Source organism: Streptomyces sp. NPDC048291, from assembly GCF_043201715.1.
In the GTDB taxonomy this organism is placed as follows: domain Bacteria; phylum Actinomycetota; class Actinomycetes; order Streptomycetales; family Streptomycetaceae; genus Streptomyces.
On the sequence record NZ_JBICZC010000026.1, the window covers coordinates 1 to 91,698 of the forward strand.

Below are 91,698 nucleotides of genomic sequence, written 5' to 3' on the forward strand. Positions count from 1 at the left end.
CAGGGGCAGGCGTCCCTGTGGGATGTCGCGTTCGCGGCGCTGGACTGCATACCCGGCGGCAAGGGCATCACCAGCCTCGGCAAACTCGCCAAGGGGCTGAAGGAGATGAAGAACCTCCGCGGCGGCATGAAGGCCATGAGCCTCGCCGTCCGCGGGCTCGGCAAGAACGCCCGCGGCATGCTCGCCGAAGGCGGCGAAGGGGCCTTCAACCGGCTCAAGAGCGTCGTGCGTTCCAAGGGCAGCGACCCCGTCGACATGGCGACCGGCGCGATGTACCTCCCGCAGAGCGACATCGAGCTGCCCGGGCTGCTCCCGCTGGCCTTCACCCGCCGCGTCGCCTCCGACTACCGCTGCGGCTGGTGGTTCGGACCGAGCTGGGCATCGACGCTCGATGAGCGTCTGGAGGTCGACGAGCGCGGCATCGTCCACGTCACCGAGGACGGCCTCCTCCTCGCCTACCCCCACCCCACCGCACCCCACACCCCGGTCATGCCGGAGGCCGGCCCCCGCCGCCCCTTGATCCGGCACGACGACGGCGCGTATCGCACCACCGACCCCCTCACCGGCCATACCCGCCACTTCGCCCGCCCGACCGCCGACGGCACCGCTCTGCTCAAGCGGATATCCGACCGCAACGGGCACACCATCACCTTCGACCACGACGAGCACGGCACCCCGCTCGCCATCCGCCACTCCGGCGGCTACCACCTCAAGTTCACCACCGACGACGGCCGTGTAACCGCGCTCGCTCTGGCCGGAGCCGCCGCGGACGGCTCGGACATCGTCGTCAAGCGCTACGGCTACACCGACGGCAATCTCACCGAGACGGTCAACTCCTCCGGCCTGCCCCTGCGTTTCGCCTATGACGACCGGTTGCGTGTCACCTCCTGGACCGACACCAACAACAGTCGCTACGCCTACACCTACGACCATCTCGACCGCTGCGTCGCCGAGGGCGGCGAAGCCGGTCACATCACCATCACGCTCGACTACGACGGCACCGACCCCGCCTGGCCCGACTGCCGCATCACCACCCTCACCACAGCCGAGGGCGCCGCCACCCGCTTCGTCGTCAACGCCGGCAGCCAGGTCATCGCCGAGATCGACCCTCTCGGCAACACCACCCGCACCGAGTACGACGAGCGACACCACGAGACCGCCGTCACCGACCCACTCGGAAACTGCGTCCGCTACGTCCGCGACGAGTTCGGCAGGCCGCTGGTCGTCACGTATCCGGACGGCGCGACCGCCCGTTTCGCCTACGACCGTCTGGGCCGGCAGACCAAGGCGGTCCAGGCCGACGGCAGCACCTGGCGGCGGACCTACGACGAACGGGGCAACTGCACCACGGTCACCGGTCCCACCGGCGTCACCGTGGGTTATTCCTACGACGACTCCGGCAGGCTCACGTCGGTCATCGACGCCCTCGGCAACGTGACCAGGTTGGAGACCAACGCGGCCGGTCTCACCACCGACCTCGTCGACCCCCGTGGAAACCACGAACGGCGTCGGTACGACGCGTTCGGACGCGTCCTCGCGGTCGGCGACTCGGCGGGCGGCGAGGCACGGCTGTCGTGGACCGTGGAAGGCCGCATCGCCCACTGGACGGGCCCGGACGGAACGGCGGAAAGCTGGGAGTACGACGGTGAGGGCAACTGTGTCCGACACACGGACTCCTGCGGTGGGGTCACGTCCTACGAGTACACGCACTTCGACCTCCTCGCGGCCACGACCGGTCCGGACGGAGCGCGGTACACCTACGATCACGACGCGTCGCTGCGCCTGACCCGGGTCACGAACCCGCGGGGGCTAACCTGGGCGTACGCATACGATCCGGCGGGGCACGTCGTGTCCGAGCGCGACTTCGACGGCCGTGTGCTGCGCTACGAGTACGACGCCTCGGGCCGGGTCATCGCCCGCGAGAACGCGCTCGGGGAGCGGATCGCCTACGAGCGCGACATGCTCGGCCAGGTCGCCGCGAAGACGGCCGGGAGTGTCGTCACGCGCTACGAGCACGACGCCATGGGTCGCCTGCTGAGCGCCGGCACCGACGAGTCCTCCGTACGGATCGAGAGGGACGACTGGGGAAGGATCGTCGCCGAGTCCGTCGACGGCCGTACCATCACCTTCGCCTACGACCCGCTCGGCCGACGGACCCGGCGGACCACGCCGTCCGGGCTGGTGACGGAGTACGCGTACGACGCCTACGGCCGTCGCTCCTCGCTGAGCACGGCGGATCACACCCTCCGGTTCGGCTACGACGTCGCCGGACGTGAGATCACCCGCGCGGTGGACACCGCGCTGACCGTGCGCAGCGGCTGGGACCTGTCCGGACTACTGGCCGAACAGGTCGCGGACACGGCAGGCGGTACCGTGCAGCACCGCCGCTACAGCCGCCGTCCCGACGGCCAGGTGGTCGGGGTGCAGGAGCTGGCGGGCGGGCGGCGTATCGAGTTGGATCCGGTGGGCCGGGTCACCTCGGTCAGTGCCGAGGGCTGGGCCGAGTCGTATGTCTACGACACGGCCGGCGACCAGACCGAAGCCGACTGGCCCGACACGCATGCCGCCGGGGAGGCGCGCGGGCCGCGGGCCTACGAGGGCACTCGCGTCACCCGAGCCGGACGGGTTCGCTACGAGTACGACGCGGCCGGCCGACTGGTGGCCCAGCGCCGGGCCCGGCTCTCCGGGCAGACGGAGACATGGCGCTACACCTGGGACATGGAGGACCGCCTCACCTCGGTGGTCACACCCGACGGGACACTCTGGCGCTACCGGTACGACGTGTTCGGGCGTCGCACCGCGAAGCAGCGGACGGCGGCCGACGGCAACGGGGCCCGGGCCGTCGAGGAGACCAGCTTCATCTGGGACGGCGACACCCTGGTGGAGCAGACGACCACGGGGGAGGCGCTCCGGCACGCCGCCACCGTGACCTGGGACCACGACGGTCTCCACCCGGTCGCCCAGACCGAGCGGCTGACGGACACCGTGACCCAGCGGGAGATCGACTCCCGGTTCTTCGCCGTCATCACGGACCTGGTGGGCACTCCGACCGAGCTGGTGGACGAGCGGGGCGACATCGCCTGGCGCGCCCGCTCGACCCTGTTCGGCGCGACGACGTGGCCGAGGCCGAGCACGGCGTCCACACCGCTCCGCTTCCCCGGGCAGTACCACGACAGCGAAACCGGACTCCACTACAACCGGCACCGCTACTACGCCCCGGAAACAGGGCACTACATCAGCCCCGACCCGCTGGGACTGACCGCCGCACCGCACCCCACCGCGTATGTGACCAACCCGTGGACGGCCACGGACCCGCTGGGTCTCTCCCCCTACGAGCCGTTCTACCGCGTGATGTCGGAGAAGGAGTTCTCCAGGCTCGGCCCGAAGGGCGAGATCACACCTCGTGGCGAGAACTTCGTGACGCAGGAGGAGGACTACGTCCGGGGCATCGCGGAACGCTTCGGCCGACGTGGCGGCAGGAACGCCCAGAAGTACACGCACGTCGTCCGCTACGAGATGGAGCCGGGCACCAGAGAGGCTCTCATCGCCGCGGGGCGCGGCTCGGGCGACAACATCGCGGCGATCAAGGAAGCGTTCGGCCTGCATCTGGACGAGATCGGGGAGAGCACCCAGTTCGTGCACGTGAAGATGGAACGGGGTGGGCTGAACTTCGGGCTCCGCGAGGGCTCGGCGGATGTGTTCAACTCGAACATCCTGAGAATGACGTACGAACGGATCTGACCTGGGCGTGCGTCCTTGGAACCCGGGCCTGGAAGGTAGAACGACACACATGTCTGGTGAATCGGCTGAATCGGCGGCCGACCGTGCTCTCCTGGAGCAGGTGGACTCCCTCGTCACCGGCGGATACGTCGGCGCACGCCGGGCCGAGGAGATCGCGGTCGCGGTGCCTGCGGCACGGCAGCGCGTCCTCGACTGGCTGCGGATCGCGTCCGCCGAGGGGAACTGGCGGCGCTTCGAACGGCTCGCGGCGCTGGCGCTGCATCTCCATCCCGAAGGGCTCGGACCGATCCTGGCGGCGGTGCTGGTCTCGCGGCCCGCGGGCGTGAACGCGGAGGACGTCGTCGACCTGCTCGGAGAGCTGCGGGCCCCGGAGGGAGTCGAGCCGGTCGCCGCCCTGGTGCGGGAACGGAAGTCGACCGACGGTCCTTACTTCACCTTCTGCGTCAAGGCCCTCCAGACTCTGGGTGAGATCGGCACCCCCGAAGCCGTCGGGTTCCTGCGCGGCATCGCCGCCGGCGATCCCGCGGCCTGGCCCGACCCCCTGCGCTGGCACGCCGCGGAGGAACTGGGCATCGAGGACGAACTCGGCTTCGACGAGGACCGGATGCTGGGCGGGTCGTGAGCGAAGAGCATCCGCCGGCTGGCGAGGGCGACGCACCGGTACCCGACCTCGACGAGATCGAGGAAATGTGCGCCGCGGCCACGCCCGGGCCCTGGTTCGTCAGGGACCTGGACGACAGCCATGCCATGAACCTGCGCGCGGTCAGCACGGTGGCGGACACCGGGCGCGGGGAGCGGTGGCCCGGCTTCGACCACGGGGAGATGGTCGCGGCGACCCTGGTGCAAGAGCCACGCTACGTGGACTGCGCCGACAGCCGCTGGGACGAGAACGCGGCCTTCATCGCCATGGCGCGGGAAGCCGTCCCTCGGCTCGTGCGAGAGGTGAGGCGTCTTCGGCAACTCCTCGCGGCTGCCCTGCCCGGAGCTGGACACCCGACGGAGACCAGCACCTTCGCGTACCGCTTCCGCAGCCCGCTCGGCGGACTCGCCGCCGATCTGACGGCGGAGCGCCTGCCCCCGGGCACGGAGGACGGCTTCTTCCTGCGGATCGACCGGCAGGTGCGCCTGATCCCGCCCGCGGGGGCGCACTGGCGGGACGTCCACTGGCTGGCCCACGGCCTGGCCGCGCACGCGGCCGCCCTCCTGTCGCTGCACCCCGAGGGCCTGACCGTCAGGGTCACGTCGTTCACGTTCCCGCTCGCCCACTACCGGCCGGAAGTCGCGGCGCTGGCCATGGACGGCTGGCTCAGACAGCAGTTCGCCCTCCCGGACCGCGGACTGCGGGTGGCCTTCGACGCGGGGCAGCAGGACTACACGTTCCGATGGCGAAACGACCCGACCTGACGGCAGCGGCTCCTCAGCTACCACGACGGCGCGACCGCCCCCGTCCCGCCCCGTTGGGCCACAGGCGTGCCCGGCGGCCCGCCGCCACGTCCTCCACCCACCCGAACGCCACCACCGCCACCGCGATCAGCGGCCAGACCACCACGAACATCCAGAAGCCGTAGGTGGAGTCCAGCAGGCCCGCCGCCCGGTCCGAGGCCAGGAACGGCAGGTTGTAGGCCTCGTCGATGATCGGGACCGTTGCCATGATCAGCAGGTTGTGCCAGAGGTAGATGGTCACGGCGCGGTTGTTGGAGAGGGTGATCCATCTGTCCCAGCGGCGGAGGCCGGTCGGTAGCTCGCGCCACGACGGGGAGTACTGGAGGAGGATCAGCACGGCGCCGAACGACCAGCATGCCTGGGCGAGCGGGATGTCGTTGAGGTCCCAGCCGTCGGGGCCCTGGTGGCCCGAAGCCCACCACAGGCCCGCCGCCATGACCAGGCAGGAGAGGGAGACGGCGGCGTAGCGGGGGACGCGGGCAAGGACGCCCTCCTGGTGGGCGAAGCCGAGGATCCAGCAGCCGCCGTACACCGCGAAGTCCGTGACGGCGTTGCCCGTTTCGCCGGGGATCTGCAGCAGCCCGGTGGCCAGGACGGCCGTCAGCGCCAGGGGGGCCAGGGTCGTCGGCAGGGGCCACCTGCGGAACGCCCGCAGCAGCAAAGGCGACAGCAGGACGAACCACAGGTACGCGCGGAGGTACCAGAGCGGGCCCGCCGCCTGTTCCGCCCAGGTGTCGTCCAGCAGGCCCGATGCCGAGCCGAGGTGTTCGGGGTACGGCGGGGCGCCGATCGGGAGGACGTAGTCGAGGAGCGTCCACCAGTGGGTCCAACCGGCGCCCACGTCAGGATCGTCGAGCGGGTTCCAGCCTGCCGTGAGCATCATCGTCAGCAGAACCGCGCCGAACAGCCACAGCGGTGGGAGGAGGCGGCGGAGCCGGGAGCGGATCACGCTGCCCGCCGGGCGGTTCAGGCTGCGGGCCATCAGGGAGCCGGCCAGCGCGAACATCACGCCCATGGAGGGGAAGAGGACGGTCAGCCAGGGCCAGCCGAAGAGGTGGTAGACCACCACGCGGAGCAGGGCCAGGGAGCGGAGGAGGTCGAGGTAGCGGTCCCGGACGGCGCCGGTGCCCGCCCTGTCCGGTGCGACCGGGGTCGCTTCTGCCTGGGTCATGCCGCCGGCCTCTCCCCCGCGGAGCCCGCCCCCGCGGTGCCCGGAGCGGCCCCCACCACTCCCGTCCGCCGCAGCTTCTGCCAGCGCAGCCGGCCGCCGGTCAGGGCCGTGATCCAGGACTGGAGGAGTACGACGTACATGAGCTGGCGGTAGAGGATCTGCTGGAGCGGGAGCGAGACGAGGTGGGTCATGCGTTCGCGGTCCAGGTGGAAGGCGTAGGCCGCGCAGACCGCCTGGACCGCCAGGATGCCCAGCCAGGCGCCGATCGTCTTCTGCGTCGGGCCGAAGACGATGCCGTAGAGGAGGAACGCGTCGATCAGGGGGGCGAGGAGCGGGGCCACGACCATGAACAACGACACCAGGGGGAGGCCCACGCGGCCGAAGCGGCCGGACGGGCCGCGGTCCAGCAGGGCGCCGCGGTGCTTCCAGATCGCCTGCATCGTGCCGTACGACCAGCGGTAGCGCTGGGACCAGAGCTGGGAGACCGACTCCGGGGCCTCCGTCCAGGCCCGCGCCCGTTCCGCGTAGACCACCCGCCAGCCGGCGCGGTGGATCGCCATCGTGATGTCGGTGTCCTCGGCGAGCGTGTCGTCGCTCATGCCGCCGACCTGTTGGAGGGCGGTACGGCGGAACGCGCCGACCGCGCCGGGGATGGTCGGCATGCAGCGCAGCACGTCGTACATCCGGCGGTCCAGGTTGAAGCCCATCACGTACTCGATGTGCTGCCAGGCGCCGATCAGCGAATCCCGGTTGCCGACCTTGGCGTTGCCGGCGACCGCGCCGACGGCCGGATCGGCGAAGGGCTGGACCAGCTCCCGTACCGTGGCCGGTTCGAAGACCGTGTCGCCGTCCATCATCACGACGATGTCGTGACGGGCGTTGCGCAGGCCCCGGTTGAGGGCGGCGGGCTTGCCCGCGTTCTCCTGGCGGACCACCCGAACGTCCGGCAGCCTCAGGTTCTCCACGATCCGTGCCGTGCCGTCCGTCGAACCGTCGTCGACGACGACGATCTCGACGGGGTGCTCGCTCGCGGTCAGTGAACGGACCGTGTTCGCTATGCACTTGGCCTCGTTGTAGGCGGGGACGAGCACCGAGACCGGTTCGGTCACCGGGCGGCGGCCCCAGCGGAAGCCCTTGCGGCGGACCCTGCGGGTGTGCGCGAAGGAGAGCAGCAGCATCAGGGCGAACCGGGCGAGCACCGAGGCGCCGGTCACCGCCAGGCCGACCACCAGCACGTCCGTGATGCCGTCGGCGGCCTGGACCAGGAAGATCCAGGCCCTGCCCTGCCAGAGGTCGGGGCCGGTGACCGGGGTGTGGGCGCTCGGGGCGTTCAGGGCCTCGGTGAGGTTGTCGAAGCGGTAGCCGCGCGCCTCCAGTCGGGGCAGCAGGCGGTCCAGGGCCTCGACCGTCTGGTGGCGGTCGCCGCCCGAGTCGTGCATCAGGACGATCGCGCCCTTGCCGCCGGCCGGGGTGGCGTTGCGGATGATCCGGTCGACGCCCGGCTTGCGCCAGTCCTCGCTGTCCCTGTCGTTGACGACGGTGATGTAGCCGCGGCTGCCGATGTACCGGGTCACCGGCCAGGAGAGGTCGTCCATCGCGTCGGCGGAGGAGGAGTACGGCGGCCGGAACAGGGAGGTGCGGATGCCGGCCGCGCCGGTGATCGCCAGCTGGGTCTGGGACAGCTCCCAGTCGATGCGCTTCTTCGACTGGTACGACAGGTCGGGGTGGCTGAAGGTGTGCACGCCCACCTCGTGGCCCTCGGCCACCATGCGCCGGACCAGCTGCGGATGGCGCGAGGTCATGGTGCCGGTGACGAAGAAGACGGCGTGCGCGTGGTGCTTCTTCAGGACGTCCAGGACCTTCGGGGTCCAGGCCGGGCGGCTCCGGTTCGCGCCGGTGGCGGCCGGACGGCGTCGGGTGCGGGGTGCCATCAGAGGACGGGGGCGGGTTCGGTGGCACCGCGGATGCCGGCGCGCGGTGCCGGGCCCTCCGCGACCGGGCCGCCGGTCGGGGCGGCCGACTCGCTGGGCGAGGCCGGAGGCGGCGACGCGGCGGGCGAGGACGGCGCGTCCGAGGACGGCGCCACCGCGGACGGCGAGGCGGACGCGGACGGCGACCCCGGCTTCTGCGAGGTGACCGTCACCCCGGAGGACGAGGTCGGCCGGGCGGACGCCGACGCGCTCGGCCGGGCGGTCCCCTTTCCGGCGCCGGACGTCCGGGAGGAGGCGCCGGCCGGCGGGGTCGTACCGCCGCTCACGGCCGGGCCCGCCACCGAGGCGCCGTCGTCCGAGGACCGGGGCGACCGGGCGGGCCGCGGCGAGTCGTCTACCTTGCCGGCGGGCCTGTCGGCGTTCTGCCCGGGCACCGGCAGCCAGGGCGCGTCGGAACTCCCGGACAGCAGGGTGACGACGATGACGACCGCGTAGACCGCACAGGCGAGGCCGACGGCCATCCCGAACCTGCGGAACCGGCGGCTGCGGCGCCCCGACGCGTCCACGAAGACGGGGACGGGGACGTCGTCGGCAGCACCTGAGCCTCCGGGTGCGCCAGCGGCTCCGGATGTGCCAGCGGCTCCGGATGTGCCAGCGGCCCCCGAGGCGCCAGAGCCTCCCGAAGCACCGGGGGACCCCGCCACGGCGGACCGCATCGGCCCCGCCGCCCCTGCCCGCCGCGCCGACCCCACCGGCCCCGTCGGCCGTATTCGTACGGCACCGACGTCGTTCTGGACGGTCACCTCGTCGGGGTCGTGGACGAGGCCCGGGGCCGGGCCACGCGGGAACACCGGGATCGGTGGTTCGACCACGCTCCACGGGTCGCGTAACGCCCCGGCCCGCAACACCTCGGTCACTCCGGCGGCTTCGACGGCCCCGGCGGCGGCCCCCGCCGGACCGCCGGCTCCGGCCGCTCCCGCCGCCCCGGCGGCCTCACCAGCCCCACCGCCACCGCCGCCGCCTTCGGCGGCCGCGACGCCCGCCCCCACTCCGTCGTCCCTGTCGGCCCCGTCGTCCCTGTCGACCCGGTCATCCCCCGCCACCGGCACATCCCGGGCATCCAGGACCACCTGCGGCAGTTCGGGTTGGGTTTCTTCTCGCCAATTTTTCACGCGCGTACATCCCCCCACGGGACTGTTCCGGGCGCACTGACGAACCCGAGCACACGTCGACGGAACGGGCCCCCCACCCGCTCCGAGCGCCCCCTTGCAGCTCTCCGTACTCGGGCCCATGAAGCTAGCGCACGGGGGAGATCCGTGTTCCCGATGTGTCATTTGTGGTCGTCCATCACCTCCTGATCACTGGCCGGAATCCATCCGTCGGCCGGCCACTGAAGCCACCGTTCCGCCCGACCGATCTCCACGGCCGCCCGCCGCAGCGCGTCGACTCCCGGATGGACCAGCCCCTTTCGCCACACGAGCGACACAGGCGACAACGGGACCGGATCGACCAGCGGTCGCGACACGCTTCCAGGTATGGCCGGAAAACCCACTACCGCGAGAACGGGATACCGATCCTTGGCCATGACTCGCTGGAACTCTTCCTCCCCGACGGCCAGCGGCAGCGGCGGCGCGACTGTGATGTCCCGTCCTTCGAAGAGGTGAAAGGCCAGGTCAGTCCATTCCAGGGTGCGCTCGTTCCCGGCGCCGGCGTATACCGTCTCACCCGCGAGCGCGGCCAGGGGCACCGCGTCCAGGCCCGCGAGCCGGTGTTCGGAGGGGAGAATTACGGCCATGGGTTCGAGTCGTACGGGCTGGTGTTCGAGCCCGGAGCGCAGCGCCGGATCCAGACCCGCGAGCCGTCCGAAGGACACGTCGAGCCGCCCCGCGAGGAGCTCGGCCGCCGCTCCGGTGAGCCCGCTCTCGTAGCGGGCCATCAGCTCGCAGTCGGGGGCGAGTTCGCGGGCCCGGTGCAGGACGCGGCGGGCGGTCTCCAGACCCGGGGAGTTGAGGTCCACCAGCAGCGGGCGGGCCTGCCCGAACGCGGCGAGCAGGGCGTCCTGGGCGGCCAGCACCCGGCGGGCGTACGGCAGCAGCCGGGTGCCGTCGGCGGTGAGGCCGACCTGCCGGGTACTGCGGAGGAACAGCTCGGCGCCCAACTCCCGCTCCAGCCGCCGTACATCACGGCTGAGCGCCTGCTGGGCGACGTACAGCCGGGCGGCGGCGCGGGTGAAGTGCAGTTCCTCGGCGACGGTCACGAAGACGCGCAGCAGGCGGGGTTCGATGTGGGCGGGCGAGGTGGGCGCTGACATCACGCGAATTTACAACACAGGTGCGTGAATCGGCGCCGAGCAGGTGTTGGACCCCTTGATCCGTTCCGCGCGACGGTGGTGTCCATGCCACGACCGACCGACCCGACCGACCCGACCGACCCCACCTACCCCACCTACCCGGCCGAACGGGCCTCCCAGCAGCTCCTCCACACCGTCACGGCGGACTCCCTCGTCGCCGTCGACTTCAGCCCCCGCTTCGACGGCCGCTCCCGCCCCCGTTCCGGCCCCCGCCGCCCGCCCGGCCCGTACCGCCGCCTCTTCGCGCTCCCCGGCACCCGGGCCTTCACCGCCGGGAACCTGCTGGCCCGGCTCCCCATGGGCATGTTCAGCGTGAGCGCGGTCGTGATGATCGCGGGGTCGCGCGGCTCGTACGCCCTGGCCGGTGCCGTCACCGCGACCGGCCTCGCCGCCACCGGTCTCGCCGGGCCCTGGATCGCCCGGCTCGTGGACCGGTACGGGCAGGCCCGGGTCGCCGTGCCCGCGACCGTCAGCGCCGTGCTCGGCAGCCTCGCCCTGCTGCTCTGCGTCCGCTACGGCGCCCCGGACTGGACCCTGTTCGCGGCCTACGCGGCCACCGCCACCACCCCCAACCTCGGGGGTATGTCCCGCGCCCGCTGGGCCCATCTGCTGCGCGAGGACCCGGGCGCCCTGCACACCGCGAACTCCTTCGAACAGTCCGCCGACGAGCTGTGCTTCATGCTCGGACCGGTCCTCGCCTCCTTCCTGACCGGCACGTTCTTCCCGGAGGCCGGCACGCTGGTCGGCGCGGTGCTGCTGCTCACCGGTGCGCTGCTGTTCGCCGCCCAGCGGGCCACCGAGCCGCCGCGCAGGGCCGGTTCGGCCACCGCACGCACCCCGCTGCGCATCGGCCCGCTCCTGGTCTGCTTCGTCGCGACCGGCGCGGTGTTCGGTTCGATGGAGGTGGTCACGATCGCCTTCGCCGACGCCCACGGCCACCGCTCGGCGGCCGGTGCCGTGCTCGCCCTCCAGGCGGCCGGTTCATGCGCGGCGGGCCTGCTGTACGGGGCGCTGAGGCCGGCCGGACCCGCCGAACGCAGGCTTCCCGTCTGCCTGTCGGCGATGGCGGCCCTGATGTCCCTGCCGCTGCTCGCCGCGCGCACGTTCGACAGCCTCTGGGCCCTCGCCCCCGCCCTGCTCGTGGCCGGCATGGCGACCGCCCCGACCATGGTGACCGCGATGACGCTGGTCCAGGACCGGGCCCCCGAGGGCCGCCTCAACGAGGGGATGAGCCTGGTCGTCACCGCCCTGCTCACCGGCATCGCCTGCGGCTCCGCGCTCGGCGGCTGGGCGGCGGACCACGTCTCGCCGGCGGCCGCCTTCGCCACCCCGGCCACGGCGGCCGTCGCGGCCCTCGCGGTGCAGGCCGTCAGTCGAATCGCTTCGCCCAATTCCCGCCGCACCCATTGACGGTCTCACAGCCCGCACCTACCGTCCTGCGTCGAAGCGCTTCGACGTCCCGCCCCGAACCGATTCGACGCGGGACGAGCACCATCCAGCCGACTCCCCTGGAGGCATTGGATGTTGACGGCACGAAGGCGGACCGCGACCGCGGCGGTGATCCTCGCCGGATCGCTGCTCCTCACCTCCTGCGGCGGCTCGGGCGGCAGCGCGTCCGACGCGAAGACGCTGCGGCTGTGGCACTACGAGGCCCCGAACAGCGCGATGGGCATCGCCTGGAACGAGGCCATCAAGGAGTTCGAGGCGACCCACCCGGGCGTGAAGGTGAAGTACGAGGAGAAGAGCTTCGAGCAGATCCAGAAGACCGCGCAGATGGTCCTGAACTCCTCCGACGCCCCCGACATCATGGAGTACAACAAGGGCAACGCGACGGCGGGGCTCCTCTCCAAGCAGGGCCTGCTGACCGATCTGACCGCCGAGGCGACGAAGCGCGGCTGGGACAAGAAGCTCAGCGCGGGCGTGCGCACCACCAGCCAGTACGACGCCGACGGCGTGATGGGCTCCGGCAAGTGGTACGGAGTGCCCAACTACGCCGAGTACACCATGGTTTATTACAACAAGGACCTGTTCGCGAAGTACGGGATCGCCGAGCCGAAGACGTTCGACGACCTGACGGCGGCGATGGACACGTTCGTCGCGAAGGGGGTCACCCCGCTCGCCAACGCCGGTTCCGAGTACGTGGCCCAGCAGTACCTCTACCAGCTGGCGCTCTCGAAGGCCGACCGCTCGTGGGTCGACGCCTACGAGCTGTACCAGGGCAAGGCCGACTTCCACGACCAGGCCTGGACGTACGCGGCGGACACCTTCGCCGACTGGGTGAAGAAGGGCTACCTCGCGAAGACGTCCTCCGGTACGACCGCCGAGCAGGCCGGGGTCTCCTTCATCCAGGGCAGGTCGCCGATCCTGTTCTCCGGCAGCTGGTGGTACGGCCGCTTCCAGTCGGAGGCCAAGTTCGGCTGGGGCAGCTTCCTGTGGCCCGGCTCGAACCTCACCCTCGGCTCCGGCGGCAACCTCTGGGTCGTACCGAAGAACTCCGGGAACAAGGACCTCGCCTACGACTTCATCGACATCACCATGTCGAAGAAGATCCAGAACCTGCTCGGCAACAAGGGCGGAGTCCCGGTCGCCGCCGACGCGAGCGCCATCACCGACCCCAAGTCCAAGCAGCTCATCGCCAATTTCAACACCGTCAGCGAGCGCGACGGCCTCGCCTTCTACCCCGACTGGCCGGTCGCCGGCTTCTACGACACCCTCGTCTCCGAGACCCAGAAGCTGATCACCGGCAGCGAGAAGCCGGACGCCTACCTGAGCAACCTCCAGACGGCGTACGACAAGGGCACCAAGTGACGGTGCGCCGGGACTCGTACGCCCTCTTCCTCCTCCCCGGCGCCCTCGCCTTCCTCGCGGTCGTGATCACACCGTTCCTGATGAACACGGGCGTGAGCTTCACCGACTGGCAGGGCGTGGGCAGCCCGCACTGGTCCGGGCTCGCCAACTACCGTGAGCTGCTGCACGACACGGAGTTCTGGGCGTCGTTCCGGCACAGCCTCTTCATGGTCGTGGCGATGGCCGCGCTCCCGACCGCGCTCGGACTCCTCCTCGCCGCGGCCCTGTTCGACTACATCGGCAAGCACTTCGGCACCCGGATCGCGGCCGTCCTGCGCGCCTGCTTCTACCTCCCCCAGGTGCTGCCGGTCGCGGTCGCCGGCATCGTCTGGAGCTGGATCCTGGCCCCGGACGACGGCTCCCTCAACGCCCTCCTGAAGGCGGTCGGTCTCGGCTCCTGGCAGCAGGACTGGCTCGGCGACCCCGACCTCGCCCTCTACACGGTCATGGGCGTCCTCGTCTGGGTCCAGCTCGGCTTCCCGCTGGTCGTCTTCATGGCCGGGCTCGGCCGCGTCGACCCCCAGCTGTACGAGGCGGCCGAGCTGGACGGCGCCGGCTGGTGGCGCCGTTTCCGGCACGTCACGCTGCCGCAGATCCGCCCCGAGGTGTACGTCGTCCTGACCTGGTGCACGATCGCCGCGCTCAAGGTCTTCGGCGCGGTGTACGTCCTGACCAAGGGCGGCCCGGGCGGCGCCACCGACGTGCCCTCCTACTTCTCCTTCACCACGTTCTTCGAGAAGACCCAGGTCGGCTACGGCTCGGCGATCTCCACCGTCCTCACGGTGATCATCCTGGCCCTGGCCGTGCTGGGCCTGAAGCTGCAGAGCCGGGTGGAGGACTCATGACCGCCCTGCGCCGCTACCCGGTCCTCCTCGCCCTCTGCCTCGCCGCCCTCTTCATGGTCGTCCCGTTCCTGATCGTGGCGGTCAACGCGGTGAAGTCCCCGGCGGAGTACTCCCAGCACGGCCCGCTGAGCCTCCCCCACGGCCTCTACCTGGACGGCCTCAAGGACTTCTGGCAGCGCGTGGACTACAGCCAGAAGCTCGTCAACTCGGTCGTCATCAGCGGCTCGGTGGCCCTGTTCGCCACCGCTCTCTCGGTCCTCAACGCCTACGCGATCGGCATCGGCCGGATCCGCGGCCGTACCTGGGTCCTCGCCTTCTTCGTGCTCGCCAACATGCTGCCGCAGGAGGCGCTGGTCTACCCGCTGTACTACCTGAGCAAGCAGGCCGGCCTCTACGACACCCGGCTCAGCGTGATCATCGTGTTCACGGTGATCCAGTCGGCGTTCGGGACGTATCTGCTCTCCTCGGTCCTCGGGCAGTTCCCGCGCGAGATCGTCGAGGCGGCCCGGATCGACGGCGCGAACAAGTGGCAGATCCTGGTCCGGATCGTCGTACCCGTCAGCCGCCCCACCCTCGGGGTGCTCCTGGTCTTCTTCTTCATCTGGACCTGGAACGAGTTCCTGCTCCCGCTGGTCATGCTCGTCTCCAACGACAACCAGACGGTGTCCGTCGCCCTCGGCGTCCTCCAGGGCCAGCGCCTGATGGACGCCACGATGACCAACGCGGCCGCCCTGCTCGGCGTCCTTCCGGCCGTCGTCTTCTTCCTCGTCTTCCAGCGCACGCTCACCCGGGGGATCGCCGTGGGGGCGGTCAAATAGGAGGTACGCGAGTGAAGTTCACCGACGGCTACTGGCTGCTGCGCGAGGGCGTCACCGCGGCCCACCCGGTCGAGGTCCTCGACGTCACGGCCACGGAAGGCGCCCTGGAGATCCACGCGCCGACCCAGCCCATCCGCCACCGCGGCGACCTGCTGAAGGGACCGGTCCTGACGATCAGCGCGCACACCCCGATGCCCGACGTCATCGGCGTCACCTTCACCCACTTCGAGGGCGAGCGGCCACGCGGCCCGCAGTTCGAGCTGCGGCGGGCCGACTTCGCCTCCCAGGTGTCGTACGACGACGAGTACGCGACCCTGACCTCCGGCTCGCTGACCCTGCGGCTGAGCCGTACGGCCCCCTGGCGGCTGGACTTCCGCTCCGCCGGCCGCACCCTCACCTCCAGCGGCCCCAAGGGCATGGGCATCATGCGGGACGCGGCGACGGGCGCCCACTATCTGCGGGAGCAGCTGGGCCTCGGGGTCGGCACCTCGGTCTACGGCCTCGGCGAACGCTTCGGCCCGCTGGTCAAGAACGGCCAGGTCGTCGACATCTGGAACGCCGACGGCGGCACCGCCACCGAACAGGCCTACAAGAACGTCCCGTTCTACCTCACCGACGCGGGCTACGGCGTCTTCGTCGACCACCCGGGGAAGGTGTCGTTCGAGGTCGGCTCGGAGGCGGTGTCGCGGGTCCAGTTCAGCGTGGAGTCGCAGCAGTTGACGTACTACGTCATCCACGGCCCGACCCCCAGGGACATCCTGCGCAAGTACACGGCCCTGACCGGCCGCCCGGCGCTGCCGCCCGCCTGGTCCTTCGGCCTGTGGCTGTCGACCTCCTTCACCACCTCCTACGACGAGAAGACGGTCACCTCCTTCATCGACGGCATGCGGGAGCGCGAACTCCCGCTCTCCGTCTTCCACTTCGACTGCTTCTGGATGCGGGAGTTCAACTGGTGCGACTTCCGCTGGGACCCGCGGGTGTTCCCGGACCCGGAGGGGATGCTGGGACGGCTGCACGAGCGCGGGCTGCGGGTGTGCGTGTGGATCAACCCGTACATCGCGCAGCGGTCGCCGCTGTTCGCCGAGGGGAAGGAGCTGGGACACCTGCTGCGGCGACCGGACGGGAGCGTGTGGCAGTGGGACCTGTGGCAGCCGGGGATGGCGCTGGTGGACTTCACGTCCCCGGCGGCGCGCGACTGGTACGCGGCCAAGCTGGAGGCGCTGCTCGCCCAGGGGGTCGACTGCTTCAAGACCGATTTCGGCGAACGCGTCCCGGTGGACGTGGCCTGGTCCGACGGCTCGGACCCGGAGCGGATGCACAACTACTACACGTACCTGTACAACCGAACCGTCTTCGAGGTGCTGCGCAAGCACCGGGGGGAGGCGGAGGCGGTCGTCTTCGCGCGGTCGGCGACGGCCGGGAGCCAGAAGTTCCCGGTGCACTGGGGCGGCGACTGCGAGGCCACCTACGAGTCGATGGCCGAGTCCCTGCGCGGCGGGCTGTCCCTGGGCCTGTCCGGGTTCGGCTACTGGAGCCATGACATCGGCGGCTTCGAGGGCACCCCGAGCCCGGCGCTGTTCAAGCGGTGGCTGGCCTTCGGGCTGCTGTCCTCGCACAGCAGGCTGCACGGGTCGTCGTCGTACCGGGTGCCGTGGCTGTTCGACGAGGAGGCCGTGGACGTGCTGCGGCACTTCACGCGGCTGAAGCTGAGCCTGATGCCGTACCTGTACGAGGCCGCGCGCACCGCCTCTGCGGAGGGGGTGCCGGTGATGCGGGCGATGGTGCTGGAGTTCCCGGACGATCCGGGGTGCGCGCATGTGGAGCGGCAGTACATGTTGGGGGCGGATGTGCTGGTGGCACCGGTGTTCGACGACGGGGGGTATGTGACATATTACTGTCCGCGAGGCACCTGGACCCACTTCCTGACCGGCCGCACGGTCACCGGCCCCGGCTGGGTCCGCGAGCAGCACGACTTCCTCAGCGTCCCCCTCCTGGTCCGTCCCGGCGCGGTGATCCCGGTCGGCGCGGTGGCCGACCGCCCCGACTACGACCACGCCGACGGGGTCACCCTGCGGGCGTTCGGCCTCGACCGGGGCGCCCAGGTCACGGTCCCGGTCGGGGACGTCACCTTCACCGTCGTACGCGAGGGGGACACCCTGCGGGCCTCGTGCAGCGACCCGGCGGCGCCCTGGGCGCTGGCGGCCGGAGAGCGGACGGCACGGGCCGCGGCCGGCACCGGGTTCCTCTCGCTGGAGCTGGGCTGATGGTGAAGATCACCGACGTGGCCCGGCACGCCGGGGTCTCCCCCAGCACCGTGTCCTACGCGCTGAGCGGCAAGCGCCCGATCTCCGACGAGACCCGGCGCCGTATCGAGGCGTCCATCCGCGAACTGGGCTACCGCCCGCACGCCGGCGCCCGCGCCCTCGCCAGCAGCCGCGCCAACGTCCTCGCCCTGGTGATCCCCTTACGTACCGGCATCCACGTCCCGGTGGTGATGCAGTTCGCGGTGTCGGTGGTGACCACGGCCCGCCGGTACGACCACGACGTGCTCCTCCTGACCCAGGAGGAGGGCGAGGAGGGCCTGCACCGGGTCGCCGACACGGCGCTCGTCGACGCCCTCATCGTGATGGACGTCCAGCTCCACGACCCCCGCCTGCCCCTGCTGCGCGCCCTGGAACGCCCCTCGGTCCTCATCGGCTTCCCTTCCGACGCGGCCGGCCTGACCTGCGTCGACCTGGACTTCAAGGCGGCCGGCGAGCTGTGCGTGGAGCGGCTGACGGAGCTCGGACACCGGGTGGTCGCACTGGTCGGCTCGCCGCCCGAGGTGTACGTCCGGGAGACCGCGTTCGCCCAGCGCGTCGTCCAGGGCTTCACGACCGCCGCGGACCGCAACGGCATGGCGTCCTCCGTCCACCCGTGCGAGGCGACCCCCGCGGGAGCACGCCGCGTCGCCGAGCGACTCCTCAGGGAACAACCGGCGTTGACGGGGGTCGTCGTCCACAACGAGGCGGCCCTGGAACCCCTCGTCGACGCCTTCGAACGGCTCGGCCTGCGCGTCCCGGCCGACCTGTCCGTCACCGCGATCTGCCCGGACGAGCTGGCGGCGGCGCTGCGCGTCCCGGTGACCTCGGTGGCGCTGCCGGCCGCGGAACTCGGCGAGCGGGCAGCCGAGTTGCTGATGCGGAAGCTGGACGGCGACCCGGACGTACCCGAGGCGACGCTGCTGGCGCCCCGGCTGACGGAACGGGCGAGCACGGCGCCGCGCCAGGCTCCCTGACGGCACACGCGAAACGGCGTTCCGCTCCGGGAGTCACCCCGGAGCGGAACGCCGCCCGCGCGGAACCGGCTCGGCCGGCTAGTCCTGATCGACCATGAACTTCACGGCGTCCACCACGTACTCGCCGTAGTGGAGGGCCGAGCCCAGTTGCTCCAGCCGCGCGTAGTGCCCCGGCGAGAGCGTCGAACCGTGTCCGGTGCCGGCTTCTGCCATCGCCCGCAGAAGCAGCCGGAAGGCCAGGTCGGGTGTACAGAGCCCGACGCACTCGGCCAAGTCGTGCCTGATCTCGTCGCGCACGAACCGGGCCGCTGCGATCTCGGCGAGGACCGCGTCCGCCATCTCCTCACCATCGGTCACGCCAGGCGCGTCGGACGGGTCGACGCCGTCCACCGCGTTCCTGGCCAGCCAGTCGTCGCACAGCGCGATGAGCGTGTCCATCCACTGCGTCCCCGACGTGACACCTGTGGGCCCTCCGGAGAAGAATGCCGGTCCCGTCGCCGTCCCGGCCTGCCACAGCGCCTCGACCGTCGCCGAGGGAAGGCGCCGCAGCAGGCGTGCGTCGTGCCGGACCGCGACAACGGCCCCCGGGTCCAGTTCGTCCCACAGGTGGTACTCGGCCGCCGCGACGGCTGCGGGTCCGTTGTGCGACCAGTCCTCGTGGAACTGGCTCATCAGCCACGTCACGCCGAAATCGAACTCATCTGTCCGATGCACTTGCTCTCACCTCCTGAACCGGGAGTCAGACCGGGAACGCCGTGTACACGTAGAAACCGTTCTTGTGTCCCTTCGCCCTCTTGAGGACGATCTTGTACATGTTCCCCGCAGGGGCCACGGTGCGGTCCGTCTTGGCGACATAGCCGAGGGAGCCCGACCCGAAGGTACCGGTCAACGGCTTCTCCCGCGCGCTGCCGCGGAGCCACTTCTGGATCTCCGCCGCCTTGCTCGCCAGAGCATCATCCACGACCGCCTGGGCCGTCGCGAGGTCCTTGAACACGCCGTTGGGACCACCCTTGCTGACCGCCAGGTCGATCGCCCTCTGTTCGGAGGTGACGAACCCGGCTGCCGTACCTGCCGTGTGCTCGTCGAGGGTGTGGGCCAGCCCGCTGAACTCCCGCGCGTCGGCGACGAGGTTGTTGCAGTTGTGGACGAGGACCGGGGTGGCACCGGCCACGACATAGAACGTGTGCAGGCCCGACACCGTCAGGTCGAACACCGTGCGGGGCGCCGCGTCGTTCCGGTCGATCACCGCGGCCACTGTGCGGAGGGTCCCGTCGGGGCCCCGTAGACCGTCCTCGGCACGCAGGTCGGACGCCAGGGTCCAGCCACGGCCGTCGACGTAGAACCGGTGCCCCGGTGTGCTTGTGAGACGTCCGCCGTCCGCCAGGGTGATGGTCAGCAGTACCCGGGCCGGATGCGAGAACGTGTCGGTGACCGGCTCGCCGAGGGTGCGGCCCGTGGCAGGGTCGGTGGCCATCAGGAGGTCGCCGTACTGCACGTCGCGGATGGCCTTGCGGCTGCCGTCGACGAGGACCACCTCAGTGCCGCCGGGGAAGCTGTTCGTCGGGCACGCCGTGCGCAGTTCCTCGTAGATCTGTGCGCTGTGCTCGATCTCTGCGAGTGTGCGGGCGTCGACGTCCAGGGCGCGCAGCGCCTTCAAGGCGTCCTCGATCCCGATGCCGGTGCGTAGGGCGGCGTCCACGGTGCGGATCGCCTCGGTGATCTTCCCGATCGGGCCGCCGAGCGGGAGCCAGGTGGCGGCCCAGGCGCAATCGCCGTAGCTTCCGTCACCGGTGCCGGTGACCTTGTGGTAGCAGCCGGTGAAGTCGTCGATGATCGAGTGGTAGAGACCCGTCCACAGGTCCTTGGTCGCCTCCCAGGAGGAGATCTTGACGTTCTTCTTCAAGCCCTTGAACGTCTTGGTGGTGAGGAAGTGCGTGTCCTCGGCGGGGCAACCGGCCTCGGTGGCCGGGACGTCGGGGTTGTTGCAGAAGTAGTAGCTGACGACCGCGTCGAAGTGCACTTCGAACACCAGGTCGCAGGGCAGGCGGGAGCAGTCGTCCGGAAGCCGCTGCGGGTCGCCCTGCTGCTTGATGTCGTCGATGACGGAGAACATGCCGCCGATCCCGGTGCCGGTCCCGGCGCCGGTCTGCACCTGCTTGTTCGCGTCGGCCGCTGCCGCCTGGTCGGCCGCCTGCTGTGCCGATTCGGCGTACTTCTGGGCGTCCTTCGCCGCCTCCTCGGCCGCGGTGGCCTCGGCGTCGGCGCGGTCGGCCGCGGCGCGGGCGTCCTTCGCGGACTGCTCGGCCTCGGCGGCCGCCGTGCGGGCCGCGTCCGCGTCCAGGGCCGCCTGGTCGGCGGAGTCCCGGGCGTCCTTGGCGTACCCCTCGGCGTTGCCGGCCGCCCGGTCGGCGGCTGCCGCATCGGCGGTCGCCTGCTGGTCGTACTCGATGGTGCGCGCCAGTGACTTCTGCGCGTCCGCCGCGTACTGCGCGGCCTCGGAGGCGTAACCCAGTGCCTCCTTCGACGACCTGCGGGCGTCCGCGGCGTGGCCGGCCGCCTCGGCGGCGATCGTGTACGCGGCCTTCGCGTCGCCCGTCGCCGCGTTCGCGAGGCTCTGCGCCTGCTCGGCGTTCTTCTGCGCGTTGGCGGCGTGCGCCTCGGCGACGGCCTGCTGCTGTTCGGCGATCGTCTTCGACGACTGGCCCGACAGGACGGCGAGACCCGCCGCGGAGTCGGTGTCCACGTAGGGCGAACCGAGCTGGATCGCGTCGTTGGCCGGTGCCGCGACCTGTTGCGCGGAGGCGCCGGCGGCCTCGGCCGCCTGCCCGGTCGTGTACGCGTGACCGGCCGCGTCCGCCGCGCCCGCGACCGCCTTGGCGGCCTCGGCCTTCGCCGCGTCGGCCTGCTTCTTCGAGTCGGCGGCGTGCTGCTCGGCCTCGTCGGCCAGCTTGACCGCGGCGCGGGCCGCGGCGGCCGAGGCCTGGGAGGCCGTGATGGCGTCCGCCGCCGCGCTGGTCGCCGTGCGCACCGCCGCGTCCGCCTTCAGCTTGGCGGCCTGGGCGTCGTCCGCGTCGGACCGGGCCCGCTTCGCCGCCGCCTCGGCACGCGTCGCCGCGGCGTCGGCGTCGGCCGCGGCCTGGCTCGCCGCGTCGGCCTCGGTACGGGCCGAGCCCGCCGCCGCCTCCGCGCCGTCGGCCGCCTGGTCCGCCTGGTCGGCCGCCGCCCGTGAGTCCTGCGCGTCGGCGTCCGAGTCGTGCGCGTCGGCGTAGGCGTCCTTGGCGTCGGACTTCGCGCGCGCCGCGTTCGCCTTGCTCTTCGCGTTCCACGCGTCGTCCGACTTGCCCTTGGCCCGGTCCCGCGCGGCCTCCGCGTCCTGGCGCTTGCTGCGGGCGGTGGACTCGGCGGTGTCCGCCCGGTCCTTGGCCTCGGCGGCGGTCTTCGCGTACCCCTCGGCGTTCGTCTTGTGCTGCGCGGCCTCGGCCTGCTTGGCCGCGGCGGTCTCCTTCTCCGCCCTCGCCGTCTGCTCCTCGGCCTCCGCGTCGAGCCGCTTGGCGTGCGCGGTGGCGGCGGCCGCCTTCGCGTCGGTCTCCGCCCGCTGCGTCTCGTCGAGCTTCGCCTTCGCCGTGTCGCGCGCGGCCTTGGCGGTCTGCGCCTGTACGGCGGCGGCGTCGGCGGCGGCCTTCGCCTGCGCGTTGGCCTCCTGCGCGGCGGCCGTGCGGAACGCGGCCTTCGACTGCGCCGCCTGCGTCACCGCGCGGGCGGCGATGGTCGCACTGTCGCCGGCGGACGCCTTGGTCGCCGCGTAGGCGGTGTCGCCGGCCTTGGACAGGGCGTCGAGCGCTGCTGCCGATGCCTTGGTGACCTGGGCCTTCTGCTGCCCGACGAGCAGGCCCCGGCCGCGCGGGGCGCCCGCCTGGTCGGCGATGGCGTACGCGGCCTGGGTGGCGGTGTCCGTGTCGGTGGCGGCCTTCTTCGCCGCGGTCACCTGCGCCTTGAGCAGGTCGAGCTGGGTCCTGGCCGCGGTCTGGGCGTCGGTGACGCCCTTCTTCGCCTTGTCGAACTGGGCCTTGGTCGGGTAGTTCAGGTCGTCGGTGCCGTTGTGGCCGGAGGGGGCGAAGTCGAACTTCTGCGGGTCGGTGCCCTTGCAGTCCCACATCCGGGCGTCACGGCTGTTGTCGTACGTCGCGAGGTCCAGGCAGTTGCCGGTGGCCGGGTTGTACAGGCGGCTGGTCGCGTGGGTGTCGTACTCCCACTTCTGGGCCGTGCTCTTGGCGTTGCAGGTGGAGATCTGTACGACGGTCCCGTTCGCGGTGGCGCCGCCCTTGACCTCCAGGCACTTGCCGGAGTTGACGTTGACCAGCGCGTCGTTGCTGATCGCCCACTTCTGCCCGACCGAGCCGTTGCAGGTGTAGATCTGCACCGGCGTGCCGTTGTCCTTCTTGCCGCCGCCCACTTCGAGGCACTTGTCGGCGGCGCCGTGCGCGTGCACGATCATCGGGCTGTCGCCGATCCAGCCGGGGCCGCCGGCCGACCAGTAGTCCTGCCAGCGGGCGAGGCGGTCGGCGATCCACGACTGGCCCAGCAGCTCGCCCAGCGCCTTGGAACCGGTGGCGAGGGCCTTGGTGGCGTCGCGGTTCGCGGTGAGGATCCGGTCCCGCTGGGCGGCCTGGGCGGCGATCTCCCGCTGCCACTCGGCGGACGCGTCCGCGACCTCCTTGCCGAGGACCCGGTCCGGGTCGACGGGGCTGCGCCAGTCGCAGGAGGCGAACCGGGTCTTCAGGTCCTCCACGGCTATGCGGTACTCGACGCTGCCCGGCTCGGGCGCGGTGCGCCGGAAACCGCCGGAGGAGAGGAAGAGGCGGGCGTCGTCGGTGCCCGTGGGCTGCATCGAGGAGTGCACCAGGCCGTCCCACGCCTGGTGTTCGGCGTACGCCTGCTGCCACTGCGGGGTGGGCAGCGAGGGGTCCGGGTCGGCGCCGTAGAGCGGGGTGCCGAGGTCCTTGACCGCCTTCAGTGCGGTGTCGTCGGCCTTCGGGGTCGGGTCTTCGTAGAAGTCGCCCTCGGTCTTCCAGAACTGGGCCGCGATCCACTGGCTCAGGCCGGTCTGGTCGAAGAAGCTCGGGCCGGTCCCCGTGGTCCCCGGCGGCCAGTGGAATCCGGTCTCGGTGAACCCGGCCGGGGTGCTCAGGCCGTCGAGCGGCTTCTTCCACACGTCGACGTACGCGGCGAGGGCGTCGCCCGCCTTGTCGGCGGCGGCCTTGTCCTGGTCGTACGCCGTCGACAGCGGAGTGGTGTTCCAGTACTCCCGGTTCGCCGCGGTGTGCAGCTTGTCCGGGGTCTGGTCGAGTCCGTCCTGGGCTGTGCCGAACATGGCGGAGCCGCCCGTGCGCAGCACCTCGGCCATCAGGCACTGGTCCTGGCGGAGCTGCTCGGCGGCCTTGGTGTCGAAGCCGTCGTAGCTGTCGGCCACCGGGCTGAAGTCGGTGGCCCGGTGCTGGGGCAGGTCCGGGCGGCCGGCGAGCACGGCGAGCGCGAGGACGGAGGGGACGAGTCGTTGGAGACGGCCGGCTTTTCGCGTAGGGGGCATGACAAGCCCGGGTCTGGAACGCAAAGGGGCACCCCGTTTTCCTGAGGAAGGCAGACGGGGGCCGGCTCGAAGAGGTGACATGTGCCGTGGCGGCGGTCGGACCCGCCTGCCCCTCCCCATGGCGACGACGTTCCCCCGGTCGCTGATGGTCGTGCGCGGGAGCGGAGTGGTCGGCTCGGCTCAGCGCGCGCACCGCACTTTAGTAAACTTGTGGGACATATGTGAAGAGTTTTTGACCGGCCGGGATCAATCTTCGCATCGCCGCTCCGCGGCCCCGCGAACACGACGAGGGCCCGGTGGTCTGTGACCACCGGGCCCTCGCAACATGGAGATTGTGGAGATGGCGGGAATCGAACCCGCGTCCAACGGTGCAGAATCAGGGCTTCTCCGTGTGCAGTTCGCTGTGATTTTCTCGGCCCCGGCAATCACGCGAACAAGTCGCCGACGGGCCCAGTCACTGTTTGATTTCCCATCCGACCCCGTGACCGGGCCGGATGGTTTAGTCCCCTAGATTATGCCAGGGTCCGGGTCGGGAACATCCCCGGTCTGACACCCGTTAGGGCCTTCACTCACTGCTTATTAGGCAGCGAGGGCGAAGGCGCGGGAATCGCTCTTGGAATTGGCGATTATTGGTTGCGACATATGGTTAACGAGATCATTGCCGCTTCCTCGACACGCTTCCCCTGCTTCGACATCCGCTGTCGAAACCGATCATCCCCATGTTGTTTTTTCAAACCCCTCCGAGGAGGGTGCGCACCCGCTGTGAGGTGCAGTGCCATCGTACGTGAACAACGAGCGACGTGGCCACCGTATTCCGGCGGTGTTCCGCGCTACGCGCCCCGCTGCCTGCGCTTGGCCGCCGCGATCGCCCGGTCCGACTCCCGCCGGTCCTGCTGCTCCCGCAGGGTCTGCCGCTTGTCGTACTCCTTCTTGCCCCGCGCGAGCGCGATCTCGGCCTTGGCCCGGCCGTCCTTGAAGTACAGCGCGAGCGGCACGATCGTGTGGCCGGTCTCCTGGGACTTGACCTCCAGCTTGTCGATCTCCTCCCGGTGCAGCAGCAGCTTGCGCTTGCGGCGCGCGGAGTGGTTGGTCCAGCTGCCCTGGTGGTACTCGGGGATGTGGGCGTTGTGCAGCCACGCCTCGCCCCGGTCGATCTGGACGAAGCCGTCGGTCAGCGAGCTCCGACCCTCACGCAGCGACTTCACCTCGGTGCCGAACAGCACGATGCCGGCCTCGTAGGTGTCGACGATCGCGTAGTCGTGCCGCGCCTTCTTGTTCTGCGCGACGATCTTGCGCTTGCCGCCCTTCTCGCCGTCCCTGGCTTTGGCGGCCGTCCCCTGCTGCTTCTGCTGGGACTCTTTCGGTACGTACATTCCCTTGGCCATAGTGCCCTCCATTTTCGCACTACGGAGGGGGTGCGGGGGAAGCGGATTAGCGACGGGTTCCGCAGCCGCCCCTACGACGGGTCGCCCAGGCCGCTCAGGACCGTCTCCGCCCGCTCCAGCGCCCCGGAGGACACGTCCAGGTCGGGGGTGATGCCCCGGCCGTCGACGGTGTGGCCCGAGGGGGTGCGGTAGTGGCCGACGGTGAGCTCGGCGACCGAGCCGTCGGGCAGGCGGGTCGGCATCTGGATGGAGCCCTTGCCGAAGGTGCGGGAGCCGAGGACGACCGCACGGCCGCGGTCCTGGAGGGCGCCGGTGAGCATCTCGGCCGCGCTCATCGTGCCGCCGTCGACCAGCGCGACCAGGGGTCTCGCGGTGTCGCCGCCGGGCTCCGCGTGCAGGGAGCGCTCGGCGCCGTCGACGTCGTAGGTGGCGACCAGGCCGCCGTCGAGGAAGGCGGAGGCGGCGGTGACGGCCTCGCTGACCAGGCCGCCGGAGTTGCCGCGCAGGTCGAGGACGATCCCGCCGTCGGCCGGGGCCTGCCGGACGGCGCTGCGCACCAGCTCCCCGGAGCCCCTGGTGAAGGCGGAGACCTTGATGACGGTGATGCCGGCGGTCAGCTTGCGGACGGTCACCGAGTCCGTCGACAGCAGGGCCCGGCGCAGGGTCTCGCTCCACGCGCGCGTGCCGCGTTCGAGACCGAGGGTGACGGTCGTACCGGCGCGGGCGTCGGTGGCGTCACCGCGCAGTAACGAGACGACGTCGGTGACGGGCCGCCCGTCGACGTCCTCACCGTCGATGCTGCGCAGCCGGTCGCCCTTCCTGATCCCCGCCTCGGCCGCGGGCGAGCCGGCCTGCACCTTGGTGACGTCGATCCGCCCGTCCGCCGCCCGCCGGGCCCACAGCCCCACGCCCGTGTACTGGCCGTCGAGCGCTTCCTCGAACTCCTGGTACTCGCCCTCGGAGTAGACCGCGGCCCACCGGTCCCCGCTGCGGCTGACGGCCCGTTCGGCGGCCTCCATGGGGGACTTGCCGTCGGCCATCGCCTCGGCGGCGGCCTTCGCGACGTCCTCGTGCCCGGCGGTCGCGCGGGCGGCCCCGGCGGGTGTCTTCCGGTCCGACTGCCCGGGGTCGGGAAACGCCCCGGTGGCCGCCCCGGTCACCAACAGCCCTGCGAACACCAACGTCAGAGCCGCCCCCCGGCGAACCCGGCGGGGCTGACAGAACAGCTCTCGGCCTGACATGCCGGTGAGTCTAGGACAACGCAAGAGGGCCGCACGGGCTGTTGCCCGTACGGCCCTCTTGGCGTGCGTCACACCTTCAGGTACTTGCGCAGCGCGAAGAACGCGGCAAGCGCGGGCATCAGGAGGCTCGTTGCGAGGATGAGCGGGAGCTTGGTCAACACCGCGTCCCAGCCGATGAAGTTGATCAAGTTCAGCTTGTGGGACAGGTCCAGGCCGTGGTCGATGATGAAGTACCGGGCGATCACCAGGAATCCGCAGGCGACCGTGCCGCCGATCAGGCCGGCGACGGCGGCCTCCGCGATGAACGGGGCCTGGATGTAGAAGCCGGAGGCACCGACCAGGCGCATGATGCCGGTCTCGCGCCGACGGCTGAACGCGGAGACGCGCACCGTGTTGACGATCAGCATCAGGGCGACCACCAGCATCAGGGCCATGACCATGCGGGCCGCCCAGTTCATGCCGTTGAGCAGGCCGAAGAGGTTGTCGAGGATGCCCTTCTGGTCCTGGACGGACTGCACGCCGTCCCGGCCGTCGAAGGCGGTCGCGACGACCTGGTACTTCTCCGGGTCCTTGAGCTTGATCCGGTACGACTCCTGCATCTGGTCCGGCGTGAGGGAGTCGGCGAGCGGCGAGTCGCCGAACTGCTCCTTGTAGTGCTTGTACGCCTCGTCCTGCGACTCGTAGGTGACCTTCTCGACCACCGACATCTTGCCGAGGTCGGCCTGGATCTGCTTCTTCTGATCCTCGGTGACGGCACCCTTGGCACAGTTGGGGTCCGACTCGGCGTCGCTCTTGTTGCAGAGGAAGATCGAGACGTTGACCTTGTCGTACCAGTAGCCCTTCATGGTGTTGACCTGGTCGCTCATCAGGAGCGAGCCGCCGAAGAGCGCCAGGGACAGGGCGACCGAGACGACGACCGCGAAGGTCATCGTCAGATTGCGGCGGAGACCGACTCCGATCTCCGACATTACGAACGAGGCGCGCATGGCGTCGGGTTATGCCTTTCCGTCAGTGCTGGTAGCCGTAGACGCCGCGGGCCTGGTCGCGGACGAGACGGCCCTTCTCCAGCTCGATGACGCGCTTGCGCATCTGGTCGACGATGTTCTGGTCGTGGGTGGCCATGATCACGGTGGTGCCGGTCCGGTTGATGCGGTCCAGCAGCTTCATGATGCCGACCGAGGTCTGCGGGTCGAGGTTGCCGGTGGGCTCGTCCGCGATCAGCAGCTTGGGCCGGTTCACGAAGGCACGCGCGATGGCCACACGCTGCTGCTCGCCGCCGGACAGCTCGCCGGGCCTGCGGTCCTCCTTGCCGCCGAGCCCGACGAGGTCGAGCACCTGGGGCACGGACTTGCGGATCTCGCCCTTCGACTTGCCGATGACCTCCTGGGCGAAGGCCACGTTCTCGGCGACCGTCTTGTTGGGCAGCAGGCGGAAGTCCTGGAAGACCGTCCCGAGCTGGCGGCGCATCTGCGGCACCTTCCAGTTGGACAGCCGGGCGAGGTCCTTGCCGAGGACGTGCACCTGGCCGTGGCTGCACCGCTCCTCGCGGAGGATCAGCCGCAGGAAGGTGGACTTTCCGGAGCCGGAGGACCCCACGAGGAAGACGAACTCGCCCTTCTCCACTTCCAGGGAGACATCCCTGAGTGCGGGGTGGGTCTGCTTGGGGTAGACCTTGGAGACATTGTCGAATCGGATCACGGATGCACCACGGGTCGCCGGGGGTAGATGAGCGTGACCATACGCGAGTCGGGTGAGGAAGCGCAGGCGCCGGTCACGGTTGGGTGAGGCTTGTGCGGTTTTGTTCCGGGGCGGTCTTTCCGGAGCGCCCAGGAGTGCCGGGGCGAGGTCCGCGGACGGCCGCGCTCTTTCCGGGGGAACCTGGCACAGTGGGAGGGGAACGTTCTCGTTCCGCGGAGCGTTGGATGGGTATTGGCCGGTGCAAGGAGGGTGAGCGCATGACGTACGACCGGTTGGTGTGCGCGAACTGCGCGGCGCCCGTGAGCGAAGGCCGGTGCCCCGTGTGCCGCGCCAATCGCGAGCGTCTTCAGCAGGAGAATTTCCTCGGCGGTCTGAACCCGATGGCACTCATCGGGCTGCTGGCGGTACTGATCGCCGCGGTGGCGCTGCTGGCGGCGCACCAGACCGCGTAACGAAGCTCACACGCGACGCTCACCCAGGAGCGACCGAAGGGCCCTGAGCCATTGCTCGGGGCCCTTCGTCCGTTACGAGGCGCGTACGCTCCGTGAGCGTCCGGCTACCGTCAGACGGCAGCGCCGCCACGGCCGCCCACGAGGCGCGGCAGGATGCGGAAGCCGATACCGCCGGCGATCATCGTGGCGGCACCGACGAGGAGGAAGGCCGTCTGTCCGGCACCGGTCTCGGCGAGCTGCTTGCCGCCACCCTGGGCCTCGGTGTTCGAGGACCCGGTGTCGGTGAGGGCGGAGGTGCCGGCCTCCTGCGCGGAGGTGCCCGAGTTGCCGTCGGTGCCGGTACCGCCGGAGGTCGAGCCGCCGGTGGAGGACCCACCGGTGGACGAGCCGCCCGTGGACGACCCACCGCTCGTCGAACCGCCACTCGTCGAACCGCCGCTGTCACCGCTACCGCCGGTGGTCGAACCGCCGGTGGTCGAGCCACCCGTGGTCGAACCGCCGGTGTCGGTGCCACCGGTGTCCGTGCCACCCGTGTCCGTACCGCCGCTGTCGGTGCCGCCACTGTCGGTACCACCACTGCTGCTGGTGCCACCACTGTCGGTGCCACCACTGTCCGTGCCACCGCTGTCGGTACCACCACTGCTGCTGGTGCCACCACTGTCGGTGCCACCACTGTCCGTGCCGCCACTGTCGGTACCACCGCTGTCGGTGCCACCGCTGTCGGTGCCACCACTGTCGGTGCCACCACTGCTGGTGGTACCACCGTCGTCGGTGCAGGTCGGGTCGACGACGATGTCGCAGGGCGAGCCGCCCGTGCCGCCGTCGTCGTCGCCGGTGTCCACGGTCGCGCTGACACCGCTGTCGGTCACGCTCACGCCGATGTCCAGGGCGGAAGCGGCGCCGGCGGCCGTGAGAGAGGCGCCGGCTGCGATCACTGCGCCGGCGGCTATCCGCGCGACGCGGAGACGCGTCTTCTTCGTCATATGGTTGCTACCCCCAGTAGCTGATCGTCTGTGCGGCGGCGTTCGGGGCCGGTGCTCGACGGAGACAGCTACGAATATTCAAGGCCCCCGGTTCACATGCGCCCCAGAGATACGCATGCCACTCTTCACCCTTCCCATTTTCCAAGAGCACGTCAAGGGCGTTGCGCGCGCGATGTCCAGTTGCGCACCCAATGCCGGGAGTTGAAGCGTGTGAGTGTGACGTAAAACCCAGACATACGAGAACTGCCGCCACTGGGGCGGCAGTTCCGGGTCGGTCGACTCGCCGTGGGCAAGTCGACAAAGTTACTTCTCCTGCTGCTTGCGCCAGCGAATTCCGGCCTCCAGGAAGCCGTCGATCTCGCCGTTGAACACGGCCTCGGGGTTGCCGACTTCGTACTCGGTCCGCAGGTCCTTGACCATCTGGTACGGGTGCAGCACGTACGACCGCATCTGGTTGCCCCAGGAGTTGCCGCCGTCGCCCTTGAGGGCATCCATCTTGGCCTGTTCCTCCTGGCGGCGCCGTTCGAGGAGCTTGGCCTGGAGGACGTTCATCGCGGTCGCCTTGTTCTGGATCTGCGACCGCTCGTTCTGGCAGGAGACGACGATGCCGGTGGGGATGTGGGTGAGGCGCACCGCGGAGTCGGTGGTGTTGACGCCCTGGCCGCCGGGCCCGGACGACCGGTAGACGTCCACCCGGAGCTCGGACTCGTCGATCTCGATGTGGTCGGTCTGCTCGACCACGGGGAGGATCTCGACGCCCGCGAAGGAGGTCTGGCGGCGACCCTGGTTGTCGTAGGGCGAGATCCGCACGAGGCGGTGCGTGCCCTGCTCGACGGAGAGCGTCCCGTAGGCGTACGGCACCTGCACGGCGAACGTGGTCGACTTGATGCCGGCCTCTTCGGCGTACGACGTCTCGATGAGCTCGGTCTTGTAGCCGTGCTGCTCGGCCCAGCGCAGGTACATGCGCTGCAGCTTCTCGGCGAAGTCGGCGGCGTCGACGCCACCGGCCTCGGCACGGATGTTCACGAGCGCTTCCCGGGAGTCGTACTCCCCGCTGAGCAGGGTGCGGACCTCCATCTCGTCCAGCGCCTTCTTGACGGAGGTGAGCTCGGACTCGGCCTCGGCGCGGGTGTCCGGGTCGTCCTCCTCGTCGGCCATCTCGAAGAGCACGGAGAGATCGTCGATCCGTCCGCGCAGCGCCTCCGCCTTCCTGACCTCGGCCTGGAGGTGGCTCAGCTTGCTGGTGATCTTCTGCGCCTCGTCCGGGTTGTCCCACAGGGACGGCGCGGCCGCCTGCTCCTCGAGCACGGCGATGTCTGCCCTCAGCTTGTCGAGGTCCAGAACGGCCTCGATCGACTCCATGGTCGAGGAGAGGGACTTGAGCTCTTCGGATACATCGACGACTGCCACGCCTCCAGCGTAACGGCTCCGCCAACCGAGGATGGCCGACGGGCATCCCGGCCCGCTCAGGTCCGGACCGTGGCCGGGGTCCGCTCTCCACCGGGTCCGGGGCAGAGCCCCGTGGCGTTGACCCTGACGCCTACCGAGCCGGGCCGGCGACCGCTTCCCCCTCGGGGCCGGGACAGAGCCCCGCGACGGTAGCCCTGACACCTACCGAGCCGAGCGGGTGTCCGCTCCCCCTCGGAATCCGAGGCGGAGCCCCGCGGCCGTGGCCTTGCGGCCTACCGAGCGGGACAGGCAACCGCCTCCCCTCGGGGCCTGGGGCGGAGCCCCGCGGCCGTGGTCCTGCGGCCTGCCGAGCGGGACAGACGACCGCCCCCTTCGGGATCCGGGGCGAAGCCCCGCGGCCTACCTAGCGGGACAGCCAACCGCCACCCCTCGGGGCCTGGGGCGAAGCCCCGCGGCCGTGGCCCTACGGCCTACCGATCGGGACAAGCGACCGCCTCCCCTCGGGGTCCGGGGCGAAGCCCCGCGGCCGTGACCCTGCGGCCTACCGAGCGGGACAGACGCCCGCCACCCCTCGGGGCCTGGGGCGAAGCCCCGCAGCCGTGACCCTGCGGCCTACCGAGCGGGACAGACGCCCGCCACCCCTCGGGGCCTGGGGCGGAGCCCCGCAGCCGTGACCCCGCGGCCTACCGAGCGGGACAGACGACCGCCACCCCTCGGGGCCTGGGGCGGAGACCCGCGGCCGTGGTCCTGCGGCCTGCCGAGCGGGACGGGCGACCGCCTCTCTTCGGGGTCCGGGGCGGAGACCCGTGGCGGTGGTGTTGTTGCCTACCGAGTCGGGTGGGTGGGTGGGAAAAAAATCGGCGGAGCCACCGGCAGGTCACGGGGTCGATGAGGTGTGTGTCTCCTGGGGCGGAGCCGAGTCGTCGCCGGAGGAGGCGAGCCACGCGCCGACGCCGACGGCCGCGGCCACCGCGACCCCCGCCACCGCGAACGTCACCCTCCGCCGCCGCGCAGCGACCCGGTGCCGCGCCGACCCCGGCCGCGGCGCCCCCGCCGCCCGCGGCGCCCGCGCCGTGCCCCGGGCGCCGCCCGCCAGCTCGTCGGGGCCCGGCACCCGCATCGACGTGTGCGTGTCCCGGTTGGAGTCCGGCTTCGCGCCCGGCACCAGGGAGACAGCCCCCCGGCGCCGCACCCGCTGCTCCTCCGCGGCCGGAGCCGCGGCGGCGGCCGACTCCTCGGCCTCCTCCGGCGTCTCCGTCTCCGGCTCGTCGACGTCCAGCGGCGGCATCCCCGCCAGCATCGGCAGCTGCTCCCGCAGCCGCGCCGCCAGCTCGGAGGCCCGCAGCCGGGACGCCGGGGCCTTCGCCAGGCACTGGACGAGCAGCTGCCAGAGCTCCTCGGGGATGCCGGGGAGCGGGACGACGGTCTCGGTGACATGGCGGCGGAGCACCGCGCCGGGGTGGCCGCCGCCGAACGGGGTGAAGCCCGCGAGCAGCTCGTACAGGACCGTCGCGAGCGCGTAGATGTCCACCGACGCGCGGGGCGGCAGGCCCTCGACGATCTCCGGGGCCAGGTAGTCCGGCGTACCGATGATCTTCGTGGCCCGGGTCCGCTTCGGGGAGTCGATGAGCTTCGCGACGCCGAAGTCGGTCAGCAGGGCGGGATGGGAGCCGCCGGGGCCCAGCGGGCCCTGCATGTCCAGGAGGACGTTCTCCGGCTTGACGTCCCGGTGGACGATGCCCGCCGCGTGCGCCGCCGCCAGCCCGTCCGCGACGTCCGCGACGATCGCGACGGCCGCCTCGGGCGCGAGCCGCCGCTCCCGGTCCAGGCGGGTGCGCAGATCCGTGCCCCGGACCAGGTCCATGACGAGGGCGAGGTCGTTGCCGTCGACGACGAGGTCACGGACGGACACCACGTGCGGGTGGTCGAGGCCCAGCAGTGCCGTGCGCTCCTGCACGAAGCGCCCCACCAGCTCCTCGTCGGACGCGAGATCCTCGCGCAGCAGCTTGATGGCGACGGGCCCCTCCGGCCCCTCGCCCAGCCACACCGTGCCGGCGCTGCCCCGCCCCAGGATCTGGTTGGCGGTGTACCGGCTGCCGATCTTCCGTGCCAAGACTGCTCCTACAGACGCGTGTTGCCGACAAAAGTACGCGTCCGAAGAGCCAACCTTCACCACGGAGGCGGAAATCACCCGCCAGGTGTCGACAAATCCCCAAACTCACGGCCGGTTCCCGCGGTCGGCTGTCGCCGTCAGTTGCCGGAGCCGTTGCCCAGGTCGCCGATGAAGTTGCTGACCGAGCTCACCCAGTCGCTCAGCTGGTGCCAGTAGCCCTTGCCCTGCCCCACCCACGTGTGCACCGGGGTCAGGTCCCAGATCAGCCAGCCCGCGACGAACAGGATGACGACCAGGAACAGGCAGCCCTTGAGGCAGCCGAGCCCGGGGATCCGCATCGGGTTGGCGCTGCGCTGCCGCGGCTCGCGCGGGGCCCGCTGCTGGGGCTCGGCGGGGGGCGCGTACCGCTGCTGGGGCTGCTGGGGCTGCTGCGGCGGGGCGTACTGCTGCTGCGGCCGGCCGCCGCCGTACCCGGCCGGCTGCTGGCCGTATCCGGCGGGCTGCTGGCCGTACCCGCCCTGGCCGCCCTGCGGCCCGCCCTGGCCGCCCTGGCCGCGCGGCTGCGGCCGGCGTACCGGCTGCTGCTGCGGGGCCTGGCGCGGCGGCTGCTGCTGCGGCCGGGCCACCTGGCGCTGGGGGCGGCGGCGCAGCGGGTCCTCGCCCGGGTCGAGGTACTGGACCTGGGTCTGCTCGTTGCGGTCGCGGGCCGCGCGGAGCTGGGTCTGCCAGGGGTGCGGCTGCTCGGGCTGCTGCTGGCCGGGCTGCCCCTGGGGCACCGGCGGCATGACGGCCGTCGGGTCGGCGGCGCCGGTGTTGGGCAGGACCGCGGTCGGGTCGGCGGCGCCGAACGGACCCGGCTGGCCGGTGTGCGGCAGGACGCTGGTCGCGGCGTTCGGGTCGTACGCGCCCATCGGCGCGCCGGTGTTCGGCAGCACCTGGGTCGGGTCGGCCGCGCCCGGTACGGCGGTCGGCGCCGGGTCGGGGGCGAGCAGTGCGCCGACGCCCTCGGCCGCCGCGATCTGCGCGGAGTTCGCGTGCACGCCGACGCCCTCGGCGACGACCCGCAGGCCGCGCGCGAGGTTCTCGGCGCTCGGGCGGTCGTCGGGGTTCTTGCGCAGGCAGCGTTCTATGACCGTCCACAGCGGGTCGGGGACGGTGGAGGGGCGCCGGGGCTCGGCGCTGAGGTGCTGGTGGAGGACTTCAAGGGCGCTGCCGCCGGAGAACGGCGGGCGGCCGGTGACCAGCTCGTACAGCAGGATGCCGGCGCCGTAGATGTCGACGGCGGAGGTCTGCGGGCGGCCCTCGGCGGACTCCGGGGCGACGTACGCGGGCGTGCCGACGAACTCCTGGGTCCGGGTCAGGCCCGGGGAGTCGGCGAGCCGGGCGATGCCGAAGTCGGTCAGCAGCGGGTGCATCTGGCCGTTGTACTGCGCGAGCAGCACGTTGGCGGGCTTCAGGTCGCGGTGCACCACGCCGTCGGCGTGGCTGGCGGCGAGCGCGTCGGCGACCTGGGCGGTCAGCAGGGCGGCGGCGACGGGCGTGAAGGGGCCGTTCTCGCGCAGGTAGCGGTGCAGGTCGGGGCCCTCGACGAGGTCCATGACCAGGGCGAGGAGATCGCCCTCCACGACGAGGTCCCGGACCCGGACGATGTTCGGGTGGGTGAGCCGGAGCAGGACCGAGCGCTCCCGCAGGAAACGCATCACGATGTCGGGGTCGCTCGCGAGCTCTTCCTTGAGGACCTTGATCGCGACGGTCTCGCCGGGCTGGCCGGGCACCGCCGCCTCGGCGCCCGCGGTCTCCCGCTGGCGGGCACGCCAGACGGTACCGGTGGCGCCGCGTCCCAGCGGCTCCTCCAGGAGGTACTTGCTGCCTACCGGCCGCACGTCATGCGCTCCCTGCTGCTCACTGAATGGCTGGTTGCTGAATGTCTCCGACCCATGTGTCCGACCCACTGTAGTGCCGTGGTGCCCGGGACCGGGCGGTCGTCCGGCTGTGCTTTCCCCTCCCTCGTAGGGAGCCGATAAGCGTTCCCGACGTATCCCCATACGTTGGCGTTCCGGCCTGCGTTCGATGGAAAGACGCTCGCTTCGGTCCGCTGGTTGCCGTGCTCGGACGTGACCGATCTCAAGTGATCGTGCGCACGGTATTGGTCAGGCACTTTTGGGGGCAGAGCTGACCAATCAAGATCACTTACCATCGGGGCGTGGGCGCGTTGTCAGTGGCAGGTGCGAGGATGCGTTTGACAGCAGAACTGGCCGACGTGCTCGTGGCGGTGGGGGGAATTCCGCGCCCGCGCAGAAGGGACCGCTGACGGCGATGCAGATCCGGCTGACCGTCGTAGACCCGCTGGGCCCTGCCGCGCAGCGGGGCCGGGCCGTGAGCCGGGACGTGCTGGTGACGGCGCCCGCGGGCACGGACCTGGCCGCGGTGGCGTCGGGGCTGGCCTCGGCGGTCACCGGGGACGGCAGCCTGGGCGGCCGGGAGCCGAGCGGCGCCCCGGTCGTGCTGTACGCCGGGGTGGAGCGGCTGGACGCCCGCCGCCGCATCCTGGGCGAGCCCCCGCTGGTCGACGGCGCGGTGCTGTCCCTGGGCGCCCCCGCCGCCCCCGAGCCGCACCCCGAGCTGGACGACGCCCCGACCCAGCTGCACGTGATCGCCGGCCCGGACGCGGGCGGGGTCCACCTCCTGCACGGCGGCCAGATCACCATCGGCCGCTCCGCCGACGCCGACGTCCCGCTCGACGACCCGGACGTCTCCCGGCTGCACTGCGCGGTCACGGTCGCCGCCGACGGCCGGGTCTCGGTCGCCGACCTGCACTCCACCAACGGCACGGCCCTGGACGGCACCCGCGTCACCGACCGCCCGGTCCGGCTCACCCCGGGCTCGCTCCTGCGCATAGGGGAATCGGCCCTGCGGCTTACGCCGTCCGGGGGACCGGGGGCCCGGGTGGGCACCGCACCCGACGGAGAGGGGTGCGTGCGGGTACTGACGGGCGGCGAGGAGACCGACGGCGGCCTTTCCGCCGCCCCGGCGGGCGGCACGACCGCGCCGGCCGGCCGTACCCATCACGCCTACGGCACCGCCGGCTGGGGAGCCGCGAGCGGCGCCGCCGGGGGCCAGGGGCACGGCCCGGCGGAGCCACCGGTCGTGCCGGCCCAGGGGGCCGCACCGAGGATCGAGAGCCGGGGCGGACAGCCGGCGGCCGGCCCCGGCGACGGGCCGCCGTGGACCGGACGAGCAGGCGGCCGGCCGACCGGCGCCGGGTTCCCTTCGTCCACCGGTCGCGGGACCGAGCCGCCCTCGGCCGGACGCGGGTACGACGGCGACCCGCGCGGGTACGACGGCGACCGGCACGGCTACCAGCCGACCGGCAACCGCGGCCCGCTGCCGGGCCCGCACGGCGCTTCCGACACCGCGTACGGCTCGGCCGCCGCGTACGGCCCCGTCCCCACCCACGGATCCGAGGCCGCGTACGGCACCGGTGCGCCCCACGGGTCGGGAGCCGCGTACGGCACGAGCGCGCCGCACGGATCAGGAACCGCATACGGCCCCGACACCGCGGACGGCCCTGACACCACACCCGGCACCCCACCCGGATCCGCGTCCGGCACCGCCCCCGGATCCGCCGTCAGGCACAGTTCCGGCGACACCCACGCCGGCCGATCCGGAGTGCTCGACGATCGCTCGGCCTCCTCCGCACGTGCCGGAGGCGTCGGAAGCGGCCGGAGTTCCACCGCCGCCGGCGCGGGAAGCGCCGCCCCCGGCCGGGCCTCCGCCGACGGCGGCACCCTCGCCCACGACGACCCCGCCCATGACCCCGCCGACGCCCCCTCCCCCCGGCGCAAAGGCACCCCCCTCCGCGGCACCGATGCCCCCGCCCTGCCCGGCGCGCGCAGGCGCGGTGGGCTCGGGGCCTGGGCGCGGCGGCTGGCCGGCGGGCGCGGTGAGACCCCGTCGGCCGCCGACGAGGAGACCGCGGCGCAGGACGGCGACGCCCCGTCCGCCGCCGTGCCCGCCCAGCCGGAGACCTGGCCCGACCCCGCCGCCCTGCTGCTGACCGCGCTCGGCCCCGGCCCCCGCCTCTGGGAGCGCGGCCCCGGCCACCCGGAGGCGCTCACCGTCCGGCTCGGCACGGCGGACCGCTCGACGCCCGACGGCTCGGGTCTGCTCCCCGCCGTCCCGGTCACCGCCGATCTGCGCGAGGCCGGCGCCCTCGGCCTGGCCGGTCCCCGCACCCGCCTGGCCGGCCTGGCCCGCGCGGTCCTGGCCCAGCTCGCCGCCCTGCACTCGCCGGATCTGCTGGAGATCGTCCTGATCAGCGCTGACCGGGCCCGCCCCCTGGAGGAGCGCACGGCCGAGTGGTCGTGGCTCGGCTGGCTCCCGCACGTCCGCCCGGGGCACGGCCAGGACTGCCGCCTGCTGCTGGCCTACGACCGTGAACAGGCGGCGGCCCGCGTGGAGGAACTGCTGCGGCGGACGGAGGAGCTGTCCGCCCCCCGCAGACCGGCCGCCCCGTCCGACCGCCCCGCACCGGTCCCCGCGGCCCGAACGGCAGCGGACGCCGCGTCCTCCGAAGCCGCCGGGGGCCCCTCCTGGGCCCGCCACGACCTCGGCGCCGACGACGGCAAGGGCGGCTTCCCGGGCCCCTACACGGTCGTCGTCGTGGACGGCGATCCCGGTGGCTCCGCGCTGCGCGACGCGGTGGCGCGGCTGGCCGTGGCCGGACCGCGGGCCGGCGTGCACGTCGTCTGCCTCGCGGAGACGGCCCCCACCTCGTCCACCTCCCCGGTCGACCGGACGTACGAGGAGGCGTGCGCGGTGACGCCGACGTTCCGGGAGTGCGGGGCGGTGGCCCTGCTCAGCGGCGACGTGGCGACGGCACTGCACCTCATGCGGGTCTCGGCGGGCGGTCGCACCGGCCACTCCGGTCCCGTCGGCCCAGGCCACATCGGCCCGGTCGGCCCCGGCACCCTGGCCGCGGTGGACGCGGTCTCCCCCGCCTGGGCCGAGCGGTTCGCGCGGGCGCTGGCCCCGCTGCGCCCCGACGGCCCGGGCGCCGACCGGCACACGCGCATGGCCGCCCCGCTCCCGCAGTCCGCCCGGCTGCTGGACGAGCTGGGGCTGGCGCGGGCCACCCCGGCCTCGCTGATGGCCCGCTGGGCGGACGCGGCCGACGACACCGAGTCGCTGGGCGGCCGGGCCCGGGCGGTGCTCGGCGCCGGACCGCGCGGCCCGCTCACCGCCGACCTGGTGGCCGAGGGACCGCATCTGCTGATCGAGGGCCCGCCCGGCAGCGGCCGTACGGAGCTGCTGCGGGCGGTGGTCGCCTCGCTGGCCGCCGCCGAGCGCCCCGACCGGCTCGGGATCGTCCTGATCGACGGCCGGGACGGCGTCGGCACGGGCGGCGGGCACGGCGAGGGCCTGCGGGTCTGTACGGACATACCGCATGTCACCACCCATCTGACCGCCAACGATCCGGTGCGGATGCGGGAGTTGGCGCAGTCGCTGAGCGCCGAGCTGAAGCGGCGGGCCGAGCTGCTGGGCCGTTCCGACTTCACCGACTGGCACGCGCGGCGGGAGATCTCCGGCCGTATCGTGCCGCAGCGCGGCCGCCCCGCCGCCTCGGGCGCCGCCGACATAGAGGCCCCGCCGAGTTCGACGCTCCGGCTGCGCCCGGCGGCCGGTGCCGCGGCCCGTGAGCGTACGGAGGCGCCGCCCCCGCTCCCGCGGCTCGTGGTCGTGGTCGACGATCTGGACGCCCTGGTCTCCCCCGCGCTCGGTTCACCGGGCCGCCCGGCCGCCGGTTCCGTGATGCGGGCGCTGGAGGCGGTGGCGAAGGAGGGCGACCGGCTCGGCGTCCACCTGGTCGCGGCGGCCGGTACCGGCGGCCGTACGGCGGAGACGGAGCCGGCCCGGCAGGCCACCCTGCGCATCGCCCTGGACACCCCGGGCGGCGGCCCCGACGAACCGGCGCCGGGCCGGGGCCGGCTGACCACCCCGGACGGCCGGACCACGGAGTTCCAGACGGGCCGCGTCACGGGCCGCATCCCCCGCACGGCGACCCAGCGCCCCACGGTGGTCGCCCTCGACTGGCACCGCATGGGCGATCCCCCGGCCCGCCGCCCGGTCCGCGAGCTGGGCAACGGCCCGACGGACCTCGCCCTGCTGGCGAGCGCGGTGGAGAGGGCGGCGAAGGAGGTCTCGGCGGCGGAGGTTCCTTCCCTTCTGTGATCAGCGGTCACCATCAGCCCGTCCGGCATTTGAGGACGAGGCCGTCCAGGCCGAAGCAGGGGTCTGGGGGCGGCAGCCCGCAGCGAACGCCCACACCGGCACCGGGTCGCCGATCACAACGCGATCACGATCCCCCGCGCTGACCTGTCGGCCTACTTGCCGCGTACGCGGCCCCCGCGTACACCGGAGCGCACGGGACAGAGTTCTGACGTTCAATGAGGAACGACGAACGGGGAAGTGATGCGCGTCATGAGCAACACCATCCGGACACACAGGGCCCTCGCCACACTCGCCGCGCTGCTCGCGGGATCCCTCGCGCTCACCGCGTGCGGAAGCAGCGACAAGAAGTCCGACGGCGACACCGGCACCGGCGCCACCGAGTCCAGCACCCTCAGCCTCCCCAAGCTCGACGGCACCACCCTCGAAGTGGCCGCCGTGTGGACGGGACAGGAGCAGAAGAACTTCAAGCAGGTGCTGGCGGAGTTCGAGAAGCGCACCGGCGCGAAGGTCACCTTCGTGCCCGCCCAGGACCCGATCATCAACTTCCTGGGATCGAAGATCGCGGGCGGCCAGCCGCCGGACATCGCGCTGCTGCCGCAGCCCGGCGCGATCAAGCAGGCCGTGCAGAAGGGCTGGGTGAAGCCGCTGAGCGCGGACACGCTCACGGAGGTGCAGAAGAACTACTCGCAGGGCTGGCAGGACATCGGCAAGGTCGGCGGGAAGCAGTACGGCGTCTACTACAAGGCCGCCAACAAGTCGCTGATCTGGTACAACGCGAAGGTCTTCGAGAACGCGGGCGCCAAGGAGCCCAAGACCTGGCCGGAGCTGCTGACGACGGCGCAGGCGGTGTACGACTCGGGCGTCACCCCGTTCTCGGTCGGCGGCGCCGACGGCTGGACGCTGACCGACTGGTTCGAGAACGTCTACCTCTCCCAGGCGGGCCCGGAGAAGTACGACCAGCTCGCCCAGCACAAGATCAAGTGGACCGACCCGTCGGTGAAGCAGGCGCTGACCACCCTGGCCCAGGTCTGGGGCAAGAAGGGGTATGTCGCGGGCAACGCGTCCGGCGCGCTCCAGACGGAGTTCCCGGCCTCGGTGACCCAGACCTTCACCGGCGGCGACCAGCCGAAGGCGGCCATGGTGTACGAGGGCGACTTCGTGCAGGTCAACATCGGTGAGACCAAGGCGAAGGTGGGCACGGACGCCAAGGTGTTCCCGTTCCCGGCGGTCGGCTCCACGGCCCCCGTGGTCTCCGGCGGTGACGCGGCGGTGATCTTCAAGGACTCCAAGGGCGCCCAGGCGCTGGCGAAGTTCCTGGCCTCCCCGGACGCGGCGACGATCCAGGCGAAGCTCGGCGGCTATCTCTCGCCGAACAAGAGCGTGCCGAACTCGGCGTACCCGAACGAGGTGCAGCGCACGATCGCCAAGTCCCTGATCGCGTCCGGCGACGACTTCCGCTTCGACATGTCCGACCAGGCCCCGCAGGCGTTCGGCGGCACCCCGGGCAAGGGCGAGTGGAAGGACCTCCAGGACTTCCTGCAGAACCCCACGGACGTCGCGGGCACCCAGGCGAAACTGGAGAAGGACGCGGCGGCCGCCTACGGCAGCGGAAGCTGACCCGGCGATGGCCGCATCGTCGACCACGGCCCCCGCTCCACCGGGCCGCCGCAGGAGTGTGACCGGCACCCGCAGGGGCGTGGCGGTGCTCTTCCTCCTGCCCGCCCTGGTGCTGCTCGGCGCGCTCGTGGTGTACCCGATCGGGTACTCGCTGATCCGCAGTTTCTACAACGCGAACGGCGACGGTTTCGCCGGCTTCGACAACTACAAGGCGATCTTCACGGACGACAGCATCCGCACCGCCCTGAAGAACAACGTCATCTGGGTGGTGTTCGCGCCGACGGTCTCCACCGCCCTCGGCCTGATCTTCGCGGTGCTCACCGAACGGGTGCGCTGGGGCACGGCGTTCAAGCTGGTCGTCTTCATGCCGATGGCGATCTCGATGCTGGCCGCCGGGATCATCTTCCGGCTCGTCTACGACCAGGATCCGGACAAGGGGGTAGCCAACGCGGTCTGGGTCGGCATCCACGACACCTTCGCGCAGTCCTCGGCGTTCCCGAACGCCCACCCGGGCCGCGAGTCGCCCCTGAAGCCGGACCAGGGCGGCTTCATCACCACGGCCACCGTCCACACCGGCCAGACCGTCGCCCTCCCGCTCGTCGGCGTCGCCCCCGACCAGATGCCCGACGGCGCGAAGAAGGCCGTGGCGGCCGAGGCGGACCCGGCGAAGATCACCGGCACCACCTGGCAGGACTTCACCCGCGGCAAGGGCGTCGGAAAACTCGGCGCCCCCGACCCGTCCGAGCTCGGCTACGACGGGATGCGGATCGAGGCGGTGAAGAACGGCACGGTGGTGGCGTCGACGAAGGCCGCGGCCGACGGCACCTTCACGCTGCCCGCCGGCGCGGACGGCGCTCAGCTCAGGCTCCCCGCGAGCAACTTCAAACAGCCCTACAACGGCGTCGACTGGCTCGGCCCGTCCCTCGTCACCCCGGCCATCATCGGGTCGTACGTCTGGATGTGGGCCGGCTTCGCGATGGTGCTGATCGCGGCCGGGCTGGCCGGGGTGCCCCGGGAGCTCCTGGAGGCGGCCCGGGTCGACGGGGCGACCGAGTGGCAGGTGTTCCGCAAGGTCACCGTGCCGCTGCTCGCGCCGGTCCTCGCGGTGGTCACCGTCACCCTGATGATCAACGTGCTGAAGGTCTTCGACCTCGTGTACATCATCGCGCCGGGCTCCTCGCAGGACGACGCGAACGTGCTCGCCCTGGAGCTGTACCGCAAGGGCTTCTCGGAGGGCCAGCCGGGCATCGCGAGCGCCATCGCGGTCTTCCTGCTGCTGCTCGTGATCCCGGTGATGTGGTTCAACGTGCGTCGGCTGCGGCGGGAGGAGCGGCGATGAGCGTGCACCGCCTGTTTTTCGGCTGGGGGTCCGGGGGCCCGCGGCGGCAGCCGCTGTTGTCCGCGCCCTCGGGATGGCGCAGTAACGTGCGTCGGCTGCGGCGGGAGGAGCGGCGATGAGCTGGGTGCTGGAGAAGCTCAACAGCGGTCTGGTCCGGGTCTTCCTGATCGTCGTCGCCCTGTTCTGGCTGGTGCCGACGATCGGCCTGCTCGCGTCCTCCCTCCGCTCCCCGGAGGACATGAGCGCGAACGGCTGGTGGCACGTGTTCGCCAAGCCGTCCCAGCTGACGTTCGACAGCTACCGGAGGCTCCTGGAGAACGGCGACATCACCCACTCCCTCTGGAACACGGTCCTGATCACCGTCCCGGCGACGGTCCTGGTCGTGATCATCGGGGCGCTGGCCGGTTACGCGTTCGCGTGGATGGAGTTCCCGGGCCGGGACTGGTGGTTCCTGGTCGTGGTCAGTCTCCTGGTCGTGCCCGTCCAGGTGGCGCTGATCCCGATCGCCGAACTCTTCGGCAGGATAGGCCTGTTCGGGACGATCTTCGGGGTGATCCTCTTCCACGTCGGCTTCGGGCTGCCGTTCGCGGTGTTCCTGCTGCGGAACTTCTTCGCGGAGATCCCGCGCGAGCTGCTGGAGGCGGCCCGTCTCGACGGCGCCGGTGAACTGCGGCTGTTCACCCGGGTGGTGATGCCGCTGGGCGGGCCGGCGATCGCGAGCCTCGGCATCTTCCAGTTCCTGTGGGTGTGGAACGACATGCTGGTCGCGCTGGTGTTCACCAAGTCGGGCACCCAGCCGATCACGGTCGCGCTCCAGACCCAGGTGCGCCAGTTCGGCAACAACGTCGACGTCCTCGCGCCCGGCGCCTTCATCTCGATGGTGATCCCGCTGGCCGTGTTCTTCGCGTTCCAGCGGCAGTTCGTGACCGGGGTGATGGCGGGCGCGGTCAAATAACCCCACAAAGAGCAGTGAAGGAGGGCGAGTCGGCCATCGGCTCGCCCTCCGCCGTTCACCCACAGTCACTCACATGACGTAACGAACCGTAACCGAATCACTCCATTGGCCGTTCCCGGGCAGAACGCCCGCGCCGACCGACCGATGGATGCCCCTTGCCCAGGTTCAGTGTCATTGTCCCCGCGTACCAGGTCCAGGCGTATCTGCCCGAGTGCCTGGACTCGGTGCTGTCGCAGTCGTACCCCGATCTCGAACTGATCGCCGTGGACGACCGCTCGCCGGACGCCTGCGGCACGATCATCGACGAGTACGCGGCCCGGGACGCGCGCGTGAAGGCCCTGCACCTGCCGGAGAACCAGGGCCTGGGCGGTGCCCGCAACGCGGGGATGGCGCAGGCGCGCGGCGACTACCTGCTCTTCCTGGACGGCGACGACACGCTCACGCCGGACGCGCTGCGGGCGATCGCCGACCGGATCAAGGAGACCGGCGACCCGGACGTGCTGGTCCACGACTACGCGCGGACGTTCTGGACGGGCCGGGCGGAGCGCAACAAGGTCGCGTCGCACCTGACCGAAGAAGGTCCGGCGCCGTTCCGGCTCGACGACCGGCCCGGTCTGCTGCGGGTGCTCATGGTGGCCTGGAACAAGGCGTACCGGCGGGAGTTCGTCGAGGAGCACGAGTTCGCCTTCCCGCCCGGCTTCTACGAGGACACGCCCTGGACCTACCCGGTCCTGATGACCGCCGGGTCGATCGCGACCCTAGACCGGGTCTGCGTGCACTACCGGCAGCGGCGGCGGGGCAGCATCCTCTCCACCGCCAGCCGCCGGCACTTCGACATCTTCGAACAGTACGACCGGGTCTTCGCGTTCCTCCAGGAGCGGCCCGAACTGGCGCACTGGCAGCCGGTGTTGTTCGGCCGCATGATCGACCACTTCACGACGGTGTTCACCAGCCCGGGCCGGCTTCCGAAGGGCACCCGCGGGGCGTTCCTGCGCACGGCCCGCGCCCACTACCGGCGCTTTCAGGCGGGCGGCTCGAAGCTCCCCCTGCGCACCCGGCTCCGCCACGGCCTCGTCCACTACGGCCTGCACCGCACCTACCGTGCCCTCCAGCTGGCGATGTCCGTCCGCCGCCGCACGGTCAAGGCCGGCGTGAAGTCCGTCCGTGGTCTGCGCTCGGCCCTGCTCCAGCTGCACTACCGGGTCCAGTTGCGGCTCCCGCTGCGCGCCGACCGCGCAGTCTTCGCTGCCTACTGGAATCGCGGGCACGGCTGCAACCCGGGCGCGCTGGAGCAGGCGTTCCGCACCCACGCCCCGCACATCCGCACCGCGTGGATCGCCCGCCCGGAACACCACCACACGATCCCGCCGGGCCCGCGCCGGCTGCGGCCGGGCTCCTTCGGCTACTGGACGGCGCTGGCCCGCTCCAAGTACCTGGTCAACAACGTCAACTTCGACCGGCGGCTGAAGAAGCGCCCCGGCCAGGTGTTCGTGCAGACCCAGCACGGCACCCCGCTCAAGCACATGGGCCTCGACCTCCAGGAACATCCCGCTGCCGCCGCCGGCACGGACTTCGAGGAGCTGCTGCGGGGCGTCGACAAGTGGGACTACGTCCTGTCCGCCAACCGCCACACCACCCTGACCTGGGAGCGGGTCTACCCCGGCGGCTACCGGACCCTGGAGTACGGCTACCCGCGCAACGACGTCTTCCAGCAGGCCACCTCGGCCGACGTCACCCGGATCCGGGAGTCGCTCGGCGTCCCCGAGGGCGCGGTCGCCCTGCTGTACGCCCCCACCCACCGCGACTACCGGCGCACCCAGCACCCCGCCCTCGACCTGGACCGGATCGTGCGCCGCCTGGGCCCGCGGTTCGTGATCCTGGCCCGCGCCCACTACTGGCACGGCGGCCCGCTCGCCTCCGGGGACCGGGTGATCGACGTCAGCGACCACCCCGGCGTGGAGTCCCTCTGCCTGGCCGCGGACGCGCTGATCACCGACTACTCCTCCCTGATGTTCGACTACGCCAACCTGGACCGGCCGATCGTCGTGCACACCGAGGACTGGGACGCCTACCACGCGGCCCGCGGCACCTACTTCGACCTGCGGTCCAGCCCGCCCGGCGCGGTCGCCCGCACCGAGGACGAGCTGATCGACATCTTCGCCAGCGGCCACTGGCGCGGCTCCCGCTCGGCCCAGCTGCGCGCCGCGTTCCGCGAGCGGTTCTGCCGGTACGACGACGGACGCGCCGCCGAGCGGGTCGTACGGCACGTGGTGCTCGGCGAGCCGGCCGGGCTGCCGGAGGTCGTCCCGCTGGCGGACCGGCACCCCGTGCCCTCGGCGGCCTCGGGGCTCACCCACCCCCCGTTGGCCACCGTTCCGCAACCTTCCGGACATCTGCCCGTCACCGAGGGCCGCTGAACGCCGTTTGCCTTGCAGGGAGTTCCCTCATGCCCCCCAACACCTCGCGGCCCACTCCGTCCCGGCCGTCCACCTGGCGGCCGACGGGAAGGCCGGGCCGCATGCACACCTGAGAAAGAGCAGCATGCCCCGCTTCAGCATCATCGTCCCGTCCCACGGGGTCGCCGGCCGGCTCTCCCAGGCGCTGGACTCGGTCCTCGCCCAGTCCTTCGGCGACCTGGAGCTGATCCCGGTCTGCGACGCGCCCGACGCCCCGGCCGCCGAGGTCGCCGCCGCCTACGCCGACCGGGACTCCCGGGTCGCCCCGGTGCACTCACCGCCGTCGGCCGGGCTGAGCGGGGCCCGGAACACCGGGATGCGGGCGGCGCACGGCACGTACCTGCTCTTCCTCGACGGCGACGACGTGCTGGTCCCGGGCGCGCTGGCGCTGCTCGACGCCCGGCTCGCCGAGACCGGTGACGTGGACGTGCTGTACGCCGAGCACGAGCGGACGCCCTGGTGGGACGGTGAGCCGGCCAACCCGGCGGCGCCCCTGCTGGCCGGTCTGCCGGGCGGCGCGTTCACCCCGGACCGGGCGCCGCGGCTGACGGGCGTGGCGCTGCCCGCCTGGAGCGCGGTCTACCGCCGTGACTTCCTCGCCGAGCGGCGGCTGCGCTTCCCGGACGGGCACTTCACGGACCTCGGCTGGGGCGGCCTGACCACCGTCGCCGCCGAGCGGATCGCGGTGCTGCGCTCGGTGGTCGTACGGCACCGGCTGCGCCGCCAGGGCAGCCGGCCGAACCTGCCGGGACCGCACCAGCACGAGCTCCTCGACCAGGTGGAGCTGGTCCTGGAGCGGGCCGCCGCGCTGCCGGGCGACCGGGCGCGAGCCCTGTTCGAGCAGGTCTTCGCGGTGGTGCTGCGGACGGCCGCGCGGCCGGAGCGGATGCCGTCCGGGCACCGGGCGTTCTTCCGGCGGGCGGCCCGGCTGCACCGCACGCACCGGCCGGCCGGGTTCCGGATGCCGGGCGGGAGCGTGGGGGTCCAGCACCGGCTCCTCGCGGCGGGCGCGTACAGCGCGTTCCGCGTGCTCCGCGGCGCCAACCGGATCGCCGCCGGTGCCGCCGGGCGGCTGCCCCGCCCGCGCATGCCGCTGACCCGGCTGCGCTACGCCCTCGACCTGCGCCGCCCGCTGGACCCGAACCTCGCCGTGTACTGCGCCTACTGGGGGCGCGGCTACGTCTGCAACCCGGCCGCGATCCACGCCGTGGCCCGCGAACTCGCCCCGCACGTGCGCTCGGTGTTCCTGGTCGAGGCCGGCCAGGAACACGGCGTGCCGGACGACGTGGAGTGCGCGGTGATCGGCAGCCGCCGGTACTGGGAGGTGCTGGCCCGCGCCAAGTACCTGGTCAACAACGCCAACTTCGCGGAGGGGGTCGTCAAACGGGCGGGCAGCGTGCACGTCCAGACGCAGCACGGCACCCCGCTGAAGAAGATGGGCGTCGACCAGTCGACGTACCCGGTGGTCGCCGCGCAGACCGGCAGTTTCACCAGGCTCCTCGGCCGTGTCGACCGCTGGGACTTCAACCTCTCCGCCAACCGCCACTCCACCCAGACCTGGGAACGCGCCTTCCCCGGCTCCTACCGGACCCTGGAGTACGGCTATCCGCGCAACGACGTCTACTACACGGCGTCCGCCCACGACGTGGTCCGGGCCCGCCGCAGGCTGGGTGTCCCCGACGGCAGGACGGCCGTGCTGTACGCCCCCACCCACCGCGACCACCACACCGGCTTCGAGTCCGGCCTCGACCTGGAGGCGTTCTGCGAGGCGGCCGGCGAGGACGTCGTCGTACTCCTGCGCGCGCACTACTTCTACGACCGGGGCCGTCCGGCGGGCACCGGCCGGGTCATCGACGTCACCGCGCACCGCTCCGCCGAGGACGTGTGCCTGGCCGCGGACGCGCTGATCACCGACTACTCCTCCATCATGTTCGACTACGCCAACCTGGACCGGCCGATCGTGGTCTACGCCGACGACTGGGAGGTCTACCGGCAGACCCGGGGCGTCTACTTCGACCTGATGGCCGAGCCGCCGGGACCGGTCGCCCACACCCCGGAGGAGCTGGCCCGGATCTTCCGCGACGGCTCCTACCGCGGCCCGGAGTCCCGGCGGCTGCGGGCCGCGTTCCGGGCGCGGTTCTGCCAGTTCGACGACGGCCTGGCCGCCGAGCGGGTGGTACGGCGGGTGTTCCTCGGCCGGCCGCCGGAGGACATCCCGACGGTGATCCCGCTCGCCGAACGCCTGCCCGCCCCGGCCCCGACCCTCGTCAGGAGCTGACCGTGCCCCGACTCAGTGTGATCGTCCCCTGTTTCAAGGTGCAGGGTTTCCTCCGCGAGTGCCTCGACTCGGTCCTGGAGGAGTCCTTCCACGACGTCGAGGTGATCGCCGTCGACGACCGCTCCCCGGACGGCTGCGGCGCGATCCTCGACGAGTACGCGGACCGCGACCCGCGCGTGAAGGTCCTGCACCTGCCGGAGAACGTCGGCCTCGGCCGTGCCCGCAACGCCGGACTCCCGCACGCCACCGGCGACTTCCTCCTCTTCCTCGACAGCGACGACACCCTCACGCCGGGCGCGCTGCGCGCGGTCGCCGACCGGCTGGCGGAGACCGGCGACCCGGACGTGCTGGTCTTCGACTACGCCCGCACCTACTGGTGGGGCGGGACCCGGCGCAACGCCCTCGCGGAGGTGCTGGGTTCGACCGACGGCGTCTTCACCGCGGCCGAACGCCCGGAGATCCTCGACCTGTTGATGGTGGTGTGGAACAAGGCGTACCGGCGTGACTTCGTCGAGGAGAACGGCTTCGCCTTCCCGCCGGGCTACTACGAGGACACCCCCTGGACCTTCCCGGTCATGCTCAGCGCGGCCCGGATCGCCACCCTGGACCGGATCTGCGTGAACTACCGCCAGCGCCGGCAGGGCAACATCCTCTCCACCACCAGCCGCAAGCACTTCGACGTCCACGAGCAGTACAAGCGGGTCTTCGCCTTCCTCGACGCCCGCCCGGAACTGGCCGGCTGGCGGCCCTGCCTGCACCGGAAGATGGGCGAGCACTGCCTGGACATCCTCGCCAAACCGGACCGGCTGCCGCCCGCCGCCCGGGGCGAGTTCTTCCGGCGGACGGCGGAGCTGCACCGGGCTTTCCGGCCGGAGCAGACCGCGGACGCCGTCGGGGCGGTCGGGACTGTCGGGGCCGCGGGGGCCGACCTCGGTGTGCTGGACGGGTCCTACGCGTCCTACCTGCTGCGGGAGCAGGCCGGGCGGGCCGGACGGGCGGGCGGCAGGCAGGCGCTGCGGGTGCGGCGGGCGGCGGGGACCCGGGCCCGGCGCGCGCTGACCGGGCTCCGTGGCCTGCGGCAGCCGGACGAGAACCTGGTCCTGTACTCGGCGGCCTCGCACCAGGGGCTGCGCGGCGACCCGGCGGCCGTGTACCGGGCGGCCGCGGAGATCGCCCCGCACCTGCGCGGCGTCTGGGTGGTGCGGGACGCGGAGGTCGCGGCGGGGCTCCCGGACGGCGTGGCGCACGTGCTCCTTGACTCCCCGGAGTACCTGCGGCTGACCGCCCGCGCGAAGTTCTTCGTCAACGACGTCAACTGGCCCGGCGCACTGGTGAAACGGCCCGGCAGCGTGCACGTCCACACCCACCGGGGCACCCCGCTGAAGTACCTGGGCGCCGACCTGCTGGGCAAGCCGGGCGCCCGGCTCGGTTTCGACGTGCCGCAGATGCTGCGCCGGGCCGACCGCTGGGACCACAGCCTGGTCGCCAACCGCCACTCGGAGCTGGTGTGGGAGCGGGCCTACCCCTGCCACTTCGCGTCGGCCCGCACCGGCAGCCCGCGCAACGACGTCCTGGTCACCGGCGGCCCGACGGACTTCCGGACCCGGCACGGCATCCCGGCCGACCACACCGTCGTGCTCTACGCGCCGACCCGCCGCGACTACGTCCGGGGCGGGCACGTCGACCGGATCGACCTGGCCCGGTTCGCCGCCGACCTCGGCGAGGGGCACACCCTGGTGGTCCGCCTGCATCCGGCCCTCGCGACCGGCCCGGCCCGCGGGATGGGCCTGGCCGAGCTGCACCGGCGCGGCATCGTGGTCGACGCGACCTGCGAACCGCACGCCGAGGAGGTCATGCTGACCTCGGACGCCCTGGTCACCGACTACTCCTCCCTCATGTTCGACTACGCCAACCTGGACCGGCCGATCGTCGTGCACGCCGACGACTGGGCCGCGTACACCGCGAGCCGGGGCGCCTATCTCGACATCACCGCCGAGGCACCGGGCCATGTCTCGCGCTCCTACCGGGAGCTGGCCTGGCTGTTCGCCTCGGGCGGCTGGCGGGACGAGGAGTCGGCACGGCTGCGGGCCGACTTCCGGTCCCGGTTCTGCGAGTTCGACGACGGCCGGGCCGCCGAGCGGGTCGTACGGACGCTGCTGCTCGGCGAGCCGATGCCGGAGCCGCCGGCCCGGGTGCCCGGTCCGGCCGGCGCGCGCGACCTGCTGGCGTCGACGTGAGACCGCGTACCTGGGTGCTGGTGCTGGCCGCCGTCTTCGCGGTGCTGCAACTCGCGAACGTGACCGGCCGGGACACGCCGGACTCCAAGAACTACGTGTCGTACGCGCTGACCCTGGCCGGGGCGGGCAAGCGGGAGGCGGCGGCCGAGACCGTCGGCTGGGTGTGCGCGGGCAAGGCGTCGGCGGCGGAGCGCGCGCAGCGCGTCGACGTGCTGCGCTTCCACGCGCCCAGTCCGGCCGGCCGGGTGTCCGCGGAGTGCCGGGCCGGTGAACTGCGGCGGGTGGAGCGGCGGTTGCGGGCCGGGGGCGCACAGACGGACGGGCACGTCGTGCCGTTCGTGGCCCCTCGGCTGCGGCAGATCTTCGAGGTGCGGCCGGGGTATCCGGTGTTCCTGGTGCCGTTCGTCACCGTGTTCGGGGTGACGTGGGGGGTGTGGCTGGCGGGTGTGCTGGTCGCGGGCGCGGGCGGAGTGCTGGTCTTCCTGGTGCTGCGCACGGTGTCGGTACCGGTACCGCTCGCCCTGACCGGGCAGGCCCTGTACTACGTCCTGCCGGTCGGCACGACCGCGATGCGTCCGATGGCGGAGGGCCTGATGCTGGCCCTGACGCTGACGGCGCTGTGGGGGTGCGCACGGGTCCTGACCGGGCGGGTGAGCGCGGGGACGATGCTGGTGGCGGGTGCGTTGCTCGCGCTGTTCACCGTGAAGCACTCGCAGGCGCTCTTTCTCGGTGCGTGCCTGGCCGGGGCCGCGGCGGTGGTCGCACTGTGGCGGCGACGCCGGTACGGGCGGGGTCCCGGGCGCGAGCGGAGTCCCTGGCGCGAGCGGGGAGTCGAACGCGGGCGGAGTCCCGGGCGCGGGCAGGGTCCCGGGCGTGGGGTGGCCGTGATCGCGGTGGTGGGGTGCGGGGCGGTGGCCGGCACTCTGCTGCTCGCCCGGCTGCTGCGGTACCCCTCCGAGGCGGAGAGCGTGCAGGACCTGCTGACCGGCCACTACACCCACCCGGACCGGGCGCACCCGGCGCGGGAGTTCCTCCACCTGGAGTGCGACTTCTGGGTGGAGTGGCTGCGGCGGCAGCTGCTGGCGCCGCTGTTCCCGGCCGCGCTGGCGGCCGGGGCGTGGGGAGCGCGGCGGCGGCCCGCGTTCGGCGTCTTCCTGCTCGCGGCGGCCGGAACCGGGATCCTCACCCAGGCCGGGCACCCGGACATCACCATCTTCGGCGACCGGCTGATCGTGCTGGCGTGGCTACTGCCGGTGGTGGGCGTGCCGCTGCTCCTCGAACCGCTGGCGCACCGGTCGGTCCCGGTTCCCGTGCAGGGGTCGCCCAGGACGGTCGGCATCACTCGATGAGGTGACGGACGGCAGCGCGGTCGGGGCGGACGGGAACACTTGGCAAATGGTCCGTCCCGTCCGTTTCCTCCGGTGAGCACCGGCGCCCTGCTCCGGCGCACCACCCGTGGCTGCACCGCCCTGCGCGGCGGCCGCGTCCGCAGACTCACCCCCTACCAGGTGTTCGGCCTGCTGTTCTGGCTGCTGATGACCCTGGCGTACTGGCGGGTGCCGCCCTGCTGCGAGGCCGGAGTGCACGCGGCGGCGGTGGCACGGCTGCGGGCGGGCCTGACGGACACCGCCGTCTCCCCGTACGTACTCGCCCAGGGCGCGCTCGCCCGGCTGACCGGACTGACGGGGTGGCAGCTGCTGCGGGTGAGCGGCCCGCTGAACCTGCTGGTGCTGCTGACGGGCCTCGGCCGCCTGGTCCGCGTCCTCACCCCGCGCCCGTGGGCGCCGGTGCTGGCGCTGGCCTTCCTGTCCGTGCTGTGGGGCACGCGGCCGGCGTGGGGCGGGGGCTCGCTGGCCCTGCTGCCGCTGACCGGCAGCCTCGGCTATCCGTCCGCGTTCGCCCTGGGCCTCACCCTCTGGGCCTGGGCCCTGACCGGCGCCCGCGCCCGCGACCTGCGGCGGGTGCGCTACGTCGGCCCGAGCGGCCTGCGCAGCCTGTCCGGATACGCGGGGCTCGGCCTGCTGTACGGGACGGTGGCGCTGGTCGACCCGGTGACCGGGGTGGGCGCGGCGGCCGGGGCGGTGGCCTTCGTGGCCGGGTGGCAGCGGGGGTGGCGGGGTGCGGTGTGGGGGCGGTGGGCGCTGCTGTGCACGGTGGCGGCGGCCGTGCTCGTCTTCGGGACGCACGCGCGCGTGGTGCCGTCGGCGCCCTACGGGTCGTACGCCGGTCCGGGCGGATGGGCCGGCCTGGGCGGGTGGGCCGGCCAGTGCTGGCTGGCCCTGCTCGGGCTGCCGGCACTGTGGCTGCGGGCACGGCGGGCGGGCGGGTCGGCGCCGCGCGGGCCGGTACGGCCGGTGGCCTGGCGGGCGGCCTGGCGTGATCCGCTGGTGCTGTTGTTCGCGCTGGAGTGTCTGGCGCTGGTGTGCGCGCGGCTCGCCGGGCTGCTCGGGCTCGTGCTGCTGGCGCCGCAGTGTGCGCTCGCCGTGGAGCTGGCGGCGGAGCGGCCCTGGTGCGGGTGGCGGCGGGCGCTGGGCTGGGCCGCGGCCGGCGGGGTCTGCCTGGGCTTTCTGGCCGCGCAGGCCGGGGCGGTCGTACCGCGCTCGGTGGACCCGGTCGGCTTCGCGCAGCCGCCGCGCTGGCCGTCGTACGACTGGGCGGCCCGGCACATCGGCCCGGGGGAACCGGTGGTGACGGACGCCTACTACGCCGTCCGGCTGCTCCCCGGGTACGGCATCGACCTGGCCGACGGCCACGACCACCGCCCCCGGGTGCGCTGGCTGCTGCTGACGCGGCAGGAGCGGCTGCCCGCGGAGGCGGTGGTGGTGGACTGGAGCCGGCGAACCGGGGAGGTGCTCGCGCGGCTCACCCGGACGGGGGACATGTCCCCGGGGCCGCTGGTCACCCGCTCGGTTACTCGATGACGAGCTCGACCGGGATGTTGCCCTTGGTGGCCTTGGAGTAGGGGCAGAAGGCATGGGCCTGGTGGACCAGCTTCTCGCCCTCCTCGTTGGCGAGCGCCTCGGGAAGCTCGACGCGCAGGGTGACCTTGAGCGCGAAGCCGCCGTCGGACTCGTCCTTGCCGATGCCGACCTCGGCGGTGACGGAGATCTCGCCGGTGTCGACCTTGGCCTGGCGGCCGATGGCGCCGAGGGCGCTGGCGAAACAGGCGGCGTAACCGGCGGCGAAGAGCTGCTCGGGGTTGGTGCCCTGGCCGTTGCCGCCCAGCGCGGGCGGGAACGCCAGCGTGAGGTCCAGCTGGCCGTCCGAGCTGACCGCCCGACCTTCCCGGCCGGTGGCGGTGGCGGCTGCGGTGTAGATGGCGTCCATGGAAGACCGTCCCTCTCGAAGTACTCGACGTATCCGTGTTCCGGCGGCTCCCGTTCCGGCCGCCCTCACGACCACAAGTAGAGCACACAATTCAATTGCCCACAACTAAATGACCCACAAGCGCTACGATTGAGCCATGACCGCGACGACCCCGACCCCCAGCCCCGCCCCCGAGGCGGAGTGGCTCCACCTGGACCGCCAGATCTGCTTCTCCCTGCACGCCGCGTCCCGCGCCTTCAACGGCGTCTACCGCGTGATCCTCAAGGACCTCGGGCTCACCTACCCGCAGTACCTGGTGATGCTCGTGCTGTGGGAACAGGGCGACCTGCCGGTCAAGAAGCTCGGCGAACACCTGCGCCTGGACTCCGGCACCCTCTCCCCGCTGCTCAAGCGCCTGGAGGCGGCGGGCCTGGTGCGCCGCGAGCGCAGCACGCGCGACGAACGCTCGGTGGAGGTACGGCTGACGGAGGAGGGCACCGCGCTGCGCGAGCGGGCGCTGGCGGTACCGCGGAGGATCGTGGCGGCGACGGGCTTCGACGTGGAGGAGATCCGGGACCTGAAGACGCGGCTCGACCAACTGACGGGGACGCTGGACGCGGCGGCGCTGGAGGACGGTTCCTGCTGAGGGAGCTCCCGTGGAGCGCCCCTTCAGGGGCGCGGGGAACTGCGCGACCAGCCCCCACGCACCCGCAGCCCGGACTCCTCCGAGCCCACCCGAATCGGCCGCACATACAACCGAAGCGCAACCCGGTCGATCACCATCTCCTGGCGCAGCACGAACTGCTGGTTCAGCACGGCGAACTTGGCCCGCTCCGTCCCCAGCCGCGGCCGGTACCCGCTCACCAGCGCGTACTTCTCCATCACGGCCCACACCTCGTCGACCCCCGCCAACCGCCGCCGCAGCACCCCCGCCCCCACCTCCCGCCCGTACAACGTCCCGGAATCCGCCCCCGGTTCGGCCAGTGCGACATCCCTCGTGCCCTTGAAGTCGGCGGGATACGCGAACTCCGCCCCGCGCGCGTGGGCCGGCAGGAACAGCACGGGGTCGCCGGGCCGCAGCACCCGGGCCACCGCCGCCGCGACCGCCCCGAGGTCGTCCGGACGGGTACCCGGCACCCGGTCGGCCCGCAGCAGCGGCACCTGGTGGGTGAAGGCGAGGACAACCGCCAGGACCCCGGCCAGGGTGACCGCGGGCGACCGGGGCGCCGTCCGCGTGCCGTGGGACCGGAGACGGCCGAACACCCGGGCGACCTGGTCCGCGCCGAGCGCCACCAGCAGCGGGGCACCGGCGAGCGCGTACAGCACGTACCGGTCGACGTACAGCGGTGTGTACTGCGAGGCCAGCATCAGTGCCACCGGTGGCAGCACCGCGAGCGGCAGCGCGACCGCCGCGAGGGTCACCTCGCCGCGCCGGCCCACCAGCCGCGTCAGCCCGAGCAGCCCGAGCGCCAGGCACGGCCAGTACACCCTGTCGGTCGGTCCGAGGTACTGGCGCAGCAACTCCTGCGCGGTCTCCACGTCCGGCTCCCGCAACCAGGCCACCTGGGCCGACTGCCCGTGCGAGACCACGACCATCGGCAGCAGCGACAGCGCCACGCCCCCGGCCGCGCAGCCCCACCCCCGCCACACCCTTCCCGACGAACGGGCCAGCGCCAGAGTTCCCGCGTGCGCGAGCAGCAGCAGGACGGCGAACTCGTGCAGCCAGCAGGTGACTCCGAGGACGGCGCCGTACCACCACCAGGCCCGCCACCCCTCCTCCCGTACCGCCCGGACGAGGAGCAGCGTCGCGCCGGTGGCGCCCGCGGCGACCAGCGCGTACGAGCGGCCCTCCTGCGCGTAGTGGCCGACCAGCGGGGTGACCGCGTACAGCAGCCCGGCCCACAGGCCGACCCGCGGCCGGGCCAGGCGGCTGCCGAGGACGGCCACCAGGGCGGCGGTGACGGCCGCCGCGCACACCGAGGGCAGCCGCAGGACGACCTCGCCGGGGTGGCCGGGATCGGCGGCGAGGACGAGGTGCATCAGCAGGTAGTACAGGCCGTGCACCGCGTCGACGTCGTGCAGCAGCCGCCAGATCTGCGGCACCGTGCGCCGGGCGACCTGGTAGGTGACGGCCTCGTCGCGCCACATGCCGCCGCGGTGCAGGCCCCAGAACCCGACGGCGAGCATCACCGCGGCCGGGAGGGCCACGGCGAGGCCCCGGGCGGCCCGCGGCCACCGGGGCGGGCCGCCCAACGGGCGCGGCCGACTCCGTGGAGCCGGCCGGCTGTCGTCTTCTGTTCGTGTCGTGCGCGGATGTGTTCTTACGAGAGGCCCGATACTCACCACGGCCCGATCTTTTGCGATTAGCCAACCTTTGCCGGGTAATGACGGCGTATCGGCATGGATACACCATCCGCGCGGCTTACGCTCGCGGTCGATGAATCGCCACCCGTACACTCCGCTTCCGCGCGTCCCGTTCGCCCCGCCTGTTCGACTCCCGCGCCTCCCCCCTCGCCTCTTCCCGCCGCTGCTCCGCCTCGCCGTCGCCTGGGTCTCCACGCGCGCGGTGATGCTCTGGCTCCTCGCCCACAACAACGAGCGGTCCCTGGGGCACGGATCGGTCGCGCGCGAAGTGTGGCGGCTGTACTTCCACTGGTACGGCGTGCTGTCGCACGGCGCGTTCCCGGCCCACGACACGTTGTGGCAGTACCCGCCGGGTGCCGGCGCGGTGCTGCTCGCGCCGGGGCTGGTGCCCGGACTCAGCTATTTCCAGGCGTTCGTGGCGCTCACCCTGGCCACCGACGCGCTGGTCACGGCGGCCCTCGCCCGCGCGGGCCGGCGCCCCGGCCGCACGCTGCTCGGCGCGGCCCTGTGGACCGGCGGCCTGCCTCTCCTCCTGCACCTCCCACTGGCCCGCTACGACGTGGAGGTCACCGCCTTCGCCGTGCTCTCCCTGCTGGCGCTGTCGCGCTCCACGCGCGCGTGCGGTGCGCTCGCGGCGCTGGGTGCGCTGGTGAAGGTGTGGCCGGCGCTGGTGCTGCTGGGCCTGGAGCGCGGGCGGCCGACCCGCCGGGCGTGGCTGACCGCGGCTCTGACGGGGACCGTGACCCTCGCCGTCTTCGTGGTGTCGTTCCGCAACCCGCTCGCCTTCCTCCGCCAGCAGGGCGGCCGGGGCGTGCAGATCGAGTCGCTCGGCGGGACCGCGCTGAGCCTCGCGCGGCACGCCGGCTGGCGGGGCACCACCCGCTACCAGTACGGCGCGATCGAACTGGTCGGCCCGCACGTGCACGCGGTCGCGACCGCCTCCCTCGTGCTCACCGCGGCCGCCTTCGCGCTGCTGTTGCTGTGGCGGGTCCGGGCCCGGCACTGGTCCCCGGCCACCCCGTACGACGCGGCGCTGAGCGCCGTACTCCTGTTCACCGTCACCAGCCGGGTGATCAGTCCGCAGTACATGATCTGGCTGCTCGGCCTGGCCGCCGTCTGCCTGACCTCGCGGCACACCACCCAGCGTCCGGTCGCCGCGCTCGTCCTGGCGGCGACCGCGCTCAGCGCCGTCGCCTACCCCGCGTTCTACGCCGAGGTCGTCCACTGCACCTGGACCGGCTGCCTGCTGATGCTCGCCCGCAACGGCCTGCTGGCCACGGCCGCCGTGCTCTCCCTGACCCGGCTGTGGCGCGCCACCCGCCGCCGCGGGAACACGGCGGGTGTCCGCATGACCGCGGTGCGTCAGGTGGCCCGTCCACAGATGTCGGCGGCACCTGGTTCACTGAGGAGTGACCGCGGCTGACGAACACCACGGGCCAACACCACGGGCCAACTCACGGAGGGGACGGCCACACATGACCTGGCTGATCACCGGCGGCGCCGGCTACATCGGGGCGCATGTCGTACGCGCGATGGCGGAGGCGGGCGAGCGGACGGTGGTGTACGACGACCTGTCCACCGGCATCGCCGAGCGCCTGCCGGAGGACGTGCCGCTGGTGACGGGCTCCACGCTGGACGGTGAGAGGGTCGCGCGCGTCCTGGCCGAGCACGAGGTGACCGGGGTCGTGCACCTGGCCGCGAAGAAGCAGGTCGGGGAGTCGGTGGACCGCCCGCTGCACTACTACCACGAGAACGTCGAAGGCCTGCGCGTCCTGCTCCGGGCCGTGACGGAGGCTCAGGTCCCGTCCTTCGTCTTCTCCTCCTCCGCGGCGGTCTACGGCATGCCGGACGTCGACCTGGTGACGGAGGAGACGCCGTGCGTGCCGATGTCGCCGTACGGCGAGACGAAGCTGGCGGGCGAGTGGCTGGTCCGCGCGACGGGCCGGGCCACCGGTCTGTCCACCGCCTCGCTCCGCTACTTCAACGTGGCCGGCGCGGCCCGCCCCGAACTCGCCGACGTCGGCGTCTACAACCTCGTCCCGATGGTCTTCGAGAAGCTCACGGAGCGCGCGGCGCCGCGCATCTTCGGCGACGACTACGCGACCCCGGACGGCACCTGCGTCCGCGACTACATCCACGTGGTCGACCTCGCCGAGGCCCACGTGGCCGCGGCCCGCGCCCTCCAGGCCGAGCCGGGCCGTGCGCTCACCCTCAACATCGGGCGCGGCGAGGGCGTCTCGGTCCGCGAGATGATCGACCGCATCAACGCCGTCACCGGCTACGACCTCCCCCCTGCCGTCGCCCCCCGCCGCCCCGGCGACCCGGCCCGCGTCGTCGCCTCCGCCGACCGCATCACCACCGAACTCGGCTGGAAGGCCAAACACGACGTCCAGGACATGATCACCTCGGCCTGGGACGGCTGGGTACGCCTCCACCCGGAAGCGGCCCGGGACTGACACACCGACCGAACCCGGCGACCGTCCGCGCAAGACCACCGGTCCGGCCGCCGGGCACGACACGACCAACGGCACGACCAACGGCCCGACCACCGCCCGCACCACACCACAGCCCCGCCCACCGACCGCGCGAAACCACCGCCCCAACCACCCGGGCACGCGACGCCACAACCCCAGCCACCAAGCACGCGAGACCACCGCCCCGACCACCGACCGCGCGAAACCACCGCCCCGACCACCCGGGCACGCGACGCCACAACCCCAGCCATCAAGCGCGCGAAACCACCGACCCGCCCACCGACCGCGCGAAACCACCGCCCCGACCACCCGGGCACGCGACGCCACAACCCCAGCCACCGGCCACGCGAGACCACCGCCCCAATCACCCGGGCACGCGAGACCACCGAGCCGACCACCCGGGCACGTGAGGCACTGTCACTCTGTGGGTCTGCGGGCCTGTTTGATCTCCTCGGCGATGGCCCAGGCGTCCGCCACCGGGCCCACGTGGCCGAGTTTGTCGGGGTTGAGGACCAGGCGGATGGCCTGGACGCGGCCGTCGAGGATGTCGAGGGAGAAGGTCTGGAGGACCCTGCCGTGCCGGTCGCGGAAGATCGCGCCGGGCTGGCCGTTGACCTCGTGCTGCTCGCAGGTGACGTCGATCCGGAACAGCAGCGGGACGACGGCGGCGAGGAGGCGGGCCACGTTCTGGGCGCCCAGCACCGCGCGGGCCAGCTGCGGGGCCTTGCCGCCGGCGTCGCCGACCAGCGACACGTCGGCGGCGAGCAGGTCCCGCAGGCCGGCCAGTTCACCTTCGTGGAGGGCCTCGAAGAAGCGTGCGGCCAGCTCGTCGCGTTCCCTGCGGTCCGCCTCGAAGCGGGGGCGGCCCTCGGCCATGTGGCGCCGGGCCCGGACGGCCAGCTGGCGGCAGGCGGCCTCCGAGCGGCCGACCGCCGACGCGACCTCGGGGAAGCCGAAGTCGAACACCTCGCGCAGGACGAAGACCGCACGCTCCAGCGGGCTGAGCCGCTCCAGGAGCAGCAGGGCCGCCATCGACACCGAGTCGGCCAGCTCCGCCGACCGCACCGGATCCTCGTAGGGGTCGGCGAGCAGCGGCTCGGGGAACCACGGGCCGACGTACTCCTCGCGCCGGACCCGGGCCGAGCGCAGCACGTCGATCGAGATCCGGGTCACCGCCGCCGACAGGAACGCCTTCGGCGACCTGATCTCGGTCGGTGAGCCGGCGAAGCGCAGCCAGGCCTCCTGGACGGCGTCCTCGGCCTCGCCGACGCTGCCCAGCAGCCGGTACGCGATCGAGAACAGCAGCGGCCGCAGCTCCTGGAACTCCTCGGCCCTGTCCTTCATGTCCACTCCCCCATGCCCGATGTGCCCCATGTCCCGGTGCCCCGTCAGAAGGCGCCCGGGCCGAACCGGCCCACCGCGACGACCAGCGCCAGGGCCAGGTAGAACAGGTTCAGCGCCACGAACGCCCGCTCGCCGCGCCGGCCATGGGTGATCATCGCGCCGATCATCAGCAGGATCCAGGCGGTGGCGGTCACCGGCACCACTACCGGCGCGATGCCGGAGACGGCGGGCAGGACCAGGCCCGCCGCGGCCAGGAGTTCGAGGACGCCGAGCGTCCGCACGAAACCGTCACCGACGTCACCGGTCCAGCCGCCACCGTGCGCCGCGGCCAGCTTCTCCCGCGGCACGAACGTCTTGCTGATCCCGCCGGCCAGCGCCACCGCCGCGAGCAGCCCGGCGGTGATCCAGAGCGCGAGGTTCATCGTCCACTCCCTGATCGAGGATGTCTGTGCCCTCTACGACGAGACGGCCGCCGCGCCTGTGACATCCACGTCCGAGTGGTTACAGCGCCTTGAGGGCCTCCGTGGTCCCGCGGGCCAGCGCCGCCAGGTACCCCTTCGGCAGCTTCGGGGTGCGGATCACCACCGAGCGCCAGTACAGCGGCCCGGAGATCAGGTCCATGGCCAGGTCGTCGTCGAGGCCCTCGGCGAGCTCACCGCGTCGCTGCGCCGCCTCGATGATCTTGCTGGCGACGCCCTCCTGGCCCTCGCGCAGCGTCTTCTGCATGGCCTCGGCGATGTCGGGGTTGCGCGCGGCCTCGGCCTGCAGGTCCGGGATGATCTGCGAGGCGACCGGATGGCGCAGCGCACGGGACGTGACCTCGTACAGCAGCCGCAGGTCGCCCTCGAGGGAGCCGGTGTCGGGCACCGGCAGGCCCATCACGGCGAGGGCCGAGACGACGTCGAGGACCAGGTGCAGCTTGGAGCGCCAGCGGCGGTAGACGGCGGTCTTGCCGACGCCGGCCCGGCGCGCGATGCCCTCGATGGACATCCGGGCATACCCGACCGCCGCGAGCTCCTCGAAGACGGCGGCCCGGATGGCCTCGGTCACGTCCTCGCGGAGGACGGCCGCCCCGGCGGGGGCTCGTCGGCGCGGACGCGTCTGGGACTCCTCGGCGTTCGTCGTCATGTCTCCCAGCATAGGGGCGTAACGACGAAACGGTTGCGTTCCGACGACTCACCGACACCGAGCCGCCACCCGAACGCCGCAACCCGGTCGCGGCACGGTCGCCACGCGGTCACGACACGGTCGCGCTGAACACGCCCCAGCTCATCGCCGTACCGAACACGTGACCGCAACACACCACAACGAATCGGTCGCGCCCCGACCTCGAAAGTGTTACGGCACACATCCTTCCGTGACGACGAAACGGTTGCGTTCCGACGCCAACTCGGCCTACGCTCCCGTTGCGACGATACGGTCCCGTCCCGACGTAAGAAAACGTGAAGAGAAGCGTAAGCGAACGCCGGATGTACGGGCCCGGCCCCCGCCGGACGCCGCACCCCCACCCTCCGAGTGAAAGCAGCGGATGTGACCCAGGTTCTCCACACACCGCCCCCGGCCCCGGTCACGGCCGAGGACGACCTCGCGGCACTCGCCGCCCGGCACGGTCTCTCGGTCAGCGGCGCCCGCCCCTCCCTGCCCCAGTACGTCCGCCAGCTGTGGGCCCGACGGCACTTCATCGTCGCCTTCGCCACCGCCAAGCTCACCGCCCAGTACGCCCAGGCGAAGCTCGGCCAGGTCTGGCAGATCATGACCCCGCTGCTGAACGCCGCGGTGTACTACTTCATCTTCGGCATCCTGCTGGGCACCAAGAAGGGCGTACCGGACTACATCCCCTTCCTGGTCACGGGCGTGTTCATCTGGACGTTCACGTCGAGCTCGATCATGACCGGCACCCGCGCGATCGCCGGCAACCTCGGTCTCGTGCGCGCCCTGCACTTCCCGCGGGCCGCGCTGCCCATCTCCTTCTGTCTCCAGCAGCTCCAGCAGCTGCTGTTCTCCATGTGCGCCCTGGTCGTCATCCTGCTCTGCTTCGGCGTGCCGGTGGCCGCCTCCTGGCTGCTGGCGATCCCGGCACTGATCCTGCAGTTCACCTTCAACACCGGCATGTCGCTGATCATGGCCCGATGGGGCGCCAAGACCCCTGACATCTCCCAGCTGATGCCGTTCGTGCTCCGCACCTGGATGTACATCTCCGGCGTCATGTGGAACATCGACAAGCTGACCAAGAACCACCACGGTCTGCCGGACTGGGTCAACCCGGTGCTCAAGGCCAACCCGGCCGCCGTCTACATCGACCTGATGCGCTACTCCCTGATCGACAGCTTCCACGCCAGCCAGCTGCCGGCCCACGTGTGGATCATCGCGACCGGCTGGGCCCTGGTCGTCGGCGTCGGCGGGTTCATCTACTTCTGGAAGGCTGAGGAGACGTACGGCCGTGGCTGAGAACGTGAACGACACCCCCGTGAACGACACCCCCGGCATGGACGAGACCCCCGTCGACCGTGAGCCCCGCATCGTGAGCGACATCCCCACCGTCGTCTGCGACGGCGTCGACATCGTCTACCGGGTCAACGGCACCGGCGCCGGACGCGGCTCCGCCACCGCCGCCCTCAACCGCATGCTGCGCGGCAAGAAGAGGGCCGAGAACGCGGCGGGCGTCCGCAAGGTGCACGCGGTCAAGAACGTCTCCTTCGTCGCCTACAAGGGCGAGGCGATCGGCCTGATCGGCACCAACGGCTCCGGCAAGTCGACCCTGCTCAAGGCGGTCGCCGGCCTGCTCCCGGTGGAGAACGGCGCCATCTACACCGACGGCCAGCCCTCCCTCCTCGGCGTCAACGCGGCCCTGATGGGCGACCTGACCGGCGAGAAGAACGTCTACCTCGGCGGACTCGCCATGGGCATGTCCCGCGAGGAGATCAAGGAGCGCTACCAGGACATCGTCGACTTCTCCGGCATCAACGAGAAGGGCGACTTCATCACCCTGCCGATGCGCACCTACTCCTCCGGCATGGGCGCCCGGCTCCGCTTCTCCATCGCCGCCGCCAAGGACCACGACGTCCTCCTCATCGACGAGGCCCTGGCCACCGGTGACGCGTCCTTCCGCATGCGGTCCGAGGAGCGCATCCGCGAACTGCGCCAGCACGCGGGCACGGTCTTCCTGGTCAGCCACAACAACAAGTCCATCCGCGACACCTGCGAGCGGGTGCTGTGGCTGGAGCGCGGCGTGCTGCGCATGGACGGCCCGACCGAGGACGTCCTCGCCGAGTACGAGGCCTTCACCGGCGACAAGTCCGACAAGACGAAGGCGAAGCCCAAGCCGAAGCCGAAGGCCACGCCCCCGGCGCAGGCCGGCGCCCCGAAGGTCGCCCAGCCTTCCTGACGCGGTCTTTCGGCAGTAGAGAAGAAGAGGCGCCCCGGACCGTTACCGGTCCGGGGCGCCTCTTCTGTCGTACGGCTACGAGTGCGTGCGCAGCAGCGTCCGCATCGTCCGCATGGCCACCGAGAGGTTGGCCAGGTCGAAGGAGTCCGAGCTGCGGATCTCCTCCAGGGTGGTGCGGGCCCGGCCCAGGATCGCGGTGTTCTTCTGCTCCCACGCCTGGTAGCGCTGCTCGGGCGTCGACGTGCCGTTGCCCGCGGCGAGCACGTCGGCGGTGAGCATCGCGTGGGCCGCGTACAGGTCCTCGCGGATGGAGGCGCGGGCCATCGACTGCCAGCGGTCGGCCCGCGGGAGCTCGATGATGCGGTCCATCAGCTGGGTGACGCCGAGCCGGTCGGCGAGGTCGTAGTAGACCTCGGCGACGTCCAGCGGCTCCTTGCCCGTGCGGTCGGCCACCGAGACGATGTCCAGCGCCGGGAAGGCGGAGGAGAAGCCGGCCACGCGGGTCGCGACCTCGGCCGGCACGCCGGCGCCGGACAGCTCGTCGTACACGTGCTGGTACCACTCCAGGTCGGCGCCGCGCAGCAGCTTCGGCAGCTGCTGCCAGACCTGCTCGACCCGCTCGGAGAAGAAGTCGACGGTCTCCAGGAGCTGGAGCGGCTGCGGCCGGTTGTTCAGCAGCCAGCGGGTGCCGCGCTCCACCAGGCGGCGCGAGTGCAGCCGGATCCGGGTCAGGACGGCCGCGTCGACCTTGTTGTCCAGCTCCTCGACCGCGTCCCACACCGGGGCCGAGCGGAAGATCGCACGGGCCGCGGTCTGCGCCCGGACGATCTCCTCCAGGGAGGCCCCGGTCTCCTCGCGCAGCCGGTGCAGGTAGGTCGTGCCACCGGTGTTGACGGTGTCGTTGACCAGGACCGTGGTGGTGATCTCGCGGCGCAGCGGGTGGGTGGCGAGCGCGGCGGCGAACCGCTCGCGCAGGGCCGTCGGGAAGTACGCGTGCAGCAGGCTGCTCAGGTACGGGTCGTCCGGCAGCGAGGTGGCCAGCAGCTCGTCGGCGACCGTGATCTTCGTGTACGCCAGCAGGACGGCCGTCTCCGGGCCGGTCAGGCCCTGGCCAGTGCCGATGCGCTCACGGATCTGCCGGTCGGTGGGCAGGAACTCCAGCGCCCGGTCGAGGTGGCCCTCCCTGACCAGGTGGCGCAGGAAGCGCTGCTGGGCGTGGAGCATGTCCCCGGACTGGGCGAGCGCGTTGGCGATCGCCACGTTCTGCGCGTAGTTGTTGCGCAGCACCAGGGCGCCGACCTCGTCGGTCATCTCGGCGAGCAGCTTGTTGCGCTGCTTGACCGTCATGTCGCCGTCCGCGACCACGCCGTTGAGCAGGATCTTGATGTTCACCTCGTGGTCGGAGGTGTCCACGCCGGCGCTGTTGTCGATGGCGTCGGTGTTGATCTTGCCGCCCTGGCGGGCGAACTCGATCCGGCCCAGCTGGGTCAGGCCCAGGTTGCCGCCCTCGCCGACGACCTTGACGCGCAGGTCGGCGCCGTCGACGCGGATGGCGTCGTTGGCCTTGTCGCCGACGTCCGCGTTGGACTCGGTCGACGCCTTGACGTAGGTGCCGATGCCGCCGTTCCACAGCAGGTCGACCGGTGCCCCGAGGATCGCCTTCATCAGGTCGGCCGGGGTCAGCTTGGCGACCTTCTCCTCGATGCCGAGGACCTCGCGGATGTGGCCGTTGACCGGGATGGCCTTGGCGCTGCGCGGGAAGATCCCGCCGCCCTGCGAGAGCAGGTCGGTGTTGTAGTCGCCCCAGCTGGAGCGGGGCAGGTCGAACAGGCGGCGGCGCTCGGCGTAGGAGGTGGCCGCGTCCGGGTTCGGGTCGATGAAGATGTGCCGGTGGTCGAAGGCGGCGACCAGGCGGATGTGCTCGCTGAGCAGCATGCCGTTGCCGAACACGTCACCGGACATGTCCCCGATGCCGACGACCGTGAAGTCCTCGGTCTGGGTGTCGACGCCCAGCTCCCGGAAGTGCCGCTTCACGGACTCCCAGGCGCCGCGGGCGGTGATGCCCATGCCCTTGTGGTCGTAGCCCGCGGAGCCGCCGGAGGCGAAGGCGTCGCCGAGCCAGAAGTTGTAGCTGCCGGCGACCTCGTTGGCGATGTCGGAGAACGTCGCCGTGCCCTTGTCGGCCGCGACCACCAGGTAGGTGTCGTCCTCGTCGTGCCGGACCACGTCCAGCGGGGGCACGACGTCGCCGGCCACCATGTTGTCGGTGATGTCGAGCAGCGCCGAGATGAACGTCTTGTAGCTGGCGATGCCCTCGGCGAGCCACGCGTCCCGGTCCACGCCCGGGTCGGGCAGCTGCTTGGCGACGAAGCCGCCCTTGGCGCCGACCGGCACGATGACGGTGTTCTTCACCATCTGCGCCTTGACCAGGCCGAGGATCTCGGTACGGAAGTCCTCACGCCGGTCGGACCAGCGCAGACCGCCGCGCGCGACCTTGCCGAAGCGCAGGTGCACGCCTTCGACCCGCGGCGAGTACACCCAGATCTCGAACGCCGGGCGGGGCGCCGGGAGGTCCGGGATGGCCTGCGGGTCGAACTTCATGGAGACGTAGGAGTGCGGCTTGCCCTCGGCCGTCTCCTGGAAGAAGTTGGTGCGCAGCGTCGCCTTGATGACGGTCAGGAAGGAACGCAGGATGCGGTCCTCGTCGAGACTCGCCACCTGGTCGAGGGCGGCGTCCAGCTCCTCCAGGAGCGCGTCGGTGATCTCCAGACCGGCCTTCTGCCGGTCCGGCGACATCCGCGCCTCGAACAGGGAGACGAGCAGCCGGGTGGTGTGGACGTTGTTGCGGAGGGTGGTCTCCATGTAGTCCTGGCTGAACGTGGAACCGGCCTGCCGCAGGTACTTCGCGTACGCCCGCAGCACCATCGCCTGCCGCCAGGTCAGCCCGGCGCTCAGTACCAGCGCGTTGAAGCCGTCGTTCTCCGCGAGACCGGTCCAGGTCGCCGCGAACGCGTCCTGGAAACGCTCCCGGCCGTCGTCGCCGAGGTAGTCGCCGTTGCCGCCGCCGGACACCTTCGGCATGCGCAGCCCGAAGTCGTAGATCCACGCGGTCGTCCGGTCCGAGCAGCGCAGTTCGTACGGCCGCTCGTCGATCACCTCGACGCCCAGCCGGTTCAGCACCGGCAGCACGGCCGACAGGGAGATCGCCGCACCCTTGCGGTAGATCTTGAAGCGGCGCTCGCCGGGAGCGGCGCCCACCGGCTCGTAGAGGCTGAGCGCGAAGTCGTTGCCCGGCTCGTCGGTGAGGCGCTCCAGGTGGACCAGGTCGGCGACCGCCGCGCGCGGGGTGTGGTCGGCCTTGTAGCCCTCGGGGAAGGAGTTGGTGTAGCGGCGCTGCAGCTCGGCCGCGCGCTCCTCGCCGCACTCGGCGTTGAGCGCCTCGGCGAACGCGTCGGCCCAGGAGCGGGCCGCCTCCACCAGGCGGGCCTCGATGCGGTCCTTGTCGGCGTCGGACAGCTCGGGCAGCTCGGTGCCCTGCGGGACGCGCACGACGAAGTGCAGCCGGGAGAGGATCGACTCGGTGTTCCAGGCCGTGAAGTCGACGCTGATGCCGCCGAGCTCCTCCTTCAGGATGTCGATGATCCGCAGCCGGACGCCGGTGGTGTAGCGGTCGCGCGGGAGGTAGACGAGGGCCGAGTAGTAGCGGCCGTACTCGTCCTGGCGCAGGTACAGCCGCAGCCGGCGGCGCTCCTGGAGGTAGAGCACGCTCGTGACGATCGACTCCAGCTCCGGGACCGGGGTCTGGAACATGTCGTCGCGCGGGTAGGTCTCCATGATCTGCATCAGGTCGCGGCCGTCGTGGCTGTTGGGCGAGAAGCCCGCCCGCTCCAGCACGGCGTCGACCTTGCGGCGGATCACCGGCACCCGGCGCACCGACTCGGTGTAGGCGGCGGACGAGAACAGGCCGAGGAAGCGCCGCTCGCCCACCACGTTGCCGTCCGCGTCGAACTTCTTGACGCCGACGTAGTCCAGGTACGACGGCCGGTGCACGGTCGCCCGGCTGTTCGCCTTGGTCAGGACGAGGAGCTTGTGCTCACGGGCCTTGGCGCGCGCGTCGGCCGGGAGCCGCTCGAAGGAGGGGCTGACCGGGTGGCCCTCCTCGCCGGAGTGCTGCGGGTCGGAGCGCAGGATGCCCAGGCCGGTGCCGGGTACGGCGGCCAGCGAGTCGTCGTCGCGCAGCTGGTACTCGCGGAAGCCGAGGAAGGTGAAGTGGTCGTCGGCCAGCCAGCGCAGCAGCTCGCGGGCCTCCTCGACCTCGGGGCGCGGCAGGTCGGCGGGGACCGGCTCCTCGCCGAGCTCCTCGGCGACGCGGACGGCCGCCTCCCGCATCTTCTCCCAGTCCTCGACGGCCTCACGGACGTCGGAGAGCACGCGCAGCAGGTCGGCGGTGATCTGCTTGAGGTCGGAGCGGTCGGTCTCGCGGTCGATCTCGACGTGGATCCAGGACTCGGTGTACGCGTCGTGCGGCAGTTCCTCGCCCACGGCCGGGGTGGGCAGCACCTCGATCAGCTTGCCCGTGAGATCGCGGCGGACGGCGATCTGCGGGTGGATGACGACGTGGATCCCGCGGCCCTGCCGGGTCAGCTCGTTGGTGACCGAGTCCACGAGGAAGGGCATGTCGTCGGTGACGACCTCCACCACCGTGTGGGTGCAGGTCCAGCCGTTCTCCTCGACGCTCGGGGTGTGCACCCGGACGTTCGCGGTGCCCTGCGGGCGGGTCTCGGCGAGACGGTAGTGCGAGACGGCCGCGCCGAAGACGTCGACCGGGTCGCGGTCGGCCAGGTCCTCCGGTGCGGTGTGCAGGTAGTAGCGCTGGAGGAACGCGAAGACGGACTCCCGGTCCGCCTCTCCCGTCGTCCCAGTCGGTAGGTGCCCCCCGGCCGGGCTGTTCTCAGCTACCCGGGCGGCCCGATCGAGCAGCTCGGCCTTGGCTTCGTCCAGCTTGGTCTGCATTGTCCTCTGGCTCCTGTCGCGCGCCATTGCGTGACGTAGAAGGAAGTACGGGCTCTTCCCCCTGCGGCTCGACGCCACGGCCGGGTTCTCCGGTCTGCTCCGACGCTATGCCGCAAGGTGAGACGAGCGGGGGGTATTGAGCCATATTTGAGCTGCTCGGCAGGTGTGATGCTGCTCTCGGCAGCGCTCCTGCCTGGGCCGCCTTCGGCGCCCTCCGCCCGGGAAGACCAGCGACCGCCACCCGGTCACGGAGGTGTTCCGTGCTCACCGGGCGCAGGGCAGGGGCACCGATGCCCCCGCGAACTATCGCGCTGATCACGCCACCAAGGCTATCGCTCCCGACCGGGGGGCCGTCATGAGCCGTATGTGTACAAAACAGGGGGTGGAACTTTGACGTTCTGCACAGGGCGCCGCGCGGGCTTGGCCGACATAGGGGTGGGGGTGGCCGAAAACGGACGGTGCCGGTGCGGGTGCTACCCAGCTGCGGGCAGGCGTGCCGCAGGGCGGCACGGGTGGGCGCGGCGGCACCCGGCAAGCGCCGGTGAGCGTCCCCACCCCCCGGCCCCAGCCCACCGGCACCGGCACCGGCACCGGCACCGGCACCGGCACCGGCTCACGCCACCAACCGCTCCGCCTCCTCCACCGCCTCCGCCAGCGAGTCCACGACCGGCACCCCGACCTCCTCCAGACTCGCCCTCCCGTGCGACCCCCCGGTGTACAGCACCGCCCGCGCCCCCGCCGCCCGCGCCGCCACCGCGTCGTCCGCCGCGTCCCCGATCACCACGGTCCGCCCCGGGGCCACGTCCTCCAGCCGCCGCAGATGCCGCACCATGTGCTCGGCCTTGCTGCCCCCGGACGGCCCGACCCGCCCCTCCACCCGCACGAAGTGCGGCTCGATCCCGAACCCCCGCACCAGCGGGACCAGTTCGTCATGCACGTACATGCTCAGCAGCGACTGGCTGCGCCCCGCCGAACGCCACCCGGCCAGCAGCTCGGCCGCCCCCTCGGTCAGCGCGCACCTGGCGCGGTGCTCGGCGTAGTACCGGTGGAAGATCACGTCCATGACCTCCCACTCGGCGTCCGTCGGCAGCCGCCCCATCAGCCGCTCGTAGAACTTCGGCACCGGCACGCAGTACAGCGCCCGGTACTGCTCCAGCGTGATCGGCGCCAGGCCCAGCTCGGCCGAAGCCGCGTTGGTCGCCCCGATGATCGCGTCGTTGTCGTGGAACAGCGTCCCGTTCCAGTCCCAGACAATGTGTGCGCTTTCGTGCTTCCCCATGCCAAAAACGCTACCCGCCGCCACTGACAATCAAGACCGCCGGTACATCACCCCAGGTCACAGGCGCCCGTCGGCTCCTGTCACCCCTTGTCGGCCCCGCTTCAGCCGTCGGTCCCCACCAGGTTCGGGATCTCCTGCGTGGCGTACCAGAGCAGTTCGTGGTCCTCGGCCCCGTCCACGACGAACTGCGCGTCGTCGTCCCCGCCGTCCGCCGCCTCCAGGGCGACGGCCGCCGCCGTCACGTCCTGCTCCGCGTCGTCGGAGTCGACGTGCACCGCGGCCGCCTTGGCCAGCGCCACCGTCCCGGCCACCCGGACCTCGCCCAGCGCCGCCGGGTCGAGCCCGCGGTCGGGGTCGGCCGCCGCCGTACCGTCGGGCACGTCGACGGCGACCACGACCCGGCGCCGCATCGCGCCCGGGTCGGCGGCCAGCAGCCGCAGGGAGGCCAGCGCGGCCCGGTTGAGCGCGGCGTACTCCAGTTCCTCTATGTCGTCGGAGAGGTACCACTCGCGCAGCGCGGGCGTGACGGCGTAGGCGACGAAGGGACCGGTCCCCAGCTCGCCCGTCCTGTGCGCCTCGGCGAGCCCGGGGAGGGTCAGGGGGACGTACACGCGCATGGCTGGGCCGCTCTCTTCCGGACTCGTCGACTCTGCCGTCGACCGTCGACTCTGCTTCGGCATTCGCCCGCGGAAGGCCTGGCGCCTTCCGGAGGGCCTTCAGGATACGTGCGGGCGTCCCCTTTCGGGTCCCGGGAGGTGACGCCGGAGGCGTCCACCCGACGCCCCGCGATTCACCCCCTACGGCCGCGCGCCCAACGGGTTTCCGGCACCCCGGACCACTCGGATAGGTGAACATTCCGGGACCCCGACACGGACCGCCATCGCCTTGCTGCCGCCGTCTCCGTCCGTACAAGATCCGTAACCGAAAGTTACCGCCCGGTATCCGCCGGGCCCACCGAACGGGGACCACCGTGAACAAGGTCATGACCAGGACCGTCCAGCTCCGCCCGGCCGGCCGCCCGCCCGGCCGCCGCGACTCCCGCCGCCCGGGCGCCCCCGCCTCCCGTCGGCCGCTCACGCCTCCGGCGGCCCCGCCGGGCCCGCGCCCCACCGACCTCTTCGCGGAGCGTCTGCTGGCCGTCCTGAGCGGTCGCCGCCCGGTCCACTGGATGCTCCGGCATACCGCGGGACACGCCTACGACGACCTGGCCCGGCTCGCCGAACGCGGCCCCCTGCGCACCCGCGGCAGCGACCCCGTCGTCCGCGACATCGGCTACTACGTTCCGAGCGCCGGCGCTCTGGAGGTCTTCGCCCGCATCGCCGCGGGCGACCGGCTGCGCGCGCTGGCCTTCCGCCTGGAACAGGGCGCGGACCTGCGCTGGCGCTGCACGGCGGTGGAGATGGGCGGCCCCCGCGGCCCACGCGCACCGCACGATGCCTGACGGTCGCGGCCCGGCGGGTCCGGGCCGCGCGCCGCGACCGCCCCAAGCCGAAGGGCCGGCCCCCCTCTCCAGGGTGACCGGCCCTTGCGAAGCGCTCGTCGGCGCCGGGGTTACTTCCTGCGGCCCCGGCGGCTCTTCGCCTGCTTGCGGCGCTCGGCGCGGGTCAGGCCGTCGGCCTCGGAGCGGGCCGGCTCATCCTCGTCGTAGTCGAAGTCGCCCTCGACGAGGCCGCCCTCGCCGTCCACCGTGGCCGCCGAGAAGTGCATGCCCCGGCGCTGCGGCGCCTCGAGACCCTTCGCGCGGATCTCGGGACGGGAACCCGCCTGGGCCGGCACCGCGTCCTGGACGCCCTCCGCGGTCTCGGTCTCCTCGACCGGGACCTCCTCGACCTGCTGCTCGACCTGGACTTCCAGGTTGAACAGGTAGCCGACGGACTCCTCCTTGATGCCGTCCATCATGGCGGTGAACATGTCGAAGCCCTCGCGCTGGTACTCGACCAGCGGGTCCTTCTGGGCCATCGCGCGCAGGCCGATGCCCTCCTGGAGGTAGTCCATCTCGTAGAGGTGCTCGCGCCACTTGCGGTCCAGGACCGACAGCACGACCCGGCGCTCCAGCTCACGCATGATCTCGGAGCCGAGCTGCGTCTCGCGCGACTCGTACTGCTCGTGGATGTCGTCCTTGATGGACTCGGAGATGTACTCGGCGGTCAGGCCCGCGCGGTCGCCGGCCGCCTCCTCCAGCTCGTCGACGGTGACCTTGACCGGGTAGAGCTGCTTGAAGGCGCCCCACAGGCGGTCGAGGTCCCAGTCCTCCGGGAAGCCCTCGGCGGTCTCCGCGCCGACGTACGCGTCGATCGTGTCGTCCATGAAGTGCTGGATCTGCTCCTGCAGGTCCTCGCCCTCCAGGACGCGGCGGCGCTCGCCGTAGATGACCTCGCGCTGGCGGTTGAGCACCTCGTCGTACTTCAGGACGTTCTTACGCGTCTCGAAGTTCTGCTGCTCGACCTGCGACTGCGCGGACGCGATCGCGCGGGTGACCATCTTGTTCTCGATCGGCACGTCGTCCGGCACGTTCGCCATGGACATCACGCGCTCGACCATCTGGGCCTTGAACAGGCGCATCAGGTCGTCGCCGAGGGAGAGGTAGAAGCGGGACTCACCGGGGTCGCCCTGACGGCCGGAACGGCCGCGCAGCTGGTTGTCGATCCGGCGCGACTCGTGCCGCTCGGTACCGAGGACGTAGAGCCCGCCGAGGTCCTTGACCTCCTCGAACTCCGCCTTGACCGCCTGCTCGGCCTTCTCCAGGGCGGCGGGCAGCGCCTGCGCCCACTCCTCGATGTGCTCCTCGGGGTCGAGGCCGCGCTGGCGCAGCTCCGCCTCGGCGAGGTCCTCGGGGTTGCCGCCGAGCTTGATGTCCGTACCACGGCCGGCCATGTTGGTGGCCACCGTGACGGCGCCCTTGCGGCCGGCCTGGGCGACGATCGAGGCCTCGCGCTCGTGGTGCTTGGCGTTGAGCACCTCGTGCTGGATGCCGCGCTTGGAGAGCTGCTGCGAGAGGTACTCCGACTTCTCGACGGAGGTCGTGCCGACCAGGATCGGCTGGCCCTTCTCGTGCTTCTCCGCGATGTCGTCGACGACCGCCTCGAACTTGGCGATCTCGGTGCGGTAGATCAGGTCCGACTGGTCCTTGCGGACCATCGGCCGGTTCGTCGGGATCGGGACCACGCCGAGCTTGTAGATCTGGTGGAACTCGGCGGCCTCGGTCATGGCCGTACCGGTCATGCCGGACAGGCCGGGCTGTTCCTTGCCGTTGTGGTCGTGGCGCTTGTAGAGGCGGAAGAAGTTCTGCAGGGTGATCGTGGCGAGCGTCTGGTTCTCGTCCTTGATGTCCACCCCTTCCTTCGCCTCGATCGCCTGGTGCATGCCCTCGTTGTAGCGGCGGCCGGCGAGGATACGGCCGGTGTGCTCGTCGACGATCATGACTTCGCCGTCCATGACGACGTAGTCCTTGTCCTTCTTGAAGAGCTCCTTCGCCTTGATGGCGTTGTTCAGGTAGCCCACCAGAGGCGTGTTCACCGACTCGTAGAGGTTGTCGATGCCCAGCCAGTCCTCGACCTTGGAGACACCGGACTCGTGGATGGCGACGGTGCGCTTCTTCTCGTCGACGTCGTAGTCGCCGGTCTCCTCCTGGCCCTTGAGCGGGTTGCCGGCCTCGCCCTTCTTCAGGCGCAGGACCAGCTTGGCGAAGTCGCCGTACCACTTGGTGGCCTGGTCGGCCGGGCCGGAGATGATCAGCGGCGTACGTGCCTCGTCGACCAGGATGGAGTCGACCTCGTCGACGATGGCGAAGTTGTGGCCGCGCTGGACGAGCTCGTCCTGGGCCCACGCCATGTTGTCGCGGAGGTAGTCGAAACCGAACTCGTTGTTCGTCCCGTACGTGATGTCGGCCGCGTACTGCTCGCGACGCTGGGCCGGGGTCATGTTGGCGAGGATGCAGCCGACCTCGAGGCCCAGGAACTTGTGGACGCGGCCCATCATCTCGGAGTCGCGCTCGGCCAGGTAGTCGTTGACCGTGATGAGGTGGACGCCCTTGCCCGCCAGCGCGTTGAGGTACGCGGGCAGGGTGCCGACGAGGGTCTTGCCCTCACCGGTCTTCATCTCGGCCACGTAGCCCAGGTGGAGGGCCGCGCCGCCCATGATCTGCACGTCGTAGTGGCGCTGGCCGAGGGCGCGCTTGGCGGCCTCGCGGACGGTGGCGAAGGCCTCGGGGAGCAGGTCGTCGAGGCTCTCGCCGTCGGCGTAACGCTGCTTGTACTCATCGGTGAGGGCCCGCAGCTCGGCGTCGGAGAGGTCGACGAAGTCCTCTTCGATGGAGTTGACCTGGTCCGCGATGCGGTGCAGCTTGCGCAGGATCTTGCCTTCGCCTGCACGCATGATCTTCGAGAGGACGGACACGGGGGTTTGTCTCCTTGCCGGTCGGGCCTGGGACGGTCGGTTTCCATTTGACTTACTGAGCAACGGCCATCGTATGCGAGGACCCGGCCACGCCGGGAGGCCTGTCGGGCCGACGACCGTCCGCCGCTTTCCTGAGGGCCCTGCGAGCCCGTTTCGCGCTTCATCCGGGACAACGGCCGGGGCAGGCGGATAGTGCCGCGCCGGAGCGAGGAATTGCGCGAAAAGTGATCACTCGCTCACGGAGAGCGAAATCGATGGCGTACCGGACGCCGGGGCGAGCAGAATCAGCCGATGGAACCCGTCACGCTCACCACCCCTCGTCTGCTGCTGCGCGCGGTCGGCCCGCAGGACACCGACGCGGTGTACGCGGCCGTCCAGGATCCCGACATCCAGCGCTGGACGACGATTCCCTCGCCCTACCTCGCCGAGCACGCCCGGAGCTTCACGGAGCAGATGGTCCCCGACGGCTGGTCGGAGGGCTCGATGTTCACCTTCGGCGTCTTCCTGCCGACGGGCGGGCTGGCCGGGATGCTCGCCCTGACCATGCGTTCGCTGGGGACGGCCGAGGTGGGTTTCTGGACCGCCAAGGAGCACCGCGGCCACGGCTACACCGTCGAGGCCACCCTCGCCGCCGCCCGCTGGGCGTTCACACGGATGGCGATCGACCGGGTCGAATGGCGTGCCGAGGTCGGCAACCACGCCTCCCGCGCGGTCGCGGAACGCGCCGGCTTCACCGTCGAGGGCACCCTGCGCTCCTCCCTCAACAACAAGGGCGTACGACGCGACTGCTGGATCGGCTCCCTGCTCCCCTCGGACCTGGGCCTGCCCTCCGCGGCGCCCTACCTGCCGGCCCCCTCGCAGGGCTGAAACCCCAGCTCGTGCCGGGCTGTCAGTGCCACCCTCTATCGTCCGACCCATGACGACCCTCCCGCGCCCTGCCGCCGCCCTCTCGGCGGACGAGGCCCGCCGAATCGCGCTGAAGGCACAGGGCTTCCTCGGTGCCCCCGACCGCCGCTCCGGCGTCCGGGGCGTGCTCCGCCACCTCGGCGCGGTCCAGCTCGACACCATCTCGGTCCTCGCCCGTTCCCACGAGCTGATCCCGTACGCCCGCCTCGGCCGCGTCGGCCGCCGGGCGGTCGAGGAGGCCTACTGGCAGGCAGGATCTCCGGGCGCGTCTCCGGCACGACCGCACGCCTTCGAGTACTGGTCGCACGCGGCCTGCATCCTCCCCATCGAGGAGTGGCCGCACTTCGCCTTCCGCCGCCGCGCCTACCGTGGCCGCCCGCACTGGAACCACGATCTCCCCGACGGCGTCTACGACCAGGTCATCAAGCAGCTGCGCGGCGAAGGCCCGCTGACCGCGACGGAGCTGGGCGGCGCGAAGAAGACCAGCGAGTGGTGGGACTGGTCCGGCACCAAGGTCGCCGTGGAGCGCGCGCTGATGTACGGCGAGGTGGTGTGCGTCGAGCGGCGCGGCTGGAAGCGGGTGTACGACCTGGCCGAGCGCGCGGTCCCGGGTGAGCTGCTCCACGACGAGCTGGACGACACCGAGTGCCTGCGCCGCCTGGTCCGGCTGGCCGGGCAGTCGCTGGGCGTCGGCACGCGCGCGGACATCGCCGACTACCACCGCCTCAAGGGCGAGCAGGTCGACGCGGTGATCGCCGACTCCGGTCTGGTCCCGGTGGAGGTCGAGGGCTGGGGGAAGCCCGCCTGGGCGGACCCGGCGGCCCTGGCCGCACCCCCGCGCGGCCGGCACCGTACGACGCTGCTCTCCCCGTTCGACTCGCTGATCTGGGACCGGGCGCGCACGGAGCGGATCTTCGGCTTCACCCACCGCCTGGAGGCCTACGTCCCGAAGCCGAAGCGGGTGCACGGCTACTACGCGATGCCGGTGCTGGCCGGCGGCCGGCTCGTGGGCCGGGTGGACCCCGCGCGCGAGGCGGGCGGCATCCTGGTGGCCCGCCAGGTCACGCTGGACGGCCCGAAGGCGGTCCCGGCGGTGGCGGAGGCGCTGATCGAGGCGGCGAGCTGGGTGGACTGCACGACGGTGCGGGTGGAGCGCGTGGACGCCCCCGAGCTGCGCGAGCCGCTCCTCAAGGAAGTGACCCGCGCCCTGATCGCCGCGCTGCGCTGACCGGTTCCGGCGCCGGTGCCCATGCCGGTGCCCACACCGGCGGCCTCAGCGGATCTCGAGGATCTTCTCCCGCATCGCGTAGACCACCGCCTCCATCCTGGAGTGCAGCTGCAGCTTCTCCAGGATGTTGCGCACATGGTTCTTCACGGTGTTCTCGGAGATGAACAACTCCTTCGCGATATCGCGGTTGTTCATCCCCGTGGCGACCAGCTTGAGCACTTCGAGTTCACGGTCGGTCAGCCGCGGCGCCGGCACCAGCCGGCGCTCGTCGGTGCGCTGGATCATCGACTTGAACTCGGTGAGGAGTTTCGACGCCATGGACGGGCTGATCTGCGACTGTCCGTCGGCCACCGCGCGAATGGCGGTGGCCACCTCGTCGGTGGAGATCTCCTTGAGGAGGTATCCGGTCGCGCCCGCCTTGATCGCGTCGTAGAGATCGGCCTCTTCGTCGCTGATCGTCAGCATGATGATCTTCGCGCTGGGCGCGACCTCCTTGATGGAGGTGCAGGCCTCGATACCGCCGCGCTTGGGCATCCGGACGTCCATCAGCACGATGTCGGGCAGCAGGTCGGCGGCCTTGTCGACGGCCTCCGCGCCGTCGCCCGCCTCCCCGACGACCTGGATGTCCTCCTCGGCGGCGAGCACGATCTCCAGGCCGCGGCGGAAGAGGGCATGGTCGTCGACGACAAGGACTCTGATCGGTTCCTTGCGTGGAGTACCGCCCGTGTCCGGGCCCATGCCGACGACGCCGCCGTCGGCATCACCGTCCCGCATCGGTCCGAAGCTGTCCGCCATCGTTCCTCCCCCTGAAGGCTGTGGCCTGTGGTGCTGTGCCATCCGCCAACCCAAGGCAGCGGCCCACCGGTTGGGCCGCCCTGGCCATGATTCCATGCCTGGGCGACAACGGGGGGACCGAGCGGGGCGCGAAGTGGTCGCACACCGGTGCCCCTGGGGGCGCACGCGCGCTTCCAGGGGCACCGGCTCAGCTGCCGGCCGGGCCGGTCAGCCGCCCAACGTGCCTCCCGCCGCGGGCGGTTGCGCCTGGGCGACCATCGGGTCCGTGTTGAGGTGGATGACGCCGTAGTCGTACGCGTGCCGCCGGTAGACGACACTCGGCTCCTTGGTCTCGGAGTCGACGAACAGGTAGAAGTCGTGTCCGACCAGCTCCATCTCGTAGAGAGCCTGGTCGAGGGTCATCGGGGCGGCGACATGCGTCTTCTCGCGGACGACGAGGGGGCCTTCGCCCTGCACCTCGAGGGAGCCCATCTTCTTGGTGGGCACTCCGTCCGCGTCCTCGGAGTGGACGGGGCTGCCGTTCCCGTTGAGCGTCGCCGCGCCCGGGACGTGGTCGGCGACCTCGGCGGCCGGGATCCGTCGTGCGCCGCGGCGGGAGAACCGCTTGTCGTGCTGCTTGCGCAGCCGCGCGTCCAGCTTCTCCGCCGCCAGGTCGAGTGCCGCGTACGGGTCACTGGCCGCTGCCTCCGCCCGGATCACCGGACCGCGGGAGCGGAGCGTGATCTCCACTCGATCGCAACGGTCGGCCTGTCGGGGGTTGGGCTCCTTGGACACCTCGACGTCGAGGCTGATCACCTTGCCGTCGAGCTTCTGGATCTTCTCCAGCTTCAGCTTCTCGGCCACGTGCTTGCGGAACCGCTCGGGCACCTCGGTCTTGCGGCCCTTGACGACGATGTCCACGCAGAACTCCGTTCCCGGATCACTCCGCTGCACTGCGGAGCATCTCCCTTTTGCACCCAGCTCCGGTGAACCCCGGAGCCTCGGACTCGGCGACTTCACCTCCTCCTCCCCCATGGGCAAGATCTGCACCCCAGCACCGCGATGATTGCGGAAAACCCGCGGCACGGCATTCGGATAGGGGAGACATGGCCTGCGGCTTTCTCCCTCACAACCGAACATATCTCGCCCGGACGGATGTCGTCACCCTCTACTGATGCGTACCTCCATTCAGGTGAATAGACTCCGTCACTACCTGCAACGATGTACGTTCACGGTCAGTTCCGGTTCATTTCGAAAGAATCCGGAGCGGCGGCGACCACAGCGGCGCGGACCGGCCCCGCGAGGCCGTTCACCTCGGCCATTCCCGATGCGTTCCGTGCCCACTTCGCTCGCTCTTCCCCTGGTCCGGTCTTCCGTTCCTCCCTTCCTTCCCAAGCCGCGCGCCGATACACAGCCGTTGTCGTCTCTCCCGCCCCTTCGGCCCCGGCGGCCTCCCGTACCGCACGCGCCGCCTCGATGAGGGTGGCGCCCGTGGTGACGAGGTCGTCGACGAGGACCACCCGGCCCCCGGCCAGCAGCCGGGCGCCACCCGCCGTCACCTCCAGGGCGCCCGCGAGATTCGCGAACCGCTGCCGGGCGTTGAGCCCCGACTGGTCGGCGACGGCCCGCCGCTGCCGCAGCACCGGGACCACCCGGGCCGGGGCCCCGGCGCGCCGCAGCTCCACGGCCGCCGCGCGGGCGATCCGCCGCACCGGGTCGTGCCCCCGCGCCCGCACGGCCCACGGCGCCGACGGCACGGGCACGAGCAGCACGGGCCCGGAGCCGCCGGCACCACCCGCCGTACCGCTCCACGAGGCGACGATCCGCACGCTCCGGCCGTCCCGCAGCCCGGCCGGGCCGTCCCCGAGGCCGTCGCGCAGCCCGGCCCGCACCGCTCCCGCCAGCGCCGCGCCCAGCGCACCGGCGAGCGCCAGCGCACCGCGTTCCTTGTGGGCGAGGAGAGCCGCCCGTACCTCGTCCGCGTAAGGCGCCGCCGCGTACACCGCCGGCAGCCCGGACGGCTCCGGCGCCGGTCGCACGCGGCGCGGTACGGCCCCGCCCAGGGCGGCACGGCACTCGTCGCAGAGCACCGTGCGAGGCGCCCCACAGCCTCCGCACTCGGCCGGCAGCACCAGGTCGGCGAGGTCCCGCCACCACCCCTGCATGCCCATCACTGTGCCAGAACCAGGGTGCCGAGCCATCCGCCCTGTGGACAACCCGAATTGACGGCCTTCCGCGCCGAAATCTCTTGGACGCTTGTTCGATTTCTCCGTAGCGTCATGTCACTGGTACGGCAGCATGCGCGGCATCGGCGCCGGCGAGAACCACAGCCACTGCGGACGACCTGCGTTCCCGAAGTCGTCCGCCGGTAAGCGGATGTAAGGCTTGTGGCAGACGGGGGCACCGGAGACCGCCGGGGACGCGCGAACGCCTACCCGGGGTAGACCGGCGCTTCCCCGTCCTTGACCAGCTTCTGCCACTGCGCCCCGGTCGGCAGCCGGACGATGCCGTCGTCCTGCGAGTCGGCCACCAGCGGCACCCGGTCGTCCTCGGACGCGGCGATCGCCAGGACACCCGTGAGCGCCGCGGGCGCCGGCCCGTCCGGGGTCGAGCCGTCGACCTGGACGTAGCGCGTCTGCTGCACGCCGCCCTGCTCGCGCCCGACCACCACGAGCCGGCTGTCGCCAGCCCAGGACATCGCGGTGACCTCCTCGGATCCGGGGGTCGCGGAACGCAGTTCGAGGACCGAAACCTCCTGCTGGTCATCGGACTTGGTGCGCTCGATCCGCCCGACGAGCAAGGACTGCTTGCCGTCCTTCTCCACGACGAGCGCGATCCGTACTCCGTCGGCGGCGACCCGGACGCTCTTGATGCGGCCGTTCAGCTCGGGGATCTGCACCGCCAGCGGCTGGCCGACGCCCTGCGCCAGCATGTACAGCTGCGGCTTGGCGGGGTCGCGGTCGGCCACCCACAGGTCACCGCGGGCGTCCCAGCTCGGCGCCGTCAGCCGGTCGTCCGCGGTCGCACCGTGACTGGTCAGAACGGCGTCGCCCAGCGAACCGTCCGACGCGAGCGAGGTGACGTACAGCGCCCTGGCGTCGCTGGTGACCCCCGCCGCGGTCCGCTCGTCGCGGGCGACCGCCACCGACCGCAGCGGCTTGGTGCCCGCGCCGAACGGGCCGGGCACCGCGACCGCGCTGGTGCCACTGGTCGTCATCCGCACCAGCCGGCGCTTGGCATCGAGGAAGTACAGGTAGTCGGGGCGCTTGGTGGAGGCACGCCAGGCGGTCGCCTCGGCCTGCTCCTCGGTGGCCTCGCACATGTGGGCGCCGTTCACGGACCGCAGCGCCACCGAGTCCACGGTGGGCGTCAGGTTGCGCAGCGTGAAGAGCAACTGGGTCGCCATCTCGCCGCACTTGGCGGAGCCGATCCGGGACGCCTTGACGTTCAGCGGCACCGTGAGCTGGTTCTGGTCGTCGGGGGTCAGCCCCGACACGCCCTTCTTCAGCGCCGTACCGGTCGGGAAACTCGACCGGACCACCGGGCCGAGCCAGGCGGTGGGACCGCTGAGCAGCGAACGCACCAGCTGGGTCGTCGGATCCACCCGGCTGCGCACGAAGACGGGATCGGCCACCGCCACCGGCTGCCCGGTCTCCCCGGCCGACGTGTCCGAGGCGAAGTAGTACTTGTCGACCGACGTGTAGTTGCGCTGGAAGTCGGACTTGCCCATCACGACTCCCTGCGGCAAGGAGTCGATCCGCCACTGGCCGCTCTTGGCGTCCCTCGTCAGGTGCACCGTCCTGCGGTAGGCCCCGTCCGCGGGCGCGTACGCCTGCTGCGCGTCGACGGTGGCCACCCGGCTGCCCTGCAGCATGTAGGTGATGCTGTTCGTGCCCTCACGGTTCGCCGGCCGCGGGTCCGTCTGGATGCTCGGCCCGTTCGCCAGCACCATGGCCTGCGACTCCGGCTCCCAGGTCTTCGCGGCCGCCTTGGTCAGGTACTTGCGCGCCGTGTCGTAGTCCGGGTCGTCGCTGGTCAGGGCTTCCAGGAAACCCTGCACGATCTCCGTGGACGACGCGTCCTGCTGCGGCGGCATGGCGAAGACCCGCACCTGCGTGTCCTGCCGCGGCGTCGACTCGACGTCCCGCAGGTCGCCGCTGTCCGGCATGGAGGCACAGCCCGCCAGCACCACGGCCCCACAGGCGGCGTACGCCACCGCGCGCGCCGGTCTGCGCCGGGCGCTCCCCTCGCGGTCAGCGCCCACGAAATGCCTCCCCTGGCTTGTTCGACTCGTCCGCCCCGTCGCCCTGACCGGTCTCGGCCGTACCTTCCTGACGCCGAGCGCCCTGGGCCGGGCGGGGCACCACGCGCGCGCCGTTGCCGGGCAGCGCGGTCGGGTCGGCGGTGGGGGCCACGGCGGCCATCCGCTGCGCCATCGGCGCGAGCGACGACGCCTGACCGCCGCCGGGCTGCACCGGCACGGTGGCCCGCTTGTCCTCGCCACCGCCCGGCAGACCGGCCTCGCCGAGTCCCCGGTTGCGCCGGGAGTCCTTGGGCTCCAGGGGTATCGGCGAACCCCGCAACGGCTCGTCCGCCGTCCTCGGGAGCGTCAGCCGGAACTGCGAGCCGCCGCCCGGCTCCCCCCACGCCTGCAGCCAGCCGCCGTGCAGCCGCGCGTCCTCCAGGGCGATCGACAGCCCCAGGCCCGTACCACCCGTGGTACGCGCGCGTGCCGGGTCGGCCCGCCAGAAGCGGCTGAAGACCCGGGTCGCCTCGCCGGGCTTGAGCCCGACCCCGTAGTCGCGCACCGCGATCGCGACCGCCCCGCCGGCCGAGGCCAGTTTGACGACGACGTCCTTGCCCTCACCGTGCTCGACGGCGTTGACGACCAGGTTGCGCAGCACCCGCTCCACGCGCCGGGCGTCCGCCTCGGCCACCACGGGCTGCAGGTCGCCGAACACGCGTATGTGCGTGCCCTTGCGCTCCGCGAGCGGCGCGGCCCCGCTGACCACCCGCCGCACGACCTCCCTGAGGTCTATCGGCTCGGCCTCCAGCGCCGCCGCGCCCGCGTCGAAGCGGCTGATCTCCAGCAGGTCGGCGAGGAGCGACTCGAACCGGTCCAGCTGGTCGGCGAGCAGCTCCGCGGACCGTGCGGTCACCGGGTCGAAGTCCTCGCGGGCCTCGTGGATGACGTCGGCCGCCATCCGGACGGTCGTCAACGGCGTCCGCAGCTCGTGCGAGACGTCCGACACGAACCGGCGCTGCATCCGCGACAGGTCCTCCAGCTGCTGGATCTTCAGCTGGAGGTTCTGCGCCATCTTGTTGAAGGCCTCGCCGAGCCGCGCGATGTCGTCCTCGCCGGTGACCTTCATCCGCTCCTGGAGCCGCCCGGCCGACAGCCGCTCGGCGATCCCGGCCGCCATCCGCACGGGCGTGACGACCTGCCGTACGACGAGCCAGGCGATGGCCCCGAGGAGGACGACGACGAACAGCCCGGCGGTCGCCAGCGTGCCCTTGACCAGGCTGAGGGACTTCTCCTCCTGGGTGAGCGGGAAGAGGTAGTACAGCTCGTACGGGTCGTTGTTCGGATCGCTGACCTGCTTGCCGATGACCAGCGCGGGCTGCGAATCCTTGTCGTCCGTGTAGATGATCCGGGTGTAGCTCTGCGCGGCCGTCGTATTGCCGTTGACCCGCGTGCGCAGGTCGTCGGGCACGCTGGCCGTCGGGTCGACCTGCCCGGAGGCGCGGGTGCGCCCGCCGCCGCTGTTGTTGTCGCCCGCGGGCAGTGTGACCACGTCGAAGGCGCCCTGGCCGCCGCTGGAGAGGGACTCGACGAGGTCACTCATCCACGAGGTGACGTTCTGCGACTGCCGCCCGTCCGCCGACTCCGCGGTGTCACCGGTGCCGGTCGCGGCCTCGTCGGCCTTCTGCTTGGCCACCGCGAAACCACCGGTGGCCTGGCTCTGCGAGGCCTTCACCTTGGCGTCCAGCAGGCCGTTGCGCACCTGCCCGATGACGACGAAGCCAAGCAGCAGGACGACGCCCAGCGACATCAGCAGGGTCGTGACGACGACCTTGAGCTGGATGTTGCGCCGCCACAGCCGCATGACCGGCAGCAGCGGCCGTCGCACCCAGCGCATGAACAGGCGCAGCACCGGGCTGCCCTGAACCCCGCCCTGGAGCAGGCCGCCCTCGAAGATCAGCCGCCAGCGCGAACCGAACCGCTTCCCGCCGACAGGCCGCTCCGGACGGTCCCCGGACCGGCCGGGGGCCGAAGCGGCACTGTCACCGGACATGTCAGCTCGGTCCCGCCTTGTATCCGACACCACGGACGGTCACCACGATCTCCGGCCGCTCCGGGTCCTTCTCGACCTTGGAGCGCAGCCGCTGGACGTGAACATTGACGAGGCGGGTGTCGGCCGCGTGCCGGTAGCCCCAGACCTGCTCCAGGAGCACCTCACGGGTGAACACCTGCCATGGCTTGCGGGCGAGCGCGACCAGCAGGTCGAACTCCAGCGGGGTCAGCGCGATCGACTGCCCGTCCCGCTTCACCGAGTGCCCGGCCACGTCGATGACCAGGTCACCTATGGCGAGCTGCTCCGGCGCCGGCTCCTCCGACCTCCGCAGCCGGGCCCGGATCCGGGCGACCAGCTCCTTCGGCTTGAACGGCTTCACGATGTAGTCGTCCGCGCCCGACTCCAGGCCCACGACCACGTCGACGGTGTCGCTCTTCGCCGTGAGCATCACGATCGGCACCCCGGACTCCGCCCTGATCAGACGGCACACCTCGATACCGTCCCGACCGGGCAGCATCAGGTCCAGCAGCACCAGGTCGGGCTTGGTCTCACGGAAAGCGGCCAGCGCCTTGTCGCCGTCGGCTACGAAAGACGGCTCAAAACCTTCACCACGCAGCACGATGCCGAGCATCTCGGCCAGTGCGGTGTCGTCGTCGACGACAAGGACTCGTCCCTTCATAAACGACATCATCCCATTCTCATAACAGTGAAGGTTGCGCAGGTGACCAGGGTCACCGGCCAGTGACGATAGCCGCAGGAGACCGTCACTGTCTGCCCCCGTCCGCCGGCGTCGATGTCAGCGACGGATGCCGGCCCGCCCGGGACCGCGACGGACGGCCCAGGGCGCACGCGTCGGTGGCCGCATCGGCGGTCAGCCGCCTTCGGGCGACGCGTCGTACCTGTCCGTACGGGTCAGGATTCCCGGACTGTCCGGATCGGCCTTGCCCGTGTAGTGGTCTGTCCAGAAATAGCGCTCGGTACGTGGCAGCGGCACCTCGACGAGCCTGCCGTCGTGCATCATCCACAGCCCGAAGCAGTCGTCCTCCTCGTCGTGGATCAGGACCTGCACGGAGTGCGGCGACGGCCAGGGCAACGACCCCAGGTGGTCCAGCAGCCCGATCCAGCCCCTCCGGCGCACGAACTCGACGGCCCAGCCCTCGAACATGCCGTGCCCGATATCCGTGAAGCGGCCGGTCCACCCACGGCTGTCGTCCGGCCGGGTCAGCGGTTCCATGATCTCTCTTGCGTCCCTGGCCAACACGATGACCTCGGCAATTCTGCTCATGGACGAGTATCACCCGGCCCGGATCAGCCCGGAACGTGGCGTGGCCGGGCACAGAGCTCCGCGAGACCCTCGGCCGTCACGGGCGAAACGGCGCCTGCCTCGGTGACGATCGCCGTCACCAACTCGGGCGGCGTCACGTCGAACGCCGGGTTGTACGCCTGGGTCCCCAGGGGCGCCACCGGAATCCCGCCGCCCGCCCCCGCCACCGGCACCTGCGGCACTGTGACCTCGGTCACCTCGCATCCGGGGCGCTGTTCGACCTCGATGGACGCCCCGTCAGGTGTCTGCGGGTCCACCGTCGTCAACGGCGCCACCACGATGAACGGCACATGGTGGTAGCGCGCGAGCACCGCGAGCGGATAGCTCCCCACCTTGTTCGCCACCGATCCGTCGGCCGCTATCCGGTCCGCCCCGATCAGCACCGCGTCCACCTCCCCCGCCGCGAACAGCGAACCGGCCGCGTTGTCGGTGAGCAGGGTGTACGCCATGCCGCTGCGCGCCGCCTCGTACGCCGTCAGGCGCGCACCCTGCAGCAACGGGCGCGTTTCGTCCACCCAGAGCCGCCGCAGCCGCCCCGCCCGGTGCGCCCCGAGGGCCACCGCGAACGCCGTGCCCTCCCCGCCCGACACCAGCGAACCGGTGTTGCAGTGGGTGAGGATCCGGTGCCCTCCGCCGGGCAGCAGTTCATCCAGCAGCGCCAGTCCGTGCCCGGCCATCCGGGCGCTGCCCTCGGCATCCTCCCGGTGCAGCGCCCGCGCCGCACCCAGCGCCGCCGCGGCCGCCGCCCCACCGTCCCCGCCCTCGGCCAGGGCGGACCGGTACGCCGACACGGCCCTGCGCACCCCGACGGACAGGTTCACGGCCGTGGGCCGGGCACCCGACAGCGCCACCGCGGCCTCGTCCACGTCGAAGCCCCGCACGGCGGCGAGCGCCACACCGTACGCGCCCGCTATCCCGAGCAACGGCGCACCGCGCACCGCGAGCGAACGGATCGCCTCGACCAGCGCCGACGCGTCCGTGCACACCAGCTCGACCTCCTCCGCCGGCAGTCTGGTCTGGTCGAGGAGGACCACCACAGGACCTTCGGGCGGCTCCTCCCACCGGATCACCGGCATTCCCGTCGGCCGCTTGTCCTCGCCGGTTTGCGCGTACTGATCAGCCATGCGCTCAGTCTGCCCCGTATCCGGCGGACAATTGAAGGTGCGCAGCCTCTACCGCGGCCGGTCACTGGGCGCCCACCCCATGGCACGATGGCAGCCAACCTGCCACCGCGCTCGCGGACGGGCACCGTGAAGGAGCTTCGATGAACGACACTCCGGGCTGGGCCTCGCCCGGATCCGCCTCGTCCGACGGGCGGGAACCCGGCGCGTCCGCCCCTGCCGACCGCCCCGTCCCCGCAGGGCCTGTCGAACCGCCCGCCGATCAGCCGGGCACGGATCCACAGGGCACCGGCTCGCAGTGGTCCAAGGAGCAGCCGCCGCCCGGCCAGTGGTCCGCGCCCACCGGCGCCCCGGCACCAGGCCAGGCACCGCCGCCCCCACCCCCCGGCCCCGGCTGGGGCGGCCGGCCCCCCGGCGGCGGCTACGGAGGCTACGGAGGGCCCGGACCCGGAGGCTACGGCGGAGGACCGGGCGGATACGGGCCGCCCGGCGGACCCGGCGGATACGGAGCCTGGGGCGGCGGCTGGGGCGGTCCCCCGCCCGCCGCCAAGCCCGGCGTGATCCCGCTCCGCCCGCTCGGCGTCGGCGAGATCCTCGACGGCGCCGTCTCCACCATGCGCACCTACTGGCGCACGGTCCTCGGCATCTCGCTGACGGTCGCCGTCATCACCGAGGTCGCGGTGATCCTCCTCCAGGGCCTCGTCCTGAACGACACCGAGACCACCGACGCCCTCAACGACCCGAGCGCCTCCCTCACCGAGATCAGCCGCGCCGCCGGCGAGGTCGCGCTCAGCTCGGGCGCCGTCCTGCTGATCACCCTGGTCGGCACCATCATCGCGACAGCCCTGCTGACGACCGTCACCAGCCGCGCCGTACTCGGCAAGTCCGTGACCATCGCCGAGGCCTGGCGCGACGCCCGCCCGCAGGTCCTCAAGCTGTGCGGCCTCATCCTCCTGACCGGGCTCATCGCGGTCGGCGTCCTGCTCGTCGGCGCACTGCCCGGCATCGTCGTCGCGATCGCCGGCGGCCCGGGCGGCGCCATCGCCGCCCTGCTCATCCTCGGCATCCTCGCCGGCGCCGTCGTCACCGTCTGGCTGATGGTCCGCTTCTCCCTGGCCTCGCCCGCGCTGATGCTGGAGAAGCAGAGCATCACCAAGTCGCTGGGCCGCTCCACCAAACTCGTCCGCGGCTCCTGGTGGCGGGTCTTCGGCATCCAGTTCCTCGCCTCGATCATCGCCAACATCGTCTCGTCGCTCGCCGTGGTCCCCTTCACCCTGATCGGGGCCTACGCCGGCGGCCACGGCCTGACCGGCTTCCTGGAGAACACCAACGACAACTACGGCTGGACGTTCCTCGTCATCAGCGGCATCGGCGCGGTGATCGGCTCCATGCTCACCTTCCCGATCAACGCAGGCGTCACCGTGCTCCTCTACATCGACCAGCGCATCCGCCGCGAGGCCCTCGACCTCGAACTGGCCCGCGCCGCAGGAGTCGAGAACTACGGCGCCGGCACCCCCGGCACCGTCCCGGGGAGCTGATGCGGTGAGCCCGACGGGGGGAGTCCTCACAGCGGTGCCCGCAACCCTGCCACGCGCCGCCGACGAGGCCGTACGAGGCCTGTCGCGAGTCCGGGACACGGCGCTGCTGGCGCTGACCGGCTCGGACGGCCAGCCGCCCGTGACCATCCCACGCGACCCCGCGCAGGAAGCGGCACGGCGTGAACTGTCCAAGCGGATGTACCACGAGAACGACCCCGGCCTGTTCCAGCGCGCCCTGAACGCCGTGCTGGACTGGGTCGGCCGCCTGCTCTCCGCCGCCGCGTCCGCGACACCCGGAGGCGCACTGGGCCTGGTCGTGGTGGTCCTGGCCGTCCTTGCCGTCCTGGGCGCCCTGTGGTGGCGCCTGGGCGCCCCCCGCCGCCAACCCGTCTCCGCCGCCACCCTGTTCGACGACCGCCCCCGCAGCGCCGCCGAACACCGCGCGGCCGCCGAGGCACACGCCGCCCAGGGCCACTGGAACCAGGCCCTCCAGGAACGCATGCGCGCCGTCGTCCGCGCCCTGGAGGAACGCGCCCTCCTCGACGTCCGCCCCGGCCGCACCGCCGACGAGGCCGCCGCCGAGGCCGGCCGCGCCCTGCCCGCCCACACCGACCGGCTGCGCACCGCGGCCCGGGAGTTCGACGACGTGACGTACGGCGGCCGCAGGGCGACCCAGGCGTCGTACGAGCGCATCGCCGACCTCGACCGCGACCTGGAGCGCGCCAAGCCGATCCTGGCCGGCAGCGCCAACAGCTCCAGCAGCGCCGACAGCACGACCCACAACAGCCGCCAGGGAGCCGCCGAATGACCACCGGCGTCGTCTTCCCGGCCACTTCCACCGCGCCCACCACCCGCCAGGTGTGGACCAGGACCCGGGGCATCGTCCTCGCCGTGGTGCTGGTCCTCGCCGGTGCCGTGGCGATCGCCGTCATCCGCTCCGACACCAGGCACGGCGACCTCGACCCACGCTCCGCCGACCCCTACGGCAGCCGCGCCGTCGCCGAACTCCTCGCCGACCGGGGCGTGGACACCCGCGTGGTCACCACGCTGGCCGAGGCGCGCGCCGCGGCCGGCCGCGACACCACCCTCCTCGTGGCCGTCCCCGACCTGCTGACCCCGCATCAGCAGTCGCTCCTGCAGAAGTCGACGGCCGGGTCGGGTGGCCGCACCGTCCTGGTCGCCGCAGGCAGCACGTCCGTCGAACGGCTCGCTCCCGGCGTCACCGCCGACCCCGCCAACAGCGTCCGGTCCACGCTCGACCCCCACTGCACGCTGGCCGCGGCCCGGCGGGCGGGCAGCGCCGACACCGGTGGCATCCGCTACACCACCACCCACCTCGACGCCGACTCCTGCTACCCCAGCCAGCGCCTGGCCACGCTCCTCCGCATCCCCGCGGCCTCCGGAGGCGGTGACACCGTCGTCCTCGGCGCGCCCGACATCCTGCTCAACGACCGCCTCGACAAGCAGGGCAACGCCTCGCTCGCCCTCCAACTCCTCGGCTCCCGCCCGCATCTGGTCTGGTACCTCCCCTCGCTCTCCGACGCCACGGCCACCGGTAGCGGCGACCAGAAATCCCTGTTCGACCTGCTCCCGTCCGGCTGGCTCTGGGGCACACTGCAGCTCTTCATCGCCGCAGCCCTCGCCGCCTTCTGGCGGGCACGCAGGCTCGGCCCCCTCGTGCCCGAGAAACTCCCCGTGGCGATCCGCGCCTCCGAAACCGTCGAAGGCCGCGCCCGCCTCTACCGCAAGGCCAGCGCCCGCGACCGCGCGGCCGCCGCTCTTCGCTCCACCGCCCGCACCCGTCTCGCCCCCCTCGTAGGCGTCCCCGTCTCCCAGGCGCACGCGCCCGAGGCCCTGCTCCCCGCCCTCTCCGCCCACCTGCACGGCGACGGACAGGCCCTGCAAGCCCTGCTCTTCGGACCACCGCCCGGCGACGACGCGGCCCTCATCACCCTCACCGACCAGCTCGACGCCCTCGAAAGAGAGGTACGCCGTCCATGATGGACCCGACCACTGACAACGCCGGGAACACCGGGAACCCGGCCGACGCCCGGGCCTCCCTGGAGGCCCTGCGCACGGAGATCGCCAAAGCCGTGGTCGGCCAGGACTCCGCCGTGACCGGTCTCGTCGTCGCTCTCCTCTGCCGCGGACACGTTCTCCTTGAAGGAGTCCCCGGAGTCGCCAAAACGTTGCTCGTCCGCGCCCTCGCATCCGCACTCGAACTGGAGACCAAGCGCGTCCAGTTCACCCCCGACCTCATGCCGAGCGACGTCACGGGCTCGCTCGTCTACGACACCCGCACCGCCGAGTTCTCCTTCCAGCCCGGCCCGGTCTTCACCAACCTCCTCCTCGCGGACGAGATCAACCGCACCCCGCCCAAGACCCAGTCGTCCCTCCTCGAAGCCATGGAGGAGCGCCAGGTCACCGTCGACGGCATCCCGCGCCTGCTCCCCGATCCCTTCCTGGTCGCCGCGACCCAGAACCCCGTCGAGTACGAGGGCACCTACCCCCTGCCCGAAGCCCAGCTCGACCGCTTCCTCCTCAAACTGACGATCCCGCTCCCCTCCCGCCAGGACGAGATCGCCGTCCTCACCCGGCACGCCGAGGGCTTCAACCCGCGCGACCTGCGCGCCGCCGGCGTACGCCCCGTCGCGGGCCCCGCCGACCTCGAAGCCGCCCGCGCGGCCGTCGCCAAGACGAACGTCTCCCCCGAGATCACCGCCTACGTCGTCGACATCTGCCGCGCCACCCGCGAGTCGCCGTCCCTCACCCTCGGCGTCTCCCCGCGCGGCGCCACCGCCCTGCTCGCCACCGCCCGCGCCTGGGCCTGGCTGACCGGCCGCGACTACGTCATCCCCGACGACGTCAAGGCCCTCGCCCTGCCCACCCTCCGCCACCGCGTCCAACTCCGCCCCGAGGCCGAGATGGAAGGCGTGACCGCCGACTCCGTCATCAACGCGATCCTCGCCCACGTCCCGGTCCCCCGCTGATGCCCCTCACCGGGCGCGCCGCCCTCATCGCGGCCATCGGGTCGATCCCCATCGGCATCTGGGGACCGAGCTGGACCGGCATCCTCGCCGTCGACGGCCCGCTGGCCCTGGCCTGCGCCTGCGACTTCGCCCTGGCGGCTCCGGTACGACGGCTCGTGCTGACCCGCTCCGGCGACACGTCCGCCCGCCTGGGCGAGACCGCGGACGTGACCCTGACGGTGACCAACCCGTCCGGGCGCCCTCTCCGGGCCCGCCTCAGGGACGGCTGGCCACCCAGCAGCTGGCAGCCCGGCACGGAGGTCGAGGCCTCACGCCACCAGCTGGCCGTTCCCCCGGGCGAACGCCGACGCGTCACGACCCGCCTGCGCCCGACCCGGCGCGGCGACCGCCAGGCGGACCGCGTCACGATCCGCTCCTACGGCCCCCTCGGCCTGTTCTCCCGCCAGGGCGGCCACAAAGTGCCCTGGACCGTACGGGTTCTGCCCCCCTTCACCAGCCGCAAGCACCTGCCGTCGAGACTCGCCCGATTGCGTGAACTCGACGGCCGCACCAGCGTCCTGACCCGCGGCGAGGGCACGGAATTCGACAGCCTCCGCGAGTACGTCCCAGGCGACGACACCCGCTCCATCGACTGGCGGGCAACGGCACGGCAGTCCGCGGTCGCGGTACGCACCTGGCGTCCTGAGCGCGACCGGCGCATCCTGCTCGTCCTCGACACCGGGCGTACTTCCGCCGGCCGAGTCGGCGACGCGCCCCGCCTGGACGCTTCCATGGACGCGGCACTCCTCCTCGCGGCCCTCGCGTCACGCGCGGGCGACCGTGTGGATCTCCTCGCCTACGACCGCCGGATCCGCGCTCTGGTCCAGGGCCGCGCCGCGGGCGACGTCCTGCCCTCCCTGGTCAACGCAATGGCCACGCTGGAGCCCGAGCTCGTCGAAACGGACGCCCGCGGCCTGACCGCCACCGCGCTCCGCACGGCTCCACGCCGTTCCCTGATCGTCCTGCTCACGACGCTCGACACCGCTCCGGTCGAACAGGGTCTGCTTCCCGTGCTCTCCCAACTGACCCAACGGCACACGGTTCTGCTCGCTTCAGTGGCCGACCCGCACATCGCACGCATGGCGACGGCCCGCGGAAACGCCGACGCGGTGTACGAGGCAGCGGCGGCCGCACAGGCCCAGAGCGAACGGCATCGGACCGCAGAGCAACTTCGCCGGCACGGTGTGACGGTCGTGGACGCGACGCCTGACGATCTCGCTCCCGCGTTGGCGGATGCGTATCTGGCCTTGAAAGCAGCGGGCCGACTCTGATTCTCGGAGATTCCCGGAGATTCTCGGAGTGGCAGGGGCTACAGTCGGCCCCTGCCGTTTTCTCTCCGAGCCCCTAAACGCAGAAAGGCCCACGCCATACGGCGTGGGCCTTTCCCAAAAATTGTTCGGCGGTGTCCTACTCTCCCACAGAGTCCCCCCTGCAGTACCATCGGCGCTGTAAGGCTTAGCTTCCGGGTTCGGAATGTAACCGGGCGTTTCCCTCACGCTATGACCACCGAAACACTA

At 71.9% G+C, this 91,698-nt stretch carries 63 protein-coding genes, 1 rRNA gene and 1 other RNA gene; 33 read left to right on the top strand and 32 right to left on the bottom strand.

The window, feature by feature from the left end; genetic code table 11:
- The 3 genes from ACGF5O_RS46875 to ACGF5O_RS46885 form a co-directional block, all read left to right on the top strand.
- Nucleotides 1-3,741, top strand: a 3,741-nt coding sequence (locus ACGF5O_RS46875) for an RHS repeat-associated core domain-containing protein (RefSeq protein ID WP_393816081.1), incomplete at its 5' end; no start/stop codon positions are given.
- Nucleotides 3,742-3,790: 49 nt separating this feature from the next.
- On the top strand, nt 3,791-4,363 hold the full coding sequence (locus ACGF5O_RS46880) for a hypothetical protein (protein WP_393816082.1): 573 nt from the start codon (nt 3,791-3,793) through the stop codon (nt 4,361-4,363).
- The gene (locus ACGF5O_RS46885; protein WP_393816083.1) at nt 4,360-5,145 is read left to right on the top strand and encodes a hypothetical protein; all 786 of its coding nucleotides are present in this window, start codon (nt 4,360-4,362) and stop codon (nt 5,143-5,145) included. Before ACGF5O_RS46880 ends, ACGF5O_RS46885 begins: the two co-directional genes overlap by 4 nt.
- A 13-nt stretch (nt 5,146-5,158) precedes the next feature.
- Here ACGF5O_RS46885 and ACGF5O_RS46890 read toward each other — a convergent pair whose 3' ends face one another.
- Together ACGF5O_RS46890 and ACGF5O_RS46895 are read right to left on the bottom strand one after the other, a co-directional pair.
- Nucleotides 5,159-6,355, bottom strand: coding sequence for an acyltransferase (locus tag ACGF5O_RS46890; protein ID WP_393816084.1), 1,197 nt, complete (start codon nt 6,353-6,355; stop codon nt 5,159-5,161).
- Nucleotides 6,352-8,286, bottom strand: coding sequence for a bifunctional polysaccharide deacetylase/glycosyltransferase family 2 protein (locus ACGF5O_RS46895; RefSeq protein WP_393816085.1), 1,935 nt, complete (start codon nt 8,284-8,286; stop codon nt 6,352-6,354). Before ACGF5O_RS46895 ends, ACGF5O_RS46890 begins: the two co-directional genes overlap by 4 nt.
- A gap of 21 nt (nt 8,287-8,307) precedes the next feature.
- Here ACGF5O_RS46895 and ACGF5O_RS46900 point away from each other — a divergent pair, with 21 nt between their 5' ends.
- Nucleotides 8,308-8,781 carry a hypothetical protein gene (locus ACGF5O_RS46900; RefSeq protein ID WP_393816086.1) on the top strand — a complete coding sequence of 158 codons (474 nt, stop codon included), beginning with the start codon at nt 8,308-8,310 and terminating at the stop codon, nt 8,779-8,781.
- 835 nt (nt 8,782-9,616) lie between these two features.
- Here the strand turns inward: ACGF5O_RS46900 and ACGF5O_RS46905 are convergent.
- Nucleotides 9,617-10,597: a LysR family transcriptional regulator gene (locus ACGF5O_RS46905; protein WP_393816087.1), complete on the bottom strand. Its 981-nt coding sequence runs from the start codon at nt 10,595-10,597 to the stop codon at nt 9,617-9,619.
- Nucleotides 10,598-10,681: 84 nt separating this feature from the next.
- Here ACGF5O_RS46905 and ACGF5O_RS46910 point away from each other — a divergent pair, with 84 nt between their 5' ends.
- From ACGF5O_RS46910 to ACGF5O_RS46935, 6 genes are all read left to right on the top strand, one after another.
- Nucleotides 10,682-12,046, top strand: coding sequence for an MFS transporter (locus tag ACGF5O_RS46910; RefSeq protein ID WP_393816088.1), 1,365 nt, complete (start codon nt 10,682-10,684; stop codon nt 12,044-12,046).
- A gap of 111 nt (nt 12,047-12,157) precedes the next feature.
- Nucleotides 12,158-13,444: an ABC transporter substrate-binding protein gene (locus tag ACGF5O_RS46915; protein ID WP_393816089.1), complete on the top strand. Its 1,287-nt coding sequence runs from the start codon at nt 12,158-12,160 to the stop codon at nt 13,442-13,444.
- Entirely contained in the window at nt 13,441-14,328 is an 888-nt protein-coding gene (locus ACGF5O_RS46920; protein WP_393816090.1) for a carbohydrate ABC transporter permease, read from the top strand. The genes ACGF5O_RS46915 and ACGF5O_RS46920 overlap by 4 nt, the downstream gene beginning before the upstream one ends.
- The gene (locus tag ACGF5O_RS46925) at nt 14,325-15,146 is read left to right on the top strand and encodes a carbohydrate ABC transporter permease (RefSeq protein ID WP_393816091.1); all 822 of its coding nucleotides are present in this window, start codon (nt 14,325-14,327) and stop codon (nt 15,144-15,146) included. The genes ACGF5O_RS46920 and ACGF5O_RS46925 overlap by 4 nt, the downstream gene beginning before the upstream one ends.
- Before the next feature lie 11 nt (nt 15,147-15,157).
- Nucleotides 15,158-17,410: an alpha-xylosidase gene (yicI, locus tag ACGF5O_RS46930; RefSeq protein ID WP_393816092.1), complete on the top strand. Its 2,253-nt coding sequence runs from the start codon at nt 15,158-15,160 to the stop codon at nt 17,408-17,410.
- Entirely contained in the window at nt 17,410-18,423 is a 1,014-nt protein-coding gene (locus ACGF5O_RS46935) for a LacI family DNA-binding transcriptional regulator (protein WP_393816093.1), read from the top strand. The genes yicI and ACGF5O_RS46935 overlap by 1 nt, the downstream gene beginning before the upstream one ends.
- A 78-nt stretch (nt 18,424-18,501) precedes the next feature.
- Here ACGF5O_RS46935 and ACGF5O_RS46940 read toward each other — a convergent pair whose 3' ends face one another.
- The 7 genes from ACGF5O_RS46940 to ftsE all read right to left on the bottom strand — a co-directional run bounded on the left by ACGF5O_RS46940 (nt 18,502) and on the right by ftsE (nt 28,334).
- On the bottom strand, nt 18,502-19,107 hold the full coding sequence (locus ACGF5O_RS46940; protein ID WP_393816094.1) for a hypothetical protein: 606 nt from the start codon (nt 19,105-19,107) through the stop codon (nt 18,502-18,504).
- Nucleotides 19,108-19,162: 55 nt separating this feature from the next.
- Nucleotides 19,163-24,010: a ricin-type beta-trefoil lectin domain protein gene (locus ACGF5O_RS46945; protein WP_393816095.1), complete on the bottom strand. Its 4,848-nt coding sequence runs from the start codon at nt 24,008-24,010 to the stop codon at nt 19,163-19,165.
- 332 nt (nt 24,011-24,342) lie between these two features.
- Nucleotides 24,343-24,729, bottom strand: a transfer-messenger RNA (tmRNA) gene (ssrA, locus tag ACGF5O_RS46950).
- A 111-nt stretch (nt 24,730-24,840) separates the two neighbouring features.
- The gene (gene smpB / locus ACGF5O_RS46955) at nt 24,841-25,383 is read right to left on the bottom strand and encodes an SsrA-binding protein SmpB (RefSeq protein ID WP_355717281.1); all 543 of its coding nucleotides are present in this window, start codon (nt 25,381-25,383) and stop codon (nt 24,841-24,843) included.
- 83 nt (nt 25,384-25,466) lie between these two features.
- On the bottom strand, nt 25,467-26,636 hold the full coding sequence (locus ACGF5O_RS46960) for a S41 family peptidase (protein WP_393816096.1): 1,170 nt from the start codon (nt 26,634-26,636) through the stop codon (nt 25,467-25,469).
- Nucleotides 26,637-26,704: 68 nt separating this feature from the next.
- Entirely contained in the window at nt 26,705-27,622 is a 918-nt protein-coding gene (gene ftsX, locus ACGF5O_RS46965) for a permease-like cell division protein FtsX (protein WP_351486726.1), read from the bottom strand.
- A 22-nt stretch (nt 27,623-27,644) separates the two neighbouring features.
- Complete coding sequence (gene ftsE, locus ACGF5O_RS46970) at nt 27,645-28,334, bottom strand: cell division ATP-binding protein FtsE (protein ID WP_187749347.1); 690 nt, start codon at nt 28,332-28,334, stop codon at nt 27,645-27,647.
- A 257-nt stretch (nt 28,335-28,591) separates the two neighbouring features.
- Between ftsE and ACGF5O_RS46975 the strand changes: the two genes are divergently transcribed.
- Nucleotides 28,592-28,786 carry a hypothetical protein gene (locus ACGF5O_RS46975; protein WP_351718154.1) on the top strand — a complete coding sequence of 65 codons (195 nt, stop codon included), beginning with the start codon at nt 28,592-28,594 and terminating at the stop codon, nt 28,784-28,786.
- Between the two features lie 110 nt (nt 28,787-28,896).
- Here ACGF5O_RS46975 and ACGF5O_RS46980 read toward each other — a convergent pair whose 3' ends face one another.
- The 4 genes from ACGF5O_RS46980 to ACGF5O_RS46995 all read right to left on the bottom strand — a co-directional run bounded on the left by ACGF5O_RS46980 (nt 28,897) and on the right by ACGF5O_RS46995 (nt 35,175).
- Nucleotides 28,897-29,769: a hypothetical protein gene (locus ACGF5O_RS46980; protein ID WP_393816097.1), complete on the bottom strand. Its 873-nt coding sequence runs from the start codon at nt 29,767-29,769 to the stop codon at nt 28,897-28,899.
- 303 nt (nt 29,770-30,072) lie between these two features.
- Nucleotides 30,073-31,179 (bottom strand): peptide chain release factor 2, encoded by a 1,107-nt coding sequence (gene prfB, locus ACGF5O_RS46985; RefSeq protein ID WP_393816098.1) that lies wholly within the window; start codon nt 31,177-31,179, stop codon nt 30,073-30,075.
- 877 nt (nt 31,180-32,056) lie between these two features.
- Nucleotides 32,057-33,292, bottom strand: coding sequence for a serine/threonine-protein kinase (locus ACGF5O_RS46990; protein WP_393816099.1), 1,236 nt, complete (start codon nt 33,290-33,292; stop codon nt 32,057-32,059).
- Between the two features lie 137 nt (nt 33,293-33,429).
- Nucleotides 33,430-35,175, bottom strand: coding sequence for a serine/threonine-protein kinase (locus ACGF5O_RS46995; protein WP_393816100.1), 1,746 nt, complete (start codon nt 35,173-35,175; stop codon nt 33,430-33,432).
- Between the two features lie 433 nt (nt 35,176-35,608).
- Between ACGF5O_RS46995 and ACGF5O_RS47000 the strand changes: the two genes are divergently transcribed.
- From ACGF5O_RS47000 to ACGF5O_RS47040, 9 genes are all read left to right on the top strand, one after another.
- A complete protein-coding gene (locus ACGF5O_RS47000) occupies nt 35,609-39,523 on the top strand; it encodes an FHA domain-containing protein (protein ID WP_393816101.1) in 3,915 nt (1,304 codons plus the stop codon).
- A 240-nt stretch (nt 39,524-39,763) separates the two neighbouring features.
- Nucleotides 39,764-41,140, top strand: coding sequence for an ABC transporter substrate-binding protein (locus tag ACGF5O_RS47005; RefSeq protein ID WP_393816102.1), 1,377 nt, complete (start codon nt 39,764-39,766; stop codon nt 41,138-41,140).
- A gap of 7 nt (nt 41,141-41,147) precedes the next feature.
- Nucleotides 41,148-42,479 (top strand): carbohydrate ABC transporter permease, encoded by a 1,332-nt coding sequence (locus ACGF5O_RS47010; RefSeq protein ID WP_393816103.1) that lies wholly within the window; start codon nt 41,148-41,150, stop codon nt 42,477-42,479.
- A 115-nt stretch (nt 42,480-42,594) separates the two neighbouring features.
- Nucleotides 42,595-43,434, top strand: coding sequence for a carbohydrate ABC transporter permease (locus tag ACGF5O_RS47015; protein ID WP_393816104.1), 840 nt, complete (start codon nt 42,595-42,597; stop codon nt 43,432-43,434).
- 155 nt (nt 43,435-43,589) lie between these two features.
- Nucleotides 43,590-45,851, top strand: a complete 2,262-nt coding sequence (locus tag ACGF5O_RS47020) for a CDP-glycerol glycerophosphotransferase family protein (RefSeq protein ID WP_393816105.1) — start codon at nt 43,590-43,592, stop codon at nt 45,849-45,851.
- 124 nt (nt 45,852-45,975) lie between these two features.
- Nucleotides 45,976-48,168: a bifunctional glycosyltransferase family 2 protein/CDP-glycerol:glycerophosphate glycerophosphotransferase gene (locus tag ACGF5O_RS47025; protein ID WP_393816106.1), complete on the top strand. Its 2,193-nt coding sequence runs from the start codon at nt 45,976-45,978 to the stop codon at nt 48,166-48,168.
- A 2-nt stretch (nt 48,169-48,170) separates the two neighbouring features.
- Nucleotides 48,171-50,405, top strand: coding sequence for a CDP-glycerol glycerophosphotransferase family protein (locus tag ACGF5O_RS47030; RefSeq protein ID WP_393816107.1), 2,235 nt, complete (start codon nt 48,171-48,173; stop codon nt 50,403-50,405).
- On the top strand, nt 50,402-51,754 hold the full coding sequence (locus tag ACGF5O_RS47035; RefSeq protein WP_393816108.1) for a hypothetical protein: 1,353 nt from the start codon (nt 50,402-50,404) through the stop codon (nt 51,752-51,754). The genes ACGF5O_RS47030 and ACGF5O_RS47035 overlap by 4 nt, the downstream gene beginning before the upstream one ends.
- A gap of 72 nt (nt 51,755-51,826) precedes the next feature.
- Nucleotides 51,827-53,326, top strand: a complete 1,500-nt coding sequence (locus ACGF5O_RS47040) for a hypothetical protein (protein ID WP_393816109.1) — start codon at nt 51,827-51,829, stop codon at nt 53,324-53,326.
- Here the strand turns inward: ACGF5O_RS47040 and ACGF5O_RS47045 are convergent.
- Nucleotides 53,316-53,732 carry an organic hydroperoxide resistance protein gene (locus ACGF5O_RS47045; RefSeq protein ID WP_393816110.1) on the bottom strand — a complete coding sequence of 139 codons (417 nt, stop codon included), beginning with the start codon at nt 53,730-53,732 and terminating at the stop codon, nt 53,316-53,318. The two genes, ACGF5O_RS47040 and ACGF5O_RS47045, sit on opposite strands and share 11 nt — an antisense overlap.
- A 136-nt stretch (nt 53,733-53,868) precedes the next feature.
- Here ACGF5O_RS47045 and ACGF5O_RS47050 point away from each other — a divergent pair, with 136 nt between their 5' ends.
- Nucleotides 53,869-54,357, top strand: a complete 489-nt coding sequence (locus ACGF5O_RS47050; RefSeq protein WP_393816111.1) for a MarR family winged helix-turn-helix transcriptional regulator — start codon at nt 53,869-53,871, stop codon at nt 54,355-54,357.
- A gap of 23 nt (nt 54,358-54,380) precedes the next feature.
- Here the strand turns inward: ACGF5O_RS47050 and ACGF5O_RS47055 are convergent, their stop codons facing one another.
- Nucleotides 54,381-55,919: a glycosyltransferase family 39 protein gene (locus ACGF5O_RS47055; RefSeq protein WP_393816112.1), complete on the bottom strand. Its 1,539-nt coding sequence runs from the start codon at nt 55,917-55,919 to the stop codon at nt 54,381-54,383.
- 361 nt (nt 55,920-56,280) lie between these two features.
- Between ACGF5O_RS47055 and ACGF5O_RS47060 the strand changes: the two genes are divergently transcribed.
- Nucleotides 56,281-57,498 (top strand): glycosyltransferase 87 family protein, encoded by a 1,218-nt coding sequence (locus ACGF5O_RS47060; RefSeq protein WP_393816135.1) that lies wholly within the window; start codon nt 56,281-56,283, stop codon nt 57,496-57,498.
- Between the two features lie 52 nt (nt 57,499-57,550).
- The gene (galE, locus tag ACGF5O_RS47065) at nt 57,551-58,531 is read left to right on the top strand and encodes a UDP-glucose 4-epimerase GalE (protein ID WP_393816113.1); all 981 of its coding nucleotides are present in this window, start codon (nt 57,551-57,553) and stop codon (nt 58,529-58,531) included.
- Nucleotides 58,532-58,966: 435 nt separating this feature from the next.
- Here the strand turns inward: galE and ACGF5O_RS47070 are convergent, their stop codons facing one another.
- From ACGF5O_RS47070 to ACGF5O_RS47080, 3 genes are all read right to left on the bottom strand, one after another.
- The gene (locus ACGF5O_RS47070) at nt 58,967-59,893 is read right to left on the bottom strand and encodes an RNA polymerase sigma-70 factor (RefSeq protein WP_393816114.1); all 927 of its coding nucleotides are present in this window, start codon (nt 59,891-59,893) and stop codon (nt 58,967-58,969) included.
- Between the two features lie 44 nt (nt 59,894-59,937).
- Nucleotides 59,938-60,315 (bottom strand): DoxX family protein, encoded by a 378-nt coding sequence (locus ACGF5O_RS47075; RefSeq protein WP_393816115.1) that lies wholly within the window; start codon nt 60,313-60,315, stop codon nt 59,938-59,940.
- Between the two features lie 79 nt (nt 60,316-60,394).
- Nucleotides 60,395-61,033, bottom strand: a complete 639-nt coding sequence (locus ACGF5O_RS47080) for a TetR/AcrR family transcriptional regulator (RefSeq protein ID WP_362586094.1) — start codon at nt 61,031-61,033, stop codon at nt 60,395-60,397.
- Between the two features lie 390 nt (nt 61,034-61,423).
- Between ACGF5O_RS47080 and ACGF5O_RS47085 the strand changes: the two genes are divergently transcribed.
- Both ACGF5O_RS47085 and ACGF5O_RS47090 read left to right on the top strand, forming a co-directional pair.
- Complete coding sequence (locus ACGF5O_RS47085) at nt 61,424-62,341, top strand: ABC transporter permease (protein WP_393816116.1); 918 nt, start codon at nt 61,424-61,426, stop codon at nt 62,339-62,341.
- Nucleotides 62,342-62,378: 37 nt separating this feature from the next.
- Complete coding sequence (locus tag ACGF5O_RS47090) at nt 62,379-63,278, top strand: ABC transporter ATP-binding protein (RefSeq protein WP_393816136.1); 900 nt, start codon at nt 62,379-62,381, stop codon at nt 63,276-63,278.
- Nucleotides 63,279-63,353: 75 nt separating this feature from the next.
- Here the strand turns inward: ACGF5O_RS47090 and ACGF5O_RS47095 are convergent, their stop codons facing one another.
- The 3 genes from ACGF5O_RS47095 to ACGF5O_RS47105 form a co-directional block, all read right to left on the bottom strand.
- Nucleotides 63,354-68,291, bottom strand: a complete 4,938-nt coding sequence (locus ACGF5O_RS47095; RefSeq protein WP_393816117.1) for an NAD-glutamate dehydrogenase — start codon at nt 68,289-68,291, stop codon at nt 63,354-63,356.
- Nucleotides 68,292-68,904: 613 nt separating this feature from the next.
- Nucleotides 68,905-69,570 carry an HAD family hydrolase gene (locus tag ACGF5O_RS47100; protein ID WP_393816118.1) on the bottom strand — a complete coding sequence of 222 codons (666 nt, stop codon included), beginning with the start codon at nt 69,568-69,570 and terminating at the stop codon, nt 68,905-68,907.
- A 101-nt stretch (nt 69,571-69,671) separates the two neighbouring features.
- Nucleotides 69,672-70,187, bottom strand: a complete 516-nt coding sequence (locus ACGF5O_RS47105; protein ID WP_393816119.1) for a DUF6912 family protein — start codon at nt 70,185-70,187, stop codon at nt 69,672-69,674.
- Nucleotides 70,188-70,540: 353 nt separating this feature from the next.
- Between ACGF5O_RS47105 and ACGF5O_RS47110 the strand changes: the two genes are divergently transcribed.
- Nucleotides 70,541-71,011, top strand: a complete 471-nt coding sequence (locus ACGF5O_RS47110) for an Rv3235 family protein (RefSeq protein WP_393816120.1) — start codon at nt 70,541-70,543, stop codon at nt 71,009-71,011.
- A 110-nt stretch (nt 71,012-71,121) separates the two neighbouring features.
- On the opposite strand, the gene secA is transcribed toward ACGF5O_RS47110, so the two are convergent.
- Nucleotides 71,122-73,965 (bottom strand): preprotein translocase subunit SecA, encoded by a 2,844-nt coding sequence (gene secA, locus ACGF5O_RS47115; protein ID WP_393816121.1) that lies wholly within the window; start codon nt 73,963-73,965, stop codon nt 71,122-71,124.
- Nucleotides 73,966-74,256: 291 nt separating this feature from the next.
- Here secA and ACGF5O_RS47120 point away from each other — a divergent pair, with 291 nt between their 5' ends.
- Nucleotides 74,257-74,832, top strand: coding sequence for a GNAT family N-acetyltransferase (locus ACGF5O_RS47120; protein ID WP_393816122.1), 576 nt, complete (start codon nt 74,257-74,259; stop codon nt 74,830-74,832).
- A gap of 49 nt (nt 74,833-74,881) precedes the next feature.
- Complete coding sequence (locus ACGF5O_RS47125) at nt 74,882-76,099, top strand: winged helix-turn-helix domain-containing protein (RefSeq protein WP_393816123.1); 1,218 nt, start codon at nt 74,882-74,884, stop codon at nt 76,097-76,099.
- 45 nt (nt 76,100-76,144) lie between these two features.
- Here the strand turns inward: ACGF5O_RS47125 and ACGF5O_RS47130 are convergent, their stop codons facing one another.
- From ACGF5O_RS47130 to mtnA, 8 genes are all read right to left on the bottom strand, one after another.
- Nucleotides 76,145-76,894 (bottom strand): response regulator, encoded by a 750-nt coding sequence (locus ACGF5O_RS47130; protein ID WP_393816124.1) that lies wholly within the window; start codon nt 76,892-76,894, stop codon nt 76,145-76,147.
- 207 nt (nt 76,895-77,101) lie between these two features.
- Nucleotides 77,102-77,794: a ribosome hibernation-promoting factor, HPF/YfiA family gene (gene hpf, locus ACGF5O_RS47135; protein ID WP_393816125.1), complete on the bottom strand. Its 693-nt coding sequence runs from the start codon at nt 77,792-77,794 to the stop codon at nt 77,102-77,104.
- 314 nt (nt 77,795-78,108) lie between these two features.
- Nucleotides 78,109-79,038, bottom strand: a complete 930-nt coding sequence (locus ACGF5O_RS47140) for a ComF family protein (RefSeq protein ID WP_393816126.1) — start codon at nt 79,036-79,038, stop codon at nt 78,109-78,111.
- Between the two features lie 266 nt (nt 79,039-79,304).
- On the bottom strand, nt 79,305-81,137 hold the full coding sequence (locus ACGF5O_RS47145; RefSeq protein WP_393816127.1) for an LpqB family beta-propeller domain-containing protein: 1,833 nt from the start codon (nt 81,135-81,137) through the stop codon (nt 79,305-79,307).
- Complete coding sequence (mtrB, locus tag ACGF5O_RS47150) at nt 81,127-83,169, bottom strand: MtrAB system histidine kinase MtrB (RefSeq protein ID WP_393816128.1); 2,043 nt, start codon at nt 83,167-83,169, stop codon at nt 81,127-81,129. Before mtrB ends, ACGF5O_RS47145 begins: the two co-directional genes overlap by 11 nt.
- A gap of 1 nt (nt 83,170) precedes the next feature.
- Nucleotides 83,171-83,860 (bottom strand): two-component system response regulator MtrA, encoded by a 690-nt coding sequence (gene mtrA / locus ACGF5O_RS47155; protein WP_015659998.1) that lies wholly within the window; start codon nt 83,858-83,860, stop codon nt 83,171-83,173.
- A gap of 180 nt (nt 83,861-84,040) precedes the next feature.
- Nucleotides 84,041-84,454, bottom strand: coding sequence for a hypothetical protein (locus tag ACGF5O_RS47160; protein ID WP_393816129.1), 414 nt, complete (start codon nt 84,452-84,454; stop codon nt 84,041-84,043).
- A 23-nt stretch (nt 84,455-84,477) separates the two neighbouring features.
- On the bottom strand, nt 84,478-85,617 hold the full coding sequence (mtnA, locus tag ACGF5O_RS47165) for an S-methyl-5-thioribose-1-phosphate isomerase (protein ID WP_393816130.1): 1,140 nt from the start codon (nt 85,615-85,617) through the stop codon (nt 84,478-84,480).
- A 140-nt stretch (nt 85,618-85,757) separates the two neighbouring features.
- On the opposite strand from mtnA, the gene ACGF5O_RS47170 reads away from it, so the two are divergent.
- Genes ACGF5O_RS47170 through ACGF5O_RS47190 form a run of 5 tightly spaced genes read left to right on the top strand, consistent with a single transcriptional unit; the run spans nt 85,758 to nt 91,452 of the window.
- Nucleotides 85,758-87,152 (top strand): hypothetical protein, encoded by a 1,395-nt coding sequence (locus ACGF5O_RS47170; RefSeq protein WP_393816131.1) that lies wholly within the window; start codon nt 85,758-85,760, stop codon nt 87,150-87,152.
- 4 nt (nt 87,153-87,156) lie between these two features.
- Nucleotides 87,157-87,960, top strand: coding sequence for a DUF4129 domain-containing protein (locus tag ACGF5O_RS47175; RefSeq protein WP_393816132.1), 804 nt, complete (start codon nt 87,157-87,159; stop codon nt 87,958-87,960).
- Nucleotides 87,957-89,153: a DUF4350 domain-containing protein gene (locus ACGF5O_RS47180; protein ID WP_393816133.1), complete on the top strand. Its 1,197-nt coding sequence runs from the start codon at nt 87,957-87,959 to the stop codon at nt 89,151-89,153. The genes ACGF5O_RS47175 and ACGF5O_RS47180 overlap by 4 nt, the downstream gene beginning before the upstream one ends.
- Nucleotides 89,153-90,142 carry an AAA family ATPase gene (locus ACGF5O_RS47185; RefSeq protein WP_393816137.1) on the top strand — a complete coding sequence of 330 codons (990 nt, stop codon included), beginning with the start codon at nt 89,153-89,155 and terminating at the stop codon, nt 90,140-90,142. The genes ACGF5O_RS47180 and ACGF5O_RS47185 overlap by 1 nt, the downstream gene beginning before the upstream one ends.
- The gene (locus tag ACGF5O_RS47190; protein ID WP_393816134.1) at nt 90,142-91,452 is read left to right on the top strand and encodes a DUF58 domain-containing protein; all 1,311 of its coding nucleotides are present in this window, start codon (nt 90,142-90,144) and stop codon (nt 91,450-91,452) included. The genes ACGF5O_RS47185 and ACGF5O_RS47190 overlap by 1 nt, the downstream gene beginning before the upstream one ends.
- Nucleotides 91,453-91,575: 123 nt before the next feature.
- Here the strand turns inward: ACGF5O_RS47190 and rrf are convergent.
- Nucleotides 91,576-91,692: ribosomal RNA gene (rrf, locus tag ACGF5O_RS47195) — 5S ribosomal RNA — on the bottom strand.
- Nucleotides 91,693-91,698: the final 6 nt, after the last annotated feature.

What these genes read in the sequence shown, in the direction of transcription:
- ACGF5O_RS47100 (WP_393816118.1), bottom strand. Translation starts at nt 69,570, where the DNA reads ATGGGGAAGCACGAAAGCGCACACATTGTCTGGGACTGGAACGGGACG.
- ACGF5O_RS47045 (WP_393816110.1), bottom strand. Translation starts at nt 53,732, where the DNA reads ATGGACGCCATCTACACCGCAGCCGCCACCGCCACCGGCCGGGAAGGT.
- ACGF5O_RS46935 (WP_393816093.1), top strand. Translation starts at nt 17,410, where the DNA reads ATGGTGAAGATCACCGACGTGGCCCGGCACGCCGGGGTCTCCCCCAGC.
- ACGF5O_RS47160 (WP_393816129.1), bottom strand. Translation starts at nt 84,454, where the DNA reads ATGAGCAGAATTGCCGAGGTCATCGTGTTGGCCAGGGACGCAAGAGAG.
- ACGF5O_RS47185 (WP_393816137.1), top strand. Translation starts at nt 89,153, where the DNA reads ATGGACCCGACCACTGACAACGCCGGGAACACCGGGAACCCGGCCGAC.
- ACGF5O_RS46960 (WP_393816096.1), bottom strand. Translation starts at nt 26,636, where the DNA reads ATGTCAGGCCGAGAGCTGTTCTGTCAGCCCCGCCGGGTTCGCCGGGGG.
- ACGF5O_RS47060 (WP_393816135.1), top strand. Translation starts at nt 56,281, where the DNA reads ATGCTCTGGCTCCTCGCCCACAACAACGAGCGGTCCCTGGGGCACGGA.
- galE (WP_393816113.1), top strand. Translation starts at nt 57,551, where the DNA reads ATGACCTGGCTGATCACCGGCGGCGCCGGCTACATCGGGGCGCATGTC.
- ACGF5O_RS46910 (WP_393816088.1), top strand. Translation starts at nt 10,682, where the DNA reads ATGCCACGACCGACCGACCCGACCGACCCGACCGACCCCACCTACCCC.
- ACGF5O_RS46980 (WP_393816097.1), bottom strand. Translation starts at nt 29,769, where the DNA reads ATGACGAAGAAGACGCGTCTCCGCGTCGCGCGGATAGCCGCCGGCGCA.
- ACGF5O_RS47080 (WP_362586094.1), bottom strand. Translation starts at nt 61,033, where the DNA reads ATGCTGGGAGACATGACGACGAACGCCGAGGAGTCCCAGACGCGTCCG.
- ACGF5O_RS47070 (WP_393816114.1), bottom strand. Translation starts at nt 59,893, where the DNA reads ATGAAGGACAGGGCCGAGGAGTTCCAGGAGCTGCGGCCGCTGCTGTTC.
- ACGF5O_RS47015 (WP_393816104.1), top strand. Translation starts at nt 42,595, where the DNA reads ATGAGCTGGGTGCTGGAGAAGCTCAACAGCGGTCTGGTCCGGGTCTTC.
- mtnA (WP_393816130.1), bottom strand. Translation starts at nt 85,617, where the DNA reads ATGGCTGATCAGTACGCGCAAACCGGCGAGGACAAGCGGCCGACGGGA.
- ACGF5O_RS47075 (WP_393816115.1), bottom strand. Translation starts at nt 60,315, where the DNA reads ATGAACCTCGCGCTCTGGATCACCGCCGGGCTGCTCGCGGCGGTGGCG.
- ACGF5O_RS46895 (WP_393816085.1), bottom strand. Translation starts at nt 8,286, where the DNA reads ATGGCACCCCGCACCCGACGCCGTCCGGCCGCCACCGGCGCGAACCGG.
- ACGF5O_RS46890 (WP_393816084.1), bottom strand. Translation starts at nt 6,355, where the DNA reads ATGACCCAGGCAGAAGCGACCCCGGTCGCACCGGACAGGGCGGGCACC.
- ACGF5O_RS47025 (WP_393816106.1), top strand. Translation starts at nt 45,976, where the DNA reads ATGCCCCGCTTCAGCATCATCGTCCCGTCCCACGGGGTCGCCGGCCGG.
- ACGF5O_RS47090 (WP_393816136.1), top strand. Translation starts at nt 62,379, where the DNA reads ATGGACGAGACCCCCGTCGACCGTGAGCCCCGCATCGTGAGCGACATC.
- ACGF5O_RS47120 (WP_393816122.1), top strand. Translation starts at nt 74,257, where the DNA reads ATGGAACCCGTCACGCTCACCACCCCTCGTCTGCTGCTGCGCGCGGTC.
- ACGF5O_RS46945 (WP_393816095.1), bottom strand. Translation starts at nt 24,010, where the DNA reads ATGCCCCCTACGCGAAAAGCCGGCCGTCTCCAACGACTCGTCCCCTCC.
- ACGF5O_RS46975 (WP_351718154.1), top strand. Translation starts at nt 28,592, where the DNA reads ATGACGTACGACCGGTTGGTGTGCGCGAACTGCGCGGCGCCCGTGAGC.
- ACGF5O_RS46915 (WP_393816089.1), top strand. Translation starts at nt 12,158, where the DNA reads ATGTTGACGGCACGAAGGCGGACCGCGACCGCGGCGGTGATCCTCGCC.
- ACGF5O_RS46905 (WP_393816087.1), bottom strand. Translation starts at nt 10,597, where the DNA reads ATGTCAGCGCCCACCTCGCCCGCCCACATCGAACCCCGCCTGCTGCGC.
- ftsX (WP_351486726.1), bottom strand. Translation starts at nt 27,622, where the DNA reads ATGCGCGCCTCGTTCGTAATGTCGGAGATCGGAGTCGGTCTCCGCCGC.
- ACGF5O_RS47190 (WP_393816134.1), top strand. Translation starts at nt 90,142, where the DNA reads ATGCCCCTCACCGGGCGCGCCGCCCTCATCGCGGCCATCGGGTCGATC.
- ACGF5O_RS47050 (WP_393816111.1), top strand. Translation starts at nt 53,869, where the DNA reads ATGACCGCGACGACCCCGACCCCCAGCCCCGCCCCCGAGGCGGAGTGG.
- mtrB (WP_393816128.1), bottom strand. Translation starts at nt 83,169, where the DNA reads ATGTCCGGTGACAGTGCCGCTTCGGCCCCCGGCCGGTCCGGGGACCGT.
- ACGF5O_RS46880 (WP_393816082.1), top strand. Translation starts at nt 3,791, where the DNA reads ATGTCTGGTGAATCGGCTGAATCGGCGGCCGACCGTGCTCTCCTGGAG.
- ACGF5O_RS47095 (WP_393816117.1), bottom strand. Translation starts at nt 68,291, where the DNA reads ATGCAGACCAAGCTGGACGAAGCCAAGGCCGAGCTGCTCGATCGGGCC.
- smpB (WP_355717281.1), bottom strand. Translation starts at nt 25,383, where the DNA reads ATGTACGTACCGAAAGAGTCCCAGCAGAAGCAGCAGGGGACGGCCGCC.
- ACGF5O_RS47125 (WP_393816123.1), top strand. Translation starts at nt 74,882, where the DNA reads ATGACGACCCTCCCGCGCCCTGCCGCCGCCCTCTCGGCGGACGAGGCC.
- ACGF5O_RS47180 (WP_393816133.1), top strand. Translation starts at nt 87,957, where the DNA reads ATGACCACCGGCGTCGTCTTCCCGGCCACTTCCACCGCGCCCACCACC.
- mtrA (WP_015659998.1), bottom strand. Translation starts at nt 83,860, where the DNA reads ATGATGTCGTTTATGAAGGGACGAGTCCTTGTCGTCGACGACGACACC.
- ACGF5O_RS47130 (WP_393816124.1), bottom strand. Translation starts at nt 76,894, where the DNA reads ATGGCGGACAGCTTCGGACCGATGCGGGACGGTGATGCCGACGGCGGC.
- ACGF5O_RS47105 (WP_393816119.1), bottom strand. Translation starts at nt 70,187, where the DNA reads ATGCGCGTGTACGTCCCCCTGACCCTCCCCGGGCTCGCCGAGGCGCAC.
- ACGF5O_RS46925 (WP_393816091.1), top strand. Translation starts at nt 14,325, where the DNA reads ATGACCGCCCTGCGCCGCTACCCGGTCCTCCTCGCCCTCTGCCTCGCC.
- ACGF5O_RS47005 (WP_393816102.1), top strand. Translation starts at nt 39,764, where the DNA reads ATGCGCGTCATGAGCAACACCATCCGGACACACAGGGCCCTCGCCACA.
- ACGF5O_RS47010 (WP_393816103.1), top strand. Translation starts at nt 41,148, where the DNA reads ATGGCCGCATCGTCGACCACGGCCCCCGCTCCACCGGGCCGCCGCAGG.
- ACGF5O_RS47170 (WP_393816131.1), top strand. Translation starts at nt 85,758, where the DNA reads ATGAACGACACTCCGGGCTGGGCCTCGCCCGGATCCGCCTCGTCCGAC.
- ACGF5O_RS47140 (WP_393816126.1), bottom strand. Translation starts at nt 79,038, where the DNA reads ATGCAGGGGTGGTGGCGGGACCTCGCCGACCTGGTGCTGCCGGCCGAG.
- ACGF5O_RS47000 (WP_393816101.1), top strand. Translation starts at nt 35,609, where the DNA reads ATGCAGATCCGGCTGACCGTCGTAGACCCGCTGGGCCCTGCCGCGCAG.